The sequence below is a fragment of the Alcaligenes faecalis genome (assembly GCF_005311025.1).
Classification (GTDB): Bacteria; Pseudomonadota; Gammaproteobacteria; order Burkholderiales; family Burkholderiaceae_B; genus Alcaligenes; species Alcaligenes phenolicus.
The window spans coordinates 3,361,822-3,476,695 of record NZ_CP031747.1 but is presented as its reverse complement, the minus strand read 5'-3'; the positions used below and the strand labels follow the sequence as shown (position 1 = coordinate 3,476,695).

General features: G+C 56.9%; 99 protein-coding genes and 3 tRNA genes (2 of these 102 running past the window's edge). 44 read left to right on the top strand and 58 right to left on the bottom strand.

Annotation, left to right across the window (positions count from 1 at the left end):
• From D0C27_RS15960 to mutS, 3 genes are all read right to left on the bottom strand, one after another.
• Nucleotides 1–292, bottom strand: partial view of a benzoate/H(+) symporter BenE family transporter gene (locus D0C27_RS15960; RefSeq protein ID WP_115634127.1) — the start only. It extends 953 nt beyond the left edge of the window; 292 of the gene's 1,245 nt are visible here — the first part of the coding sequence; the start codon lies at nt 290–292; the stop codon falls past the left edge of the window.
• A gap of 455 nt (nt 293–747) precedes the next feature.
• Nucleotides 748–1,938, bottom strand: a complete 1,191-nt coding sequence (locus D0C27_RS15955; RefSeq protein WP_137431301.1) for a JmjC domain-containing protein — start codon at nt 1,936–1,938, stop codon at nt 748–750.
• A 236-nt stretch (nt 1,939–2,174) separates the two neighbouring features.
• Entirely contained in the window at nt 2,175–4,811 is a 2,637-nt protein-coding gene (gene mutS, locus D0C27_RS15950) for a DNA mismatch repair protein MutS (protein ID WP_060185671.1), read from the bottom strand.
• Between the two features lie 217 nt (nt 4,812–5,028).
• Here mutS and D0C27_RS15945 point away from each other — a divergent pair, with 217 nt between their 5' ends.
• From D0C27_RS15945 to D0C27_RS15925, 5 genes are all read left to right on the top strand, one after another.
• On the top strand, nt 5,029–6,141 hold the full coding sequence (locus tag D0C27_RS15945) for a YncE family protein (protein ID WP_137431300.1): 1,113 nt from the start codon (nt 5,029–5,031) through the stop codon (nt 6,139–6,141).
• A 12-nt stretch (nt 6,142–6,153) separates the two neighbouring features.
• On the top strand, nt 6,154–8,349 hold the full coding sequence (locus tag D0C27_RS15940) for a TonB-dependent receptor (RefSeq protein WP_060185673.1): 2,196 nt from the start codon (nt 6,154–6,156) through the stop codon (nt 8,347–8,349).
• A gap of 339 nt (nt 8,350–8,688) precedes the next feature.
• The gene (locus tag D0C27_RS15935; RefSeq protein ID WP_060185674.1) at nt 8,689–9,867 is read left to right on the top strand and encodes an efflux RND transporter periplasmic adaptor subunit; all 1,179 of its coding nucleotides are present in this window, start codon (nt 8,689–8,691) and stop codon (nt 9,865–9,867) included.
• Nucleotides 9,861–11,819, top strand: coding sequence for an ABC transporter permease (locus D0C27_RS15930; protein WP_060185675.1), 1,959 nt, complete (start codon nt 9,861–9,863; stop codon nt 11,817–11,819). The genes D0C27_RS15935 and D0C27_RS15930 overlap by 7 nt, the downstream gene beginning before the upstream one ends.
• A gap of 32 nt (nt 11,820–11,851) precedes the next feature.
• Nucleotides 11,852–13,252, top strand: coding sequence for an efflux transporter outer membrane subunit (locus D0C27_RS15925; protein WP_137431299.1), 1,401 nt, complete (start codon nt 11,852–11,854; stop codon nt 13,250–13,252).
• On the opposite strand, the gene D0C27_RS15920 is transcribed toward D0C27_RS15925, so the two are convergent.
• The 6 genes from D0C27_RS15920 to D0C27_RS15895 all read right to left on the bottom strand — a co-directional run bounded on the left by D0C27_RS15920 (nt 13,205) and on the right by D0C27_RS15895 (nt 20,859).
• On the bottom strand, nt 13,205–13,969 hold the full coding sequence (locus tag D0C27_RS15920; protein WP_137431298.1) for a glucosamine-6-phosphate deaminase: 765 nt from the start codon (nt 13,967–13,969) through the stop codon (nt 13,205–13,207). The two genes, D0C27_RS15925 and D0C27_RS15920, sit on opposite strands and share 48 nt — an antisense overlap.
• 132 nt (nt 13,970–14,101) lie before the next feature.
• Nucleotides 14,102–15,946: an ABC transporter ATP-binding protein gene (locus D0C27_RS15915; protein WP_009457855.1), complete on the bottom strand. Its 1,845-nt coding sequence runs from the start codon at nt 15,944–15,946 to the stop codon at nt 14,102–14,104.
• A 283-nt stretch (nt 15,947–16,229) separates the two neighbouring features.
• Nucleotides 16,230–17,837: a gamma-glutamyltransferase family protein gene (locus D0C27_RS15910; RefSeq protein ID WP_137431297.1), complete on the bottom strand. Its 1,608-nt coding sequence runs from the start codon at nt 17,835–17,837 to the stop codon at nt 16,230–16,232.
• Complete coding sequence (locus D0C27_RS15905) at nt 17,834–18,862, bottom strand: Bug family tripartite tricarboxylate transporter substrate binding protein (RefSeq protein ID WP_137431296.1); 1,029 nt, start codon at nt 18,860–18,862, stop codon at nt 17,834–17,836. Before D0C27_RS15905 ends, D0C27_RS15910 begins: the two co-directional genes overlap by 4 nt.
• A gap of 75 nt (nt 18,863–18,937) precedes the next feature.
• Nucleotides 18,938–19,864 carry a LysR substrate-binding domain-containing protein gene (locus D0C27_RS15900; RefSeq protein WP_026484229.1) on the bottom strand — a complete coding sequence of 309 codons (927 nt, stop codon included), beginning with the start codon at nt 19,862–19,864 and terminating at the stop codon, nt 18,938–18,940.
• On the bottom strand, nt 19,861–20,859 hold the full coding sequence (locus tag D0C27_RS15895) for an LLM class flavin-dependent oxidoreductase (protein WP_026484230.1): 999 nt from the start codon (nt 20,857–20,859) through the stop codon (nt 19,861–19,863). Before D0C27_RS15895 ends, D0C27_RS15900 begins: the two co-directional genes overlap by 4 nt.
• Before the next feature lie 88 nt (nt 20,860–20,947).
• On the opposite strand from D0C27_RS15895, the gene D0C27_RS15890 reads away from it, so the two are divergent.
• The 3 genes from D0C27_RS15890 (at nt 20,948) to D0C27_RS15880 (ending at nt 24,042) form a co-directional block, all read left to right on the top strand.
• Nucleotides 20,948–21,556, top strand: a complete 609-nt coding sequence (locus tag D0C27_RS15890; RefSeq protein WP_083054047.1) for a class I SAM-dependent DNA methyltransferase — start codon at nt 20,948–20,950, stop codon at nt 21,554–21,556.
• A 529-nt stretch (nt 21,557–22,085) separates the two neighbouring features.
• Entirely contained in the window at nt 22,086–22,898 is an 813-nt protein-coding gene (locus tag D0C27_RS15885) for a mechanosensitive ion channel family protein (protein WP_035271438.1), read from the top strand.
• 208 nt (nt 22,899–23,106) lie between these two features.
• Nucleotides 23,107–24,042 (top strand): LysR substrate-binding domain-containing protein, encoded by a 936-nt coding sequence (locus D0C27_RS15880; protein ID WP_026484233.1) that lies wholly within the window; start codon nt 23,107–23,109, stop codon nt 24,040–24,042.
• Between the two features lie 30 nt (nt 24,043–24,072).
• Here D0C27_RS15880 and D0C27_RS15875 read toward each other — a convergent pair whose 3' ends face one another.
• From D0C27_RS15875 to D0C27_RS15825, 11 genes are all read right to left on the bottom strand, one after another.
• On the bottom strand, nt 24,073–25,002 hold the full coding sequence (locus D0C27_RS15875; protein ID WP_115634118.1) for an acyltransferase domain-containing protein: 930 nt from the start codon (nt 25,000–25,002) through the stop codon (nt 24,073–24,075).
• Nucleotides 25,003–25,004: 2 nt separating this feature from the next.
• On the bottom strand, nt 25,005–25,967 hold the full coding sequence (locus D0C27_RS15870) for a triphosphoribosyl-dephospho-CoA synthase (protein WP_115634117.1): 963 nt from the start codon (nt 25,965–25,967) through the stop codon (nt 25,005–25,007).
• Nucleotides 25,957–26,661: a malonate decarboxylase holo-[acyl-carrier-protein] synthase gene (gene mdcG / locus D0C27_RS15865; protein ID WP_115634116.1), complete on the bottom strand. Its 705-nt coding sequence runs from the start codon at nt 26,659–26,661 to the stop codon at nt 25,957–25,959. The genes D0C27_RS15870 and mdcG overlap by 11 nt, the downstream gene beginning before the upstream one ends.
• Nucleotides 26,661–27,374, bottom strand: a complete 714-nt coding sequence (gene mdcE / locus D0C27_RS15860) for a biotin-independent malonate decarboxylase subunit gamma (RefSeq protein WP_022983522.1) — start codon at nt 27,372–27,374, stop codon at nt 26,661–26,663. The genes mdcG and mdcE overlap by 1 nt, the downstream gene beginning before the upstream one ends.
• Complete coding sequence (locus D0C27_RS15855) at nt 27,371–28,273, bottom strand: biotin-independent malonate decarboxylase subunit beta (RefSeq protein ID WP_035270906.1); 903 nt, start codon at nt 28,271–28,273, stop codon at nt 27,371–27,373. The genes mdcE and D0C27_RS15855 overlap by 4 nt, the downstream gene beginning before the upstream one ends.
• On the bottom strand, nt 28,270–28,620 hold the full coding sequence (gene mdcC, locus D0C27_RS15850; RefSeq protein ID WP_009457832.1) for a malonate decarboxylase acyl carrier protein: 351 nt from the start codon (nt 28,618–28,620) through the stop codon (nt 28,270–28,272). The genes D0C27_RS15855 and mdcC overlap by 4 nt, the downstream gene beginning before the upstream one ends.
• A gap of 34 nt (nt 28,621–28,654) precedes the next feature.
• Nucleotides 28,655–30,337: a malonate decarboxylase subunit alpha gene (gene mdcA, locus D0C27_RS15845; RefSeq protein WP_035270904.1), complete on the bottom strand. Its 1,683-nt coding sequence runs from the start codon at nt 30,335–30,337 to the stop codon at nt 28,655–28,657.
• 57 nt (nt 30,338–30,394) lie between these two features.
• Nucleotides 30,395–31,675, bottom strand: a complete 1,281-nt coding sequence (locus D0C27_RS15840; protein WP_115634115.1) for an amidase — start codon at nt 31,673–31,675, stop codon at nt 30,395–30,397.
• A 9-nt stretch (nt 31,676–31,684) separates the two neighbouring features.
• Entirely contained in the window at nt 31,685–33,094 is a 1,410-nt protein-coding gene (locus D0C27_RS15835; RefSeq protein ID WP_035270901.1) for a short-chain fatty acid transporter, read from the bottom strand.
• 633 nt (nt 33,095–33,727) lie between these two features.
• Nucleotides 33,728–34,498 carry an IclR family transcriptional regulator gene (locus tag D0C27_RS15830; RefSeq protein WP_022983524.1) on the bottom strand — a complete coding sequence of 257 codons (771 nt, stop codon included), beginning with the start codon at nt 34,496–34,498 and terminating at the stop codon, nt 33,728–33,730.
• Nucleotides 34,499–34,643: 145 nt separating this feature from the next.
• A complete protein-coding gene (locus D0C27_RS15825) occupies nt 34,644–35,492 on the bottom strand; it encodes an RNA methyltransferase (RefSeq protein WP_009457826.1) in 849 nt (282 codons plus the stop codon).
• A gap of 108 nt (nt 35,493–35,600) precedes the next feature.
• Here D0C27_RS15825 and D0C27_RS15820 point away from each other — a divergent pair, with 108 nt between their 5' ends.
• The 3 genes from D0C27_RS15820 to D0C27_RS15810 are packed head-to-tail and all read left to right on the top strand — an operon-like array spanning nt 35,601 to nt 38,921.
• On the top strand, nt 35,601–36,392 hold the full coding sequence (locus tag D0C27_RS15820; protein WP_035270898.1) for an inositol monophosphatase family protein: 792 nt from the start codon (nt 35,601–35,603) through the stop codon (nt 36,390–36,392).
• A gap of 58 nt (nt 36,393–36,450) precedes the next feature.
• Nucleotides 36,451–38,034 carry a TerC family protein gene (locus D0C27_RS15815; RefSeq protein WP_035270896.1) on the top strand — a complete coding sequence of 528 codons (1,584 nt, stop codon included), beginning with the start codon at nt 36,451–36,453 and terminating at the stop codon, nt 38,032–38,034.
• A gap of 26 nt (nt 38,035–38,060) precedes the next feature.
• Nucleotides 38,061–38,921: an undecaprenyl-diphosphate phosphatase gene (locus D0C27_RS15810; protein WP_022983525.1), complete on the top strand. Its 861-nt coding sequence runs from the start codon at nt 38,061–38,063 to the stop codon at nt 38,919–38,921.
• A gap of 1,092 nt (nt 38,922–40,013) precedes the next feature.
• Here the strand turns inward: D0C27_RS15810 and D0C27_RS15800 are convergent.
• The 3 genes from D0C27_RS15800 to D0C27_RS15790 form a co-directional block, all read right to left on the bottom strand.
• Nucleotides 40,014–40,814, bottom strand: coding sequence for a UDP-2,3-diacylglucosamine diphosphatase (locus tag D0C27_RS15800; RefSeq protein WP_009457818.1), 801 nt, complete (start codon nt 40,812–40,814; stop codon nt 40,014–40,016).
• Nucleotides 40,804–41,313 carry a peptidylprolyl isomerase gene (locus tag D0C27_RS15795; protein ID WP_045931048.1) on the bottom strand — a complete coding sequence of 170 codons (510 nt, stop codon included), beginning with the start codon at nt 41,311–41,313 and terminating at the stop codon, nt 40,804–40,806. Before D0C27_RS15795 ends, D0C27_RS15800 begins: the two co-directional genes overlap by 11 nt.
• A gap of 169 nt (nt 41,314–41,482) precedes the next feature.
• Entirely contained in the window at nt 41,483–42,094 is a 612-nt protein-coding gene (locus D0C27_RS15790; protein ID WP_230940582.1) for a tetratricopeptide repeat protein, read from the bottom strand.
• 264 nt (nt 42,095–42,358) lie between these two features.
• On the opposite strand from D0C27_RS15790, the gene cysS reads away from it, so the two are divergent.
• From cysS to D0C27_RS15745, 10 genes are all read left to right on the top strand, one after another.
• A complete protein-coding gene (gene cysS / locus D0C27_RS15785; protein ID WP_035270889.1) occupies nt 42,359–43,810 on the top strand; it encodes a cysteine--tRNA ligase in 1,452 nt (483 codons plus the stop codon).
• Nucleotides 43,795–44,466 carry a DNA-3-methyladenine glycosylase family protein gene (locus tag D0C27_RS15780; RefSeq protein WP_042483969.1) on the top strand — a complete coding sequence of 224 codons (672 nt, stop codon included), beginning with the start codon at nt 43,795–43,797 and terminating at the stop codon, nt 44,464–44,466. The genes cysS and D0C27_RS15780 overlap by 16 nt, the downstream gene beginning before the upstream one ends.
• A 26-nt stretch (nt 44,467–44,492) precedes the next feature.
• A complete protein-coding gene (locus D0C27_RS15775; protein ID WP_022983527.1) occupies nt 44,493–45,458 on the top strand; it encodes an acetyl-CoA carboxylase carboxyltransferase subunit alpha in 966 nt (321 codons plus the stop codon).
• Between the two features lie 130 nt (nt 45,459–45,588).
• Nucleotides 45,589–46,536 (top strand): tRNA lysidine(34) synthetase TilS, encoded by a 948-nt coding sequence (tilS, locus tag D0C27_RS15770; protein ID WP_431188478.1) that lies wholly within the window; start codon nt 45,589–45,591, stop codon nt 46,534–46,536.
• A 167-nt stretch (nt 46,537–46,703) separates the two neighbouring features.
• Complete coding sequence (locus tag D0C27_RS15765; RefSeq protein WP_088450888.1) at nt 46,704–47,957, top strand: aspartate kinase; 1,254 nt, start codon at nt 46,704–46,706, stop codon at nt 47,955–47,957.
• A gap of 60 nt (nt 47,958–48,017) precedes the next feature.
• Nucleotides 48,018–48,110, top strand: a tRNA-Ser gene (locus D0C27_RS15760).
• A 417-nt stretch (nt 48,111–48,527) separates the two neighbouring features.
• Nucleotides 48,528–49,088: a hypothetical protein gene (locus tag D0C27_RS15755; RefSeq protein WP_230940584.1), complete on the top strand. Its 561-nt coding sequence runs from the start codon at nt 48,528–48,530 to the stop codon at nt 49,086–49,088.
• Between the two features lie 172 nt (nt 49,089–49,260).
• Entirely contained in the window at nt 49,261–49,401 is a 141-nt protein-coding gene (locus tag D0C27_RS19315; protein WP_022983530.1) for a hypothetical protein, read from the top strand.
• Nucleotides 49,391–50,314 (top strand): prohibitin family protein, encoded by a 924-nt coding sequence (locus D0C27_RS15750; protein WP_080655542.1) that lies wholly within the window; start codon nt 49,391–49,393, stop codon nt 50,312–50,314. Before D0C27_RS19315 ends, D0C27_RS15750 begins: the two co-directional genes overlap by 11 nt.
• 89 nt (nt 50,315–50,403) lie before the next feature.
• Entirely contained in the window at nt 50,404–50,763 is a 360-nt protein-coding gene (locus D0C27_RS15745) for a DUF4870 family protein (RefSeq protein WP_009457799.1), read from the top strand.
• A 24-nt stretch (nt 50,764–50,787) separates the two neighbouring features.
• Here D0C27_RS15745 and D0C27_RS15740 read toward each other — a convergent pair whose 3' ends face one another.
• The 3 genes from D0C27_RS15740 to D0C27_RS15730 form a co-directional block, all read right to left on the bottom strand.
• Nucleotides 50,788–51,771 (bottom strand): helix-turn-helix domain-containing protein, encoded by a 984-nt coding sequence (locus tag D0C27_RS15740; protein ID WP_137431294.1) that lies wholly within the window; start codon nt 51,769–51,771, stop codon nt 50,788–50,790.
• A 211-nt stretch (nt 51,772–51,982) separates the two neighbouring features.
• Nucleotides 51,983–53,053, bottom strand: coding sequence for a nitrilase (locus D0C27_RS15735; RefSeq protein WP_060185692.1), 1,071 nt, complete (start codon nt 53,051–53,053; stop codon nt 51,983–51,985).
• Between the two features lie 220 nt (nt 53,054–53,273).
• Nucleotides 53,274–53,531 carry a hypothetical protein gene (locus D0C27_RS15730; protein ID WP_022983531.1) on the bottom strand — a complete coding sequence of 86 codons (258 nt, stop codon included), beginning with the start codon at nt 53,529–53,531 and terminating at the stop codon, nt 53,274–53,276.
• A 113-nt stretch (nt 53,532–53,644) separates the two neighbouring features.
• On the opposite strand from D0C27_RS15730, the gene D0C27_RS15725 reads away from it, so the two are divergent.
• Nucleotides 53,645–54,238, top strand: coding sequence for a phenylacetic acid degradation protein PaaY (locus D0C27_RS15725; RefSeq protein ID WP_137431293.1), 594 nt, complete (start codon nt 53,645–53,647; stop codon nt 54,236–54,238).
• Nucleotides 54,239–54,480: 242 nt separating this feature from the next.
• Here the strand turns inward: D0C27_RS15725 and D0C27_RS15720 are convergent, their stop codons facing one another.
• Genes D0C27_RS15720 through D0C27_RS15710 form a run of 3 tightly spaced genes read right to left on the bottom strand, consistent with a single transcriptional unit; the run spans nt 54,481 to nt 58,224 of the window.
• Complete coding sequence (locus tag D0C27_RS15720) at nt 54,481–55,485, bottom strand: extracellular solute-binding protein (protein WP_137431292.1); 1,005 nt, start codon at nt 55,483–55,485, stop codon at nt 54,481–54,483.
• Nucleotides 55,486–55,501: 16 nt separating this feature from the next.
• A complete protein-coding gene (locus D0C27_RS15715; protein ID WP_080748018.1) occupies nt 55,502–57,169 on the bottom strand; it encodes an ABC transporter permease in 1,668 nt (555 codons plus the stop codon).
• A 5-nt stretch (nt 57,170–57,174) separates the two neighbouring features.
• Nucleotides 57,175–58,224, bottom strand: a complete 1,050-nt coding sequence (locus D0C27_RS15710; protein ID WP_060185694.1) for an ABC transporter ATP-binding protein — start codon at nt 58,222–58,224, stop codon at nt 57,175–57,177.
• 656 nt (nt 58,225–58,880) lie between these two features.
• Here D0C27_RS15710 and D0C27_RS15705 point away from each other — a divergent pair.
• From D0C27_RS15705 to D0C27_RS15695, 3 genes are read left to right on the top strand one after another with little or no spacing between them, the layout of a single operon-like run.
• The gene (locus D0C27_RS15705; protein ID WP_137431291.1) at nt 58,881–59,999 is read left to right on the top strand and encodes an NAD(P) transhydrogenase subunit alpha; all 1,119 of its coding nucleotides are present in this window, start codon (nt 58,881–58,883) and stop codon (nt 59,997–59,999) included.
• 4 nt (nt 60,000–60,003) lie between these two features.
• Nucleotides 60,004–60,324, top strand: a complete 321-nt coding sequence (locus D0C27_RS15700) for an NAD(P) transhydrogenase subunit alpha (RefSeq protein ID WP_009457776.1) — start codon at nt 60,004–60,006, stop codon at nt 60,322–60,324.
• Nucleotides 60,321–61,757, top strand: coding sequence for an NAD(P)(+) transhydrogenase (Re/Si-specific) subunit beta (locus tag D0C27_RS15695; RefSeq protein ID WP_088450874.1), 1,437 nt, complete (start codon nt 60,321–60,323; stop codon nt 61,755–61,757). Before D0C27_RS15700 ends, D0C27_RS15695 begins: the two co-directional genes overlap by 4 nt.
• 82 nt (nt 61,758–61,839) lie before the next feature.
• Here the strand turns inward: D0C27_RS15695 and D0C27_RS15690 are convergent, their stop codons facing one another.
• From D0C27_RS15690 to D0C27_RS15675, 4 genes are all read right to left on the bottom strand, one after another.
• Nucleotides 61,840–62,175, bottom strand: coding sequence for a hypothetical protein (locus D0C27_RS15690; protein ID WP_035270874.1), 336 nt, complete (start codon nt 62,173–62,175; stop codon nt 61,840–61,842).
• Between the two features lie 342 nt (nt 62,176–62,517).
• Nucleotides 62,518–62,594: transfer RNA gene (locus D0C27_RS15685), tRNA-Arg, on the bottom strand.
• A 163-nt stretch (nt 62,595–62,757) separates the two neighbouring features.
• Nucleotides 62,758–64,203 carry a sensor histidine kinase gene (locus tag D0C27_RS15680; protein WP_088450870.1) on the bottom strand — a complete coding sequence of 482 codons (1,446 nt, stop codon included), beginning with the start codon at nt 64,201–64,203 and terminating at the stop codon, nt 62,758–62,760.
• A 3-nt stretch (nt 64,204–64,206) separates the two neighbouring features.
• Nucleotides 64,207–64,962 carry a response regulator transcription factor gene (locus D0C27_RS15675; protein WP_137431290.1) on the bottom strand — a complete coding sequence of 252 codons (756 nt, stop codon included), beginning with the start codon at nt 64,960–64,962 and terminating at the stop codon, nt 64,207–64,209.
• Between the two features lie 116 nt (nt 64,963–65,078).
• On the opposite strand from D0C27_RS15675, the gene D0C27_RS15670 reads away from it, so the two are divergent.
• A complete protein-coding gene (locus D0C27_RS15670) occupies nt 65,079–67,349 on the top strand; it encodes a TonB-dependent siderophore receptor (RefSeq protein WP_137431289.1) in 2,271 nt (756 codons plus the stop codon).
• Nucleotides 67,350–67,669: 320 nt separating this feature from the next.
• Complete coding sequence (locus tag D0C27_RS15665) at nt 67,670–68,143, top strand: hypothetical protein (protein WP_137431288.1); 474 nt, start codon at nt 67,670–67,672, stop codon at nt 68,141–68,143.
• 197 nt (nt 68,144–68,340) lie between these two features.
• On the opposite strand, the gene D0C27_RS15660 is transcribed toward D0C27_RS15665, so the two are convergent.
• Nucleotides 68,341–68,417 (bottom strand) — tRNA-Arg (locus D0C27_RS15660).
• A gap of 291 nt (nt 68,418–68,708) precedes the next feature.
• Here D0C27_RS15660 and D0C27_RS15655 point away from each other — a divergent pair.
• Nucleotides 68,709–69,878, top strand: a complete 1,170-nt coding sequence (locus tag D0C27_RS15655; RefSeq protein ID WP_009457768.1) for an alpha-hydroxy acid oxidase — start codon at nt 68,709–68,711, stop codon at nt 69,876–69,878.
• On the opposite strand, the gene D0C27_RS15650 is transcribed toward D0C27_RS15655, so the two are convergent.
• The 7 genes from D0C27_RS15650 to D0C27_RS15620 all read right to left on the bottom strand — a co-directional run bounded on the left by D0C27_RS15650 (nt 69,872) and on the right by D0C27_RS15620 (nt 74,551).
• Nucleotides 69,872–70,885 carry a glutathione S-transferase family protein gene (locus D0C27_RS15650; protein ID WP_088450866.1) on the bottom strand — a complete coding sequence of 338 codons (1,014 nt, stop codon included), beginning with the start codon at nt 70,883–70,885 and terminating at the stop codon, nt 69,872–69,874. The genes D0C27_RS15655 and D0C27_RS15650 overlap by 7 nt on opposite strands.
• Before the next feature lie 14 nt (nt 70,886–70,899).
• Nucleotides 70,900–71,499: an NAD(P)H:quinone oxidoreductase gene (gene wrbA, locus D0C27_RS15645; RefSeq protein WP_009457766.1), complete on the bottom strand. Its 600-nt coding sequence runs from the start codon at nt 71,497–71,499 to the stop codon at nt 70,900–70,902.
• A gap of 179 nt (nt 71,500–71,678) precedes the next feature.
• Nucleotides 71,679–72,086 (bottom strand): PaaI family thioesterase, encoded by a 408-nt coding sequence (locus D0C27_RS15640; protein WP_035270861.1) that lies wholly within the window; start codon nt 72,084–72,086, stop codon nt 71,679–71,681.
• Nucleotides 72,087–72,092: 6 nt separating this feature from the next.
• A complete protein-coding gene (locus tag D0C27_RS15635; RefSeq protein WP_022983535.1) occupies nt 72,093–72,407 on the bottom strand; it encodes an I78 family peptidase inhibitor in 315 nt (104 codons plus the stop codon).
• A gap of 58 nt (nt 72,408–72,465) precedes the next feature.
• Nucleotides 72,466–73,083, bottom strand: a complete 618-nt coding sequence (locus tag D0C27_RS15630; protein WP_009457754.1) for a DNA-3-methyladenine glycosylase — start codon at nt 73,081–73,083, stop codon at nt 72,466–72,468.
• Nucleotides 73,076–74,113 carry an adenosine deaminase gene (locus tag D0C27_RS15625; RefSeq protein WP_137431287.1) on the bottom strand — a complete coding sequence of 346 codons (1,038 nt, stop codon included), beginning with the start codon at nt 74,111–74,113 and terminating at the stop codon, nt 73,076–73,078. Before D0C27_RS15625 ends, D0C27_RS15630 begins: the two co-directional genes overlap by 8 nt.
• Nucleotides 74,114–74,170: 57 nt before the next feature.
• Nucleotides 74,171–74,551 (bottom strand): DUF423 domain-containing protein, encoded by a 381-nt coding sequence (locus D0C27_RS15620; RefSeq protein WP_009457750.1) that lies wholly within the window; start codon nt 74,549–74,551, stop codon nt 74,171–74,173.
• 92 nt (nt 74,552–74,643) lie between these two features.
• Between D0C27_RS15620 and D0C27_RS15615 the strand changes: the two genes are divergently transcribed.
• The 8 genes from D0C27_RS15615 (at nt 74,644) to D0C27_RS15580 (ending at nt 84,831) form a co-directional block, all read left to right on the top strand.
• Complete coding sequence (locus tag D0C27_RS15615; RefSeq protein WP_137431286.1) at nt 74,644–75,648, top strand: magnesium and cobalt transport protein CorA; 1,005 nt, start codon at nt 74,644–74,646, stop codon at nt 75,646–75,648.
• Between the two features lie 41 nt (nt 75,649–75,689).
• Nucleotides 75,690–77,291, top strand: a complete 1,602-nt coding sequence (locus D0C27_RS15610) for an acyl-CoA dehydrogenase family protein (protein ID WP_137431285.1) — start codon at nt 75,690–75,692, stop codon at nt 77,289–77,291.
• A 39-nt stretch (nt 77,292–77,330) separates the two neighbouring features.
• Nucleotides 77,331–77,966 (top strand): thermonuclease family protein, encoded by a 636-nt coding sequence (locus D0C27_RS15605; protein WP_009457744.1) that lies wholly within the window; start codon nt 77,331–77,333, stop codon nt 77,964–77,966.
• A complete protein-coding gene (locus D0C27_RS15600) occupies nt 77,960–80,146 on the top strand; it encodes an ABC transporter substrate-binding protein (RefSeq protein ID WP_060185705.1) in 2,187 nt (728 codons plus the stop codon). The genes D0C27_RS15605 and D0C27_RS15600 overlap by 7 nt, the downstream gene beginning before the upstream one ends.
• A complete protein-coding gene (locus D0C27_RS15595; protein WP_009457740.1) occupies nt 80,146–81,123 on the top strand; it encodes an ABC transporter permease in 978 nt (325 codons plus the stop codon). Before D0C27_RS15600 ends, D0C27_RS15595 begins: the two co-directional genes overlap by 1 nt.
• Before the next feature lie 7 nt (nt 81,124–81,130).
• Complete coding sequence (locus tag D0C27_RS15590; protein WP_137431284.1) at nt 81,131–82,585, top strand: ABC transporter permease; 1,455 nt, start codon at nt 81,131–81,133, stop codon at nt 82,583–82,585.
• On the top strand, nt 82,582–84,267 hold the full coding sequence (locus tag D0C27_RS15585) for an ABC transporter ATP-binding protein (protein WP_052159334.1): 1,686 nt from the start codon (nt 82,582–82,584) through the stop codon (nt 84,265–84,267). The genes D0C27_RS15590 and D0C27_RS15585 overlap by 4 nt, the downstream gene beginning before the upstream one ends.
• Before the next feature lie 87 nt (nt 84,268–84,354).
• Nucleotides 84,355–84,831 (top strand): DUF1178 family protein, encoded by a 477-nt coding sequence (locus tag D0C27_RS15580; protein ID WP_026484274.1) that lies wholly within the window; start codon nt 84,355–84,357, stop codon nt 84,829–84,831.
• Here the strand turns inward: D0C27_RS15580 and D0C27_RS15575 are convergent.
• Nucleotides 84,782–86,659: a sigma-54-dependent Fis family transcriptional regulator gene (locus D0C27_RS15575; protein ID WP_240688265.1), complete on the bottom strand. Its 1,878-nt coding sequence runs from the start codon at nt 86,657–86,659 to the stop codon at nt 84,782–84,784. The two genes, D0C27_RS15580 and D0C27_RS15575, sit on opposite strands and share 50 nt — an antisense overlap.
• A gap of 242 nt (nt 86,660–86,901) precedes the next feature.
• Here D0C27_RS15575 and exaC point away from each other — a divergent pair, with 242 nt between their 5' ends.
• Nucleotides 86,902–88,428, top strand: coding sequence for an acetaldehyde dehydrogenase ExaC (gene exaC / locus D0C27_RS15570; protein ID WP_137431283.1), 1,527 nt, complete (start codon nt 86,902–86,904; stop codon nt 88,426–88,428).
• 134 nt (nt 88,429–88,562) lie between these two features.
• A complete protein-coding gene (locus tag D0C27_RS15565) occupies nt 88,563–89,711 on the top strand; it encodes an iron-containing alcohol dehydrogenase (RefSeq protein WP_137431282.1) in 1,149 nt (382 codons plus the stop codon).
• A 225-nt stretch (nt 89,712–89,936) separates the two neighbouring features.
• Here D0C27_RS15565 and D0C27_RS15560 read toward each other — a convergent pair whose 3' ends face one another.
• The 5 genes from D0C27_RS15560 to D0C27_RS15540 form a co-directional block, all read right to left on the bottom strand.
• Nucleotides 89,937–90,737 (bottom strand): hypothetical protein, encoded by an 801-nt coding sequence (locus D0C27_RS15560; RefSeq protein WP_137431281.1) that lies wholly within the window; start codon nt 90,735–90,737, stop codon nt 89,937–89,939.
• Between the two features lie 468 nt (nt 90,738–91,205).
• The gene (locus D0C27_RS15555) at nt 91,206–91,883 is read right to left on the bottom strand and encodes a GTPase (RefSeq protein WP_137431280.1); all 678 of its coding nucleotides are present in this window, start codon (nt 91,881–91,883) and stop codon (nt 91,206–91,208) included.
• Between the two features lie 110 nt (nt 91,884–91,993).
• The gene (locus tag D0C27_RS15550) at nt 91,994–92,902 is read right to left on the bottom strand and encodes an SDR family NAD(P)-dependent oxidoreductase (RefSeq protein ID WP_137431279.1); all 909 of its coding nucleotides are present in this window, start codon (nt 92,900–92,902) and stop codon (nt 91,994–91,996) included.
• Between the two features lie 11 nt (nt 92,903–92,913).
• Complete coding sequence (locus D0C27_RS15545; RefSeq protein ID WP_137431278.1) at nt 92,914–94,776, bottom strand: TRAP transporter large permease subunit; 1,863 nt, start codon at nt 94,774–94,776, stop codon at nt 92,914–92,916.
• A gap of 17 nt (nt 94,777–94,793) precedes the next feature.
• Complete coding sequence (locus D0C27_RS15540; protein WP_060185712.1) at nt 94,794–95,804, bottom strand: TRAP transporter substrate-binding protein; 1,011 nt, start codon at nt 95,802–95,804, stop codon at nt 94,794–94,796.
• 229 nt (nt 95,805–96,033) lie between these two features.
• Here D0C27_RS15540 and D0C27_RS15535 point away from each other — a divergent pair, with 229 nt between their 5' ends.
• The 5 genes from D0C27_RS15535 to D0C27_RS15515 all read left to right on the top strand — a co-directional run bounded on the left by D0C27_RS15535 (nt 96,034) and on the right by D0C27_RS15515 (nt 101,309).
• Nucleotides 96,034–96,834, top strand: coding sequence for an IclR family transcriptional regulator (locus D0C27_RS15535; RefSeq protein WP_052159332.1), 801 nt, complete (start codon nt 96,034–96,036; stop codon nt 96,832–96,834).
• Nucleotides 96,835–96,899: 65 nt separating this feature from the next.
• Nucleotides 96,900–98,069, top strand: coding sequence for an acetyl-CoA acetyltransferase (locus tag D0C27_RS15530; protein WP_137431277.1), 1,170 nt, complete (start codon nt 96,900–96,902; stop codon nt 98,067–98,069).
• Entirely contained in the window at nt 98,066–99,688 is a 1,623-nt protein-coding gene (locus D0C27_RS15525; protein WP_346763490.1) for an acyl-CoA synthetase, read from the top strand. The genes D0C27_RS15530 and D0C27_RS15525 overlap by 4 nt, the downstream gene beginning before the upstream one ends.
• A complete protein-coding gene (locus D0C27_RS15520; protein WP_052159331.1) occupies nt 99,682–100,557 on the top strand; it encodes a hypothetical protein in 876 nt (291 codons plus the stop codon). Before D0C27_RS15525 ends, D0C27_RS15520 begins: the two co-directional genes overlap by 7 nt.
• Nucleotides 100,557–101,309 carry an SDR family NAD(P)-dependent oxidoreductase gene (locus D0C27_RS15515; RefSeq protein ID WP_137431275.1) on the top strand — a complete coding sequence of 251 codons (753 nt, stop codon included), beginning with the start codon at nt 100,557–100,559 and terminating at the stop codon, nt 101,307–101,309. Before D0C27_RS15520 ends, D0C27_RS15515 begins: the two co-directional genes overlap by 1 nt.
• Nucleotides 101,310–101,400: 91 nt before the next feature.
• Here the strand turns inward: D0C27_RS15515 and efp are convergent, their stop codons facing one another.
• The 11 genes from efp to prpB all read right to left on the bottom strand — a co-directional run bounded on the left by efp (nt 101,401) and on the right by prpB (nt 114,472).
• Nucleotides 101,401–101,958, bottom strand: a complete 558-nt coding sequence (efp, locus tag D0C27_RS15510) for an elongation factor P (RefSeq protein ID WP_003802564.1) — start codon at nt 101,956–101,958, stop codon at nt 101,401–101,403.
• A gap of 72 nt (nt 101,959–102,030) precedes the next feature.
• Nucleotides 102,031–103,170 carry an elongation factor P maturation arginine rhamnosyltransferase EarP gene (earP, locus tag D0C27_RS15505; RefSeq protein ID WP_170978588.1) on the bottom strand — a complete coding sequence of 380 codons (1,140 nt, stop codon included), beginning with the start codon at nt 103,168–103,170 and terminating at the stop codon, nt 102,031–102,033.
• A gap of 1 nt (nt 103,171) precedes the next feature.
• Complete coding sequence (locus D0C27_RS15500; protein WP_009457724.1) at nt 103,172–104,383, bottom strand: DUF2863 family protein; 1,212 nt, start codon at nt 104,381–104,383, stop codon at nt 103,172–103,174.
• Nucleotides 104,384–104,619: 236 nt separating this feature from the next.
• Nucleotides 104,620–106,542: a TRAP transporter large permease gene (locus D0C27_RS15495; RefSeq protein ID WP_060185716.1), complete on the bottom strand. Its 1,923-nt coding sequence runs from the start codon at nt 106,540–106,542 to the stop codon at nt 104,620–104,622.
• On the bottom strand, nt 106,539–107,171 hold the full coding sequence (locus D0C27_RS15490; protein ID WP_009457722.1) for a TRAP transporter small permease subunit: 633 nt from the start codon (nt 107,169–107,171) through the stop codon (nt 106,539–106,541). The genes D0C27_RS15495 and D0C27_RS15490 overlap by 4 nt, the downstream gene beginning before the upstream one ends.
• A 138-nt stretch (nt 107,172–107,309) precedes the next feature.
• Entirely contained in the window at nt 107,310–108,476 is a 1,167-nt protein-coding gene (locus tag D0C27_RS15485) for a TRAP transporter substrate-binding protein (protein WP_009457721.1), read from the bottom strand.
• A gap of 324 nt (nt 108,477–108,800) precedes the next feature.
• Nucleotides 108,801–111,386 carry a bifunctional aconitate hydratase 2/2-methylisocitrate dehydratase gene (acnB, locus tag D0C27_RS15480; RefSeq protein WP_022983544.1) on the bottom strand — a complete coding sequence of 862 codons (2,586 nt, stop codon included), beginning with the start codon at nt 111,384–111,386 and terminating at the stop codon, nt 108,801–108,803.
• Nucleotides 111,387–111,525: 139 nt separating this feature from the next.
• Nucleotides 111,526–111,801, bottom strand: a complete 276-nt coding sequence (locus D0C27_RS15475) for a GNAT family N-acetyltransferase (RefSeq protein WP_009457716.1) — start codon at nt 111,799–111,801, stop codon at nt 111,526–111,528.
• 11 nt (nt 111,802–111,812) lie between these two features.
• On the bottom strand, nt 111,813–112,214 hold the full coding sequence (locus D0C27_RS15470; RefSeq protein ID WP_137431274.1) for a hypothetical protein: 402 nt from the start codon (nt 112,212–112,214) through the stop codon (nt 111,813–111,815).
• Nucleotides 112,215–112,304: 90 nt separating this feature from the next.
• A complete protein-coding gene (gene prpC / locus D0C27_RS15465) occupies nt 112,305–113,468 on the bottom strand; it encodes a bifunctional 2-methylcitrate synthase/citrate synthase (RefSeq protein ID WP_009457712.1) in 1,164 nt (387 codons plus the stop codon).
• 104 nt (nt 113,469–113,572) lie between these two features.
• Nucleotides 113,573–114,472 (bottom strand): methylisocitrate lyase, encoded by a 900-nt coding sequence (gene prpB, locus D0C27_RS15460; RefSeq protein WP_137431273.1) that lies wholly within the window; start codon nt 114,470–114,472, stop codon nt 113,573–113,575.
• 255 nt (nt 114,473–114,727) lie between these two features.
• Here prpB and prpR point away from each other — a divergent pair, with 255 nt between their 5' ends.
• Nucleotides 114,728–114,874, top strand: partial view of a propionate catabolism operon regulatory protein PrpR gene (gene prpR / locus D0C27_RS15455; RefSeq protein ID WP_137431272.1) — the 5' end (the start) only. It continues 1,770 nt past the right edge of the window; only the first 147 of its 1,917 coding nucleotides appear in the window; its start codon is at nt 114,728–114,730; its stop codon lies off the right edge, out of view.

Below are 114,874 nucleotides of genomic sequence, written 5' to 3'. Positions count from 1 at the left end.
ATGGCGTGGTGGCCAGAGCCGTAACCAGAAATGCAGCGGCGGGCGTGGACCAGGCGGTGATGATGGGTTCGCGCGAAACCCAGCTCAAGAGCAAACCGGTAACACCCACACCAATGGAAATTGACCAGACCCAGGAGGCGGTCAGCTCAGGGCTGAGGCCGGCTACTTTGGCGGCCTGGAAAACCAGAATAAAGGTGCCGCCGTAGTTGACGATGACCGAGATCAGACCGGCCACGATAGGCGGGATCAGGTCGCTGACTAGAGAGGATGAGGTCGATCGGGAGGTAGACATAGTGCTCTGCGCTTTCCAAAAGGAGAGATGACAAACGAGCACTATTTATAGCGATTAAATGGACTGGCCAGATAGGACGCTTTCTAGATGTAGGGCAGACCACTTTTGAGTTGGGTAGGTGCCTGACTAGATTGAGCGGGGTGGCTACGTGATTTTGAATGTGGCCCGAGCTGGATTGAAGCTCGGCTGCAAAGCCACTAATGGTGGCTTTATGACGGATTGCTCGTCTTCTGAATCGCGTTGTTCATGATAGTGCTTTTTCTTGCTGGATGGCGTGAATAAAATACTGTGGCAACTGCAACTGCAACTGCAACTGCAACTGCAACTGCAACTGCAACTGCAACCGGCAAATGTATCGGTTTTTCGATTCCTGAGGTGTTAGCAATAAAAAAGCGAAGCAGCCTGCAAGCTGCCCCGCTTCTTTTCTGAACTCGCCAGAGTTAGTGGCTCAGTGCTCAGTTTTCCTTGAACTGCAGCCAGCCGTCATCCAGCCAGGCATTCAGCATTTCGCGTTCATCTTCATCCAGGGCTTCGAAACTGTCGCCGGGGATCAAGAGTTCACGTTGGTCAGCCAATTGTTTCAGGGCCGGGCTGGCGGGGCAGGGGGCGACCTCACCGTTGATATACAGCTCATCGCCGCGATACATCATGCGCGAGCAGCGATCCAAAGCCAAGCGGCCTGCAGGCAGCTCGGGGTCATGCAGATCAACCGGGTCTTCGGCAATGTCGAACCAGCTATTACTGGGCAATTCGGTCAGCCAGACGCCCAGGAACCGTGAGGCCAATGCTTCGTCAAAACGAATGGCGTTCAAGGCATCCAGCGACTTCTGAACAAGCTTCTCCGGCAAGGCGGCAGGTGTGGTGCTGGCCTGGGCATCCGGGTCGGTGTAGCGCTGCTGCAGGCTCTCGGGCATGGGCATCGGTGGGTCGGCATACAAGCCAAAGCCTTCGCCACTGGCGGCGGCCAACTGATCCGAGGCGGCATCCATCAAACCACGGGCCAGCGTTGCCTGGGTAGGCGAGCGAAAGCCGATGGAAATTGTCATGCAGTCGCCAATTGCAATCCCGTCATGTGCCACGTGCGGGGGCAGATACAGCATGTCGCCGGGTTCCAGCGTGAACTCTTCTTCTACCTGGAAATTGCGCAGAATCTTCAAGGGCAGGTCGGGCACCAGGCTCAGGTCTTTTTGCTGGCTGATACGCCAGTGACGCTTGCCGTGGGCTTGCAGCAGGAACACATCGTAGCTGTCGAAGTGTGGGCCTACGCCACCGCCGTCAGAAGCAATGCTGATCATGGCGTCGTCCAGACGGGCATCGCCAATGAAGCGGAACTGACGCATCAGGGCGGCGGTGTTGTCGTCGTGCAGATCCACGCTTTGTGCCAGGGCGGTCCAGTTGGGCTGCGAGGCGGGCGGCAGCTCGTCAAAAGGCCCGGTTTCCATTTCCCAGTCTTCGCCGTCATGGATGATCAGGCGCGACTCGACTTCTTCACGCGTTACCAGCTCGCGGATATTGTCTATGCTCAGCGAGTGCTTGAAATTAGGAATGGCGCCGCGTATCAATAAAGGTTTGCGTTGCCAGTAGGTTTGCATGAACTCATGCGCGCTGATGCCGCCCAAAAGGGTCAATGGCTGGTCGATAGTCATGGACTGCCCGAACAAGAATTAAATTAGCCCGTAGCTTAACTGATCCGGCCTGTCCCGGTGTATGGCTAGCCTGCGTATCAGGCGTATCTAGCGCAAAGAATCCAGAGAAATACTCGCGATATAGAGTGATTGACTCACGGTAGGAGTCTAAGAATGATTGATTGTCGATCTGCTCGCCAACGGTCCTCGGAAAACCACATAAAAAAAGGAGCCTCTTGGGCTCCCTTCTGGACTGTTTAACCCGTCGCCTTCATCTCTTTTTTCCAGCGGTACAGCAAATCCAGGGCGTCGCGTGCGCTCAGGTCATCCACATCCAGTTGCTTGAACTGATCCAGCAGGTCCAGTGCTTTTTCTGTGGTCGGATCAGGCTCGGCGACCGTGGCTTCCGGAGCGCTGCCTGCATTGAACAAATCCAACTGTGCGCTAGGATCGTTTTGTGCTTCCAGACGGCTTAGCTCGCGACTGGCCTGACGGATGACCGCAGAGGGAATGCCGGCACGTTGTGCAACTTGAATCCCGTAGCTGCGGCTGGCGGGGCCTTCCTGAACTTCGTGCAGGAACACAATGCCGGAGGCCGATTCTGCGGCGGCCAAGTGCACATTGGCAGCGGCAGGCAGCTCGTTGGGCAGACGCGTGATTTCGAAATAGTGCGTGGCAAACAGGGTCAGTGCCTGATTGTGGCTGAGCAGGCGATGCGCGATGGACCAAGCCAGGGCCAGACCATCATAGGTGGAGGTGCCGCGACCAATTTCATCCATCAGCACCAGGCTATAGGGGGTGGCACCGGCCAGAATGGCTGCTGCTTCGGTCATTTCCATCATGAAGGTAGAGCGGCCACCAGCCAGATCATCCGCCGCACCGATACGGGTAAAGATGCGGTCGATCTGACCAATACGGGCTGTGCTTGCCGGTACAAAGCTACCGATGCGGGCCAGCAAGGCAATCAGGGCAACCTGACGCATATAGGTGGATTTACCGCCCATATTCGGGCCGGTAATCAGCAACATGCGACGTTGCGCGTGCATTTCACAATGGTTGGGCGTGAAGCGCTCGATGCTGTGCTCCACCACAGGGTGACGGCCTGCTTCAATCCAGATACCAGCCTGCTCGGTCAGCTCGGGGGCGACCCAATTATTGTCCAGTGCGTGCAAGGCCAGGGAGGACAGGGTATCCAGTTCGGCAAGGGCGCTGGAGCACAAGGCCAAGGGGCCTGCATAGCTTTGCAGCTTGTCCAGCAATTCATCGAACAGGAACTTCTCGCGGCTCAGACTGCGGTCCTTGGCGGACAGGACCTTGTCCTCCCACTCTTTCAATTCAGGCGTGATGAAGCGCTCGGCATTTTTCAGTGTCTGGCGGCGGCGGTAGTCGTCGGGGACCTTGTCGGCCTGACCGCGACTGACTTCAATAAAGAAACCATGCACACGGTTGTATTCGACGCGCAAGGTAGCAATGCCGGTGCGCTCGCGTTCGCGGGCTTCGATCTTCACCAGCACATCGCCGCTATCGCTGGCCAGGCTGCGTAGCTCGTCCAGATCCGCATCGTAGCCATCGGCAATGACACCACCATCGCGTATCAGCAAGGCGGGCTCGGAGGCGATGGCAGACTGCAGCAAGGAAGCCAGCTCCGGGTCCAGAGCCAGACTTAACAAATGCCCATGCAAGTGTTCAGACTGAGCAAAGTTCTGTTCCAGCTCCCGACGTAGTTCAGGCAGTGTCACCAGCGCATCGCGCAAGCTGGCCAGCTCCCGAGGACGCACGCTGCGTAGCGAAATACGCGTGGCAATACGCTCCAGGTCCGGGAAGCGGCGCAGGGCATGGCGCAGCACACCCAAAGGATCGCCTGCATTCAAGCTGGCGCTTTGCTGGGTTTGGAAGAACAGGGACACCACATCCTGACGCTGCTGAACGGCGTGGTTCAAGCGCAAGGGGTGATGCAGCCAGCGGCGCAGCAAACGGCTGCCCATAGGAGTCTGGCAATGATCCAGCGTGGAGAACAGGGTTGGGCTGGTTTCACCGCTAATGGTTTCGGTAATTTCCAGATTCTTGCGCGTGACGGCATCCAGCACCAGAAAGTCCGAGCTATGTTGAACACGGATAGCGGTGATGTGGACCAGGGACTGAGATTGTGTGCTGCCGACGTAACGCAGCAAGGCTCCGGCTGCCGCCGTCGCCGCAGGCAGATCGTCCAGACCAAAGCTGGCCAAAGAGTCCAGGTCAAAATGGTCCAGCAAGGTTTCGCGTGAACCGTCCTGTGCAAAGTGCCAATCCGGCAGGGTGTGGCAACTGGCTTGCGGCAGTTCCGGGGCAGGGCGCAGCGATTCGGGATAGACCAGTTCTACAGGGCCGATACGATTCAGTTCCGTATCCAGCATGTCCGGTTCGCACTGGCTGACCAGAAACTCGCCACTGGCCAGGTTCATCCAGGCCAGCCCCACCATTTCCTGACGTTGCACCTTGATCAGTGTGCAGGCGGCAATCAGGCGGTCTGCCTTGGGAGGCAGCAAGGCGTCATCAGTTAGCGTACCGGGAGTAACTACACGCATGATCTTGCGCTCGACCGGACCTTTGCTGGCAGCCGGGTCACCGACCTGCTCACAGATGGCGACGGATTCGCCCAAGGCCACCAAACGCGCCAGATAACCTTCCATGGCGTGAAAAGGCACACCAGCCATGGGGATAGGCTCGCCGTTGGAGGAACCGCGCTTGGTTAGCGTCAGGTTCAGCAGGCGTGCGCCGCGTTCGGCATCGGCGTAGAACATCTCATAGAAGTCCCCCATCCGATAGAACAGCAGATGCGAGCCAGCCTCCGCTTTGAGCTGAAGGTATTGACGCATCATGGGCGTGTGGGCGGACAGATCGGCAGCAGAAGTCATAGCGCAGTACAGGTCAGGGAATTCAACAACAAGGCCGCCCAGAAGGCGGCTGAGTCGATATTGTAGCGAGGGCAGTCAAGTGGGGGATAGGGAAGCGGCTGATTTAGTCCCGCGTGTTTCTCCTTAAGGTGCAGGGATATCCCGATTTTGAGCATGGAAGTGCTTAATGCAATAATACAAATGATAATCACTTCTATTTCTAACACGGGATATTGAAATGTTCACACGTCGCCTTGCTTTGTCTGTCTTGTCTGCCGCTTTGCTAAGTGCCGGATCTTTTGCCCATGCCCAGCCGTCCGAGTCGGTCTCGTTGCCCTTGACGCCGGAGCTGGCGCAAAAGACGTCAATTACGGCAGAAGGGGCTTTGCGCAAGGATCTGGCTTACGGGGTTTATCAAACGGTTTACAGTCCGTTTGATAAGTCCTTGTATGTGGCCTCGGCAGAGCGTGCGCCTTCGGTTCGGGGTGGTGTGATCTATAAACTGGACCCCATCACCCTGGATGTAAAGGGGACGATTTATACCGATGAAAGTAACTTCGGCCTGACGACGAACGCGTCGGGCGACACCCTGTACGTCACCAATAGTCTGGCTGCTGCCGTCTCCAAAGTTGAGCTGAAAGAGGACGGGAGCCTGGAGCGAGTCCGCTTTAGCAATACCAGTTTTGATGACACCAAAATGGGGCCGCGCACGATTCGTCACGACCCCCAGCAAGGCCGTGTGTATGTGGGGGCCGTAGGTGCGCCGGCCGTGATCTGGGTGCTGGATGATCGTAATCTGGAACTGATCGACACCATTGAAAACGCAGGCAAATGGGTGACCGGTCTGCTGATAGATTCGGGATCGCATCGTCTGTATGCCGCCAATGGCGACGGCGAAGTGATGGTGATCAATACCCAAACCAACAAGATCGAACAGCGCTGGAAACCGGCTGGCGCCAAACCCGCCTTGCTCTTGAATTTTGCGCTGGATTCCAGGCGCAATCGTCTGTACGTGACCGAGACCAAAGACCAGAAAACCGTGTATGTGCTGGATGCCCGCAACGGCAAATTGCTGCAGGAACTGCCGGTGGGGGATGCCATGGATGTCTTGTATAACGCTGATCGCGACGAGCTGTATTTGACTCACCGCGAGCAAGGCAAAGTGTCTGTGCTGGATGGCGGCAGCTATGCGATCAAGGCGCAATACAACTTGCCTGATAACCCCAACAGCCTGGAGCTGGGCCCGGACAGCCAGTTGTACGTCACCGTTAAAGCTCCTTCCACTCCGCAGTACAAAGCCAGCAAGCGCGAAAGTGTGGTGCGTATTGACCTGAAGAACATCAAGGCTTGATAGGTAATCGTGATGACCAGCTTATTCAAGCCTTGCCTGGGACGCTCTCTCGTCCTGTCTCTGTTTGCTCTTCATTGTCAGGCTCAGGCGCAAGACCAGATGGATGTTGCCCAGCCGCAGGAGTTGTCCACCATTACCGTTAATGCCAGTGCGGATGCGTCGCGTCAGGGCTTGTTGCCGGAGTATGCGGGCGGTCAGGTCGCCAGCGGCGGGCGAGTGGGGATATTGGGTTCTCTTGAAAACATGGACTCGCCTTTCAGCGTCAATAGCTACACCAGCCGCTATATCGAGCAATTGCAGGCGTCGACCGTAGCCGATGTGGTGCGCCATGATCCTTCCGTGCGCGTGGCCCGTGGTTTTGGCAATTTTCAGGAAAGTTTTTTCATTCGGGGCTTTTTGACGGCGTCCGATGATATTGCCTACAACGGTTTGTTTGGTTTGCTGCCCCGGCAAGCGACGGCTGCCGAACTGGCCGAGCGTATTGAAGTGCTGCATGGCGCAGGTGGCTTTCTGTACGGTGCCGCGCCTTCCGGCGGTGGTATTGGGGGCACGATCAATGTGCTGCCCAAACGGGCTGGCGAGAGCCCGCTGACCAAGGTCGGTGCAGGTTATGGCAGTGGCGGACAAAGCCAGATCAAGGCGGATATTGGGCGTCGTTTTGCCGATGATGCGGCAGGCATTCGTATCAATGCCATCAAACGCAGTGGTGATACGGCGGTCGACAATGAGCACACCAGTCTGGACCTGTACACAGTAGGGGTGGATTGGCGTGGTGAGCGTGTACGTTTGTCGGCGGACTTGGGCTATCAAGAACATAAGCTGCGTGAAGTCCGGCCTAATGTGGCTTTAAAGGCGGGCTTGTCCGCTTTGCCGGGCTTGCCTGCGCACACGCGCAACTTCGCCCAGCCCTGGACCTACTCTAATGAGAAAACCATTTTTGGGACGGTACGCGGGGAATATGATCTGAATGATTCCATGACCCTGTGGGCTGCTTTCGGTATGAAAGATGGCAAGGAAAAAAATCAGCTTGCGACTCAGACGGTAACGGATGCCGTTTCTGGAAAAACCACCTTCTCGCGTTTCAACAATTCCCGACGTGATGACGTGAAAACAGGCGAGTTGGGTTTGCGAGCCAGTTTTGAGACCGGGCCTGTGTTGCATGAGCTGGTCGCTGCTGCTTCTTTGTATGACCACAAAGAGAAAAATGCCTGGGCTATGGGTAGCGTGCAGGAAAGTAATCTTTATGATCCTGTGAATCACGCCTTGTCACCCTTCGCTTATACCGGGGGAGATTTGGGTTCACCCGCTTTGGTGGGACGCACCAAACTGACCAGTTATACCCTGGGCGACCTGATGTATCTCTGGGACGACAGGCTGGAAGTCATGTTGGGGCTGCGCCATCAAATCATGGAAACGCGCAGCTATGACTATGGCACCCAGGCCTTGCAGCGCAAAGATCGTCAGCAACATACCAGCCCTGCTGCGGGTGTGGTGTTCAAGCTGACTGATGAATGGGCTTTGTACGGCAACTACACGGAAAGCCTGGCGCAAGGCGATCTGGCACCGACTCGCTTTAACAATCAGCCGGTTCAAAACGCCGGGCAGCGCTTGTCGGCCTTTGTGGCCAAGCAAAAAGAGCTGGGAATCAAGTACGACAACGGTTCCATGGGCGGTGGGCTGACCTTCTTCACCACGACCAAACCGCGTGGTGTGGTGAACGACGATCTGCGTTTTGTGGAAGCGGGCAAGGATCGCCATAACGGGTTGGAGCTGAGCTTTTACGGCCAGTTGACGGACTCCCTGCGCATTCTGGGTGGGGTGACCGCCTTGGACACCAAGCAGAAAAACACGGGTGACCCGCTGAGCGAAGGTCAGCGCGTGATTGGCGTGCCGCGTTGGCAAGGCAGTCTGGGCCTAACCTGGGATGTGCCGCAGGTGACAGGCTTGTCGCTGGATACGCAGTTGCTGGCAACCGGTGCCCGTTACGCGGATTCGGCCAATGCGATCCGTGTGCCAGGTTGGGTGCGTTGGGATCTGGGGGCCAGCTATCAGCGCAAGATTTCCGGTGTGCCCATGACGTTCAGGGCCAGTGTCGAGAATGTGGCCGATACGGCGTATTGGGCTTCGGTCGGTGGCTATCCCAATAATGGCTATCTGGTCTTGTCGCAGCCACGCACGTTCATGCTGAGTGTCTCGGCGGAGTTTTAAGGAAAGGACCGGGCAGGGGGCACAGTCCTGCCTGTTCTCCACCACATAGGGCGTCCAGCAAATGTTTGACGCCCTTATCTCAAGCCCATCGCTATAACTTTTACAAAATAAATGTCCGGAAAGTGGGCTCTCAAACGTCTTTATAAGGAAGGCCTGAAAAAGGACCTCTTGCCCTGTCCGCTTGACTGCACCGTTTAGGTGGGAACCTCCTTGTCTGCTAAGTAGCGTGGAGCCGGTTTTGGTCTAAGCAAGTACCTGCCTTCTTGACCACTTTTGTTTTTTGATCACCTGCCGCGCATGATACGGCGGGTGCAGATCTACGGTTTTTTGGGATTAGTTATGAAGTCCAAAGCAGTAAAGCGCCGCTGGGCGTTGGCCCTGGTGGCGGTGCTGGTGCTGGGGGCGCTTGCCGCACAGGCCGGGCGTTCTTCAGAGCAGTTTGAAACGGTGGCCGTGGAGCAAAGTGATATACGCGCTACCGTTGCTGCGGTGGGAACTTTGAAGCCCAGTCGCTATGTGGACGTGGGTGCGCAGGTGTCCGGGCAGATTACGGCTTTGCCGGTTGCGCCGGGCGATCAGGTTGAACAGGGCCAGTTGCTGGTGGAAATCGATCCCAGTGTGCAGCAAGCCACCGTTGATGCGGGCCGAGCTTCGCTGGCGGCGTTCCGGGCCCAGTTGGCCGAGCAGCAGGCTCAGCTTTTATTGGCGCGTCAGCAATTGGCTCGCCAGCGTCAACTGGAGCGCCAGCAGGCCAGCCGTCAGGAAGATATTCAGATTGCCCAAGCCAATCTGGCGACTGCGCAGGCTCGGGTAGCGCATGTACAAGCGCAGATGGAGCAGACTCAGGCCACGCTGAAAGCCGATGAGGCACGCTTGGGCTATACGCGCATTTACGCGCCCATGAGTGGCACGGTCATTGGCGTGCAGGCGCGTGAAGGTCAGACGCTGAATGCCACGTATCAAACTCCCAATATTCTGCGCATTGCAGACCTGAGCACCATGACGGTGTGGACCAGCGTGTCTGAGGCTGACATTCGTCGTATCAAGCCCGGTATGACCGTCACCTTCACGACGCTGGGAGAGCAGGGCGAAACGCGGGCGCGTCAATGGCAGGCCAAGGTTCGCCAAATCATGCCTGCGCCAGAGGGCAGCACTCAGGATGAAAGCACGGCGGCGGCACCGACTGCCACACAGGCCATCATGTATACGGTGCTGTTTGATGTGGCCAATGAAGACGGCGAATTGATGCCGCAGATGACGGCGCAGGTGCTGTTTGAGATTGATCGTGCTGACCAGGCCTTACTGATACCCTTGGTGGCTTTGCGCCCAGACCCTGATCGTGGTCCTGATGCTTTTACGGTGCCGGTGCTGGAGCGGGGCAAGGTGCAGGAAAAGCCGGTCGACCTGGGAGTGCGCAATCGTCACCAGGCACAAGTCGTGAACGGGCTGGCTAAAGGAGAGCACGTTGTTCTGGCGGTGCTCACTCCTGAGCGTGGTTGGCGGTGGCTGCAATGGTAGGGGCTGCACCTCCTTTGATCGAGCTGCGGGACATTAATCGTATCTATGGCGGCCCGCCCAGCACTAAGCCGGCTGTGCAGGTTCTGTTCGATGTCAGCTTGAGTATTGAGCCGGGTGAGTTTGTGGCGATTGTGGGGGCCTCGGGGTCCGGTAAATCGACACTGATGAATCTGCTGGGTTGTCTGGATAAGCCCAGCAGCGGCACCTATCTTTTTCAAGGTCGGGATGTCGCACAGCTCAGTCCTGATGAACTGGCCCAGTTGCGCCGTGAGACCTTTGGTTTTGTCTTTCAGGGCTATCACCTGATTCCGACTGAAAGCGCCAGTGAAAATGTCCAGATGCCTGCCATTTACGCGGGAATGGATGAGGGCGCGCGCGTGGCACGTGCCGCAGAGTTACTCAGTAGCCTAGGTCTGGCGGACAAGCTGGATAACCGGCCCAATCAGTTGTCCGGCGGCCAGCAGCAGCGGGTGTCTATTGCTCGTGCCTTGATGAACGGTGGCCGTGTCATTCTGGCCGACGAACCCACGGGTGCGCTGGACTCGCGTAGTGGTGCAGAAGTGATGGCCTTGCTGCGCAAGCTCTCGAACTCTGGTCACACCATTATCCTGATTACGCACGATCATGAGGTCGCGGCGATGGCAGACCGGATTATTGAAATTCGTGACGGCTGCATCCTCTCGGATAGCCGCCCAGAAACGGCCACCGAGCCCAAGCTTGAGCAGTCTTTACCACCGCCCGAGCACCGCCGCTCGCCCTGGGTTTCGGAGATCAAGGATGCTACCCGCAGCGCCTTGCGCAGCATGTTCATTAACCGTCATCGCACGGCCTTGACCTTGTTAGGCGTGATCATCGGGGTGGCCTCGGTCATCGTGATGCTGGCGGTGGGTGAAGGTGCCCGCCAACGTGTCATGGATCAGATGGGCACGATGGGGACCACGATCATTTACTTGAGCAGTTCATCACCGCCCAATGGGGTCGCCAAGGGACAGCTGACAGAAGAGGATCTGGAGGCGATTGGCGAGCTGCCGTTGATACGACGTGTCATGCCGGTGATTGGAGATCCGATTACCGTGCGGCGTGGCAGCGTGGACCGCCAGGTGTATGTGTTTGCCGCCAATGAAACCATGCCGGATATTCATCGCTGGCAGCTGGCACAAGGTCGCTACTATACCGATGCCGAGGACCGGGATCTGGCTCCCCTGGTTGTGTTGGGACATCGTGCCGCCAAGCAATTCTTCCCCGATATGGACGTGCCGTTGGGGCAGCAGCTCCTGATCGGCAATTCACCTTTTGAGGTGGTCGGGGTAATGCAGGAGCGCGGTGCCGATTCGGGCGCGCAGGCTTACGACGATATGGTGTTTGTGCCTTATCACGCGGCGCGTGCCCGTGTGTATCAGGCCCAGACGCAGCCCGACTATGTAGTGATTGATGCGCAGGACAGTTCCACCGTTCTGGAAGCGGAACAAGACATGCGTCAGTTGCTGACACAGCGTCATGGCGGGCGAGAAGACTTTTCAATCGGGAATGCAGCGGCTCGCTTGCAGGCAGAGGCTTCCACGCGTCAGGCCATGAGCATGATGCTGGGCCTGATTGCCGCCGTGTCTTTGGTGGTGGGCGGCATCGGGGTCATGAACGTAATGTTGATGACGGTGCGTGAACGCACGCGGGAAATTGGCATACGCATGGCAACCGGTGCACGGCAAAGTGACATCATGCGCCAGTTTCTGACTGAGGCGGTTTTGTTGACGATTACAGGCGGTTGCCTGGGCGTGCTGGCTGGTGCTGTGGTGGGTATCGGCCTGATTTTTGGTGGGGTGGATGTGGTGTTTTCCTTGCGGGCGGCCTTGGGCGCCTTTGGCTGCGCCGTGGTGACGGGCATGGTTTTTGGCTATATGCCAGCACGAACGGCGGCCGCGCTGGACCCCGTTCAGGCTTTGGCAGGGGAGTAAGCATGGCTCATTACCGATGGATAGCAGGGGCCATGAGCACGCTTGTGCTGCAAGCGTGCGGCTCCTTGTCCTCTGATCTGGACAAGATCCCGCCGACGCTGCCCCAGGCGTATCAACAGCAAGCCAAGGCGACACCCAGTCCTGTACTGGCCCAGGTAGAGCCGGAGTGGTGGCGTGCTTATAACAGCCCCGCCTTGAATAGCCTGATGCAGGAAGCCTTGAAGGACGTGGCGGTGCTGCGTCAGGCACAGGCCCGGATCTTGCAGGCGCAGGCTCAGGCACGCATTGCCGGAGCCAGTTTGCTGCCGGAATTACAGGGCAATCTGTCTGCGCAAAGAGATGCGCCGTTTTCTTCCTCGCATGGAGACTCTCGCTCGCAATATGTGGCCGGTGTGTTCATGAGCTACGAGCTGGATGTGTGGGGACGCAATCGTGCTCAGGCCGACAGTGCCGTGTTCCTGGCCCAGGCGGCGAATTACGAGCTGGATGTGCTGCGTGTCAGCGTGCAGGCGCAGGTGGTGCATTTAAGCCTGCAAGCCTTGGGCGACAAACAGCGCGTGGCCATTGCCCGTCAAAACCTGGCCGTTGCGCAACGCTTGTTGAGCCTGCTGGAAGCACGCTTGCAGGCGGGGGCGGCTTCGCCTTTGGAGCTGGCACAGCAGCGCCAATTGCTGGCTTCGCAACAGCGCAAATTGTTTGTGATTGAAGAACAGGCCATTCGCACGCGGGTGGAGCTGGCGACCTTGTTGGGCCGTACTGAAATCATGCCCGAGCCCCAGGAAGATATTGCCAGCTTGCACGTGCCGGAGCTGGAAGCAGGTCTGCCTTCACAGCTCTTGTCGCAGCGCCCTGATATTGCGCGCATCGAGGCCCAGTTGTCAGCGGCTCATGCCGATGTGCATGTGGCGCGCGCTGCCCTGTATCCCAGCCTGACCTTGGGGGCGCGGGCAGGGGCATCGGGCAATCATTGGGAAGAAAGCTTGCGCCATCCGGTCTACAGCCTGATCAGCGGGCTGGTGGCGCCTATCTTCAATGCCGGTCGTCTGGAGGCGGGCAAGGATTTGAGCGACGCCCGTTTGCAGGAATGGCTGGCGCAGCATCGGCAGACCATTGTGCAGGCTTATATGGATGTGGAAGGCGTGCTGGCACAACTGCATAGCCTTGATGCCCAGGCGCAGACTATGGAGCTGGAGTGGGAGCAAGCCAGGCTGGCGTTTCAACTGGCCGAAGCACGTTATCGCTCTGGCTCGGAAACCTTGCTGTCTTTACTGGATGCGCAGCGTACCTTGTACGCTGCTCAGGATGTGCGCGTCAGTTTGATGCAGGCACGTCTGCAATCCCGCGCGGCGCTCTTCCGAGCACTGGGCGGGGGCTGGCAAGCTGGCTCAGGCAGCCTGGCTGATCAGGGGACGGTGGCAGAGGCTGGGGTCTAGCAGGCTGGCAGCCGCCTCATCCAGCAGGATGTGGGTGTTGGCGTGCTGCTTCAAGGCTGTGAAAGGCAGCTCGGGCGTGACACCGCCTTCCTGGTAATTGAGCATGGTGCGAGCCTTGTGCTCGCCGGTGACCACCAGGGCAATTTCACGGGCGCTCAGAATATCGGCAATCCCCATGGTGATGGCCGATGCAGGCACTTCGTCCATGGAATCAAAAAAGCGGCTGTTGTCGATACGGGTGCGCTCGGACAGGGCCACCACATGGGTGCGGCTGTCAAAAGGGGTGCCCGGTTCGTTAAAGCCGATGTGGCCGTTGGTGCCTACGCCCAGCAATTGCAAGGCGACACCCCCACTGGCCGCAATCGCGGCGGAGTAGTCCTGGCAGTGCTGCTCCAGCTCTTTGGTCAGGCCATTGGGCAGATGCAAACGAGCGGCATCAAAAGGCAGTTGGCCGAACAGGTGCTGGTGCATGTAGTAGGCGTAACTTTGCTCGTGCGCTGCGGCCAGACCCACATACTCATCCAGATTGAAGCTGTTGATCTTGGAGACATCCAGCCCATTGGCACGTACGTCCTGTACGAAACGGGCGTAGACGGGTTCCATGGTCCCCCCGGTTGCCAGACCCAGAGTCGCTTGTGGATCCTGACGAATAATTTCCTGAAGACGGGCGCTCAGGTGTGCCGCAATGGCGGCGGAATCGGGGAAGACTAAAAACATAATCTTGTTCTATGTATGGGCTGAATAAGTTGAAAAAAAACTTCGCCGCAAGCACGGCGAAGTTTGATCTTTCGAAATTCTAATGGGACAAAGATGTAACGTCAGTTTTTTTTTGCAAGCAAGTGACACGTTTTAACTATCTTGTTTGCCAGTCTCTCCCAGGAAGCCACCACTTTGACGTGCCCACAAACGAGCATACAAACCACCTTTTTCCAGCAATTCCTGGTGGCTGCCTTGCTCGATGATGCGGCCCTGATCCAGCACAATCAAGCGGTCCAGTGCCGCAATGGTGGACAGGCGGTGGGCAATGGCAATTACCGTCTTGCCGTGCATCAGGGTGTTGAGGCTTTCCTGAATCGCGGCTTCCACTTCGGAGTCCAGCGCGCTGGTGGCTTCATCCAGTAACAGGATGGGGGCGTCTTTCAGCATGACGCGGGCAATTGCCACACGCTGACGCTGGCCGCCAGACAGTTTCACACCGCGCTCGCCCACATGTGCCTCCAGGCCCTCACGGCCCTGGCGGTCATGCAGTTGCGGGATGAAGTCGGCAGCAGCGGCACGCTCTACCGCCATATGCAGCAGCTCGTCGTTGGCATCCGGGCGGCCATACAGAATGTTGTCGCGCATGGAACGGTGCAGCAAGGAGGTATCCTGCGTCACCATGCCAATGGCAGCACGCAAACTGTCCTGCGTGACGTGGGCAATGTCCTGGCCATCAATGCGGATGGTGCCGCTATCCACATCATGGAAACGCAGCAGCAGGTTGACCAACGTGGACTTGCCCGCGCCAGAACGGCCAATCAGACCAACGCGCTCGCCCGGTTTGATCACCAGATTGAGCTTGTCGATCACCTGACGGCTTTTATCGCGGTAGGCAAAGCTTACGTCCTGGAATTCGATGCGACCTTGCTCGATTTGCAGGGGCTTGGCATCGGGAGCATCTACCACCGTGGGTTTTTGCGTCAAGGTATTGATGCCGTCCTGAATCGTGCCTACGTTCTCGAACAGATTGGTCAGCTCCCACATCAGCCAATGGGAATGGCCGGACAGACGCAGTGCCATGGCAATGACGGCCGCCACTACACCGGCTGTGGATTGATCAATCGACCACAAGTACAAGGCCAGGCCTGCCGAACTGATCAGCAAGACAGTAGCCAGCACATGGTTGGTCACTTCAAACATGCTGATCAGACGCATCTGGGCATGGCCGGTTTCCTGGAAGCGGCGCATCGCGTTCTTGGCATGGTCTGCTTCACGGCGTGTGTGGGCAAACAGCTTTACCGTGTTGATATTGGTGTAGGCGTCGGTAATACGGCCCGTCATCAGCGCACGGGCGTCGGCCTGTTCAGCCCCGACTTTGCCCAGACGGGGCACAAAGTACACGCAGGCCAAAGCGTAGCCTACCAGCCAGAGCAGGAAGGGCAGGATCAGCAGGCGGTCAAAGCTGCCTGCCAGAATCAGAATACCGATCAGGTAGGCGCTCATGCCCACGACCACTTCCACGGCCATGAACAGAGTTTCACGCACCGCCAGAGCGGTTTGCATGATCTTGGTGGTGATGCGACCGGCAAACTCGTCCGCGTAAAAGGACATGCTCTGATTCAGCATCAGCTTGTGAAACAGCCAACGCAGGCGCATGGGGAAGTTGATGGCCAGTACCTGGTGCATGACCAGCGTATGCAGGCTGATCAGCACGACGCTGCCCAGCAGAACAGCGGCAATGGTCAACAGCGTGCCACCCTGCTGGCTCCAGAACTGGGCAGGTTCAATCGAGGGCAGCCAGTCCACGATATAGCTGAGCAGGGCAAACAGCATGGCCTCGTAGGCCGACAGGCCAATCGAGGTTACGGTCATCAAGCCAATCCAGCCGCGTGAATTTTTCGTACAGGCCCAGATGAAGGGGAAAAATCCTTTGGGAGGAGGGGCGACGTGTTGTTCGGGATAGGGATCTAATCGACGTTCAAAGAATGACAGCACCGAATGGGCTCCAGCGTACGGCCCTCTGGATGACAGGGCCGTTTAGACAAATAGAAAACCGCTTCCGGGGTATGAAGCGGCAATTTTTGATGGTACAGCAGTCATTTTGTCTGGCTGAAGAAAACCTGATAAAAACACAGTCTTTGTGTAGGGAAAGTGTCAGATATTGACCACGGTGTACGTTTAGTGGGCCAAGTCGATGTTGGAGTCTGCTTTGGGGTCTGGATGTTCTTATCCAGACCCCAATCAGAAAGTGGTAGTGATCTCTGGAAGGCAAATAGGCTTAGTAAGCCACCACCTGCCCGTCTTTGCGCGGGTCGGAGCCGCCCACGTAATGATTGCCCTGACGCAGAATCAGTTGTGCACCGCCAAAGGCGAACACACCGCTGCCGGGTTCAACGACGACTTCATGACCGCGCTCGCGCAAGGCCTGAACCAGCGCCGGATCGAAAGTGGGTTCTACCGCCACCCCACGGCCACCCGTCACGCGCCAGCGTGGGGCATCGGCAGCGGCCTGCGGGTTCTGACCGTACAGCAGAACACGCAGTGCCATTTGCATATGGCCTTGCGACTGGAAGGGGCCACCCATCACACCAAAAGACATTTGAGGGGTGCCATCGGCATTCATGGCAAAGGCCGGAATGATGGTGTGCGAAGGGCGCTTGCCACCGGCCACTTCATTCACATGACCGGGGCGCAGGGTAAAGCCATGACCACGGTTCTGCATGCTGATGCCGGTGCCGGGAACGACCACGCCGGAACCAAAACCCATGTAGTTGGACTGGATCAGGGACACCATCATGCCGCTGGAGTCGGCGGCGGTGACATAGACCGTGCCGGAGGGACCAGGCAGGCCGTGCTTGGGGTCGCCTGCCTTGTCCATCTGAATCAGGGCGGCGCGCTCGCGCAGATAGGCCGGGTCCAGCAAATGCTCGGGATGATGAATCATGTGCTCCAGATCTGCGTGGTGCTCGTACAGATCGGCAAAAGCCAGCTTCATGGCTTCAATGCTCAAATGCACCGTGTCGATATGGTCCAGCGGCTGCTGGCCCACACCAGCTTGGCCCATGATGCCCAAGGCCATCAAGGCCGCCAGACCTTGTCCATTGGGCGGGATTTCGTGAATCACGGACTGGGCAAAAGGATGGCTGATGGTGCCGCACCAGTTCGCGCGGTGCTCGGCCAGATCCTGCTCATCCATGGCGCCGCCATGCTGGCGGGAGAAGTCGGCGATGCGTTTGGCCAGCTCGCCGGTGTAGAAGTCCTGACCCTGGGTGGCCGCAATGCGTTCCAGCGTATTGGCCTGGTCCTGGTTCTGATACCACTGGCCAGCGACTGGGGCTTTGCCATCACGTAAAAAGGCTTCGGCAAAACCGGGTTGATCGCCCAGACGCTGACGACCTAGCTCCCACAAGCGCGCGATTACGGGCGAGACCGGGAAGCCTTCTCGGGCGTAATGAATCGCGGGGGCGGCCACTTGCTCCAGACTCAGACGGCCCAGCTTGCTGGATAGCTCGGCCCAGGCAGAGACCGCACCGGGAACGGAGACACTTTCCCAACCCTTGTCGGGGATGGCATCGTGACCTTTGAAACGATCCGGCGACCAGCCACGGGGAGAGCGCCCGGAGGCGTTCAAGCCATGCAGTTCTTTGCCGTCCCAGACGATGGCAAAGGCATCACTGCCTATCCCGCAACCCGTGGGTTCGACCACAGTCAGTGCGATGGCGGCCGCCAGGGCGGCATCGACGGCATTGCCACCAGCCTGCAACATGCGCAGGCCCGCTTGCGCGGCCAAGGGGTGGGAGGTGCTGACCATGTTCTGGCCAAGTACCGCAGAGCGGGCGGACGGGTAGGGGTTGTTCCAGTCCATACAGGTGTCAGTCTTGTTCATTGAATCTGTATTCCAGTCAGTTGGATCAGGCCTTGCCAGCGTGCGCTGTCCTCGCGGACCAAAGAGATAAACTCTTCTCGGCTGGTGCTGCGGGGTTGGTCCACGCCCAATGTTTGCAGGCGCGAGCGTACTTTGGGGTCCTGAACGGCATGTGAAAAAGCCTCATAAGCCTTGTCACGAATTTCGTCGGGCAAGCCTGCAGGGGCGTACAGGCCAAACCAGGTCACCGACTCATAGCCCGGCAGGCCGGACTCCTGAAAGGTGGGCAAATCGGGTGCCAGCGGCGAGCGCTGCTGGCCGGTTACTGCCAGGGCGCGCAACTGGCCGCTGTTCACATAGGGCATCCCGGTGGGGATGGCGTCCAGTAAAACATGAATGGAACCGCCCAGCATATCGTTAATGGCCTGACCGGTTCCGCGGTATGGAACGTGGGACATGACGATATTGGCCTGATTCAAAAAGGCTTCGGTGCCCAGGTGCACGATGGTGCCATTGCCACTGCTGGCGTAGTTCAACTCATCGGGATGGGCGCGCGCGTATTCAATCAGTTCCGGCAGAGTTTGCGCGGGTACGGACGGGTTCACCAGCAAGACGCTGGCGGCATCGCCCAAATGGGCGATAGGGGTGAAGTCTTTGTCTGCATCGTAGGGCAGCGACTTGTACAGGTGCGGAGCAATCGCGTGGGTGCTGCTGGTGGTGAACAGGAGGGTGTAGCCATCGGGCTTGCTGCGAGCGACTTCGCCTGAACCAATCGTGCCGCCCGCGCCCGTGCGGTTGTCCACAATGATGTTGGCGTTCATCGCTTTGGCCGCGCTTTCGGCAATCAGGCGGCTGATGACGTCGGTGGCACCGCCAGTGGGGAAGGGTACGATCAGGCGAATGGGACGATCAGGCCAATCGCTGGCATGGGCCGCCACGCTACTGACGGCCAGAACAGCACCTAATAAGGTTTGGGCAAGACGCCGCCAGGGGCGACGGGTCGATGGGGGCTGCGCGTTGCTTGCGGCGTTGCTGGGTCTTGTCATGGCTATCTCCTCAATCAAGAGATGATAGGAAAGGCGATGATGCCGAACCAGCAACAAATAAGCAGGACAGCGTTGCTATTTTGGCAAGGCTTGCGGGTCGACTTCAAGCTGCGGCAGCAACTCGTCCAGAAAGCGGCGAACAATAGAGGGCAAGCGGCGGCCAGCCAGGGCCTGCACTTCAATTTGACGATTCAGCAAGCCGCGTTCATGAATGAAACTGGCTTGCAGCAAACCTTGCTCAATCAGGTGACGAGCCGAGAGCAGGGCGGACACCGTCACGCCTGCGCCCGACAGGGCAAATTGATGCAGTGACTGCATGTGATTGCTGCTGAATACCGGGTCCAGACTCAGGTTCTGTGCACTGCAGGCCACATCCATCATTTGCCGCACGGTGGTGTCCGGGCCGGGCAAGGCCAGGGGGTGTGCCAGAAGGCTTTTCAGGCTGATGCGTTCGGTACGGGTGACCGGGTGGCCGGGAACCGCCAGAGCCATGACGGGGGCATCGCGGCGGAACAAGGTCTTGATGTCTTTTTCGGCTGTTTGAGTGAATTTGATGCCTATATCAATCTGGCCGCTTAGCAGCAGCATGGTGATGCGGTGTGGTGGCAGTACGTCCAGCTGAAAGCGGATGCCCTGATGCTTTTCACGAAATTGTGCGATGCACTGCGGCAGTAGCTGGGCGGCCAAACCTTCAGAGGAGGCGATGCGTATCAGGCCGGTTTGTAGCCCTTGCAAGGCGGCAATATCGTGCAAGGTGCGCTCGGCATCCATGGCGCTGCGACGGGCATGGGCCAGCAGCAGTTCTCCCGCAGCGGTCAGGTTCATGCCACGGGCATGGCGCTCGAACAAGGCCATACCCAGGTTTTCTTCCAGTCCGCTGATCTGGCGGCTGATGGCCGATGTGGCCACATGCAGATTGCTGGCCGCCTGCGAGATAGAGCCACAACGCGCTACTTCCTGGAAGTAGCGCAGTGCGGTCTCCTGAAGATGGCGTGGGTTCATACCAGACTGCCGCGCAGCTCGGCGGCAATCTCGTAGGAGCGCAAGCGCTTGTTATGGTCAAAGATATTGGCGTTCAGCATCAGCTCGTTGGCGCCGGTCAGTTGAATGAAGCCTTTCATCTGTTCAAGCACTTGTTCCGGATTGCCAATGGCCGTACAGCTGAGCAAGGAGTCCAGCAGATGCTGGGCGGGTGGGCTGCATTGCTCGTAGTAGTCGCGTACGGGCGGTGGCAGTTGGCCGGGACGACCGCTGCGCAGGTTCACAAAAGACTGTTGCCAGGAGGAGGCCAGTAGTTTGGCTTCGTCTTCCGTGTCGGCGGCAAAGACGTTGTAGCCCAGCATGACGTACGGTTTTTCCAGATGCACGGAAGGCTGGAACTGACGGCGGTAAACCTCAATAGCATCCATCAATTGAGCAGGTGCAAAATGCGAAGCAAAGGCGTAGGGCAAGCCCAAGGCGGCGGCCAGTTGAGCACCAAACAGGCTGGAGCCCAGAATCCAGACCGGCACATTCAGTCCGCGACCGGGCACGGCCATGATGCGGTTGCGCGGCTCGTCGGACATATAGTCCATCAGTTCCAGCACGTCGCGCGGAAACTGGTCGGGGTCGCTGTTCAGATTGCGGCGCAAGGCGCGGGCGGTTTCGGGGTCGGAGCCAGGGGCACGACCCAGGCCCAAGTCAATACGGCCGGGGTACAGGGAGGCCAGCGTTCCAAACTGCTCGGCAATCACCAAAGGGGAATGGTTGGGCAACATGATGCCGCCCGCGCCCACACGAATGCGGCTGGTTTGACCGGCAATGTGGCCGATCAGAACTGAAGTGGCAGCACTGGCAATACCGGGCATGCCGTGGTGTTCGGCCAGCCAGTAACGGTGATAGCCCCACTGCTCGGCATGACGGGCAATGTCCGCCGAACAGCGAAAGGACTGGGCCGGTGTGGAGCCCTGAACAATAGGGGACAGATCTAGGACGGAGAGCGGATAGCTTGGCTTCATGGCATCAGATTCAAATTGGACTCAGGATATAGTCGATCCATCGTTAGGCAGCGTCAAGTAAACCCATAGCATAGGCAAGGATGTTCAGATGAAAGAAACCAGTCGTCGCACCGTCAATCATTACCAGGACCATGCGCAGGCTTATCGGGACGGCACGTGGGACCATGATGTCAGCCAGAATCGTGATGCTTTGCTGGCGGCCATCGGCTTGCCGGGGCCTGTGGATATTCTGGATCTGGGCTGTGGACCGGGGCGGGATCTGGTCGCGTTTCAGGCCATGGGTCACCGCCCGGTGGGGCTGGATGGCTGTGCGGCTTTCGTGGAGATGGCTCGTCAGCAAACTGGCTTGCCGGTGCTGCATCAGGACTTTCTGGATTTGAATTTGCCCGCTGCGGCTTTTGATGGTGTGTTTGCCAATGCGGTTCTATTCCATATACCCAGCGCGGAGCTGCCTGCGGTTTTGACTGCTTTGCGACACAGTCTGCGACCGGGCGGCGTGCTGTTCTCCTCCAATCCGCGTGGTCAGGGGCAAGAAGGCTGGAATGGTCAGCGCTATGGTTGCTACTACAGTTGGGAGCAGTGGTCAGAGCGTCTGGAGCAAGCGGGCTTTGAGTATATCGATCACTTTTATCGCCCCACAGACAGGCCGCCGCAGGAGCAGCATTGGCTGGCTTCCCTGTGGCGCGTACCGGCTTGAACAGGTGCAAAATGGTGAATCCCTGACCTGGCTACTTAGGTGATTGTTTTATAAGCCTATTTTTTGCTAATACAGGGGTTTTCCCTATTTTTATGCACATCTTTTGTGGATAAGCCGGTTTTCAACAAGCAGAGGCTTGCCCGAGGAAAAAAATGGTAAAGAATTGTCGATTCTCTGCTCGCCATTTCTAAGTGCTTGATTGCACGGGGATAAGTGCAGTGATTCACGGTTTATCCTGTGACTTGTCCACATTTTATGGGGATAAGCTGGCGTCTGTTTCCGGATTTGGATGTTTTCTGTTCGTGGTTTTCAAGTGGCTGATACTACGGAAGGTTTTTCTGATTTGCCCAGTTTTTCCTATGAGCTATCCACAGTTTTCGGGGATAAGATGGTGGGCTTGCTCAACTTGGGTTCAGACCCGTCCCAAGGCTATGATGCGCACTAGCAATGTTTACCCTTGGCGGCCAGTCCCTTCGGTGCTTTGCCTTTTAATTGAGGAGATTGAAACGTGGAAAAATTGCAAGCCTGGATGACAGAGTTTCCAGCCGTTGTCGCGATTGCGCTCAACGTCGTGATTGCTTTGTTGATTCTGATTATTGGCTGGTGGCTGTCTGCCGTCGCCGGTCGTGCCATCAAGCGCATGGCAGCCCGCTCGCCTCGAGTGGATCCGACGATTGTGCCTATGGCCCAGTCCGTAACGGTCTGGACAATCCGCATCTTTGTGCTGATTGCCGTGTTGGCCCGTTTTGGTGTGCAGACCGCCAGCATTATTGCGGTACTGGGTGCCGCCGGTTTGGCGGTGGGCTTGGCCTTGCAGAACACACTGCAAAATATCGCCGCCGGCATCATGTTGCTGATGCTGCGTCCCTTGCGTGCGGGCGAGTTTGTGTCGGTTGTTGGTAAAGGTGACGGCACCGTACAGGAAGTGGGTTTGTTCCTGACCCGCTTTGAGCAAGTGGATGGCATTCAATTTACGCTGCCCAACAGCCTGATCTGGGGCAACCCTATCATCAACTACAGCCGTAACACCACTCGTCGTTTGGACTTCGGGGTGGGCGTACGTTATGGCGATGATCTGGACCTGGCCATCAAGCTGCTGCAAGACCTGCTCAATGAACATCCTCAGGTGCTGAAAGACCCGGCTCCTTTGGTCATGGTCATGGAGTACAAGGACAGCGTAATCACCGTCAATCTGCGTGCGTGGATCAATGCTGCTGACTTCTGGGATGCCCGTTTTGATCTGTTCCGCCGTGCGGTCCAAGTGCTGAATCAGGCTGGTTTGCAGACGCCCGTTCCAGTACGTGAAATCGTGCAGTCGGTTGGCGAGAAAAAGGCTGCGTGAACATGATGGGTTCAAGGCCAGACTCCAGCTTTGAACCGTGTCCTGCAGGCTTCAAGCCCATGCGGTTCCGATAGAAAGTATGAATGCCCCAAGCCTTGCTTTTAGCGGCTTGGGGCATTTTTTTCGGGTTAGCCTGCATTGGACTTACTGCGGGCTTCTCCCATACTGTACTCTTTGCTCTGGCGCTGTTTTTCCACCTGCCCTCACGATGTTTCTGATCGACGAAAAAATCACGGTACGACGCCTGGAAGTTCTGCTGGCTTTTCTGGAAGCCGGCACGATTGCCCGTGCCGCAGAACAATTGGGCACCAGTGCGGTGAGCGTGCATCGGGCCTTGAAAAGCCTGGAGGAAGGGTTGCGCTGCCCGCTGTTCTTGCAGGAAGGCCGCAATCTGGTGCCACAGGAGTCGGCGCGCGAGCTGGCCGAAGCGGCCAAGGAAACCATACGTACCTTGCAGCACGGCATTGATGCTGCCCGCGAAGCCGGGGGGTATTCGTCGGATCAGTTGCGCATAGGCTCCATGTATTCGCTGACGATACGTTTGGTGCCGCGCCTTTTGGTAGAGCTGAAGGTTCACAAGCCTTTATTGCAGATTGATCTGGTGCTGGACTCCAACGAGAAGCTGCTGCAAAAGTTGCGGGGTGGTCATATTGACGCAGCCCTGATCGAGTTGCCGCAGGAGCAACCGGATGATCTGGAAGTGCTGCCCATTTTTGATGATGAGCTGATGTTTGCTGCTCCCATGGATTGGCAAGGATCGGACTCGTCCGTGGTGGATCTGGAGCGTTGTTCCAAGGAACGTTTTGTGTCGCTGACCGATGATTTTGCAACGGGGCGGGATATGCAGCGCATGTTGGCCAAAGCCGGGTTTGATGCCGATATTGTGATGCGCACCGGAGACATCTTTTCCTTGATGAGCCTGGTCAGTGGTGGTGTGGGATGCTCCCTTTTACCTGCGCGAGCCAAAGCGGTTTTTTCTGACAAGATTCAGTGGCTGAGCCTGGAGCCGAAGTATCGACATTCACAGCGTATCGGCCTGGTGTGCATGAAGTCGCGCGAGCGCAGCCCGAATGTGTTGAGCTTGTTACGGGCCTGCCGGATCGTGCGTACTCAGTTGGAAAAAGAAGGGCCGACGTCGGGCTGATACGGGTCTGCACAAGTCGCTGTCTTGCGTTTATCCAGCCCAGCGAGACAGCCAGCGTTGCAAGCCATCCAGGGTTTGGAACTCGTCCACACTGCGCGCAGGAATCTCCGGATAGCGTTGATTCCACATGGTCGCCAGACTGCGGCCCGGACCAATCTCCAGCACCACATTGGGCTGACGCTCTTCAATCTGCTCCATGCAGGAGTCCCATTGCACGGTTTGCATCAACTGCGCTGATAAGGCCTGGGCAGCGGTAGTGGCGTTATGTACCCATACACCGGCATTGGTGGGCCAAGGCAAGGTCGGGGCAGTCAGTTCGCTTTGATTCAGTTGCTCTTGAAAGGCCTGGGATGCGCTGCTCATCCAATGGGTATGGGAGGCAATATTCACGGCCAGGGGTGTGCAACGTGCCCCTTGTTCTTGAGCGAGTTTTTCCAGGGCAGCAAGCTTGTCACGTGGTCCCGCACAGACAGCACTATCAGGACCATTGCGTATGGCCAGGGCAGCGCCGTGCGCTTGGCACCATTGTTCAATCGTCCGAATTGAAACCCCACTTATCGCCAGCATGCTGCTGTCCTGTCCGACCCCCGCTTGATCCATCAAGGCGGCTCTTTGTCCGGCGAGCTGGATGGTATTGCTGGCAGATGACACACCCGCTACACAAGCGGCTGCCAGTTCACCAATGCTGTAGCCCGCCACTGCCACCAAAGATCGCCTGGAGGTTTGCAGAGCAGGGACGTGCTCCTGCAATTCCTGCCAAGCGGCCAAGGCGCAAGCTGTCAGCACAACTTGGGCATGGGCATTGGTGCTGGCCCAACGGGTATCGCGCATGGCGGCGCGCCAATCGGGAACGTGCAACTGTTCCTGCATTTGCAGCAGCAAGGGGTTTGCCGGGTTCATCCAGGGCAGCATGTCTGCGTATTGCATGCCTTGCCCGGAAAACAGCAGGGCGATTTTCATAGTCAGGCTCCAGTAGGGCGACGCTGGCTGGCACTGCCGGGTGCATAGGCTTGCAAGCGATCCAGCCAGCAGCAGGCCGACAGGGTGTCGGCTGCGCCGCCGGGGGACAGGCGACGCTTCATGAAGGCTTGATGCAAGGCTTGCGCGCGTTGCACCGCATCGGGGCTGAACGCACTGCCTGCTTGCAGGTAGTGCATGGCGCAGCGGCGCGCGTAGTGTAGCCCCTCCAGTCCGCCACGATGGGCCAGATTACTATCGTCAAGGACCGCCATAACAGAAAAGAAGGTATGCAGACCCACGGTTTGCAACTGCTGTTCTGCCACTGGTGTGCTGTGCGGAGACAAAGTTTTGACAGCGACTTGCCAGGCGGGCCAGGCCGTTTCAAACAAGGTGGGAAAGCCCTGGGCTGCTTCCTGGTTCGCGCCTTGCAAGCCATAGCGGCGTACCGCCCGTCCGCCCGGCAGTGCGGACGACGCTTGCAGGCTGCGGGCCTGTAAAGCCGCCCCCCATAATGTTTGAAGTTGGTCCCGAATCGTGGCGGGAGTCAGGGTGCGAAAAGGTAGGCAAGCGCCTGCGGCTGCGCACAGCAGGCCCAGCATGAAGATGGCGCCACGGTGGGTATTGATGCCCCCGGTTGCCGCCTGCATGCGAGCCTCCGCTGCAATCCCGCGAGTTTGCAGCTGGCTGAATGGAACACGCTGTTGGCCCAGAGCCGCCATGTCAGAAAAATAATGGCGCAGGGCAAACAGACTGCGATAAAAAGTGCTGGCATCCATATCGTCATGGCTGCCGCTGTCGAGCAAGGAAACCAGCCCCGGTTTGGGAGCCAGAATCAGCTCGTCATACAGCGCCAGAACCGCCGCACGGCCTATGGCCGCACAACTCCAGGAACGGGATGGATCCATGAAGTCGGCGGCAGTGGGGCGGTGCGCCAATGTTCTGGTTTCAATTGCATCAAGCAGCATGAGAGGACTCCGGAGCAGGAGCGTGCTCGGGCCAGTCCGAGTGCGCCTGAATACGTACACCATGAGTGCGTTTGATCATGACTTTGCTGCTGGCACCGCTGCGCCATTGCTGCCATTCACGCCAGGCAATGGCGGCGTCATCGGGGAACAGCAGCTCGCCATCCAGACGGGGAAAACCGGACAATTCGCTGATTGCACTTAATAGCTCCACCAGACGATCTGCTTGCGTGGCGCTCTGCACGGGTAGCAGCAAATCCAGGTCTGAACCTTCACGCACATAGCCCTGTCCTGTGATCAGCTCCCAGCCATAACTGCCATAGACCTGAGCCGTGCAGCCATGTGCTTGCATACGCTGGCATAAGCTCAGCCAGTCTTGCGCCAAGGAGGCTGGCAATAAGGTTTGGGCTTCGTGGGCGGGGGGGAAACTGCCCCAAGACAGGCTCTGGTTCTGGGAAACGATCAGGGACAGACGTTGCCGCCCCCAATCGCTCGGTAAAGGAATGCCCACTTGCAACTGTCCGCTACGCAGTTCGCCTGGCTGACGGCTGACGACCAGCGGCCAGCCTCGAGCCTGCCATTGACGCAGGCTCTGGCAGGCGTGGCTGGTCGGCTCCAGATCAGCCAACACCTGATCCCAGGCTGTGTTGTCCAGCGTGATCAGGTGGTGACGGCGAGCGGGCAGCTGGGCGTTCATCAGGATGCCTGCAAGACCTGTTCAATGATCTGGGCAGCCAGGCGGCGGCCACCACGTTCGGCACCATCGCTGGCGCGGCGATCCTGATCATTGGATTGAGCCAGTGCTGCCCGCAAGGAAGCACGCAGTTGCTCTGGCGAACTGCTGTCCCAGACAGACTGAATGCCTCCCATGGCCACATAATTGCCTACGCCGGGCGCAAAGACCGGATTGGACTGCGCCAGCTCTTCCAGCATGGCTTCGGGCAGCTTGGTGACGCGGGCCATGGCAGGAATGCGCATGACGCGAATTTCGGCTTCGGGCACGGCATAGCAGGCATCGGCAATCAGACCGGAGGTGATGAAGCCACCGGACAGGGCCTGGTCGTACACCAGCCCAATGACCTTGTGGCCTTTGCGTCTGGCCAGATCCAGGCACATACCCAAGTGAGCCATGGCGCGGTTGATGCCAAGCAGCTCATCGCGGCGGCGCAGTTGCTGGCCCTGGGTATCGACCAAAAGCAGCAGGCTACGGCCAGGATGGTTCTTGATGGTGTCCAGCACGGCCTGTGCCTGGGTCAAGGCCAGGGACACGCCGATGGGGGCGTGTTCCGTCGTGCCGATCACGGCCAAGGTCTCGCCATCAAACTGGGCATCGCCCTGCAAGAACAAATCCTGTTCGCTAATGCTGTGCTGCGTATCGAACAGCGATTGCACCAGTGTTTCCCATTTCATGACAGCGCCTCCTGGCTGCGTAATGCTTTGACGGCTGCAGCATCCATCTGCCCGACTTGATCACTTTGTTCCAGCCCCAGTGCTTGCCACAAGGCTTGGGCCTGATTTTCAGTTTGGTCCCATTGCTCCACAGGCAGCAGGGCTGCGCGGTGTGCCAGCAGCTGATGTTCCTGTTCCAGCTCTTCCAGGGTGACGGGACCACGAGCTGGATTCTTCAAGCCTTGTACGGCAGCGGCGCGGAAAGCGGCCACGGTGTCCGGTACAAGGTCGTCGCAATCGGCAGTCAGCCAGCGGTGTTTTCCGCCACTGGTTTGCCAGACCAAAGCGCGGTCCTTGGAGTCGTATTCTTCGACTCCGTGGGAGGCTTCAATCACTTCCGGGCCGGACATGGCCAGACGGCCGACGTCGCTCATGATCAGGTGATTGGTGCAGCGGGCCACAATGCCCATACCTCCAAAGCAACCGTTTTGCCCGCCGACCAAAGCAATCACAGGCACTCCGGCATTACGCGTGTCCAGCAGGGCGCGCATCACTTCCGAGACGGCTATCAAACCGGCGTTAGCTTCGTGCAAACGCACACCACCGGACTCCAGCAGCAGCACTACGCCTGCAGGACGGTCAGTCATGGCTCGACGCAGCAGGCCCACCAGCTTGGCGCCGTGGACTTCGCCCACGCCACCGCCCATGAATTCGCCTTCCTGCGCCGCCACATACACGGTCTGCCCCTCCAGCAAGGCACGGCCGATAGCCACGCCATCATCAAAGGAAGAAGGCACTCCCAACTGCGCCAGATGGGGGCTGCTCAAGCGTTGTGCGGGGGGCAGCCATTCGTGAAAGCTGTTGGCGTCAAACAGAGCCTGGACGCGCTGGCGGGCAGAACACTCCAGATAACTGCTCATGACTGTGTTCCTTGTGCTTGGCTACGTGCCAGGGCTTCGCTGGCGGCCTGGTCCAGACGCAGACTGACCACGGCAGGGGTGGCCCCCATATCGTTAATGTCAAAGTGAATACCGGCCAGCGGATGGCGCTGGTGAAAGTCCCGGACCACCGCATCCCAGATCGTGGAGAAACCACGTGCCGAGGTATGAATATGGATGGTGCATTCGGCGCTGTCCTTGGGCTCGGCCAACACTTCCAGATTGCCCGAACCTACCACGCCCACCAGCACAGGCTGGAAGGTGCCAATAGGCTCTTGTCCTTTGAAGCTATAGGCCAGGGTTTCCAGGCCGTGAGGAATGTTTGTCATCGTGATCTCCTAATGCAAATAGCGTGGCGGGCCATTACCAGTTACGGAAGCGTGCCGGAGGTTGATACAGCCCGCCGGAGGCTTGAACCAGATCCCGCATGCTGCGTGCGGCCAATAAATTGCGGGTGGCCTGGCGTGGGTCTATGCCCAAATCTTGAGGGCGACGGATGATGCCGCGATCACGCAGGTTCTCCACCATGCGGGCATCTCGGCCCAGGCCCACTTGCGTATAGCCGGCAACACCCCGTATGGCTTGTTCGCGCTCTTCGTCGGTACGGCACAGCAAGAGATTGGCGATGCCTTCTTCTGTCAGGATGTGAGTGACATCGTCGCCGTACACCATGATGGGCGGCAGATCCATGCCGGTCTGCTCCTGCAGGGTCCAGGCATCCAGGGTGTCCACAAAGGCGGGCGTCATGTGTTCGCGGAAGGTTTCCACAATCTGCACCACCAGCTTCTGACCACGTGGCGTACCGGCTGCACCTTGGCGTCCTTGGCGTGCCTCTTGCCCGGCTTTCAACCAGGCGGGGCTGGCGTGGCGACGACCGCGAGCATCCGCGCCCATATTGGGTGCGCCACCAAAACCGGCAATACGGCCCAGCGTGGCGGTGGAGCTATTGCCATGCAGGTCGATCTGCAAGGTGGAGCCGATGAACAGGTCACAGGCGTAGTGGCCAGCCGCCTGACAGAACGCGCGGTTGCTGCGCATGCTGCCATCCGGGCCGGTGAAGAACACGTCGGAGCGGGCTCGCAGATAGTTTTCCATGCCCAGCTCGGAGCCGAAGGAGTGCACCGATTGCACCCAACCGGCTTCGATGGCCGGGATCAGGGCAGGATGCGGATTCAAGGCCCAGTGCTGGCAAATCTTGCCTTTCAGGCCCAGCGATTCGCCGTAAGTGGGCAGCAGCAGTTCAATGGCGGCGGTATCAAAACCGATGCCGTGGTTCAGGCGTTGCACACCGTATTCCGCGTAGATGCCCTTGATCGCCATCATGGCCATCAAGACCTGGATTTCGCTGATCTGGGCTGGGTCGCGGGTAAACAGCGGTTCGATAAAGTGCGGGCGGGGAGCGGGCACGACAAAGTTCACCCAGTCGGCGGGAATGTCCACGCGTGGCAGGCGGGTGGTCTGGCTGTCGACCAGCTCGTTGACCTGGGCGATGACAATGCCGCCGGAAAAGGCAGTGGCTTCCACAATAGCCGGGGTATCTTCGGTATTGGGGCCGGTGTACAGATTGCCGTGCTCATCGGCGGCCTGGGCCGCGATGAGCGCGACATTCGGGGTCAAATCTACAAAGTAACGGGCAAACAACTCCAGATAGGTATGAATGGCACCGATGTTCAGTCGTCCTGCTGAGGCCAGCCTGGCCAGGCGCGCACCTTGCGGGCCGGAAAAGCTGAAGTCCAGGCGGTTGGCAATGCCTTTTTCAAACACATCCAGATGCTGGGGCAAGGCCAGCACGGATTGCACCATGTGCAGGTCATGAATCTGCGCTGGGTCGACGCCCACCAGTGCGTCGGCCAGAAAGTCGGCCTGCTTCTGGTTATTGCCTTCCAGACATACTCGATCTCCTACTTGTAATACGGCTTCCAGCAAGCTGCTGGCTTTATCCGTGCTGCATATCTTGCCTTGCAAAGAGTCTCCCAGTGCGCGGCTGGCACGTTGCAGTCTTTGCTGGCGGGCTTGATTCTTAAGATTCCAGTTGCTGTCCGTCATTGGGTTTCCCTGTCCTACCTCTGTCGATGTGATCCGTTGAGTAAGCTGCCCGACCCTTCAGGATCGGAGTTCAGGCAGCGCGATAGTTAATGTGCCCAGGCGATGGGCAATGCGGGTGGCCGCTTCCAGTAGCAGGTCATCTTGCCCAGGGCGGGCAGCCACTTGCAGTCCTAAAGGAAGCCCGTGGCTGCCAAAGCCGATGGGCAAGTTGATGCATGGAATGCCCAATGCCGTCCAGGCACGGCACAGCACGGGATCGCCCGTGGTGTCGCGTGTGGGAGCCTCGCCCAAGGCGGCGGCGCTCAGGATTAGGTCTGCGTCGCCGAAGATCAGCTCGGGTTGGCGCTTGACCTGATTGATCAGGCCTTGAGCCTGAATCAGTTCGGCAGGTTGAGTCTGTGCGCATTTATCCAGATAAGTCTGCAAAGCAGGCGAGAGCAGTTCCAGGTGTTGCTGGCGTTCATGGCTTAAATGGGCCAGTACTTCAGCTCCCATGATGGCTTGCTGCGCGTGGGTCAGTTCACCAAACAGACTGTCCCTGTCGCTAAGCTGAACTTCAAACTGGCCGTCATCCATTTTCAGGTGAGTCACGGTCGCTTCCAGCCGATCACGCAAATCCTCGGCAATGTCCTCCCACCAGGGCGTGTGCAAAAAGCTCAGGCGCAAAGGGGCTTGCTGCAGGACTTGCGATACTTCCGGCGTGCTGCGCAGCGCGTTGAACACAAGGCGCACATCCTCCAGACGCTGGCCCAAAATTCCCAAGGTGTCCAGAGACGGGCTGATGGTTTTCAAGCCGCTGCTGGGCAGGGCGCCGAAGCTGGGTTTGAAGCCATAAATTCCGCAGAACGTGGCGGGGCGCACCACGGACCCCGCTGTCTGGGTGCCCAAAGCTACCGGCACCACATTGGCGGCCACGGCAGCGGCCGAGCCGGACGACGAACCGCCCGGCGTGTGCTCCAGATTCCAGGGGTTGCGTGTCTTGGGAGGGCTGAACAGCGCAAATTCCGTGGTGACGGTTTTGCCAAAAGGCACGGCACCGGCCGCACGCAGAGCCTGCACAATGGCAGCGTCCTGGGTGGGGCGGTTGTCGCGATAAATGGGCGAACCATAGGTGGCTGGAGCGTCCGCCGTATTGATCAAATCCTTGATGCCGATGACCAGCCCCTTTAAAGGGCCGGTGTTGTTCTCCTGCTCTTGGGCGACACGCCGTACCTGCTCCTTGTCCAGATGGGCAAAGGCCTGAATCAGATCCTCGGTTTGTTCGTAGCGGGCAATTGCTGCCTCTGCTGCCTCCTGGCTAGATGTCCTGTTTCGGGTAGCGAAATCATTCACAGACATGGCGCGTCCTTAGATCGTGAAGGGTGCGATAAGAATAGCAATCGTCAAAATGACGGTGCCAATCAGAAAGGCCACGACAGTAAAGCCCATCACTTGTCGTACATTCAGGCGCGCAATGGCCAGCACAGGCAAAAGCCAGAAGGGCTGGATCATGTTGGCCACCGCCTCGCCAAAGGCGACGGCCATGGACATCAGGCCCAGGTAGGCAGGGCCGTCCTGACCAATGGCCAGGGCCGATTGCACAGCGATGGGGCCTTGCACACCCCAGTGTCCGCCACCGGAAGGAACAAACAGCGAGATGATGATGGAGGCGATAAAGGTCAGGAAGGGCAGAGTGTATTCATTGGCCCCAGTCACCAGCGCGGAGGACAGGATTTCTTCCAGGGCGCGACCGCCTTCCATGGGGATATAGGCTAGCAAGCCCATGATGCCGCCATACAGCGGGTACTGCAGAATCAACGGGCCTGCCGTTTTGGCGGACTCGACAAAGGATTTGATAAAGCGGATAGGCGTCCAGTGCAGCAGGGCACCGGTGACGGTAAACAGCATGATCATGGATGAGATGTTCAGCGCAAAACCGCTGCGCACGAAGTAGTACATACCCGCGGCAAAGAACAGCACATTCAGAATCCACAGGTTTTCCAGCTTTTCAGCCGGGGTGCTGGGCTTGGTTTTGGGCAGGTCTTTTTCAATGTCAGCAAAGACGGCGGGGTCAGGCGGCAAGGCGTAGTCAGGCTCCATGCGCCAGATCGTCAGAAACAGCAGGATGATCAGGGCCACAACTGGAATCCAGCTATAGGGCTGGAAAATGGTCAGGCTGAACGGCACCGTCATGCTGGTCAGTTGATGGATGACGTTGATGGGGCTGTTGGGGTCGGTATTGGCCAGGGCAATCGAGCTGGACAGACCTTGAGTCCAGAGCAGGTAACCCATATAACCCGAGGCAATCAGATAACCAAAGTGCACATTGGGCAGACGGCGGGCAACCTGGCGTGCAACCAGGGCACCAGCCACCAGACCCAGGCCCCAGTTCAGCAGGCAGAAGATCGCGCCCACGGCAAAGCACAACAGGGCGCCTTCAACTTGTGTGCGGGCACGGGAGGCCAACCAGATGATGGCGCGTTTCAAGGGCGGTGCTTCAGCCAGGGTGTAGCCCGTCACCAGAATCAGCACCATTTGCAGGGCAAAGGTGAAAATACTTTTGGGGCCCCATACCCCGCGATACCAGGCATCCACCATTCCTCCGGGGGTGGCGCCATCGACAAACAGGGCAATCAGTCCTACAACCAGCAAGCTCAGGATGACGGCGAACAGATACGGGTCCGGCATCCACTTTTCTACGTAACGCACGCAGATATTGGTAAAGCGGGTCAGCAAGTTTGGCCTGGGTTTGGCCGAGAGGGTAGCAGTGGTGTTCATGATGAACTTATCCTTGTTTTTGTCTCCCCGACCTGGCTAGTGGGTCGGCTGATGGATGTGGATGCTGGATACACAGTCCCGCTAGCGCGTACTCCTCGGTAATGACTGTTGCCTGTATCTCGCCTTCCTTTTTTATGGTGTGCCCCTTAGGGGGCTTATCGTTGTGCCCACAAGATAGCGACAGGCTAGTGCGTGGATCAATAAAGCAAATGTTGTTTTATTTACGCGCGGCGAAACGATGACGCGTTAACCCTAGGGAGAAAAGGGCGTGCGAATGCTGCGACACGCGGCTTTGGGTATAAAGCCGCGTGTTTTACGGGAGATGGGGATATTTAGCTAAAACGAACTGATTAGAGGATCAGTTTGAGTTGCGGACAGGGCGCTGTTTGAAACGGAACTGCTTTTTTTTCATACGCCAACCTGGGGGGAGTGCGGCGTGGGAAGGGACTGGGCTTATAGCCAGCGTAGTTTCTCTTTTTTTGACAGGCTGAGCCTGGAGGAGCCATCTGCGTTGATTGGAAAAGCAGACAGAGGGAATGAACTTCGAGACGTAAAAAAGCACACAGGGCAGGCTGTGTGCGGATGAGGGTGTTAACGATCCGACACCATTCAGGGGGAGAAATCCGCCCAGATTTAAAACTTGTCGGCGACCGAATCCAGCGCGTCGCGCAGCAAACCGGCAATTTCTTTTTGCCGTGGCGCAGGCATGCGCTCGGTAATGGCCGTGACACTCATGGCCAGAATGGGGCGGCCTTTGTGGTCGCATAGCGCGCAGCCCACACCCAAAGCACCGCGTACGGCGTAGTTGCCTACAACCGAGTAGCCCCGGATACGGGTGTTGGTGACCAACTGGCGCATCTCGCGCTGGGTCATGCCACCGTACTGATCCAGCTGATTGGCATTGCGTTCGATAATCTGCTCGATCGCTTCGTCCCCAAGTGTGGCCAGATAGGCCATGCCACCCGAACCCACGCCCAAAGGCTGACGCTTGCCGACATAAGTGGCCAGAATCTGTACCGGGTAGGGGCCAATTTCGCGCCACAGGCTAACGGAGTCGTCGCCATCGCGGCCCACCAGAAAGACCGCGTCGCCAGTCTGTTGAGCCAGCTCTTGCATGATGGGCTGCATGATGGTGACACGCGGGTCCAGTCCAAACAGGCCCTGATCCTGGCGCGTGGCGCTGTAGCGACGGCTATGGCTGCTGTTCTGAACCAGACCGTGATCGATCAGGGCGGCCAGCAGCCGGTAGATGGTGGGGCGCTGTAATTGCGTGGCGCGCGACAGGTCGGTGACGCTCAGTCCTTTGCCTTGATGATTCTGCAAAGTCTTGAGCACCAGCAGGCCGCGTTGCAAGGTGCGCGGCCCGGCCTGATCCTGCGGTTCTACGGTCTCGGGAGTGTTCATGCTTGAAAACAGCTATTGCTTACCGAAAAAGTAACTCAGTAAGAATATACGCCAGCCAAGAAAGTGTCCACTGTGTGATCGCTCATAAAGGACAATGCCCGCTGGGTGCAGCGGGCAAGAGGGGGAGCGCGTTTGAAGGCAGGTTTTAGCGATGTTCCGGGCCTGCCGATTCGTCTTTACGTTGTTCAGGGATGGGGTGGCCCGCTGTTTTAGCGGTCTTGATCATGGCGGTACACAGGCCGCGCAACATATCCACTTCGTCCAAACTAAGCTGGGCGCGACCGAACAGGTGCTGCATGCGGGGCACCAGCTTCTTGGGGTGTTTGGGGTCCAGGAACTTGACGCTTTCAATGGCCTGTTCCCAGTGCTGCAGCAAGGCTTGCACCTTGGCTTGGGGAGCCAGCTCCTTGCCAGGGTCTGCCTTGCCATCCGTATGGGGCAGCAGGCTGGCACCGCTTTCAGCCAGCAAGGCATAGCGCAATTCCCAGGCAGCCAGTTGCAAAGCCTGGGCGACATTCAGGGAACTGTATTCAGGATTGGCCGGAATATGGCAGACGTATTGGCACTGGCTGATGTGATCATTGGTCAGGCCCACGCGTTCGGTCCCCAGCACAATGGCGACGGTTCCGGCGTGCTGGCGCAGATGCTCACGGCTCAGTTCGGCAGTCTGACGTATATCGGCGGCTGGCGGTCCTAAATAGCGGGGGCGGGCCGTCAGGGCAAAAGCCAGAGTGACCGGTTCCAGTGCATGCGCCAGAGTGGGAACAATAGTTGCTTGCTCCAAAACGTCGACGGCACCGCTGGCCAGCGAGATTGCCTGAGGGTTTTGTGCAACGTCCGGGTCTAGCGGGTCGACCAGACATAAGTCGCCAAAGCCCATGGTTTTGATCGCTCGCGCTGCTGCGCCCACGTTTCCAGGGTGGCTGGGTTGCACCATAATGAAGCGAACCCGGTGAAAATTATCATCAAATGCCGATGCTTGCGTCTGAGTCATTTAAAATAGCTACTTTGAAGCTACGCTTCCTGTGTCTGCTCACGCGATTTTGCCCTGCAACAGGGCACGCCAGGCAGGCTCAATTATTGTTAAAAAAACGGAATTTCCATGCACCCGATGCTCAATACCGCCATCAAGGCGGCTCGCCGTGCCGGCACCATTATCTCTCGCGCCAGTCTGGACCTCCAGCACCTGTCGGTTGCGCGTAAAGGCCCTAAAGATTATGTCACGGAAGTGGATCGCGCAGCAGAGGAAGCCATCATTGAAGTGTTGAGCGAAGCCTACCCCGACCACGGTTTTATCGGCGAGGAAACGGGCGAGCGCCCACCGCTGGAACCCGCAGGCGAAGGTACTCCCGAATACCAGTGGGTCATTGATCCTCTGGATGGCACCACCAACTTTATCCACGGCTTTCCGTGCTACGCAATTTCGATTGCCTTGATGCACCGTGGCCAGGCTGCCCATGCCGTCATTTACGACACCAACCGCAATGAAATGTTCACGGCCAGCCGTGGCGGTGGTGCCTTCCTGAACGACCGGCGTATTCGTGTGTCGGGCCAGACTCGTTACCACGATGCCTTGATCGGTGCACACGTGCCGGATTCGGGTGCAGGCGTGAAACCCACCTCCCCATTTGCCGATATGCTGGCCGAATGTGCTGCCGTGCGTCGCGTGGGTGCAACGGTTTTGGATTTGGCTTATGTGGCCGCTGGTCGTCTGGATGGTTTCTGCGCCGTTAACCTGAAACCCTGGGATTTGGCTGCCGGCACCTTGCTGGTAACTGAAGCTGGTGGTCTGGTGGGCGACTTTGAAGGCGAACAAACCTGGAAAGAGACTGGCAATGTGATTGCCGCCAGTCCGAAGATCTTTATTCAGATGCTGTCGCACCTGCAAGATTAAGAACCTAGACCCCGGCATTGCCGGGGTGTTCTTTTAATCACAGCGCCAAGGAGCTGAGATGGAGTGGTTGATGGACCCGACCGCCTGGGTTGGGTTACTCACACTGGTAGTTCTGGAAATTGTGCTGGGCATCGATAACCTGGTGTTCATTGCAATTTTGGTCGACAAGCTGCCTCCGGCGCAGCGCGACCGGGCTCGTGTGCTGGGCCTGTCACTGGCCTTGCTGATGCGCCTTGGCTTACTGACGGTCATGTCCCATCTGGTGCAGCTGACCGATCCTTTGTTCTCCATATTCAGCCTGGATTTCTCAGGCCGCGATCTGATCATGATCGTGGGCGGTTTTTTCCTGCTGTTCAAGGGCACACTGGAGCTGCACGAACGTATTGAGAACCGCAGCGCTCATGCTTCCGGCTCGCGCATGTATGCCAGCTTCTGGGTCATCGTGGCGCAGATCGTGGTGCTGGATGCCGTGTTCTCCATCGACGCGGTTATTACTGCGGTGGGTATGGTCGAGCACCTGCCCATCATGATGGCGGCGGTGGTCATTGCCATTGGCATCATGCTGGTGGCCTCCAAGCCGTTGACTGCCTATATCAACAGCCGGCCTACGGTAGTGATCCTGTGCCTGGGCTTTTTGTTGATGATTGGCTTCTCCTTGCTGGTCGAAGGCTTTGGTGTACATGTACCCAAGGGTTACCTGTATGCGGCCATTTCTTTCTCCATCCTGATCGAGATGTTCAACCAGCTGGCGCGTCGCAAGTTGCGCATGTTGCAGGCGGGCCGGCCCATGCGTGAGCGTACGGCCGAGGCCGTGCTGCGCATGTTGGGCAAGCGTCCCGCTTCCGGTGAAACGGCCATCGGGCCGGATCTGCCCGGTGCGGCGGCGCAAATGGTGTTCGGTCAGGAAGAGCGCAATATGGTCAGTGGTGTATTGACCTTGTCCGAGCGCACGGTGCATTCGGTGATGACGCCGCGCAATGCGATTACCTGGGTGAATGTGCAGGACGATCCTGAGGTCCTGCGCGAAAAGATGACACATGAACCCCATAGCATGGTGCCAGTGTGTCGCGGTTCGCTCGATGAGGTTATTGGCATTGGTCGAAGCAAAGAGTTACTGGCAGACCTGCTGATTCATGGTCATATCCGTCTGGACCAATTGCGTCAGCCGGTTTTTGTGTATGAGTCCATCGGGATTTTGGACCTGATGGAAACCATCAAGCAAAGCCGCGGGCAGCTGGTCATGGTGACGGACGAGTTCGGCACTATTGAAGGTTTGGTGACGCCTTTGGATATTTTCGAGGCGATTGCAGGCGACTTCCCCAGCGAGGACGAAACTCCCGATATTGTCCAGGAGTCCCAGGACCACTGGCTCCTGGACGGCTCTACGGACTTGCATCATCTGGAACAGATGCTGGGTGTGGATGGTCTGGTGGATGAAGAGGAAGAATATGCCACCCTGGCCGGTTATCTGCTGACGCGTTTCGGACAATTGCCCAAGGTGGGCGATGTGTGTGTGCTTGAGCAAAGCGATGCGGTGTATCGCTTCAAGGTGGAAGAGCTGGAAGGGCGTCGCATTTCGCAGGTCAGCCTGGAACGTGTGCCATACGATGATGAACAAATCGATCCATTTCTGGCGTCTTAATTTTTATTGGCTTTGATTCGGACAACATGACTGAGCAAACTCTCTATTTGTTGAAAGCCCTGTTTCTGGGGATTGTTGAGGGCATCACGGAATTCATTCCGGTTTCCAGTACGGCGCACTTGCTGATCCTGGGCTCCTGGATTGATTTTTCCTCGGGTGATGCCAAGGTCTTCGAGGTTGTCATTCAGTTTGGTTCGATTCTGGCCGTGATCTGGATTTTTCGCGCCCGTTTGATTCAGCTGATCACCGGGGTCTTGCGCGGAGATCGTACCGAGCTGATGTTCACTCGCAATCTGCTGATTGCCTTTTTGCCCGCTGCCGTTATTGGTGCTTTGACGATTCAGTACGTCAAAGCCTTGTTCCATCACCAGATTGTGTTTGTGTTCACGCTGGTATTGGGTGGTTTGTTGATGCTGTGGGTCGAGCGCAAACCGCAGTACGCGAAGAACACGTCGGAGCTGGATCAGGGTGAAACCGCCACCTCGCAAAAGGCTACCGCCTTTGCCTTGGAAGAGATCACCTGGAAGCAGGCTTTGGTGGTTGGGTTTGCCCAATGTATTGCCATGGTGCCAGGTACTTCACGTTCGGGCGCCACTATTATCGGCGGCATGCTGGCCGGTATTCAGCGCAAGACCGCCACGGAGTTTTCTTTCTTCCTGGCCATGCCAACCATGCTGGCTGCTACGGTTTATGACCTGTATCGCAACGGTGCGTCCTTGAGTGCAGATCAAAGCACCGCGATTATTGTGGGCTTTGTTGCTGCTTTCTTTAGCGCCTTGTTCCTGGTGAAGGCCGTGCTGCGCTTTGTGTCCAGTCGCACCTATCGTCCTTTTGCCTGGTATCGGATTGCGTTGGGCGGAGTATTGTTTGTGTGGCTGATGACTTAGACCTTTGCCGCCTATGATGTTTTGAAATCCCCGCTTGCTTGATCTGCCAGCGGGGATTTTTCTTTTCAGGGAGGCTTGGTAAATGTCGTCGTTTCACGCGCATACTTTACCTACCTACCTACCTACCTACCTATCTATCTATCTATCTATCTATCTATCTATCTATCTATCTATTTATCTGTCTAGCTGTCTATCCGTCTGTCTGTCCGCGTATCTAGCGATGTACCAATTTGATAGGCACTTTTTTGGTGATTATTGTGTTCAAGGGTTTGTTGGCAAATAGCGGGTTTGTCGCCCGTCATTTGGTCTGGCCTGGTTCGGTTTCGATACGCTGCTGCTTATTGAAAGGAGCTTGGTCTCAGCAAGACGCCTCTCGGTTCGTCTGCCCCGGTATCCGGGCTGACTATTTGCCGGTGCTGCGCACCGGTACCCTGGTCGGTGTTCGGATACGGGCGCGCCCTTAACGCGCGGGGTGTCTTGTCCACCGGACAAGACACAAGCGTCCCGCTCAAACAGAAGGGCGCTTGCACCCCGTATCCGAATACCGCCTGCGGCAAGCAGTCTGAACCGCCCGGATACCGGGGCAGACGAACCGAGAGGCTCACAGTTAGGAAGGGACAAGCAGCCTTGCTGCTCATGGCGCCAAGAGTCGGTGGTCGGGCACGAGACCAGCCTTCGGTGGTCCGCTTTGGTTGCCGCGAGCGAAAGTATCTTGTTGGCAAAAATCACGGTCTTTTTTGCGTTTTTGAGGGGGCAGTTGGGCTCGACGGGCGAGTCAGGGCTCTGGCCGCAGGCTCTTGCAGTATCCAGGATGCAAGCCCTGTGCTGTTTGAGCGGGGCGCTTGTGGTTCATCCGGGGGACGAGCCACCCCGCGAGTTCACAGGGCGCCTGGATACTGCAAGAGACCAGGGAACTCGTGCGCAGCACGGGCCGGAGACCCGCCAAGTCGAGCCCAACTGCCCCCTCAAAAATGCTTATGCACCCACCTTGATTCCTGCCACCAGCACCGTGTGAAGAAAAACAGGTTTTATCGCAAGAAGGTATAAAAAGACGTGGAGCTTAAACCTAGCTGGCTGTAGGTGAAGTCACTCTTACTGAGGTCCCAGTGTCTGACACTGATCCTCTTGCCCCCACTGGTGCAGGCAGAGCTGTACACCTTCAATGCTGATATAGCCGCCCCGTCGTCCTCCTTCCGAGGAGTCAGACTCCCAATCCGGGAGTACCCAGCGGCGTACCGGCTCAAAGCCGGGAATGTCATGTACTGCAGGGCGATGTGTATGGCCATGAACCATGGCCTGCACAGGATGCGCCTCGCAGGCTGCCACAATAGCTGCAGGCTGCACATCCATGATGTCTTTGGACTTGTATTGCTTGCCGCGCTGGCTACCGGCGCGGGCTGAATCAGCAATACGCTGACGCAAGCTTAAAGGGCAGGCCAGATAGAGTTTCTGGAGCCAGGGTTTGCGTACCCAATGGCGAAAGCGTTGATAGGCCAGATCGTCCAGGCAGTACTCGTCGCCGTGCGACATCAGAATCAGGCCGGCAGAAGTGTCCAGAACGACTTGATCGGGCAATAGCGTGGCGTGAACATGGCGGGCGTAGGTTTGGCCCAGCAGGAAATCGCGATTGCCGCGCATCAGATACAGCGGATGCTGCTGCGCGAATGTGCGCAGCGCCTCACTGACTTGAGCAAGCCAGGGAGCAGGGTGGGCGATTTGATCGTCACCAATCCAGGCATTGAAAATATCACCGCCCAGGATCAAGGCATGAGCTTGATGCTGGGCGGAGTGCAGAAACTGCAGGAAATCCTGGACGGTGTCTGGATTGTCCGGACCCAGATGCAGGTCTGCAGCAATCCAGATGTTGCCCGCAAGCGTGAGCTTATTCGACAAGCGTGGCTTTTTCCAGAACGACGTCCTCAACGGGCACGTCTTGGTGGAAGCCCTTGTTGCCGGTGCGCACGGTCTTGATCTTGTCGACCACGTCCATGCCTTCGATCACGCGGCCAAATACGGCGTAGCCCCAGCCATTGGCGGTAGGAGCGGTGAAGTTCAGGAAGTCGTTGTCAGCCACGTTGATGAAGAACTGAGCCGTAGCCGAGTGTGGGTCGGAGGTGCGAGCCATGGCCAGGGTGTACTTGTCGTTCTTCAAACCGTTGTCGGCTTCGTTCTTGACAGGAGCGTTGGTGGCTTTTTGCTTCATGTCGGCCTCAAAGCCGCCGCCCTGGATCATGAAGTTGTTGATCACACGGTGAAACACGGTGCCGTCGTAAAAACCGCTGGACACGTAGTCCACAAAGTTGGCTACGGTGTTGGGGGCTTTTTCTGCGTTCAGTTCGATCAGGATGGTGCCCTGGTTCGTCTGCAGTTGGACGCGTGGAGAGGTGCTCATAGAAGTGCCTTCAGAAGAAGTGGAAGAATCTGCTGCCATAGCCGGACTGCTCATCATAGGCATAGCCATACAGGCAGCAATAAGCAGGGTGCGCAAGCTGCGAGCCTGATCACACCATTGAAATGTGCTTGCAAACATAAGATAGGGACAACCCAGTCAAAGAAAAATCTTATTGTTGCAGAATTTGGCCAGTTTGTTGCGCACGCTGGGCTGCTTTGGGCACACCACTGGCGGCGGCCTGACGGTAGGTATCATTGGCCAGCATCAGTTGGACTTCACCCATATTGGCGCGGGCCAGTGCATAGGAGGGATCGGCGGTCAAAGCCATTTTCAGGGCTTCCAGGGCCAGGTCCAGCTTGTCCTGCGCAATGTACTCGGCCGCCAGATTATTCCAGGGCTCGGGCAACTCCGGGTAATAGGTGGTCATGTTCTGGTAGAGGCTGATGGCGCCATTGTGGTCACCACTGGCCGACAGGGCGCGTGCTTTTAAAAACAGCAGTTGCACATTGGCACCGGGTTCGCCACGGTCCTCGCGCTGCGCCAGCTGTTTTTCAATAGCCTGCAAGGCGTCGGCATGACGGCCCTGGGCAATCAAGGTGCTGATGCGCTGGCTGACTTCAGCGGCGCTAAGCGGCAAAGAGGTATCGACGCTGGGGGCCAGCACGTCCAGAGCACGGGCCAGACCCTTCCAGCCACGTTCAGGTTCGGGAGCGATATCCAGCAAGGGATCGTTCACCCGCGCACTGGGCGGGGGCAAATCGGGCAGGGATTGGGCGCTCACGTTTTGACCCAGGGCCAGAAAAAGGGCCAGGGTGCAAGGAGCGAGAAACCGAGTCCGTCTAGGTGTACTGAACACAGAGGGGGCGCCTATAAAATCTGGCTTGAAGACCAGGAAGGTTGGTAGATTGCTGCCTTTAACGAGGTCTGCTTGCTATACTTATTGACCATCATTCTAACCTTGCCTCTTGCCGGGCGGGAAATACGGAACCTGATCCAAGGGCAATTGTTCTGGCACAAGGTTCCGATTTTATGACGATTACAGGCCATGTTGCGCATTTATAACTCGTTGTCACGCTCTAAAGAGGTGTTTTCTCCGGTTGAACCGGGCCACGTGCGTATGTACGTCTGTGGCATGACGGTGTACGACTTCTGTCACCTGGGACACGCTCGTATGCTGGTCAGCTTTGACATCGTGCAGCGCTGGTTGCGAGCAAGCGGCTATCGCGTCTCCTATGTGCGCAATATTACCGATATTGATGACAAGATCATCCGCCGTGCCGTCGAGCGCAAGCAACTGATGTCTCAGGTAACGGACTTCTATATTGCCGCCATGCATGCCGACGAAAAGGCCCTGGGTGTGCAAAGCCCTGACTCGGAACCACGCGCCACGCAGCACGTGCCCGATATGCTGGGCATTATTGCCAAGCTGGAAGAAAACGGCCTGGCCTATCAGTCCGAAGACGGTGATGTGAACTACGCCGTGCGTCAGTTCCCCGGCTACGGCAAATTGTCGGGTCGCTCTTTGGATGATCTGCGTGCCGGTGAGCGTGTTGCCCTGAACTCGGCCAAGCGTGACCCTCTGGATTTTGTGCTGTGGAAGTCGGCTAAAGAAGACGAACCCGCCGAATCCAAATGGGAGTCCTCCTACGGTCTGGGCCGTCCGGGCTGGCACATCGAATGTTCGGCCATGAGCAAGGCGCTGCTGGGCCTGCCCCTGGATATTCACGGCGGTGGCCCGGACTTGAAGTTCCCTCACCACGAAAACGAAATTGCCCAAACGGAAGGCGCTTTTGGCGGTCAGTTGGCCAATGTCTGGATGCACTGCGGCCCCCTGATGGTGGACTCGGAGAAAATGTCCAAGTCCCTGGGCAACTTCCGTCGCATCCGCGATACCGTGGCGCCCGAAGGTCTGGCCGACGAAGAAAGCAGCTACATCGCCAACCCGCGTGAAGCTGAAATGTTGCGCTTCTTTATTGTGCGCAACCATTACCGCAGCCTGCAAAACTACGCACCAGATAATCTGCGCGATGCTCAGCAGGCTTTGGACCGTCTGTACCAGACCCTTCAACACGTTCCTGCCGCCGACGTCCAAATTGACTGGACTCAAGGCCCCGCTTTGGCTTTTGCCGAAGCCATGAATGACGATTTCAATACGGCCGGTGCTATTGCCGTTCTGTTTGAGCTGGCTGGCCAAGCCAACCGCGACAAGGATGCGCAGGCCGCTGGCTTGATGCGTGCCCTGGGTGGCGTGATTGGTCTTTTGCAGGTGGACCCCGCCGTCTACTGGCGCGCCAGCACACGCTTTGGTCAGGCGGCCAGCGTGGCCGGTGCCGATTCCTTGAGCGACGCCCAGATTGACGAGCTTCTGGCGGAACGCGGCCAGGCTAAACAGAATCGCGACTTTGCGCGCGCCGACGCCATCCGTGAGCAGCTTAAAGAGCAGGGCGTAGAGCTGGAAGATCGGCCAGGTGGAGCAACACAATGGCGCAGGGCCTAAGCGGCGTTCAATCCGGCCCTCAAGTTCGTTTGGTGGGCAAACCTGATTACTGGGACGACGCCTGCGCCCAGCTGATGAAGCGCGATCGTATCTTGCGCAAGCTCATCCCCCAGCATGGCGACTACTGGCTGCAACATCAGGCTCCGGCTTTCACCACTTTGGTGCGTTCCATCGTGGGCCAGCAACTGGCCTCGCGTACGGCGGATCAGCTGTGGCGCAAATTGCTGGACGGCTGTGGCCAGGCACTCTCGCCTGAACTTATTTTGGAACTGGGTTACGAGGCCCTGCATGGTTTGGGTCTGCCCAAACGCAAGGCCGAATATATTGTTGATTTGGCGACTCACTTTGATGCTCGTAAAATCGACCCCCAGGCATGGCAGTCCCTGTCTGACGAAGCCGTTATTGCGGACCTGTGCGCCATTCGTGGTGTAGGCCGCTGGACGGCTGATATGTTTCTGATTTTCAACTTGCACAGACCCGATGTTCTCCCTTTGGATGATGCGGGCCTGCTCAAGGCAATCTCTCAGCACTATTTCAGCGGCGAGCCGGTCTCCCGGTTCGAGGCGCGTGAAGTTGCTCAAGCGTGGGCACCGTGGTGCACGGTGGCTACCTGGCATCTGTGGCGCAGTCTGAACACAGTTGCGGTACGATATTAAATTAGGCCTAAACCTTAAGAACCGACATGCGAAATACATTCCTGGAATTTGAGCAGCCTTTGGCCGAGCTCGAAGGCAAAATCGAAGAGCTCCGCTATGTGCAATCTGATTCCGCTGTGGATATTTCAGAGGAACTCAGCCGTCTGCAGCAAAAAAGCCAGACGCTGGCCAAGAACATTTACGCCAAGCTCACGCCTTGGCAAACGGCCCTGGTTGCTCGCCATCCACAACGTCCATACACCCTGGACTATGTAAACCAGATCTTCTCGGACTTTCACGAACTGCATGGCGATCGCATGTATGCGGACGACCTGGCAATTGTGGGTGGTCTGGCCCGTTTCAACGGTACGCCTTGCATGGTGATTGGTCACCAGAAAGGTCGTGATACCAAAGAGCGCGCCCGTCGCAACTTCGGCATGCCGCGCCCCGAAGGCTACCGTAAAGCCCTGCGCTTGATGAGGTTGGCGGAAAAATTTGGTATCCCTGTCTTTACCTTCATTGATACTCCCGGCGCCTACCCTGGTATTGGCGCTGAAGAGCGTGGTCAGTCCGAGGCAATCGGTCATAACCTGTTTGCCATGGCCAAACTGCGTGTACCTATCATCTCCACCATTATTGGTGAAGGCGGTTCGGGTGGTGCGTTGGCGATTGCCGTGGGTGACGTGGTCTCCATGCTGCAATACTCCACCTACGCCGTGATCTCGCCCGAAGGTTGCGCCTCGATTCTGTGGCGCAGCGCAGACAAGGCTCCTGTGGCGGCTGAAGCCCTGGCCATTACCGCTCCCCGTCTGAAAGAACTGGGCCTGGTTGATCGTGTGATCAACGAGCCCATTGGTGGCGCACATCGCGACCCCACCATGATGGCGCGTCAATTGGGCCGTGCCCTGGCCGACGCCTTGCGTCAGGTCTCGGGCCTGAGCACCGAACAACTGCTGGCGCAGCGTATGGAACGTCTATTGGCCTACGGTCGTTATCAGGAAGTTCGTGCCTGATCCATTGCCTTCCAGTCAGCTGGGGGGCTTTAGCCCCTCACCCCCGCTGCTGGAGGCGCTTAACCATCACCTAAGTTTCAAAAGCGGCGATTGCGTCGCTGTCGCCTTAAGTGGTGGTGCGGACTCGGCAATGCTGGCGGTACATGCCCATCTTTGGGCCAGCCGCCGCAAAGTCACACTTCATTTTTTCCATATTCATCACGGCCTGCAAGCCATTGCCGATCAGTGGCAAGCGCATGTGCATGACTTGGCTGCGCGTTTGCAGCGACCCTGTCACAGTTTGCGGGTCCAGGTACAGTCCCGCCGTCTAAGCGCAGATGGCATGGAATCCGCCGCGCGAGATGCCCGCTATCAAGGCCTGGCTGAACTGGCGCATTTTGTTGGCTTGCAGCATGTACTGCTGGCTCATCATCAAGATGATCAGGCCGAAACGGTTCTGATGCGTTTGCTGCGTGGCACGGGTATAACCGGTCTGGGGGCGATGGCACCCCGTATGCAGCGCGATCAATTGCAGTACTGGCGACCCTGGCTGGAGCAGCCCAGGGCACTTATTCTTCAAGCCAGTGATGCGTTTGCCGCAGCCACAGGCTGGCATGCGGTACAAGATCCCACCAATATCAATCCTGATTACACCCGTGGCGCAGTGCGCGATTTGCTCACGCCTGTGCTCGACGCGCGCTGGCCGGGCTGGCAAAGCCGTTTGCAGCGTCAAGCCCAGCTAAGCCGCGAAACACAGGAAGTATTGGATAGTGTGGCCAGCCAGGACTGGCTGACACTGGAACCTGATGAAACAGGACGCAGTTTCAGTTTGGTGGCCTGGCGTAGTCTGGAGCCAGCGCGGCAAAGCCTGGTGCTCCGTTATTGGTTGCAGGAGCAGGGCGCTGGCTTGCCTACGCAAGCGCGTCTGGCAGAACTGCTCAAGCAACTGCGCGGGCTGCATGCCCGGGGGCACGACAGAAATTTGATGTGGAAGCATGGACAGAACCTGGTGCGCTGTGTGCGAGGCCGGGTGCAGATCGAATCTGCCGGTCCAGGCGACCAGCAAGCAGGCCGGGTGGCCGATCATGCAAGTAAGTAGTTTGGGGTGGCCTGTGGCAGGAGCGTGGGCTATGGTGTTGAGTCGACAAAGTATGTGTTTTTTTGCGTGTGTATATGGTAGAGCCTGCGCTTGGGGCACAGAAAGTCGTTAGAATAGTTGGGTTTTGTGTCTATCCCAGACCTTAGCCCTTTGATGCAGAGTAAAAGATGTCCCTGATCGTACATAAATATGGCGGCACGTCGATGGGCTCGATCGAGCGCATCCAGAATGTGGCGCGTCGGGTTGCCAAATGGCATGCCGCCGGGCACCAAGTTGTGGTGGTTCCTTCGGCCATGTCCGGTGAAACCAACCGTTTGCTAGGCCTGGCCAAAGAACTGAGTATTCAGCCTGATCCGCGCGAGCTGGATATGCTGGCCGCTACGGGCGAACAAGCCAGTAGCGCTTTGTTGGCCATGGCCTTGGCTGCCCAGGGCGTTCCCGCCCGCAGCTACGCCGGTTGGCAAGTTCCCGTCAAGACCGACAATGCCTACACTCGTGCCCGCATTAGTTCTATTGATGACACCCGCATTCGCCAGGATCTGGACGCAGGCCGTGTGGTCGTTGTGACCGGCTTCCAGGGGGTGGATGAAGAAGGCAATATCACGACCTTGGGTCGTGGTGGCTCGGATACTTCCGCGGTGGCTGTTGCCGCTGCCATGAAGGCCAGCGAATGCCTGATCTTTACCGATGTGGATGGTGTCTACACCACCGACCCGCGCGTCGTGCCCGAAGCACGTCGCATGAAAGTGCTGTCCTTTGAAGAAATGCTGGAAATGGCCTCTTTGGGCTCCAAAGTTCTTCAAATCCGGTCTGTGGAATTTGCTGGCAAGTACAAGGTGCCTGTGCGCGTCTTGTCCTCCATGACCGACCCCATGATTTCGCTCGAAGAAGAAATGTCTTCGGGTACGCTGATTACTTTCGAGGAAGACCAAAAAATGGAAGCTGCCGTTGTCTCTGGCATCGCCTTCAGCCGTGATGAAGCCAAGTTCACCCTGCGTGCCGTTCCCGACACCCCCGGCGTGGCCTATTCCATTCTGGGCCCCATCGCAGCGGCCAACATCGAAGTCGACATGATTTTGCAGAACCTGTCGGTTCAGGGCACCACAGACTTTTCCTTTACCGTCAGCCGCAACGACGCGCTGCGTACCAAGGAACTGCTGATGAACCAGGTCGGCCCGGCTGTGGGCGCTGGCGAAATCGTGTTTGATGAAGCCGTGTGCAAAGTGTCCATCGTTGGTATCGGCATGCGTAACCACGCTGGTATTGCCAGCTCCATGTTCCGCGCCTTGTCCGAAGAGGGCATCAACATCCAGATGATCAGCACCAGCGAGATCAAGACCTCGGTGATTATTGCCGACAAGTACATGGAATTGGCGGTGCGTGCTCTGCACAAGACGTTCGAGCTGGATCAGGAAAAATAATCCCTTTAGCTATTTGCATTGGTTTTTTAAAAATGCTATAGTTACTTCTTTCCTAGAGCTGGAGACGTGGCCGAGAGGTTGAAGGTACTCCCCTGCTAAGGGAGCATACGGCTTATACCCGTATCGAGGGTTCGAATCCCTCCGTCTCCGCCAGCTGGAATTAAATTAAGCCCTTGTTTTCAAGGGCTTTTTTTATTGTCTGACGCATAGTGTCGCCACTGTTCGGACCCACGCTCAAGCTCGGCTTTGTGCAAACCCGGTCCTGGTTCAGGCAGCAATGGCGACAACAAGACGGGCATCACGCTTTTCCAAACACAAGAACAAAAAATAATTGTTACTTTTTTATTTTGCCCACCCAGGCGAAGTGAAACGGTAGAGCGTCCTTGGCAGCAGCGTTTCAAACAGCATGGATCGTTAAAGCGCAAGGCTTTTCAGTCCAAGACTGTTGAGGATTGAAAAGGCTGTGTCGTTTTTGGCACAGGCAAAGAAAAGCAGTCATTCCCGTGCTTACAATCGACCAATGTGTTTTACGTCGTTCAAGACGGGTGGTCTTGTTTTTTAGGGCGAGCGATGATTAAACGAGTCCTCTGTATCTGTAGCATGGCCTTGATGGGCCTGCCTTTTTTGGCATCGTCAACTGAGCTGGCATTGGATGACCAGGTCGTGACTCGTTATGTGCAAAGCCTGGGTGAAATCTTGCCGGTGCTGCAAACCGTGGAGCGTAGCGAGCCGGTTTGGGATGGCGGTCTGCCAGACGGTTTCCCACCCATGCTGGAGGTGGATCAGGTCGAGCGCGGTTCGGATATTTACCGTCAATTGAACAGTCTGACGCAAAAGTATGGCTTTGCCGGACTGGAGCAATGGGATAGCGTGGGACGCCATATCTGGCTGACCCGTCTCTATATCCAGGAGCGCGAAGATCTGGACTCGGTTTACGAGCAGCTGGATGCGCTGGAAGCGGCCTTGCGCGATAACGCACGCCAATACTCCACGGCTGAACTGGAGCAGTTGATGCGTACCTTCCAGATCAGTAAAAACCATATTCTGCGCCTGGTTGCAACCCGTAGCGATGTACCGCCGGTACAGGCTCATCTGGCTGAACTGGACGCTGCCCTGGCTTCCCTCGAATAAGCAACTAATCCGCTTTTTCCATTTTCACGGGCGTCGCAATGGCGCCTGTTCAAGATTTGTTACCAGCAATACTGTCCATTTGTCATATTTTGACGCTTCTTTTCTGAGCGTGACAGAAGGAATCGGGGATAATTGCGCTCTGACTGAAATCTAGTGGGAAGACTGAAGCGTCATGCGTATCATCTTGATTTTGTTGGGGGCCGCTGTGCTGGCCTACCTGATTGCCAAAGGCATACGGCAACTGATGGTGGAACGTCGTCAATTAAAAGACCAGACGCGTCAGCCACATAAAGGAAGCCGTGATGAGCACTGATAAAAATCCATTTACTAAATTGGCTGCTAAAACAAAGCCAGAAGGTGGCACTGCCAACTACTCCAAGGGACTGGGTTTCCTGGGAGCGGCGGTTGTTATTTTCCTGATCCTGATCGTGGCCTCCATGGGCTCGTTCTTGCAGGTAGACCAGGGTGAACGTGGCGTGGTGCTGCGTAACGGTAAGCTGGTTCGCGTGGCCGAACCTGGCCTGGACTTCAAGGTTCCGTTCTTTGACACGGTACGTACCATTTCGGTACGTGATCACACGGTTCGCATGCAGCTTGAGGCGTACAGTTTTGACCAGCAGTCCGCCTCCATGGTGGCTTCGGTAACGTATCGCGTACCTGAAACTGATGTGGCTCAGCTGTACTCCGAGTACGGTTCACTCGATGCCCTGGAAGCTCGCTTGCTCGAGCGTAAGGCTTTGGATGTGATCAAGAACGTGTTCGGTAAGTACACTGCTGCTCAGTCGATTCAGAATCGCGAGAAGCTGGGTGCTGACATCAACGAAGCCATGCGCGTGACCCTGGAGTCCGCTCCATTGCAAATGATGGGCGTGCAGGTTGAGGAAGTGTCGTTCTCCAAAGCCTATGAGCAATCGATTGAAAACCGCATGTTGGCTCAGGTTCAAATTGAAACCACCCGCCAGCAAAAAGAAACTGCTTCCATTCAGGCTGAAATCAAAGTGGTTCAGGCTGAAGCAGAAGCCCGCGCTCAGCGCGAACGCTACATGGCTGAAGCTGACGGTATTCGCCTGCGTGGTGACGCCGAAGCCAAGGCCATTTCAGCCAGGGCCCAGGCATTGGCTCAGAATACCAATCTGGTCAATTTGAATGCTGTGGAAAAATGGGACGGTAAGTTGCCAGAAAGTCTGGTTCCCGGTTCCGCCATGCCATTTATTGGACTGCGTTAATCTCCAGGCAGTCACTGACCTGAACAGGTTTTCTTCGGTAGCGTTACGGGATAGGTAACGCTACCGTTTATTTTTCCAAGGAGTTACGGATGAATGAGGAAAGGAACCCGGTCCCACAAGGCGACGGTACAAACCAGTTGGTCAGTCTGCGTAATCTGACTCTGATCAATTACGCGCTGTACATCTTGTCCATGTTTGGCGGCATCACCGCCCTGGTCGCCATCATCATCAACTACATCAAGCGCGATGAAGTGCGCGGCACCTATCTGGAATCGCACTTTGATTGGCAAATCCGTACGTTCTGGTGGGGATTGCTTGGTGTGGCGCTGTCTTTCTTGTTGATGGCGATTCTGGTCGGTTTCGTGACCATCGTGATTGTCAGCGTGTGGATTCTGTACCGTCTGATCAAGGGTCTGCTGGCTCTGAATGACGGCAAGGCGATTGCCTGATCGCCGGATCGCCGGATCGCCGGATCAGATAGGCATCGTGTTTGTTTGGACCTGGGCCCGCATACTTTCGCGGGCCTCTTTAGGCGGCACACCAAAGCGCTGCCGAAATGCCCGGCTGAAATGGGCAGAGCTGCTGAAGCCCCAGTGATACGCAATTTCAGTGATGGTCTTGTGGTGATGGGCTAGACGGCGCAAATCCTGTTCAGCGCCTTGCAGGCGCATGGACCAAATCCAGTTTGTCAGTGAATCGGCCTCGCCTTCCCAGGCGCGATGCACAGTGCTGGCTGTCAGGCCCAGGCGATTGGCAATCTTGCCTATATTCAGCTCGGGGTCGCGCAGATTCTCCAATACATAGGCTTTGATCCGGTCGCGCCGCACGGTTCCCGTATCGTCCTTTAAGGACGGGCTGCCCAGATTCTCGGCCAGCGCTGCCACCAGAATACCGACCAGGCTGTCGGCAAGTGATAGATCCACAATAGGTCCGCCGGTTGGCGGGCAGGCCATCAGTTCGCTCACCATATAGGCGAGCAGGCGTGCCGTGCCGGATTGGGCGCTGGTTATTTTGCAGGCTGTCATATCTTCGGCATTGCGCAAACGCTTGCGCAGGATGGAGCCGGGCAAAGACAGGACATACTGCTCAAAGTCCTGGTCAAACAGGAGTTGATAGGGGCGGGTGGAGTCGTACAGGGCCAGATCGCCGGGTTTCAGCTTAGCGATCTTTTCATCCTGAACTAGTTGTCCCGCTCCTGCCACTTGAATACTGAGCAGAAAAATATCCTCGGACGCTCTGGAAATTTGCAGTGGCGTGCGCAGCACGGTCTGGGTGGTCGAGGAGATACGAGATAGGCTGACCTCTGCCAGTTCATGTCGCGTAATGGCCCCGAAGAAAGGGGTAGCGGAACGGGAGGGGACGGCGCATTCCAGCTGCACATAAGCTTTGTTGACGGCCTCCATCCAATAGGGGGCGCGCCGGGTAGCGGGAATTGCCGTGGTGGACCATTGCTCCATTGATGATCTCTCCGTCGTGGGTCTAAAGGCTGACGGCAGGGACTGCGATCAACTGGACTGACTAAGTATCAGGCAAGATCTTTGGTTTGAGCCAGACCAGAAAGAGTGACGGGGGGCGATAATTTCCGACCAGGACGACGCGGATGCAGGACCGGGGAGCAGAAGGAATCACGGCCCGGGCAAGCTGTCCGGGCCTTGTCATCTCTTGGGATCAGGACGGCTCTTGCACGAGCAGTGTGTCCGAGTCCTGTGGATGGCTGATAGCGACTGAGGTAGCCGTACTTTGCACACCTGGCTCGGAAGCCTCTGCCTTGGTCACGCTTTTGGAGTGCACCCGAGTCATGGGTTCTCGGTGCCCCAAGTCCAGCACCAGACGGGTGGCTTCAGGTTTCGAATAGTGGCCCACGGGGTCATTGATCGCCTTGGCGAAGGCAATCTCCTCCATATCCAGATCGGCAATGATCAAGCCCTCGGCATCGTGAGGCAGGTAGGGAGCCAGAGTACGTCCGTCCGGTGCAAAAATCATGGAGCTGCCACCGCCCACTTTCAGCAAAGAGGCGTTGTGCTCACCCACTTCCAGCATGTCTAGCGTCTCTTGAGTAACCACACTGCTGGCCGCGATGGTAAAGCACTGGCCTTCCACCGAATAGATTTGCGAGGCGGCCATGTTCACCTTGGCACTGAGGGCGTGGGCCTGTTCGCTGTATAGCGAAAACGACGGCCAGGCAGCAATGTGAATGGCTTCATGCTGGGAGTACAGCGCGTACTTGCTCAAGGGCGACAAATGCTCCCAGCAGCATAGAGCGCCGACGCGTCCCAGTTCTGTGTCGGACACAATCAGATCGCGGGCATAACCCTCACCAAATACGGTGCGCTCTACATGCGTGGGTTTGAGTTTGCGACGTGACCATAGCATCTCGCCTTTGTCGTCGATCAGGCATTGGCCCAGATACAGGCTGCCACCGCTGCGTTCGCTATAGCCCAATGCGATGAAAATGCCCAAGGTTCGCGCAGCCTGGGCAATGCGCTGAAACTCTGCACTGTCTAGCGAGAGTGAGTTGGCATAGTAACGAGCACTGTATTTCAGTGACCAGGCCGGCGCACCTAGCCAGACGTGGAAGGGATAGCCTGGCAACCAGGTTTCACCAAATACGATCAGGTCGCAGCCTTCATCACGCGCTTGTCGAGCCAGTTCAATGGTTTTATCAACACCTGCTGCCAGGTCGTAGTTGGGAGAGGCGGCCTGTACGGCGGCTGCCCGGACGATTTTCCTTGTCTGCATACATCCTCCTTGTCGCGGTATCCGCGATCTTGATCGCCAGGCCGTGCTGCTTACAGAGCCCGGCCATCCTGTTTTGTGTCAGTTTAGGAGGGGAGGGCAGTGCTGAATTGACTGACAGGCGCAGAAGGCTTGACTGGGAGTCGCAGACGTGGGGGCAGGAAGCCCCCAATCCTGACCCGGATGTCCGTGCAGTGAACGAGAAAAGTGCGGCCCGTCTGGCTTAAAGCGCGAAACTGTATTGCACCGTCAGCCCCAGGCCCACGACCCACAAAATCAGGGGGATAGGGCGCATCAGCAGGCCGGGAATGGCACGCAGGATAAAGCCGATCAGGCGGGTGAACAGCCAGAGCAGGGGCGGCGATTGATCTTTTTCCTTCATATAGATGATGCCTTGCGACAGCAAAAAGGACTGCGACAAGTAGGCGGCGTAAAACACCATGCCCAGGGAAAAGGCCAGCCAGTAATACAACATGCTCATAGGATGCAAAAAGAAAGAGTACGGCGCATTATATCGGTCTGCAGCAGCTATGATCGTATTTTTGGCCGGACCTTGGGCCGGCTGTGGGTGCAGGCTTTTTGTACGAGGCAGGTATGCAAAATGTTTATTCTATTGATGGGCTGGTGCCAGTGGTTCACCCCACGGCCTATGTTCATCCTACCGCTGTACTGATTGGTGACGTCATTATTGGCGAGGGCGTGTATATCGGTCCTTTGGCCAGTTTGCGCGGGGACTTCGGGCGCATCATCATGAAGGCCGGTTCCAATATTCAGGACACTTGTGTTATTCATGGCACGCCTTATCAGGACACGGTGGTGCATGAAGATGGCCACGTCGGGCACGGTGCCGTGCTGCACGGCTGCGTCATTGGCCGCAACGTGCTGGTGGGCATGAATGCGGTCGTCATGGACGCGGCGGATATTGGTGCAGACAGCATTATTGGCGCCATGGCCTTTGTGAAGAAAGGGATGCAAGTGCCGCCCCGCAGTCTGGTGGCCGGTTCTCCCGCGACGGTGGTCAAAGAACTGGATCAGAAAGCCATTGATGGCAAGTTTTTCGGCACACGTATGTACCAGCGTCTGGCCCAGCGTTCACTGGCAACCATGCATCGTGTGGAGCCTTTGACCGAAGTGGAAGCCGATCGCCCACGCCTGCGTGAAGATCAGATTTATCCAGTGGATAAATAAGGCAGCTCTGTCTTTCTCCAGGCTTGTTGCTTGCCAAGCGCAATGCAGTTTCGGAGCCGGTCTGAAAGTGCTTGGAATATGTCACCCAGCAGCCGTTTTTACTCACGTATTTCAGGCAATAAAAAACCCCTTGAGAGCCGGATGAGAATCCAGCATCAAGGGGTTTGTCCATTCAGTGCGAACCAGCAGGCGGGTGGGGCAGGCCCACCACGCATTGCTGTTGCGCTCTGAATTTCTCCGGCTTATTTGCCAGCTGCAGCCAAAGCCTGTTTCCAGGCTTCGATGACCGTTTCGTACTCGGCAGCAGCCTTCAAAGGATCGATGTTGGCCACTTTGATCTGATCCAGGTTAGGCAACTTGGTCAGCTCGGCCACATTGATGTCGCTGCGAGTAGGACGGCGGAAGTTCTCCACCAGTTCAGCTTCCTGTACTTCTTTGGACAGCAGAACGTCGACCAGTTTGCGAGCCGCTTCCTGGCCGTTCTTGGGGTTCTTGATCACGGCCACGCCTTCAGGAGCAATGAAGGTACCGTCTTCAGGGTAGATCAGCTCAATGCCTTTCTGACCACCGGCCACGTAGGCGTAGGCCGCGTATTCCATGGTCACGCCCAAGGGGTACTCGCCGTTAGCCACGCTTTTGTAGACCTGGCCCGAGCTCTTGGACACGATCACGTTGGCTGCCAGCTTTTGCAGGCCTTCAGCACCGTACAGTTGGTAGATGCCGTAAACCTGGTCGTAGGCACTGCCCGACGATGCTGGGTCACCAATAATGACCTTGCCTTTCCACTGAGGATCGAACAGATCGGACCAGGTTTTGGGAGCGGCCTGGCCTTTCAGTTGACGCTCGTTGGCCATGATGACCATGACGTGGGCGTTGGAGCTGGTCCACAGGCTGTCCTTGCCATGAAAGGCTTCAGGAATGGCCTTGTTCTCGGGCGATTCGTAGGCTTCAAAGTTCTGCTGGAAAGCCGCCATGGTGCCGTAGGCAGCGCCCCATACCACGTCACCCAGCGGGTTCTGTGCTTCGGCTTCGATACGCTTCATCAAGGCACCAGCGCCAGAGGTCACTTGTTGAATGGACAGGTCAGACGCGGTCTTGCGAGCAATTTCCAGCGCCGTATCAATGGTTTGCACATTGTTGGGCGTGTACATCACGGCATTGGCGGCCATGGCGGCACCGGACAGGGACAGGGCGCCGACACTGAGGGAGAGTGCCAGACCAGTTTTCAGAAAACGTGTAGTCAGCATAGTGAGCCTTTTTAGATTAGCGGCTGGAAAACAGATCCAGCTTGAGAAAACGGATAGCCAGATAAATCGGCACCAGAATCACGACCATCAAGATAACCCCATAGGCCGAAGCGCGGGCCAGGAAGCCGGCGTCGATCTGACGGAACATCTGGATGGGCATGGTCTCCATACCACCGTAATACAGCACGATAGTGGCGGAAATTTCAGCCAGTGAAGTGACCCACATCAGGATGGCCGCGCCCAGAATGGCAGGCTTCATCAAGGGCAGAACCACTTTGAAGAAACTCTGGAAGGGGCTGACACCCAGATTGATGGAGGCCTCTTCGATAGAGTCGGGAATGTTGTAGAGCGAGGCCGAGGCCGAGCGAATGGAGAAGGGTACTTTACGCACAAAGTACGCGCCGGCCATGATCACCCAAGTGCCAGTCAGTACCAGCATGCCGCTGTTGTAGGTCTGGATCAGGGCAATACCCAGCACGGTGCCGGAAATGGCCAAAGGCAGCATCACCATATAGTCCAGCGCGGTGACCACGAACAGGCGCTTTTTCACGATCAGGTAACTGCAGATCGTGGCAAAGCAGGTGCCTGCAATAGTGGCGACACTGGCCAGCATCAACGAGTTCAAGATGGGCTCGGGAGCGTAGCGCAGGGCACGCTCCATATTGTCCAGCGTGAAGGTGCCGTATTGCATGACCGGGCCGCTGGCTTTGGTGAAGGCACCAATCAGCACGATAAAGGCCGGAATCAGCGAGAAGGTCACAAACAGCACCGCACCAACGGTCAGCAAGATGCCGGCCAGCCCTTGAGCACGAACCGGACGTGGGGCGCGGCCTTGCTGCATCTGGAAGGTCTTGCGCTCCAGTACTCGTTTCTGAATGAATAGCACCGCACCGACCAGAATCACGGACACCACGGCCAGCACACCTTGCATGGTGGGGTTACCGCTCATCTCGGACAGAAAGGTGGTGTAGGTCAGCGAGGACAGCACATCGACCTGACCGCCCAGAATCATGGGGATGGAGAAGTTGTCCACGGCCAGCGTGAACACAATCATGGCATTGACCAGCAGGGCAGGCATCAGCACCGGGAAGGTGACGCTGAGCGCGCGCTTGAAATTGCTGGCACCCAGGTTCACGGCGGCTTCTTCCAGCGTGCCGTCAATGGCCTTGAGCGCAGCCAGCATGCCGATATACACATAGGTGTAATCGTTCAGGATCAGCACATAGGACATGCCAAACCAGCCGTAGAAACTGGGCAGGTCAATACCAATGCTTTCCAGGGCCAGACGCACCACTCCGTTATTGCCCAGCAGCATCAGCCAGGCCTGCGAGACGATGATGTCCGGCAGCACAATGGTGGTCAGGGGCAGGATGGCCACAATGGCCTTGCCGGGGAAGTCGTAGCGAGCCACCACATAGGCCAGCGGCGCACCCAGCAGCAGCGTCCCTATCGTGGAGATCAGCCCCAGCTTGATGGTGTTGAAGAAGGCCTCAACATAGCGAGGGTCGCTAAAGAAGGTTTCAAAGCCGTGCAGGCTGGGCATGCCCGTTGCCGGGTCGATCACGCTTTGATAGAACAGGGAGGCGAGTGGCCATACAACCCAGAACACCAGCACCACCAGACAGACCAGGGCGGGCAGGAACCAGGGAGAACGAAGGGCCAGGGGTCTTGCAGCAATAGCCATGGGTCTTACGCCTCGACCAGTCGACATTCAGGGCTAAAGCTCAGGTTCACCGAAGCACCTGCAGACAGATGCGGGTCCTGGGCAGCGGCAACGTCGGCAATAATTTGCTTACCATCGCTCAGTTTCAGGCTGTAGGCCGTTTTGGTTCCCAGATATTGGCGAGCCACAACCTGGGCCGGAATGCTGCTAGCCTGGGCTTCGGTATGCAAAGTGATGTTTTCAGGGCGCACTGCCAGCAGTACCTGGCCGGCAGGCGGCGGGTTGTTCACCATGATGTGTCCACCGGCAATGCTGACGGTGGTGTGATCAGCTTCCACATGCACGCCCAGGGTGTCGATCAGGTTGGCCGCACCAATAAAGTCGGCAGCATAGGCAGTGCGTGGTGTGGAGTACATGGCTTCGGGGGTATCGAGCTGGTCGATACGGCCCTGACGCAGCAAGGCAATACGGTCCGACATGGACAGGGCTTCTTCCTGATCATGCGTCACGAAAATAGCCGTGATATTGGATTCCTGCTGCAATTCGCGGATGACCTGGCGCATTTGAATACGCAGCTTGGCATCCAGGTTGGACAAAGGTTCATCCATCAGCAGAACACGGGGTTCGATTACCAGGGCGCGGGCCAGGGCTACACGCTGGCGTTGGCCTCCGGACAGCTCAGCCGGGTAACGCTCGCCCATGCCACCCAGTTCCACACGCTCCAGAATGTAGGCGACTTTTTTCTTGATCTCGCTGCTGCTGACTTTGCGTACCCGCAAGCCGTAAGCCACATTGTCAAACACGGTTTTATCGGGGAACAATGCATAGTCCTGGAACACCATGCCGGTCTCGCGCTTGTGCGCGGGCAGGTAGGTAATGTCTTCCTTGTCCAGAAACAGGCGGCCTTCATCGGGGATGATGAAACCGGCAATCATGCGCAGCAAGGTTGTTTTGCCGCAGCCGCTGGGCCCTAATAAAGTGAAGAACTCGCCATGCCGGATTTGCAGGCTCAGTTCATTGATGATGGTATTGTTGCCGTAGCGTTTCACTACGTGATCGATGTGGATGTCTGCCATGGGGATAGATCAGCCTGGGACTGAGTAGTGCAGGTAAACCGCGCATCAAGGGGGCGGTTGCCTAGGCTTTAAAAAGAAGTGGTTCAGCGGCCAGTAGCGACGCAAACATCACCGGGGCGTGAACACGAACATTAATTACAAGTTAGTGACAAGTTTTATAGGAAGTTGCTATCTTAGCAGCAGGCCAATGCTTGTAGTTTTAATTATCAGGCGTCTAAGTCCGTAGCAAAGGCTGATCTACTCAGTGTTACCCAGTGGGCAAGCAAAAAAAATCCCGTCGGACAGGCATCATATTGCGATAATCAGGTGGTAGTAATGTGTCTTGCTTTTTCGTCTAAAGCGGTCTAGTGCGGGTCGGGGTTTCTTGTGTCAAATAAAGGCCCTTATAGTGAGTTCAAAAAGAATGACAGTTTCCTGCAAGGGGCAGGAGTGGGAGAGGGACACTAAAGGGTAGGTTTCTATCCTGTTCAGGCCGGTCTTCACCAGGCCTGTTTTTTGCACATCCGAATTTATAGATGGTGTTCCGGTGTTGAGGGCAAACACACACCGGGCCGGAGAGGTTGTTGGGTCGTGTCCACGTGGTGACAGACTCACCCATCCGGGTACTGCACGTCGTCAGAGATCGTAGAAGTTAGTTAATTAACTGGAGATTGAAGATGCGACTGGGTGTACTAAGCCCCCGGGGGACCGGGGAAAAGAGGGTAGCGGCCACGCCCGATACCATCAAGGCTTACCGCAAGGCGGGCCATGATGTGATTATCGAGGCGGGTGCCGGACAGGGGATTGCCAGCTCGGATGCCGATTACGAGGCAGCAGGGGCAACGATAGGAGATCCCTATCAAGCCACCGTGCTGCTGGTAGTGGGCCCGGCTGATGTGGATTCGGCGCGTTTGCGTGCCGAGCATGTGGTCGTCGGTATGCTGGACCCTTACGAGAGTCAGGGTCTGGACAAGCTGGCTTCTTCGGGCTGCCAGGCGTTCGCCCTGGAGCTGATCCCGCGTACCACGCGGGCGCAAAGCATGGACGTTCTGTCCTCGCAGGCCAATATCGCGGGTTATGCCGCTGTGCTGAAAGCAGCCACCTTATATCCCCGATTCTTTCCCATGATGATGACCGCGGCGGGTACCGTCAAAGCGGCCCGTGTCGTGGTGCTGGGCGCGGGTGTGGCCGGTTTGCAGGCGATTGCCACGGCACGTCGTCTGGGGGCGGTGGTAGAAGCCTCTGATGTGCGTCCTGCCGCGCGTGAGCAGATCGAGTCCCTGGGCGGCAAGTTTATTGATGTGCCCTACGAGACCGACGAAGAGCGCGAAGCGGCACAAGGGGTAGGCGGTTATGCCCGTCCCATGCCCGCTTCCTGGTTGCAACGGCAGGCGGCGGTGGTGGCGGCGCGTTGCGCCCAGGCCGACGTCATCATTACTACGGCCTTGATTCCGGGGCGGCCCGCCCCGCGTCTGATTGCCGAGGAAGTGGTGCAGTCCATGCGGGCAGGTTCGGTCATTGTTGATCTGGCTGCGGCCCGTGGCGGCAACTGCGCCTTGACCGAAGCCGACCAGATTGTGGAGAAATATGGCGTGACCCTGGTGGGCGAGACCAACTTCCCGGCCCGTGTGGCTGCGGATGCGTCTGCCTTGTATGCACGCAATATTCAACAGTTCCTGGGCTTGATGCTCAAGGATCAGTCTGACGAGCTGCATATCCCTGCGGACGACGACATTGTGAATGCCAGCCGTGTTGTACAGGGTGGCAAACGACTCTTTCCACAGCAGGGAGCCTGACGCCATGGATATTATTTCTCCCCTGGTCATTAACCTGATCATCTTTGTGCTGGCCATTTACGTGGGTTACCACGTGGTCTGGACAGTAACGCCCGCTTTGCACACGCCCTTGATGGCGGTGACCAACGCGATTTCGGCCATCATTATTGTGGGTGGGATGCTGGCAGCGGCCCTGACCGAAAGCCCTTGGGCGCAGGCGATGGGCATTATTGCCACCGCGCTGGCTTCGGTAAACGTGTTTGGTGGTTTCCTGGTAACCCGCCGCATGTTGGAAATGTTCAAAAAGAAGGGCGCTAAAAATACGCCCAAGGAAGGGCAGTCATGATTTCCATGAATACCGTTACCTTGTGCTATTTGCTGGCCTCGGTGTGTTTCATTCAGGCCCTGAAAGGCTTGTCGCATCCAGCCAGTTCGCGTCGTGGCAATCTGTTCGGCATGGTGGGGATGGCCTTGGCCATTGCGACCACAGCCGTGCTGATTTATAGCCTCGCTCCTGAAGGCAAAGAGCTCTCTGGCCTGCTGCGGGTTCTGATTGGTCTGGTGATTGGTGGCGTGCTGGGCACCGTCATGGCACGCCGTGTCGAGATGACCAAGATGCCGGAACTGGTGGCCTTCATGCACAGCATGATTGGTCTGGCTGCGGTAGCCATTGCGATTGCCGTGGTGCTGGAGCCGGTGGCCTTCGGGATTGGTTCGGCCGAGGTGGCTCTGCCCATGGGTAACCGTGTGGAGCTGGCTTTGGGCGCGCTGGTCGGTGCCATTACCTTCTCCGGTTCGGTCATTGCGTTTGGCAAGCTGTCGGGCAAGTACAAGTTCCGACTGTTCCAGGGCGCACCCGTTACCTTCAAAGGTCAGCACATGCTGAACCTGCTGCTGGGGCTGTTGGCCCTGGCTTGCGGCGTGGTTTTTGTGATGACGCAAGCATGGTGGGCCTTTGGCGTGCTGCTGGCCTTGTCCTTCCTGCTGGGCGTGATGCTGATCATCCCGATTGGCGGGGCAGACATGCCCGTGGTGGTGTCCATGCTGAACAGCTATTCGGGTTGGGCGGCAGCAGGGATTGGTTTTTCCCTGAACAACTCCATGCTGATCATTGCCGGTTCGCTGGTGGGTTCCTCCGGTGCGATTCTGTCTTACATCATGTGCAAGGCCATGAACCGCGCCTTCTTCAACGTGATTCTGGGCGGTTTTGGTGCCAATCCGGAAGCGGCTGCGGGTGGTGCAGATCAGGGCAATCGTTCGGTGAAATCCGGCAGTGCTGAAGATGCCGCGTTCATGATGAGCAATGCCGAGTCCGTGGTGATTGTGCCTGGTTATGGTTTGGCCGTGGCCCGTGCTCAACACGCCTTGAAAGAGCTGTCGGACAAGCTGACCAGCCAGGGTGTGAATGTGCGCTACGCCATTCACCCGGTCGCCGGTCGTATGCCTGGCCATATGAACGTCTTGCTGGCCGAGGCCGAAATGCCTTACGAGCAGGTCTTTGAAATGGACGACATCAATAGCGAGTTTGCTCAGACCGATGTGGTGCTGGTGTTGGGGGCCAACGACGTGGTCAACCCGGCCGCCAAGAACGATCCGGCTTCGCCGATTGCGGGCATGCCGATTCTGGAAGCCTACAAAGCCCGAACCGTGATCGTGAACAAGCGCTCCATGGCTGCTGGTTATGCTGGTCTGGATAACGAGCTGTTCTATATGGACAAGACCATGATGGTGTTTGGCGATGCCAAAAAGACCATCGAAGATATGGTCAAAGCGCTGTAAGACGAGTCCGTCTTCGCGCTGGCAGTAAAAAGCGCTCTGGTTCCTTGCGGGCCAGAGCGCTTTCTTGTTGAGTAGAGCGAATTTAGAACTTGGGGCCGGAGCGCAATTGCTCGCACATCTGCTTGCGCTGCTCGGCAGTGGCTTTTTGCAGATCCTGACGGCCACGGTCCAGGCCTTGCTCAAAGGCTTTATCAAAGTCCTCGTCGTTCAGGCCCATGCTTTGAATGGAAGACTTCTGCTGTTTTTTCATCTCATCAAGCTGGGTCTGGCTGTAGTCACCGCAAACTTCGGCGGCAGCGTGCATGGCTCCGCCCATTTGCGCCAGCTGAATGGCAGGGCCGCTATCCTGGGCGTAGCTATTGGCGCTGGCCAGAAGGAGGGCCGCTAAAGGCAAAAGAAGTTTTGTGCGCTCAAACATGGTCAATCCTGTCGATTAAGAAGAGGTCCGCGCAGACGCTGTGGTCTAACAAGAGCAGGCAGGCTCTGTCTGGGCGGAAGTCGCTACTTTACACCGCTTGTCCCTTTACGGTTGAGGCCGCAGGGGCAGGAAAGTGCAACAGACATTGTGCCCGGACTGCAGTCGTGGAGTTTTGATCTGTTTGCAGGTAAGCGGCGGTATGCAGGGTAAAAGCAGCAGGCAAAGAAAAAGCCCTGATGACGATGTCATCAGGGCTGATCTTTTCAGAGTCTCATCCATTGGGTTTGACCCCACGAGTTCTAACTCTGGTCGCTGATTTCCGTGAAGAAACCAACTTGAATATGGCGCGGCTGGCAAGATTCGAACTCACGACCCCTTGGTTCGTAGCCAAGTACTCTATCCAACTGAGCTACAGCCGCTAAAGAAGTGAAACTATAGCAGACTATTTATCTGAATGACAAGCCTAAAAAGCATTTTTCTAGAAATAAATGCAAAATAGTTTGGGAAAGCACTAAAAATCAGGCTTGGAGAGGGGCCGGAGCCCCTTGTGGCACAGATTTAACCCGGCACTTTGTAATGTCTTTATCCTGCTGGCTGCAAGGGCAAATGGATGCGTACACAAAAACGCTGTTCCTGGTGTCCAAACTCCAGCCGTCCACCATGGGCGCGCAGGGCTTCATCGCAAATACTCAAGCCCAAACCATAGCCCCCGGTGGAGCGATTGCGGGAGGTCTCCAGGCGGTAGTAAGGGCGCAGGACCTTGGCTTGCTCGTCCAAAGGAATGCCGGGGCCATCGTCGGCCACGGTAATGATGTATTCCGTCGCTGCTTTATGTGCGGAGATGTATACGTGCTGCCCGTAGCGCAAGCCATTGGAGATCAGGTTTTCAAGGCAACGGCGAAAGCGCTGAATCTGTATGTTCAGAATGGCCGGTTCCAATTCTGCCAGCGCGATGCTTTCTCCCAGGTCCTGACGATTCACGCTGACTGCCGTCAGCAGGGCGGCAAGATCGACTTCGGCAAAGGCTTCGTCAGAGGTCTGAAAGCTCATCAGTTCCAGCGTGGAGTTGACCAGTTCATTGAGCTGTTCCACATCCCGCTTCAGGCTCAGGCGCAAGGCCTCGTCCTGCACTTTCTGTACGCGCAGCTTCAGGCGTGTGATGGGTGTGCGCAAATCATGGGATACGGCCGAGAAGAAATAGGCGCGCTCTTCAATATGTTTTTGTACGCGCTCCACCATATTGTTAAAGGCCACGCCCAGCCGCTTGAACTCTTTGGAGCCGCCCAGCTGTATCTTTTCCTGATTACGGTTCACATCCATTTCCAGCACGCTTTTTTCCAGCTTTTTCAGTGGCCGAAAAATGAAGTTCAGGCACAGGGTCAGGGCGATGACCACCAGAATCAGGCGGAAGAAATAGATGCGCAGGAAATAGTCGTAGGTGAATTTCAGATTGCCGATGGAACTCCAGCCCTGGTTTTCCACCACATGCAGTCGCCAGTGCTGGCCATTGGACAGCTTGAATACGGCGGAGAAAGACACATCCACCAGATTCAGTTCGCGCGAAAAGGTGTCCAGCAAAGGAATGCCCGCCTCCTTGTCTGTAGGTCTGGCCTTGTTCACCGACAGCAGATGAAAATTCTTGCAGGCTCCGGTGCGCTCTTGAATGACTTTTTCAAAGAACAGCCCAAAGTCCTCCCCCATATTGGACTGGTAATCCAGTGGCAGATCTGCGCTGACGGGTGTGGCGGATACGCCTGACAGAAGGCTGGGGTCAATGTCCGCGCCATGGGCTAGCTGGGACTCGGCATATAGATACCAGTCTGAAAAACGCACGGCAGCAATACGGGCCGGGGTTTCTATCAAGACCTGCCGGCGCATTTGCGACCACATGGTGCCGGTCAGAATCTGGGCCACCAGCAGCCCCACGACTACGACCAGAGTGATCTTGCTGCGTAATCGTTCGGGGTAGAAAAAACAGAAGCTGCGGCGCAGTTTCTCCGGCCACCTGCTTGAGGGTGAAACAGCCATGCTTTATTCAGCGTGCAGGGATTGCGGGTCTATGTACAGGATATAGCCCTCGTTGCGGACGGTGCGCACGATCTCCGGCTTGGAACGATCCTTTTCTATGTAATGGCGGATACGGCTGATGCACACATCAATAGCCCTGTCTTCGTAGTTCAGATTGCGGCCAAAGGCGCGGCGCAGCAGCAGGGCGCGTGACAGTACTTTATTGGGGGCTTCCAGCAAGGACAGCAGCACATGGAAGTCTGAATTGGGCAGGGAGATGGTGACGCCTTGGGGCGAATACAACTGGCGTGCATTCAGGTCCAGCTGCCAGCCCAGAAAGTGATAGCGCGAGGGCGGAGCATCCGCGATGGCGGTTTCTGCCTGGGCCTGTGGAGCTGCATGGCGCCGAATCACCGCCTTGCAGCGTGCCAATAGTTCTCGGGATTCAAAGGGTTTGACCACGTAATCATCCGCGCCCAGCTCCAGACCCGCCACCTTGTCGGCCAGTTCATTACGGGCTGTCACCATGATGATGGCTGGAAGATCGTCGATGCCGCGCAATTGTTTGCACAGTTCCAGGCCATCCTCGCCGGGCAGCATCAGGTCCAGCAAGACCAGAGAAATCGGGTGGCGCTTGAGCAGTTCAAACGCTTGAGCACCGCTTTCGGCGATGTACGTGGTGAATCCGCCAAAGCTCAATTCCTGGGCGGTCAGCTCGGCAAGTTCTACATCATCTTCAATGATTAATACACGGCGTTGGGGGCTGGAAAAACCTGTCATTACATACCATTACATTGCGATTGGGCGGGAACATAAGGCGAAACATCGCCTGAAACCATACACGCTAATCTTACGGCGAACAAGAATTGTTCTCATTATTAAACAGGAGTCATGTTTTGCCGTTCCCTTCATCCCGTCCACCACTCAAGCCTCTTGCGGCCTTGATTCTTCTTGCCCTGAGTGGGCAGGCAGCCTGGGCACAAGATGCGCCCGCCATGCTCAAGCCCATTACGGTCAAGGGGCACGAGCAGGCAGAGCCCGAAGACAGCTACCAAAAGATTTACAGCAAAAGCTCGACCGGGCTGCGCATGGAAGAAAAAGATACGCCGCAGGCCATCACCAACATTACACGCCAGCAAATGGAGGATCAAAACATTCAGTCGCTGGACGATGCCTTGACCTCGGTGTCGGGTATCAGTGTCAATGAGGTGGATATTGGTTCGCGTACAACCTACCGGGCGCGTGGCTTCAACATCAATAACTACAAGATTGATGGCCTGGAGTTCAATGGCGAGTCCGGTTTTTCCGGCATAGGCGGGGCGGTGAATATGGACCTGTACGAAGACGTCAGCGTCTTGCGCGGGGCCAACGGCTTGCTGGGCGGTACGGGTGATCCGTCGGCCAGTATTTCCCTGTCCCGTAAAAAGGCATACCGGGAATTTGGCCTGCAGGGCAATGTCGAGCTGGGCAGCTGGCGCAAGCGACGCCTGATGGGGGATATCAATACTCCCCTGAGCAAAGATGGGGATTTGCGGGCGCGTCTGGTGCTTAGCGGGGATGACAGCCATACCTTCCGCGACAATGAGAACCCCAGGAGCTTTGGCCTGCTGGCTACCATGACTTACGACTTCTCGCCCGACACCAGCGTGACGGCGGGTTACGAGTACACCTATAAAAAGCACAAGGGCACATCCTGGGGCACGAACGTGCCTATCTGGTTCTCGGACGGCACTCGTACGGATTTTGATCGCAGCTATCACCCGGTTGCGGACTGGAGCTATACCCAGCGCAAGAATCACACCTGGTTTGCAAACCTGGAGCAGAACCTGGGCGGTGGCTGGCATGCCGACGCCAACTACAGCTATAGCGACCTGGAAAGCATCAACAGCTTTGGGGTGTTGAAAGCCAATAGCGCCGGTTCCAAATGGGGCCTGTTTGATAGAGAAACGGGCCTGGCGTATTTGAACAGCCTGCATTCGGAGAGCGAGGGCACGCAGCATGCCTTTTCCTTGAATGTCACCGGGCCATTCAAACTATTGGGTCGCGAGCATGAGTTGATTCTGGGTTTTAACGGCCAGCGCTCAGAGGAGACTTCCTATCAGTTCAGTGGGGCCTTGGGGAACTGCCATATTGATGGTCATGTGCCTGCTCGTGGATGTCAGTACCGTCTGGATCTGCCGGCCAACTGGCAGACCTGGAATGGTAATGAGTACGGTGCGCCGCAAACCTTCCGTACCGATGCGCGTGGTGTGACACGGACGACCAATTACGGCCCGTACATCGCCACCCGTCTGGAGCTGGCTGACAATCTGAAAGTCATTCTGGGTTCGCGCTACAGCTACTACAAAACCTATGCCTACGATTACGACAAGGACAATGTCAAAAGCGCACGTCGCTCCGAGCTGGACAAGAAGGTATGGACACCCTATGTAGGCCTGACCTTTGATGTCACGCCGAATCACACGCTCTACACCAGCTATACCGACGTGTTCAAACCGCAAAGCCAGCGCGATGTGGCAGGCAATATCATCAAGCCAATTACGGGGGCCAGCTACGAGGCGGGTATCAAGAGCTCCTGGCTGGATGATCGCTTGTCCAGCACCGTGGCGGTGTTCCATGCCAAGCAGACCAACGTCGCCAAGGCCGATGATGATCGCACCGTGCTGGATACCGGCGATCAGGCGTATGTGGCCAATGCTACGGGTATCAAATCCACGGGTGTGGATTTGCAACTGGCGGGGGCGCTGACCAATCGCTGGAATGTGTATGCTGGCTACACCTATATGAATGTGGTGGATTCCAGTCCCAATAGCAGTCCACGTCAGGACCCGCGTCACAGCTTCCGTGTTAGCACCACGTATCGTCCGAACGTGCTGGCCGACAAGCTGACGTTGGGGACCAGTATCAGCTATGACAGCTCCACGACATCCACGCCTATGCCCGGTCGTCCCTTGACGGGCGGCGGCTTTGATAACAGCCCGATTCGTCAGTCCGGCTACATGCTGGCCCACGTGATGGCGCGTTATGACGTGAACAAGAATCTGAGCGTGACGGCACGCGTCAATAATCTGTTCGATAAGGAATACTATCGAGAGTTCGGTTTCTATAACGGCCTGATTTATGGCGAGCCACGTAACTTTATGGTGAATGTGCAAGCCCGCTTCTAAGCGCGTCTGCTTTGGGTTGTAAAAAAGCGGCGCTAACAGGTAGCGCCGCTTTTGCACGTCTGTTATTTGTTTGTAGGGATAGTCCATCTGGCAGGACGTGACCCCAGGTCTCCGATTCGTCGCCAGGTACCTGAGTGATTTGAGCTATAGCCGAGATCAGGAGTGAGCAGTGGCATTCAGAGTCTTGCCAATGCAAGAGTGGCTTGCTGACTGGGGAGAGGAACTATTATTCTTCGTGGCGGCTGCGTCAACATCAAGCGTGATGATGACGCAGCCCCAAGTCAATTAGTTGCAGTTTCAAAGCCCCAGGAGTTACAGGTATGGTCCCATTCGGCTTAAGTCCGGCACAGTTTCAGCAGCGTTACAGGCGGTGTCTGGAACGAGCTTCAAAGCATCTCATTACCGAGTTACGTACCTTGTTCGCCTTGCCTGTGCCAGATAGCGTTGCGGATGCCCAGGTGCAAATTTTTTTTGGTGAAGATGGCCTGGAAACCCCGTCGGCATGGATTTACTACAGCGGTGAAAATAATAAAGTAGATAGCAGCGACCCTTCCATCTTTCCCGGTAGAGCCCTGGAACTGTCTCTGGGTTTGGACAAGATGGACGCCTTCCACGAAGACTATTTCCTGGATGAAGGCTTGGATGGACTGAGTATCGCGGCTAACACCACCAAAGCGTGGTTTGCAGAATGCTGGTGGAAAGCGGGTGGATGGAGCTATGCCGTCCCCGTGGCGGTGTGGGTGCATGATGGCTTTGGGGACGGTGAGGGTATTGAGTTGTCAGAAAGGCGATAAGGTCGTGCAGGAGTTATTCCTGTCTACATAAAAAGCCACTACTGCTCATTCTATTTCTTCGTTCCAGCCTGCTCGTATTGCTATTGTGGGTGGGGTTTGGGTGGTGCCTGGCGGGGTAGTGGGTCTTTTCCCTGCCTGTTGTCCGAGAGCAGAAAGCAAAAAAGCCATTTCCGAAGAAATGGCTTTTTTACTGAATATGGCGCGGCTGGCAGGATTCGAACCCACGACCCCTTGGTTCGTAGCCAAGTACTCTATCCAACTGAGCTACAGCCGCTAAAGAAGTAGAAATATAGCACGGCTATTTTTACTTGTCACCAAAATATCAACAAATTTTACTGAAATCGTCTTTTTTTATGTTTTTCGGGGTCGGCGGGCAGGCTCTAAAGCCAGAGATGGCAAGGCATGCAGCGGGACAACAGTGAATCTCTTTATTTTTGGTCTTGGGGGCTCGTCTTGGTGGTCCTTTAGGCGCGCCAGACAGAAACTTCGAACAGTCTGCCCCGGATGACTTGCCCCACAGGGCACAAAGTCGCATTATTACGCCATTGTTTTGGAGCCCAATGTAATGGATCTGTCGAAAATTACCTGCACTGAAGATTTCCGCCTGGCGGCCAAACGCCGCGTGCCCAAGATGTTTTATGACTACGCCGACTCCGGCTCCTGGACGCAGGGCACGTATCATGCGAACGAGCAGGATTTTCACAAGCTGAAATTCAAACAGCGCGTGGCCGTGGACATTGACCATCGCAGTCTGAAGACCAAGCTTCTGGGCCAGGATGTTGCCATGCCCGTGGCTATTGCCCCTACCGGCCTGACCGGCATGCAGCACGCCGATGGTGAAATGCTGGCGGCTTTGGCCGCACGGGATTTTGGTATTCCTTTCACCCTGTCCACCATGAGCGTGTGCTCGCTGGAAGACGTTGCCCAGGCGACCCGTGCCCCGTTCTGGTTCCAGCTGTATGTGATGCGTGATCGCAGCTTTATTGAAAACCTGATTGCGCGTGCCAAGGCGGCTAATTGTTCGGCGCTGGTCCTGACCCTGGACTTGCAGGTTTTGGGGCAGCGTCACAAAGATATTAAAAATGGCCTGACCACACCTCCGCGCCTCACCATTCCTAATCTGCTGAATCTGGCGACCAAGCCGTACTGGTGCCGAAATATGTTGCGCACGCACCGTCGTAGCTTTGGCAATATCGTCGGCCACGCCAAGGGGGTGTCGGATCTGCGCTCCTTGTCTACCTGGACGGCCGAGCAGTTCGACCCGAGCCTGAACTGGAAAGATATCGAGTGGATCAAGAATGCCTGGGGCGGCAAGCTGATTGTTAAAGGCATTATGGATGCCGACGATGCTCGTTACGCCGTGGATAGCGGGGCTGATGCCTTGATCGTGTCCAATCACGGTGGCCGTCAGCTGGATGGCGCGCCATCCTCAATTTCCTGCCTGCCTGCGATCAGCAAGGCGGTAGGTGACAAGATCGAAGTGCTGGTCGATGGCGGTATTCGCAGCGGTCAGGATGTGTTGCGTGCCCGCGCCTTGGGCGCTCAAGGTGCCATGATTGGCCGTGCTTTCCTGTATGCCTTGGGTGCGGCGGGGCAGGCCGGTGTGGCCCGTTTGCTGAAACTGATGGCGAATGAGCTGGACGTGTCCATGGCGTTTTGCGGTCGTACCGATATCAATCAGGTAGACCGCTCCATCTTGCTCAATCCCGATATTTTCGATCGCCCCGGTTACTGAAGACCGATATGCAAGGGCCCTGGCTGGACGGGTAAATGACCTCGTCCGTGGGGCCCGTTCAGATCCAGTACAGGGCCAGCCGGAACAATGCCCGTCGGGTTCAGATGACGATGGCTGCTGTAGTAATGGGTCTTGATGTGATCCAGGCTGACCGTGCTGGCCACGCCAGGCATTTGGTACAGCTCCAGCATGTAGTTCCACAGATTCGGATAATCAATCAGACGGCGCAGATTGCATTTGAAATGGCCAACATAGACCGGATCAAAGCGAATCAGGGTAGTGAACAAGCGCCAGTCGGCCTCGGTCAGTTGCGTGCCAGTCAGGTAGCGCTGCTGGCTCAGGCGAGCCTCCAGCCCGTCCAGGCTGTCAAACAGGGCATGAACTGCTGTGTCGTAGGCGGCTTGTGAGCGGGCAAAACCTGCTTTGTATACCCCGTTATTGACGGTGTCATATACATGGGCATTGATCTGGTCGATTTCGCCCAGCAGCTCGGCAGGTGCCATATCCAGGCTGCGCGCGCCCAAAGTATCAAAGGCGCTATTGAAAATACGCATGATCTCGGCCGACTCGTTATTGAGGATTGTGCCGCGCTGCTTGTCCCACAGTACGGGCACGGTAATGCGCCCCGTAAATTGCGGGTCCGCCTTGGCATAGAGCTGATGCAGGAACTGCGCATCCATGACCGGGTCCGGCACCACGCCCTCCGCCGGTTCAAAGGTCCAGCCCTGATCGCCCATGATGGGGTTCACCACCGACACTGAAATCAGCTTTTGCAGCCCCTTTAATTCGCGCATGATCAAGGTGCGATGCGCCCAGGGGCAGGCCAGCGAGACATACAGATGATAGCGATTGGCCTGGGCAGGCTGCGCTGCCTGGCCGTCCGGGCCGGGGCCGCCGTCGGCGGTAATCCAGTCCCGGAAGGCAGACTGGGCACGTTGAAATGTATCGGACTGGGTGCTGCTGACAGGCTCTTTGCTATGCCATTGTCCATCTATCATCATGCCCATCTGTGTACTCCGTTTTAGCCTTTCAGCTTGATTGCAATTTCAGCGATATGACGGCCCTGGTAGCGGGCGCCGTCCAGCTCGTTCTGGCTGGGCTGACGTGAACCGTCGCCACCGGCAATGGTGGATGCGCCGTAAGGGCTGCCGCCAGTGACTTCGTTCAGCAGTGTCTGGCCTGCAAAGCTGTAAGGCAGGCCCACCACAATCATGCCAAAGTGCATCAGGTTATGAATAATGGACAGTAGCGTCAGCTCCTGCCCACCGTGTTGGGTGGCGGTAGAGGTAAAGGCACCGCCTACCTTGCCATTGAGTGCGCCGCGCGCCCACAGGCCACCGGCCTGATCCAGAAAACTGGCCATTTGCGAGCTGATGCGCCCGAAACGGGTGCCGGTGCCGACAATGATGGCGTCGTAGTTTTCCAGGTCGCCAATAGTGGCGACCGGGGCGGCTTGATCCAGCTTGAAATTCGCTTTCTGGGCCACGGCTTCCGGGACCAGTTCGGGGACACGCTTGATGTCCACCGTCGCGCCAGCGCTTTGTGCACCTTCGGCAACCGCTTGGGCCATTTTTTCTACGTGGCCATAGGCGGAGTAATAGAGAACCAGGACTTTTGCCATTTGAACTTCTCCAGAAAAGCGATCAACAAGGAATCGGACGGGGCAGCGGCCACAGGGCTAAGCCGGGGCGCAGCTGCTATGACGATGATAGTCGTGCCACGCCCGCTCTGCCAAACCCCTGGACGGATTGTTTTGTGTCAGAGTCTGTCTTGCAAAGCGGGTGGCCGTCCCGAGGAGCATCAGCCTGGCAGCAGGGCGTAGGTGGTGGTGGCGTGGGCGGCCAGTCGACCTTGCTCGTCCAGCAGCTTGATGTCGCCAAAGACCATGCTTTTGCCACGCTTCAGCACTTGGGCGTGTACCAGCACATCCCCCTGGCTAACCGGGCGTACAAAGCTGGTGTTCAGTGAAACTGTAGTCATGGGGCGAAACTCCCCCAGACTTTGACTGACGGCCAGCACCATGGCGGTATCGGCTGCCGCCATATACACCTGACCGCAGACCACACCGGCCACGTGCGTCAATTGATCTGAAAAAGGCAGGCGTAGAACCACGCCGTCTTCATTCATGTTTTCTACACGCAATTTCAGGGCTTGCACCCAAGGGGCAAATAGCGTGTCCAGCAAGTGTTGGCTTTGCTCAAGAGTCATCAGGGATCAGCCGCAGTAAACAGAGGTAATTTTGTTTTGTTCGTCCACGCGGATGTTCAAACGGGTGGGGTCGTAGTCCGTGGTGTACATGCGGTCCGGAGCCAGGACGCGGGCTTTTGCCGCACCGGCCTGTTTGACCAGACGTTCAACTTGGCTTTGGCTGGCGGTTTGACCGGCTGGATTCAAGGCGTCCGCATTGCACAGACCACCAGAAGAGTCGCTGAACGAAGAAGTCGAGCTTGTTTGCGCGCTATTGCCCGTGGCCGTGCAAGCAGCCAGCAAAACGGCGGGAAGGACGCTAAGTAGTACGGAGAGTCGCATGGGAAATCCTTAAAAGCAGCTGGGAAGCATTCAGCTTGAAGGATTAATAATACCTGTTCTAGGCGGGGCGTTTAAGGCCTTTGACACTGCGTTTTGTGGTGGTTTTGCCCGGCTTGACGGACACCTCGGGGTGCTGGGCAATCGAGTAGCGCAAGGGGGCCTTGGCCCAGGCGCCCGCGTACTCTACGCCGATGCGTGGGCTGATCAGAATTTGCTCCGGCGGCAGGGCGGGGGCGTCCAGCCAATGCATGGCAGGGGCGCAGGCATCTGCACCGTTATAAGCTTTGTCTATACCCATCCCTTTGCACAATCGTCCGGGGCCTGACAGGGACGGGCCATCCTCGGGCGACGTCCATTGCGCCGCCCGCAGCAAGACCGCCGTACCATCGCCTTCAACACCGCTGACGATATTCATGCAGTGGTGCAGGCCGTAGATCAAATACACATAGGCGTAGCCTGCCGGGCCGAACATCAGTCGCGTGCGCTCGGTGATACCGCGTCGGCTGTGGGCGGCCTGATCCTGGGGACCCAGATAGGCTTCGGTTTCTACAATGGTGGCGCAGCGCTCCCCGCGCTCGTCATTCAAAACCAGGGTTTTGCCCAGCAATTCCAGGGCAACGTAACGCGGATCACGGGCAAAGAACGCACGTGGCAGGTACAGCGCGGATTCAGTCATTTCCGGGAATCTGCTCCAGCTTGTTCAACCAGGCCTGCTTTTGCTCCTTGGGTAAAAAGGAGGAGCGCAAGCTATTGGCTGCCAGAGTGCGTAAATCGGCCTCCCGCAGATTCAGGGCCTGGGCGGTTTGCAGGTAGTTGTCCAGCAGATAGCCGCCAAAATAGGCCGGGTCGTCCGAGTTCACGCAGACATTCAGGCCGCGATCCAGCAAATGCTTCAGATTGTGCTGGTGCAGGCTATCAAAAACCTTGAGCTTGATGTTGGACAGCGGACAGACTGTCAAGGAAATGGCGTGGTCGGCCAAATACTGCATCAGGGCCGGGTCGTCCTGGCTGCGCACGCCATGGTCGATGCGTTCTACTTTCAGAAGCTGAAGGGCATCGCGTACATAGCTGGCCGGGCCTTCCTCACCCGCGTGGGCGACCAGTCGGAAACCCAGCTCTCGGCAATGGGCATAAACCTTCTCGAATTTGGCGGGCGGGTTGCCCTTTTCCGAGGAGTCCAGGCCAATGGCAATCCACAGGTCGGAATACTGATTGCGCAAGGGCAAGGCGGCTTCCAGGGTGTCAAACGCCTCGGCTTCGCTCAGGTGGCGCAGGAAGCTCAAGATCAGATAGCTGCTGATCCCCAACTCGGATCTGGCCTGGCGGGCGGCGCGGGCAATCCCGGCAAACACGGTTTCCATGGCGATCCCGCGTGCCGTGTGCGTCTGCGGGTCAAACATGATTTCTGTGTGGACAATGCCATCGGCCTGGGCGCGCAGAAAGTAGGCCCAGGTCATGTCAAAGAAATCCTGCTCGGTGATCAGAACCCCCGCCCCGGCGTAGTACAGGTCCAGAAAGGACTGCAAGTCGGTGAACTGATAGGCGGCGTGCAGGCCGGCCTGATCGGGATAGGGCAGCGTAATGTGATTGCGCTGGGCCAGCTTGAAGATCAAGTCCGGTTCCAGCGTGCCTTCGATATGAAGGTGCAGTTCAGCCTTGGGCAGTTGGCGGGTAAATTCGCGTAGGGAAAAGGCGGAATCAGACACGGGGCGCTCCTGGTAGGCAGAATATGCGCCCCATTATACGAAGGCAAAGGCCTGGGGTCAGGCGTCCTTGCCACGCAGGGCGGCAATGGCCAGAAAGAGCCAGGCCAGAATCATGGCTACTCCGCCAATAGGGGTAATCGCGCCCAGCCATTTCACGCCGCTAAGCACCAGAATGTACAGGCTGCCGCTGAAAATCAGTACGCCAGCCAGCATCAGAATTGCGCTGCGCGACTGCCAGGTCGCATTCAATTGCGAGCCCAACGCGGCAATCAGCAGCAAGCCCAGACCATGCAGCAATTGATACAGTACGGCCGTGTGCCAGGTTGCCAATGCCGAAGCGTCAACCATGGCGCGCAGGGCGTGGGCACCAAACGCGCCCAGGCCTACGCCCAAGGCCATAATCAGTGTGCCCAGGCACAGAATGGATCGTGATTTCATGTCGTTCCTTGCAAGTCGCTGCGGTCGCAGCGCGGAGGGAGGCCAGTGCTATTATCGAACAAAAAAATTGGCTTTGTCTGCAAGGAGACAGCATGCAAGAAATAGCTCCGGTCGCCCCTGATGCACAAGACGTTGTGGTGGCCGCGTATCGCTATCAGTCTGGCCAGCCAGCACAGGCTTTGGATATTCATCACCTGCCTATACACGATCCCTTGAAGGACGGCTTTATCTGGATTGGTTTGAAAGACCCCAGCGAGGCGACCTTGCGCGAAGTAGGGGCGCAACTGGGTCTGCCAGACAATGCCGTTGAAGAATTGATTGCCCCTCATCGTCGTCCCAAATTGCTGGAGTTCAGCAATTGCCTGATTGTGGTGGCGGTAACCTTGGGCCTGAAAGATCTGCGCCCACTTTTTGGTACTACGCAGATTCTGATTGCCCACGGCTTGTTGCTGACGGTGCGGCGTGGTTCCAACAGCAGCTATTTAGAGCTGCGTGCCCGTCTGGAAAGCACACCGGCCTTGCTGGAACGGGGTAGTGATTTCGTCGCCTCGGAGTTGCTGGATCTGATTGTGGACCAGTACCAGACTTGCCTGGAACAAACCGAAAAGGCCGTAGAAGCCATTGAGCAGCAATTTCTGATTCGGGGTTTCAAGGAAAACGATGTACGGCGTATTTATCGTTTACGGCGCGATTTGCTGCGCGTGTATAACGCGGTAACGCCATTGGCGGAGCTAAGCCGTCGTTTGTCGCGCATCGAGCTGGCGTATGTGGATGCGGAAAGTCGGGCGTATTTCGGTGAAGTGGCAGACCGCATTGCCCGCACTTCTGAATTTATTAACAGCCTGCGGCAGGCCCTGGCCTTCGCCTTTGAAGGTGGCTTGATGATAGGGCAGATGCAGCAGACTGACACTACCCGCAAGCTGGCGGCCTGGGCGGCCATTTTGGCCGTGCCGACCGCGGTGGCGGGGATTTACGGCATGAACTTCAAATTCATGCCCGAGCTGGAATGGACGCTGGGCTACCCCCTGGCCTTGGGCCTGATGGGCAGCGTGTGCGGATTTTTGTACTGGAAATTCAAAAAGGCCAAATGGCTCTAGATTAAGAGACGGGGCAAGACGGCCGGAATCAAGGAGGCGAGATGGGTCTGGAACAGCAGTTACAGAATCAGGTGCCGGATTTGATGCATGACGATCTGTTTGGCGAAGATCCGGCTTTACAACATTGGCAAAGCAAGCTGGCCTCCCAGGAGGCTCGGCAAGCGCTGGCGGACTACGGCCAGAAACTGGGCTCTGCCCATTGGCGCGAACAAGGTGCCTTGGCCAATCGCCAGCCGCCGCAATGGCGAGGCTGGTCTGCTCAAGGGCAACGAGTTGATCAGGTGGATTTTCATCCCGCCTGGCATCAATTGATGAGCCTGGGCATGGAGCAGGGCCTGCATATCTGGCCCCATCAGTCCGAACCTGGCCGGCACCTGCAACGAGCCATGGGCTTTTACATGCATGGTCAGATTGAGGCGGGCACCTTGTGTCCCTTGACCATGACGCGCGCCGCTGCGCCCTTACTGCAGGCTGATCCGTTTCAGGAATGGGCGGCCAAGCTGGACATCAATCAGTACGACTCTTCTGATCAGTTGATGACAGAAAAAAGCAGCGTGCTGCTGGGCATGGGCATGACGGAAATGCAGGGCGGCTCTGATCTGCGCGGCTGCACCACTGAAGCGCATCCCCAGGCTCAGGCGTTTCGTCTTTACGGGCACAAATGGTTTTTCTCCGTGCCGCAGGCGGACGGGCATCTGGTACTGGCTCGTGAGCACGAGCAGTTTTCTTGTTTCCTGATGCCGCGCTATACCGAATATGGCTTGAATCGCCGGTATATACGCAGGCTGAAAGACAAATTGGGCAACCGCTCCAACGCCAGTGCCGAAATTGATTTTGATGGTGCACTGGCCTGGCGCGTGGGCCAAGCCGGTCGCGGTATTGCTTTGCTGGCCGGAATGGCGGCCCGTACCCGTATTGATTGCGTGCTGGGCAGTGCCGCCCTGATGCGGCAGGCTTTGGTGCAGTCCCTGCATTACTGTCAGCATCGACGCTGCTTTGGCAAACAGTTGATCGATCAGCCCTTGATGCAGGCGGTATTGCTGGATATGAGCCTGGAAAGCGAAGCGGCCACCCATCTGGCCCTGTTCCTGGTGGATTTGCAGGAGCGGGCTGATGATCCCGTGGCGCAGGCGGTGCTACGCGTGCTGGCTCCAGCTGCCAAGTTCTGGGTATGCCGTCGGGCCATCGCCCTGTGTGCCGAAGCCATGGAAACCTGGGGCGGCAACGGCTATATCGAGGATGGCCCCATGCCGCGCTTGCTGCGCGAAGCTCCTGTCAATTCGATTTGGGAAGGCTCCGGCAATGTGATGTGCCTGGATGTGCAGCGCGCCTTGAGTCAGGAAGGTGTCCTGGAGGCCTTGCAGGCAGACTTGCGTGCCCGTACCGGGGATGATGCGGAACTGGGTCAGGTTGCACAGGATTTGTTGAGCACAGTTTCCCAGGCCGGAGGCCGTGTCTGGACGCAGAAACTGGCCCTGCTGTACCAAGCCTGCCTGATGCGCCACGTGGCTCCCGATGCCGTCGCGGATCTGTTCGCGACCCATCGTCTGCAACAAGGTCCGGCTACCGTATTCGGGCTGGAAGGTGTGGAGCAGGCTTCCTGGTATTTGCATCGCATCTGGCCCCGCCTGCAGGCGTCTTGATGCAGGCCTGCCTACTAGGGACATTGCTCTGGACAGGCGGTGCGCAGTATCTATAATTTGTTAGCCTTGTTTCTGCTACCCGCCTGGAGTGTTGTCCGCATCATGACTGTGTTTTCCCTGTCCGGCTTTTCTTCTTTGACGCGGCGCACAGCCGTTTGTGCTGGCTTGACGGCTGTGATGGCTGTCTGGGCCTTGCCTGTTCAGGCTCAAGACTTCGAGCTGACAGGGCGCGTGGTGCGGGTGGCCGACGGCGATACGCTGACGATTTTGCCCAGCAATAACAGGCAGGTGCGCGTGCGTCTGGCCAGTATCGATGCTCCCGAAACCACCAAAGACAGCCGTCGTCCCGGCCAGCCCTTTGCGGTGGCCTCGCGGCGCTTCCTGTCGGATTTGGTTTCCGGTAAACATTTGACCCTGTCTTGCTATGAGCGCGACCGCCACGGTCGCGCTGTATGCGATGTGCCTTTGGCCGATGGCGAAACCGCCAACCAGAAACTGGTACGGGCTGGAATGGCCATGGCCAATCGTGAAAAACGCGGCCGCTTCCTGCGCGACCCTCGTATTGATCAGCTGGAGCGCGAAGCCAAGGAAGCCGGTGTAGGCATCTGGTCAGAGCCCAGTCCTGTCCCGCCATGGAAATGGCGTTATGACTGCTGGCAGCAAGGGCAATGTTAAGCCCTTTGCGGCGGATGGGGCTGGCCTTGTTGTGCGTCGGATTGGCAGCTTGCTCCAAACCCGTTAACAGCCCTTATCAGGAAGGCAGCGCAGCAGAAAACACGCTCTACAGCGCGTTCACGACCCGCTCCCCCAATCACCTGGACCCGGCCTTGTCCTACTCCGGTGACGAGACACCGTTTACGTATTCGATTTATGAGCCGCTGTACGGCTATCACTATCTGGACCGTCCCTACCGCCTGATTCCCAAGGCGGCGGCCGAGCTGGTAGAGCCTGTATACCTTGATGAGCAGGGTAATCGTTTGCCTGCTGATGTGCCGGGCGAACAGGTGGCAGTCAGCCGTTACGATATTCCCATCAAGCAAGGCATTCGCTTTCAGCCGCATCCGGCCTTTGCCTTGGATGAACAGGGCGAGTACCGCTATTACCCCATGCGGGCGCCGGACCTGAACGATGCTTTCAGCATTGCCGACTTCGCCCATACCGGCTCGCGCGAGCTGACGGCTCACGATTACGTTTACGCCTTCAAGCGTTTGGCCAGCCCGCGCTTGGCCTCTCCTGTGCTGGGTGTGATGGCCGAGCACATCCGGGGCTTCAAGGAGTTCAGCGAAGAACTGGCCCGTATCGACAAGCAGGAGCCGCGTCCACAATGGCTGGATTTACGGCCCTACACCTTGCCGGGTGTGCGAGCGCTGGATAAACACACCTTGCGCATCGAGGTGAATGGCAAGTACCCACAGTTCAAGTACTGGCTGGCCATGACCTTTACCGCGCCCATGGCCTGGGAGGCCGAGCGCTTTTATAGCCAGCCGCGCATGGCGCAGCACAATCTGACACTGGATAGCTGGCCCGTGGGCACAGGCCCATTCATGCTGACAGAATCCCTGACCAATCGCCGTCACGTTCTGAGCCGTAACCCCAATTATCGGGGGGAGCCATACCCTTGTGTGGGCGAGCCCGGCGACCAGGCTGCTGGTTTACTCGAAGATTGCGGCAAGCCCATGCCTTTTCTGGACAAAGTGGTGTTCTCTCTGGAAAAAGAGGGCGTCCCCTTGATGGGCAAGTTCCTGCAGGGCTATTACGACATTCCGCAGGTGGAGCGGGGCGAGTACGGTGTCGCCATGACAGTAGCCGCGCAGGACTCGGTCGACAAAGCCAATCTGTATCAGGAGCGCGGCCTGCAATTGCGCACGGCACCTGAAGCGCAATTGTTTTATATGGGCTTTAACTGGCATGACCCGGTGGTCGGCCAGGGCGATACGCCCGAGCAGTTCGAGAAAAACCGCAAGCTGCGCCTGGCCATCAGCATTGTGTTCGACTGGGAGCAGTACGTTTCCATTTTCATGAATGACCAAGGGGAGGCCGCGCATAGTCCTCTGCCGCCTGGCGTGCCGGGCTATCAGCCGCTGCCCCAGGGTGCCAACCCCTACGTCTACACCAAGGACAACGGCGTGGTGAAACGCCGCAGTCTGGACGAAGCGCGCGATTTGCTGCGACAGGCGGGCTATCCGGATGGACGGGACAGCCGTACCGGCAAGCCCCTGATTCTGTATTACGACTCCATGATGGGTATGGGCTCGGATGCCACGGTGGACTGGATGCGCCGTCAGCTGGCCCAGGTAGGCTTGCAGCTGGAAGTGCGCGCTACCGATTACAACCGCTTTCAGGACAAGATGAAGCGTGGCGCGGCACAGCTATTTCTGTGGGGCTGGGTAGCCGACTACCCGGACGCCGAAAACTTCTTCACCTTGCTGTATGGCCCCCAGGCCAAGAAAGATTTTGGTGGTGAAAACGCCGCCAATTACCAAAGCGCGGAGTTTGATCGCCTGTACGAGCAAATGCGCTTTCTGAACGACGGCCCGGACAAGCAGGCGGTGGTGCAGCAGATGATCCATCTGGTCCAGCATGATGCCCCCTGGATGTTTGGCTATGTGCCCAATGCGGGTGGTGCCTACCAAAGCTGGGTGCGCAATGCCAAGCCGTCCATGATGGTGCGCGACAGCATCCAGTATTACCGTATCGACCCCGAACAGCGTGTGGAGCGAATTGATCGCTGGAACCGCCCCGTCTGGTGGCCCGCCATTCCGCTGGGCTTGCTGGCCTTGATCCTGGTGTGGGTGGTGCGCTCGCAGGCTCAGGCGCGTCGTCGCCATGTGGCTCTGCGCAAGGAGAAAGACTGATGTTTTCCTACATGCTGCGGCGCATTCTGTATGGCGTGCTGATTCTGATAGGGGTCAATCTGCTGACCTTTGTGTTGTTCTTTGCCGTGAACACGCCTGACGATATGGCCCGTTTGTCCATTGGTGGGCAGCGCGTCAGCCAGACGGCCATTGAAAACTGGAAGGCAGAGCGCGGTTATAACAAGCCGTTGTTTTATAACGCGCAAGCGGAAGGCTCCAAAACCTTTACCGACACGATTTTCTACGAGCGCTCGGTTCCTTTGTTGCGCCTGGATTTTGGCTTGTCCGACCAGGGGCAGGATATTGCCTATCAGATCAAGCAACGCATGGGGCCCAGTTTGGCGCTGGCCTTGCCCACCTTCTTTTTAGGCTTATGGGTGTGTATCAGTTTTGCCTTGCTGATGGTGTTCTTTCGGGGAACCCGACTGGATTTTTCCGCCGTTGTGCTGTGCGTCGTGTTGATGTCCATTTCGGGCCTGTTCTACATCATTGCCGGGCAATGGCTGTTTGCACGGGTGCTGCGCTGGGTGCCGTTTTCGGGCTGGGTAGAAGGGATGGATAACTGGCGCTTTCTGGTCTTGCCGGTGCTGGTGGGGATTTTGTCGCGTATCGGGGCGGAATCGCGCTTTTATCGCAGCCTGTTTCTGGAAGAGGCCAGCCGTGATTATGTGCGTACGGCGCGCTCCAAGGGGCTGGCGGAATCTACCGTTTTGTTCCGCCATGTCTTGCCCAATGCGCTCTTGCCCATCCTGACGGGTACCGTATCGGCTTTGCCCCTGCTGTTCATGGGCAGCCTGATTTCCGAGTCTTTTTTTGGTATTCCGGGTCTGGGCAGCTTCACCATTGATGCCATCAATGCCCAGGACTTCTCCATTGTGCGTGCCATGGTGTTTCTAGGATCGATGCTTTATATCGCCGGTTTGATTCTGGCCGATATTTCCTACACCCTGGTTGACCCCCGCATTCGTTTTAGTTGAGCCCGCCATGCCACAGTTCGTCTTTCTCTGGACCGATACCTTTGTGCTGGCACTGTTTCTGGCCATGGCGCTCTACACCTGGCGCGTCGTCAAGCGGCCTGCCTTGCGCTCGGCCTGGGCCAGTGTGGCACGTACGCCCTCGGCCATGTGCGCTGCTGTTTTTCTGGTCTTTTTCCTGCTGATCGGTTTACTGGACTCCATTCACTACCGGCCTTTATTGCCGGCTGCCCCTGGGCAGGAAGCCAGCACAGCCAGCTATGCCCCCGTCGCCCGCTCTGCGCTGGATGATATTCTGAAGAAAGCCGGGCTGGCCGAGGTGGAGAAAACCTATTCTGCTCCCTTGGCCCGCTTTCAACTGACCAAAGAAAGCATGCTGATAGATGGCAAGCCCGTGCGGGACTTTCCGCGTCTGGTCAATGCCGGGGTGGGTATGGATACACCTGCCGCGCATAGACACGATATTTTGCAGCTAGGCGCCAAAGGTTTGGCCTGGGGTGTGCTGGGCAGCGTGCTACTGGCTGCTCTGCTGACGCTTTGGGGGCGCAAGCAATCCATGGAGCCGGGTTGGGGCGCGGCCTGGCGTTATTGGTGGCAAGGGCAGGGTTTGGTGAATTGGCGATTGGTCTGGTTCAGTGCCAGCGTGCTGGTGATACTGCTATGCCTGGTGCTGAGCCTGAGCGCGAATTACTACGTGCTGGGCACGGATCGCACGGGTAACGACATCATCTGGCAAGCCTTGAAAAGCGTGCGCACGGCTTTGGTGATTGGCACCTTGACCACCTTCGCCATGCTGCCACCTGCCATCATTCTGGGCTTGGCCGCTGGATACTTCCGGGGCTGGGTGGATGATGTCATTCAATACATTTACACCACGCTGACTTCCATCCCTGGCGTGCTGCTGATCGCCGCTTGCGTGTTGATGATGCAGGTCTATATCGACACCCATCCCGACAGCTTCGACACCGTGGCCGCTCGCGCAGATCTGCGCTTGTTCATGCTGTGCCTGATTCTGGGTTTGACCGGCTGGGCGGGCCTGTGCCGCCTGCTGCGGGCCGAGGTGTTGAAGCTGCGCGAGCTGGACTACGTTCAGGCAGCCCAAGCCTTTGGTGTCGGTCATCTGCGCATCATGTTCCGTCACCTGCTGCCTAACGTCATGCACATTGTGCTGATCACCCTGATTCTGGAGTTCTCCGGCCTGGTGCTGTACGAGGCTGTGCTGTCTTATCTGGGTATTGGTGTGGACCCGAGCATGCCATCCTTTGGGCGCATGATTGACGCCGCCCGTAGCGAGCTGTCCCGCGACCCGATCATCTGGTGGGGCCTGGCCGGGGCTTTTGTGATGATGCTGGGTTTGGTTCTGTCTGCGAACATTTTTGCCGATGCGGTGCAAACGGCGTTTGACCCTCGTACTCGTCGCTTCAAGGCTTTGCGAGTACGTCGTCCAGGAGGAGCCAAGGTATGAGCGAGCTTGAAAATGTCTCCGCCGTGAAGCCCTCTGCAACGCCTGCCGTGCTGAATATCGAGGGTCTGGAGCTGCGTGTGCAGTCCGATGCCGGTGTGCAAAGTGTGGTGCGTAATCTGTCTTTGGCCGTGCAGCGCGGTGAGACCTTTGCTTTGGTGGGGGAGTCCGGCTGCGGCAAAAGCATGACGGCCATGGCGATCCTGCGCCTCTTGCCCGAAGCCGCCTGGATGCAATCTGGTCAAATTGCCTTGGACGGGTTGGAACTGCCGCCTTTGCCTGAACAGCAAATGCAGGATGTGCGCGGTAAACGCATCAGCGTGATTTTTCAGGAGCCGTCCACCAGCCTGAATCCGGTCATGTCCATTGGCCGGCAGATCAGCGAGGTGATTCGTCGTCATGGTGTGGCTCCTGCGGGGCAGGAAAGGGCAAGGGCCATCAAATGGCTGGAACGCGTCGGCATCCCCGGTGCCGCACAGCGTTACGACGACTTTCCATTCCAGTTCTCCGGCGGCCAGAAGCAACGCATCATGATTGCCATTGCCTTGGCGGCCGAACCTGATTTGCTGGTGGCTGACGAACCAACTACCGCGCTGGATGTAACGGTTCAGGCGCAGATTCTGCAGTTGTTGGCCGATATACAGAAAGAGATGGGCCTGGCTATCTTGCTGATTACGCACGATTTGCTGCTGGTCAAACAGTACGCCGACTATGTGGCCTTGATGCGGCACGGACAAATAGTGGAAGCCGGGCTGGCAAGCCAGTTCTTTTTGCGCCCTAGCCATCCTTATGCTCGTGAATTGCTCAATGCCATTCCCACTTTTGAGAAACGTGGGCGTCCCTTGTCCCGTGCCCCTGCGCCCATTGAAGCAGTCCCACCGCGCAATAGCGGCAAAGAGCTGGTGCTGGATATTCAGGGCTTGTCTGTTTCCTATAAGCAGGCTGGCTCCTGGTGGCGACGCCTGCCTGTCATTCCCGTGGTCAAAGACTTGAGCCTGCAACTGCACAAGGGCGAAACCCTGGCTTTGGTCGGCGAGTCGGGCTGCGGTAAAAGCACGGTCGCACGTACTTTGATGCGCTTGCTGGATCATCAGGCTCAGATCAGCGGGCAGGTGCAGATGCAGGGGCAGAACGTCTTGCAAGTGAAAGGCAAGGCCTTGCGGCAACTGCGCTCACGTTTGCAGATCATTTTTCAGGATCCCTATGGGTCGCTGGATCCGCGCATGATGGTGGGGGATATTCTCCTGGAAGGCCTGACCGCGCTGCGTCCTGAGCTGGACACGAAGGCGCGTCGCAAACGAATTGAAACTTTAGTGGACCAAGTCGGTCTACCCAAGAATGCCCTGGATCGTTACGCACATGAGTTTTCCGGCGGGCAACGTCAGCGCATCGCTATTGCCCGTGCCTTGGCGGTAGAGCCCGCCGTTCTGATTTGCGATGAACCCACCTCGGCCCTGGACGTGTCCGTACAAGCGCAAATTCTGGATTTGATGCGTGAGTTACAAATGGAACTGGGTCTGGCTTATTTGTTCATTACCCATAATTTCGGGGTTGTGGAGTATCTGGCCGATCGAATTGCTATCATGGCCAAGGGACGCATCGTGGAGCAGGGCAGCGCACAGCACGTTCTGTTCCATCCGCAGGAAGAGTTGACGCAGCGTCTGCTGGCCGCTGTTCCCCGTTAAGCCGCGCCACATGCCGGACTTGCCATAATTAGTCCGGCACTTCTATGTCACAATACGGCGGTCTGTCCGCCCATTGATAAACACATTATGAGTCTGAAGGTTTTTGATCTTGAATGCGAACACGGCCATGTGTTCGAGGGTTGGTTTAGCTCACGCGAAAGTTACGATGAGCAGATCAGTCGTGGGCTTTTGTGTTGCCCCGTCTGCGACAGCCACGAGGTCAAACGCAAACTTTCGGCTCCACGTATCAATGTAGGTGCGCAGGAAAGCCTTGGCGCTCCTGCCAGTGCTCCAGTTCCGCCTCCCTTGCCTTCAACCATGCCTACCGAAGCGCAAATGCGGGCGATTCAAGGTCAGCTTTTACAAGAGCTGCGTTCGGTGATACGCAAGTCAGACAATGTGGGCACCCAGTTTGCCCAGGAAGCACGCCGCATGCACGAGGGCGACATTGAGCCGCGCGCAATCCGTGGTCAGGCCACGGTGCAGGAGTATCAGGAACTGGCCGACGACGGCATTATTGCCATGCCGATTCCGGACTTTCTGGATGATGACCGCCTGCAGTAAATAACTGCGACATTTCTTTCAGCCTGCGGTGCAAGGTACTGCGATGCAGTCCCAAGGCGCGCGCCGCTTGTGAAATATTTCCCTGATGCTGTTTCAAAGCCTGCTGCACGGCAGCGTATTCCTGTTCCTTCAGGGTCTGTGGCTTGGGGGCGGTAAGGGGGCAGGTTTCCAGAGTGTTCCGAATCTCCGGGATGGCAGGCTCTTGGACCAGCACCGGGTGTTCTGCATTCAAGCACGGCAAGGCAGGCAGGTCCTGGGCCAACCAGAGCCGTCCCGGAGAATCTTGCACAATGATTTGCAGCAGCACTGATCGCAACTGGCGGTAATTGCCCGGCCAGTCGTAGTCTTGCAGTATTTGCAGTGCTTCGGGATGTAGCTGGGGCGCAGCCTGGCCTTGTGCCAGAATAGCCAGTTCTTTGGAAATGTAGTCGCCCAGATCGTTGCGTTCCCTAAGGCTGGGGACTGTGCAGATATAGTCTTGCAGTCGGAAGTACAGGTCGGCACGGAAGCGGCCATCACGCACCAGTTTTTCCAGCGGTTGATGGCTGGCGCTGATCAGCTGGAAGTCCAGCCTGTGTGTGCGTTCCGAGCCCAGTGCCTGCACCTCGCGCTCTTGTAGGACTCGCAGCAGACGGCTTTGCAAGCCTACAGGCATATCGCCAATCTCATCCAGAAACAGCACACCGCCATGGGCCTGACGCAATTTGCCTGCATAGCCCTGACGGCGTGCACCTGTAAACGCACCGGCTTCATAACCAAACAGCTCGGCTTCGATCAGGGTTTCGGGCAGGGCGGCGCAGTTAATCGCCACAAAAGGACCGGATTGCGACTTGTGACGACGATGCAGCTCACGCGCCATGCGCTCCTTGCCCGAGCCGCTAGGACCGCTGAGCAAGATGGACAAGCCCATCTGCATGGCGCGCAAAGCCGGCTCCAAAGCTTTTTCCTGTTGAGGGGACAGTTGTGTAGTTTCTGCCGTCTCAGTCCGAGCCAGCACCGCACGGGCTGGAGCCGGGGTTTTAGCCGCTGTGCTCAGGTGGAGCGTTACAGGTCGACTCGTGCTTTTCGCCTGTTCCAGTACCGAACTTAAGTCCTGGCCGGGTAGCTCCTGCCAGTCCTGGCGCAACATGCGGGCGGCCAACTCATCGGCCGCCACAATGGTGTCGTCCTCCAGAACCAGTCGCCCACTAAAAGCACTGTTGAGCAGGCCGGGGTCTGTATGCAGATGCAGCAGACGGCGGGATGGCGTGCACAGTGACTCCAGCATCTGGCGGCTGATCTGGCGGGCATACAGCTGCGCCAAATCCAGCGCGTAGTGATGTTCCAGTTCTGAAGGCCCGGAGATATCCAGCACTCCAATAATCTGGCCGTAAGGGTCGTAAATGGGGGCGGCGTGGCAGCTAAGAATCCGGTTGTCAGGCAGATAGTGCTGGCTGCCGTGAATCTTGATGGGCTGTGCGCAGACCAGAGCCGTACCGATAGCATTGGTGCCGCGATGGTTCTCCGCCCAACTCACACCCGCACGCAAGGCAACCTGCTCGGCCCGCTGCAGAAAGTGTGGGTCCCCCGCCTGTTGCAACACCGTGCCTTGTGCGTCGCACAATAAAACCAGACTGCGATGCGGGTGCACCAGCGCCGCCAGATCCTGTACCGCTGCCGAGGAGTGATGCAACAAGTGATGCTGTTGTTCCAGCAACTGTCGCAGCGCACCTTGACTCATGTCCCGAGGTTCCGCGCTTAACTCCGACTCCATCGTCTGACAGCGCTCCCAGGACTGACGCCACATGGTTTCGTTGGTCTGCGGGCAAAACGAGTGTAGAGAAGTCATGAGTGTGCTCCGGGAGGGGTGTCGCATTCTGCGACAGTGCTCGCTTTTTGCGACAGTAGCTGTCGCAGCCTGCGACTGGAGGTCGTTCCATTATGGAGGCGGGCGAGCTCAGGATCGAGTCGGGACAATCGCTAGCTAGTTTGGCACGTTATTTGCTTTAGTTAAATCAGGATAAAGGCACCCCTAACCTTTCCCTGCGGTGCACGTCTTGTGACACCGAACTAAATCAATAAGGAGACATCATGAATCTGTCCGATCTCAAATCCATGGGCCTGGATCTGGAATTCCCTTTCAAATCCCGTTACGACAACTACATTGGTGGACGTTGGGTGCCGCCGGTCGAAGGCGAGTATTTTGATAACGTCTCGCCCGTGACCGGGCAGGTGTTTTGCCAGGTAGCCCGCTCGGGTGCAGCGGACATTGACCTGGCGCTGGACGCCGCGCACAAGGTGCGCCATCAGTGGGCCAATACCCCGCCTGCCGAGCGCTCCGCCGTCTTGCTGCGCATTGCGGACCGTATCGAGCAAAACCTGGAACGTCTGGCGGTGGCAGAGACCATCGACAACGGCAAACCCATCCGTGAAACCCGCGCGGCTGACTTGCCTTTGGCCGTCGACCATTTCCGCTACTTTGCCGGTTGCCTGCGCGCCCAAGAGGGCAGCATCTCGGATGTGGACAGCACCACTGTTGCCTACCACTTCCACGAGCCTATCGGTGTGGTCGGCCAGATCATCCCCTGGAACTTCCCGCTGCTGATGGCCGCCTGGAAACTGGCCCCCGCCCTGGCGGCCGGTTGCCCCATCGTCCTGAAACCCGCCGAGCAAACTCCCGCTTCCATCCTGCTGCTGATGGAAATCATCGGTGACTTGCTGCCCGCTGGCGTACTGAACGTCGTCACCGGCTACGGTAAAGAAGCAGGCCATGCCTTGGCCAACTCCAAGCGCATCGCCAAAATCGCCTTTACTGGCTCCACCCCCGTCGGCCGTGAAATCCTGCACGCGGCTGCCGACCGCCTGATCCCCGCTACGGTAGAGCTGGGCGGCAAGAGTCCCAACATCTTCTTTGAAGACGTGATGCAGGCTGATGATGCCTTCCTGGACAAAGCCCTGGAAGGTTTGAGCATGTTTGCTCTGAACCAGGGCGAGATTTGCACATGCCCATCGCGTATCCTGATTCAGGAATCCATCTACGAGCGCTTTATTGAGCGTGCCGTGGAGCGAGTCAAACGGATTCAGACCGGCAACCCGCTCAATGCCGGGACAATGGTGGGCGCGCAGGTGTCCGAGAAACAGATGGAGCGCATCCTGGGCTACATCAATATCGGTCGGGAAGAGGGCGCACAAGCCTTGACCGGTGGCGAACGCAATCGTCTGGGTGAAGGCCTGGATAATGGCTACTACATCAGCCCAACCATGCTGCTGGGTAAAAACAGCATGCGCACCTTCCAGGAAGAAATCTTCGGACCGGTGGCCGCTGTGACCACTTTCAAGGACGAAGAAGAAGCCATCGCCATCGCCAACGACACCGAGTTTGGCCTGGGCGCTGGTGTCTGGAGCCGCGACGGCTCGCGTGCCTACCGCGTAGGCCGTGGCATCGAAGCTGGCCGCGTCTGGACCAACTGCTATCACCTGTACCCCGCCCACGCCGCCTTCGGTGGCTACAAGCAATCCGGCATCGGCCGCGAAACCCACAAGATGGCCCTCAATAACTACCAGCAAACCAAGTGCCTGCTGGTCAGCTACAGCCCGAACGCCCTGGGCTTCTTCTGATCCTTTGATCTATTCGTAGTGTTGTAAGACCTCCCCCCATGCAATATGGGGGGATTCCCTCCTTGCGCGCTCTCAGTTCGTATACCCCCGAGGTCGCAGGGATTCTCTTCGGTCATTAATAAGGAATACGCACCATGACAGTCTCGGAATTCTTTATCCCCTCGCACAATATTCTTGGCCCCGGCGCACTGGACCAGGCCATGCCGATTGTCGGGAAAATGGGCTTCAAAAAAGCCCTGATCATTACTGACGCCGATCTGGCCAGGCTGGGTATGGCGAAGCTGGTGGCTGACAAGCTGATTGCACAGGGCATCAATACCGCGATTTTTGATCAGGTGCAGCCTAATCCTACCGTTGGTAATGTGAATGCTGGCCTGGATGCCTTGAAAGCGCACGGCTCAGACCTGATCGTATCCCTGGGCGGCGGTTCGTCGCATGACTGTGCCAAAGGCGTCGCCCTGGTCGCCAGTAACGGCGGCAAGATTGCAGACTACGAAGGCGTAGATAAATCCGCTAAGCCGCAACTACCACTGCTGGCAATCAACACCACAGCAGGCACAGCGTCCGAGATGACACGCTTCACCATCATCACAGATGAAACCCGTCACGTAAAAATGGCGATCATTGACCGCCACATCACACCGTTCCTGTCAGTGAACGACTCTGACCTGATGGAAGGCATGCCCGCGTCGCTAACTGCTGCTACTGGCATGGATGCACTGACCCACGCCGTCGAGGCCTACGTATCCACAATCGCTACCCCCATCACCGACGCCTGTGCGGTGAAAGTGGTAGAGCTGGTTGCTAAGTACTTGCCGGTCGCTGTGCGCGAGCCGCATAACAAGAAAGCCCGTGAACAAATGGCCTACGCGCAGTTCCTGGCGGGGATGGCATTCAATAATGCGTCTCTGGGCTATGTCCACGCCATGGCGCACCAGCTAGGTGGCTTCTACGATCTGCCGCACGGAGTCTGTAATGCCCTGCTGCTGCCGCATGTGCAGGCTTTCAATATGCAGGTGGCGGGGGAGCGATTGAATGAAATCGGCAAGCTGCTATCGGATAACAATGCAGATCTGAAAGGTCTGGATGTTATCGCGGCGATTAAAAAGCTGGCGGATATTGTGGGGATTCCGAAGTCGTTGGAAGAACTGGGCGTGAAACGGGAGGATTTCCCGGTGCTGGCAGATAACGCGCTTAAGGATGTCTGTGGCGCGACTAATCCGATTCAGACGGATAAGAAGACGATTATGGGGATTTTTGAGGAGGCGTTTGGGGTGAGGTAAGGGATAAGGCAGGAAAGGGGCCAAGTATTACTATGCGGGTTTTTCTATTGATTAGTAAATCATGGGAAATACTTGAAGCCCCGTATGTGGTTTTTTATTCCTGCTATTTTGATGCTATTGTTGCAGTGGTTTTCGAAAATACTTAGATTGCGTTGCAGATTATAGAATTGGTTGATCGTAACCTATTGTATTTTTGGATCTTAATGGGGTTCTGAGTTTATAGGTTTAGAACTCGACCGTGATCGAGAGCTGTGTAGCGAGTTTTCTTTCTTCAACGGATTTGCGTGTGTGTTCGAACTCGGCTTTCCCCTTGTAGAGCTTACTCATTACTTCGAGCTTTACTCCCATGGAATGGTCAAAAATACGGCTCACATCTCGAGAACTGTCTAATGTAACTTCGTGACGTCGTAGCTTGTTTGATCGTGCTTGGCACATAGCTAGCAGGCCGCTGAAAAGAGTGTCTCTACCTAAGTTGCATTGGTTTATTAGGGTGTTTGCGGCCTCGATATCGGGGTCTCCTCCGTCTGCTTCTGTATTGAGTTGCATAATGGATTTTTCGAGATTTTTGCTTAGGCTGGACTGATTTATTTCTGCCGAAGCATCGGCGTTGATGCCTGGGCCTCCGCCACCAATGCCTAGGCTGGACTTCATGTCGTTGCTTGAGCCTAGTTGTATGCCCTCTAAATTCGTTACTGCTACTTTCCGGGCGCCAAGGAAGACACAGAACTGAACAAATAGACTGTATTTACGCAAAACCACATCCTCTGAAACCTCTCCAATAGGTACAAATTCGTTGGAGTAAACGGGCTTCACCACGATATTGCCTGCGTGTATTTCTGATGGGGAAATTAAGTGCACTACTCTTTCGATTTCTTCGGTATTTAAGGGGAGGCGAAGGATTTCGGTGTCAATGCTGGGTTCAGTGAATAGTGCATATTCTGCTTGTGATTGTTCTTTAAGATCATTTATGAAAGTCTCGTCTACAATAAAAATTTTACTAGTGTATGGCTTGATAAAAGGCTGCATTACTTTGTTCCCGCCTTTCGGCAAAATAGTAGACTTAAAAAAACTAGTATTCGAGGCTTCGTTATATAGCAGAAAAGATTGGAGAATTGTTCTCTTCCTGAAGGGCTCAATTCCCGGGACATGTATGTCAACTGGTGGGGTAGACTAGCAAGCGTTCCCCCTCGGTGTTCACTAAAAATATCAAACAGTAAAAGGATAGGTGAAATACGACCATCGACATCTAACGTAGCAGGAGACAGCTTAATCAATGCAGGGCCTGAAAAAGTAGCATAGCAACTTAAGTTGTCTGACTGCGCATAGCAGCGACCGGTCGTTGTAATTAAGTCTAGCGCGTATTGAAGCTGCGGAATTTGAATGTCATTGTTGCGAATAAGGCTCCAGCTGCCGTCTAGGTTATTTACGCTCCAGAACTGCGTATCACCCGAATTATCTAGCGCCTGTGCATATAGGTAAGAATTATTTTTCAGATCAAGCATTGGCGTCACGAACAATGCTGTTAATTAGTTGTTGAAAATTATTCTCGTCCATTAAGTTAACCGCATACATATAGCATTTCACTTCCGAGGTGTATTCGAGAAAGTGCTTAGCTATTTCATCATCATGCAGTTGATTGTTAACTTCTTCTGGTTTTATGTGGCTTAGGTGTGATTTGTCGATGTGGGTGAAAATAATATGAAGTGTTTTGTTTTGTTTTTCGCAATCTAGTAATTTTTCAACTGTTTTTTTTAAATCATGTCGTACGGCTGCTTGATATTCTTTTTCGTGTGTTAGCCCCAAGTTAACTAAGTAAAAAACTTGCTCATGAGTACGTACAAGGTCCAGCCAGTCAGCTAGGCGATCTTTGGTTCCTGGCATATCGACAATTTCATTGATCAGGTATCTATTTCCATCTAATTCAATTGGTGGAATGCTTGTGTACACCTGCTTGGATGTGGATGCTTCTTTTCGTTCCACTATCACAGATCGACGGCAGAGTCGTGCAATGAATGTTGTCTTCCCTACATTCGGGCGACCCCAGATAGCAAAGCGTTTCAATGACACTGTATTTGAAGGAGAGGGAGGGTCATCCTCACTATAGTATTTATATATTGCTGCTCCAACGCTTGAAAGGAGAACTGCAGCACCACCAATGAGATAAGGCAACATGAGGTTTTTATGTGGGTTGGTTATCAGGATGACAAGCGGACACTTGCTTGGGAGCAAGTGAAAGAGAGATATAGAATAGCTATACCCCAATGCCGTAATGATACCGTTAGTTACGTCTGTTGAGGTCTATATATATTAGGCTCTAGGAGGATGGTTGGGTTGTGTTTTACTATCGTTGAGTATGTAGTTCGCCTCATCCCCGGCATAGCACAAGAATGCCCTCCATCCACCGGCAAACAAACCCCTGTAATAAACCCCGCCGCATCCGAAGCTAAAAACACCGCTGCATTCGCAATATCCCACGGTGTCCCCGTCCTCTTCATCGGCACCGCATTAGCCCGCTGCTCCTTGATATGTTCAATCGAATCATATTGAGCCGCAATCTGCTGATAAACCAGTGGCGTATCAATCACCCCCGGCAAAATGGCATTCGCCCGTATTCCTTTATCAGCAAACTCCAATGCCGTAGCAACGGTAGCCTGATTCAGCGCCGCCTTAGACGCGTAATAAGCGAAGTAAGAGTAGCCACTCCAACGGATTGAAGCCAGGGAAGATATATTAGTAATCACTCCCGAGCCTTGTTTTAGAAAGTGCGGTAATACAGCGCGAGTGGTTCGCAGAATGGATCCGACGTTAATATCCATGGTCTTTTGGAATAGAGCATCGTCTATATCTAATGGCCCACCCGCAGGTGCAATGCCTACGTTGTTATGCAGGACATCGATTTTTCCGAAATGCTCTATAGCTAAGGTCACTGTCTTTTCCACCGTCTCGGTATCACAAACATCCGCCTCCAAAGCCAGCGCTTCTCCACCTTCCCCAAGAATATGATCCGCGCTGCGTTTAGCAGCCGCCAAATCCTTATCCACACAAACCACCTGCGCCCCGGCCCTGGCATAGGCCACCGCCGCCGCTTTCCCGTTATTCCAATCCTCCAGGGGCGCGCCCGCCCCAAAAACCACTACTGTTTTGCCTTGCAAGCTTTGCGTAAAAACGGCGGAGTCATGTTGCTGTGTCATAGCCATATCTCTTACAGAAAACCAATCGAAATCCAGGGGAGGGCAACTACGAAGACCAGGCCAATCAGCAAGGCCAGCATGTAGCCCCAGATCGGTCGGATGCCTTCATCCGGGTTGACGCGGGCGATGGCACAGGCGGTGTAGTAACCGACGCCGAAGGGTGGTGCGAACAGGCCCAGGCCCATGGAAAGAATCACGATCATGGCGTAGTGCACGTCATGCACTTCCATGACTCGGGCGATGGGGAACAGCAGCGGGCCAAAGAGCACAATGGCGGGGATGCCTTCGAGCAGGCTGCCCAGGATGATGAAGGCGATCACCGACACAATCAGGAAGCCCATGCGGCCTCCGGGCAGGGTTTGCATGAACTGGGCCAGCTCGCGGGAGAAGCCGGATTGGGTCAAGGCCCAGGCCATGCCGGAGGCTGCACCGATGATGATCAGGATGGCTCCTGACAGAACGGCGGTATCCACCAGCATGGGGTAGAGTTTGCGCCAATCGAACTGGCGGTAGATGACCAGGCCCGCGATCATGGCGTAGACGATGCCAATGGTGGAGACTTCCGTTGCCGTGGCGACGCCTTTTACTACGGCGGCGCGGATGACGAAGGGCAGGGCCAGTGCAGGCAGGGCGATCAGAAAAAGCTTCAGGGCTTCTTTGGCGGGTGTGCGCTGAATGTTGGAGAGGTCCTCGTGGCGGTTGCGCCAGCCTACGACCACACACAGGCCGATGCCCAGCACCAGGGCGGGCAACATGCCGCCGGTAAACAGGGCGGCGATGGAAACACTGGCAACTGAGCCGATGGTGATCAGCACAATAGACGGTGGGATGGTTTCTGTTTGTGCGCCAGTTGCGGATAGCAGGGCGACCAGTTCGCCTTCCTTGGCGCCGCGCTTGGTCATTTCCGGGAACAGCGCGGGTGCGATGGCAGCCATATCAGCCGCTTTGGAGCCGGAGATGCCGGACACCAGATACATGGCACCAATCAGCACATAAGACAGGCCACCTTTTACATGACCCAACAGGCTGGCCAGAAACTGCACCATGGCGCGTGCCATGCCGGTCATCTCCAGCAGCAGGCCCAGGAAAATAAAGGTGGGGATGGCCAGCAGCATCAGGTGCGACATGCCCTCGTCCATGCGACCAACCAGGGTCATGACGGGAACGCGGGTGGTCAGGGCCAGATAGCCCAGTGTGGCCAGGGCAAAGGTAAAGGCAATAGGTACGCTGGTCAGTACGCTGACGCCCACAATCAGTACAAAGAAGATCACCAGGTTCAGGTAGCCCAGCCCTTGCAGGTAGGGCTTGATCAGCCAGACCACTAAAGCCAGAGCCAATACGCTCAAGACAGCCCAAATGGCTTTAGGCTGGCGTATCACCTCCGCCATCTTGCCCAGACCAAAGATCAGCGCCAGCCCGAAACCGACCGGCAAGGCCGAGGCACGCCAGGCGTTGGAGATTTCCAGGGCAGAGGTGGTGATGAAGGCCTCTTCCATCGCAAAATCAATCGCTGGATACAGGATCAGGGCGAAGAACAATGTGGTGGCCGTGATGGCAAAAGCGGTAAAGAAGGGCTCCCATTCACTGCCCAGGCGCGAAACCACGGCGGTCATGCGCATATGGGAAAAGCGATAGGTGGCCAGGGCGGCCCCAAAGGTGGTCAGCCACAGGAAGAGAATGCCGCCCAGCTCGTCGGACCAGGTCAGTGGTGCATGCAATACATAGCGCGACACCACGCCCGAGAGCAAGAGAACAATGACTAAGGCCAGCAGAATCGCACTGATAAAGGCCGTCGCTTTAAACAAGCAAGTTTCAAATTTCTGCCACAGCGGTGGCTGTTCCTGTATCTGCAGGTTCTGACTGTCATTTGTCATTGTGCTGTGCCCCTGGCTTATAAACTACCGACGACGGATTCCAATTGCTCCCAGCCTGTTGCCGGGAACTTCTTCTTCCATTCGGCATAGAAACCGGCATCAATCAGACGCTGCTTGAAGGCGGCGGTATCGGCCTGGACGAATTGCATGCCTTTGCCTTCCAGATCGCTTTGCAATTGCTCGGATAGGGCCAGCAAGTCGGCACGTTCCTGTACGGCGCTCTGGTTCAGGTTCTTGCGCACAATTTCCTGAATATCCTCGGGCAGGCCGTCGAAGTTGCGGCGGTTGGCCAGCAGCCAGAAACCGTCCCACATATGGTTGGTCATGGCGCAGTACTGCTGCACTTCGTACAGCTTCAGGGTGGAAATCACGGCCAGCGGGTTTTCCTGGGCATCGACAATCTTGGTCTGCAAGGAGGAGTACAGCTCGTTGGCGTTGATGGTGGCCGGAGCAGCACCCAAGGAGCTGAACAGCGAGGTCCACATGGAGGAGGGCGGAACGCGAATCTTCATGCCGCTGATGTCAGCCGGAGTAGCGGCGGCGCGGCCCGAACTGGTGATCTGGCGATAGCCGTTGTCCCAGATTTGTTCAAAGGCAAACAGGGAGCGGGTTTTGGCGATCTCGGCACGAATGAACTCGCCCAGACCGCCATCCATGGCTTTCCAGACCTGGTCGTAATCTTTGAACGCAAAGCCCAGGCCGCTGATGGCGCTGGAGGGAACCAGGGTAGAGAGCACCACACCGGACAAGCACAGGAAATCAATAGCGCCCGAGCGGATCTGGCTCATCACATCGGTCTGCGAACCCAATTGGTCCGAGGGGAAGATGCGCAGGTCAAAGCGCCCATTCGTTTGTTCCCGAATGCGGTCTGCGGCTTCAACCATGCGGACATGTAAGGGGTGATGGGTGGGCACGCTGTGCGCAATGCGATACTCGAATTCGGCAGCTTGAGCAGATTTGGAAAAGCTCAATGCCCAGGGCAGGGTGCTGCTGGCAGCAACTGTTTTCAGAAATGTGCGACGCTTCATTTTTTAATCTCCTGTGGGGTCCATTTAATGGACCTATAGATTTATGTAAGCTGACCTGCTGCATTACAAGACAGGCCTGAAATTAGGACAACCTAGTATTTTTACCTACAGGATTTACGTAAATATTTAATATACTGCCCAAAATACTTCGCTAAAGGGCGGTTCACGTATTCCAATCTGAATCACTAAGTGGTCCAATATACGGACCTATATTATCAAGAGTGTGAAAATGGATTCCAAAGAGAGCCCAGAGTCGATTTCTTCCAGCCAAACCCTGGATAGGGCCGTGCAAGTCATGCAGGTGGTCGTAGGCCTGCGTAACCAGGGCATAGGCTTGAGTGATGTCGTGAAAAAGGTCGAGTTGACCAAGCCCACCACCCGTCGCCTGTTATTGGCTTTGATGGGCAATGGCTTGATTGAGCAGGACCCGGTATCGCGCAAATATTTTCCCGGCCCCGAGCTGTATTCCTTGGGGCTGATGGCAGCGCATCGTTTTGGCATTCAGCGCATTGCCGAACGCAGCTTGGCGCGTATTGCCAAGGTGTCGGGCGACAGCGCGCTGCTCAGCGTGCAGCGCGGCTATGAAACCGTCTGTCTGGCTCGCGAGGAAGGGCATCATCCCTTGCGCTCGCATGTGTTGCAGCCGGGGGATCGTCACCCCTTGGGTTGTGGCGCCAGTGGGATTGCATTTCTGGCGGCCATGACGGATGAGCAGATTGGCGAAGCACTGGAGGCCAATGCCGAGCGCCTGCGCCAGTACCCCCAGTTGAGCACCGACATTCTGTGGGATCTGGTGGCCGAGACGCGTGAGCAAGGCTATGCCTTTAACCGTGGTTTTATTTTTGAAGGTTCCTGGGGGGTGGCGGTTTGCGTTTCTCATCCCACCAGTGGCATGCCGGCTTCCCTGGCCATCGCCAGTGTAGAGAGCCGCTTGCGCAACAAGCGACATGAGGAGCTGGTGGCGCTTTTGTTGGAAGAGAAGGCGTACATCGAGTCTTTGAAGATTGGGGAACAAGTTACGGGCCCTTGAGCAGCTATTTCAGCTTTTCAGGGGCGAGCGATTCATTGATCAAATTTCTACGTTCAAGGAAAACTATGTCTGGACACGCATGTATTGTGGGATGGGCACATACCCCGTTTGGAAAGCTGGATAACATCGACATTGAAGAATTGATTCAAGCCGTGGTCAGGGATTCGATTGCGCATGCCGGCATACAGGCCAGCGACATCGATTTTGCGGCTGTGGGTGTCTATAACAATGGCTTGAATCCCCAAGGGTTTGAGGCCGGATTGTTGTCCCTGCATCAGCCTGATCTGCGTTTCACACCTGCCGTGCACGTAGAAAATGCGTGCGCCACGGGTAGTGCCGCTATTCATAGCGTGATGGATGCGATTGAAAGCGGCCGTGCCCGCATTGGTATTGCTGTCGGTGCGGAAAAAATGACGGGCGTGCCTCCTGGCCGTATTCCTGAAATTCTCAGCTCCGGCTGCTATCGCAAGGAAGAGGACAATCCGCTGGGCTTTGCGGGGATTTTTGGTCAGATCACCCAGGCTTACTTTGATCGTTATGGCGACCAGAGCCACTCTTTGGCGCAGATTGCCGCCAAGAATCATGTGAATGCCCTGGCCAACCCTTACGCCCATGTGCGCCGTGATCTGGGTCTGGAGTTCTGCGATCAGGTTTCGGAAAAGAACCCTCTGGTGGCCGGCCCGCTGCGCCGCACCGACTGCTCCATGGTGTCCGACGGGGCTGCCGCGCTGATTCTGGCAGATGAAGAAACCGCCCGTGCCTTGCGCCGCGCGATTCGCTTCCGCTCCCGAGTGCAGGTCAATGATTTCATGCCTCTGTCGCGCCGCGACCCGATTGCGTTTGAAGGGGCGCATCGTGCCTGGCAGCAGGCTCTGTCCAAAGCCGGTGTAGGCATTCTGGATCTGGATCTGGTGGAAACCCACGACTGTTTTACTACCGCCGAAATGCTGGAGTACGAAGCCATGGGTCTGGCTCCGCGTGGCGAGGGCTGGAAAGTGATTCTGGAAGGTCGCACCCGTAAGGATGGTCAGTTGCCGGTGAACGTCTCCGGTGGCCTGAAAGCTCGCGGTCACCCTCTGGGCGCAACCGGTGTTTCCATGCACGTGATGGCCGCCATGCAGCTGGCTCAGGAAGCCGGTGACATGCAGTTGCCGCAGGCGGAACTGGCTGGCATCTTCAATATGGGTGGTGCGGCTGTGGCTAACTATGTGTCGATTCTGGAACGCTTGAAATGATGACAAATGCCGTGGTACAGCCCATGTCGAATCGGGCCATGAACTTGTCGCACCTGCTGACCCAGAATGCGCGTCGTCTGCCGGATCAACCCGCGCTGATCTGGGGCGAGGAAAGCTGGAGCTGGAAGGAGCTGGACGCCCAGGTGTCAGCCTTGGCGGCGGGCCTGAAGGCCCGTGGTGTGCAGGCTGGCAGCGCGATTCTGGTGCACTCCAAAAACAGCAATGAGATGTTCCTCTCCATGTTCGCCGCTTTCCGTCTGGGGGCGATCTGGGTGCCGACCAACTTCCGCGTCAAGCCCGAAGAGTTGCTGCATATGGTGGAGGTGTCTGGCAGCACGGTATTCCTGTGCCAGACGGACTTCCCTGAACATGCGGAAACCGTCACCCAGCATTTCCCGCAGATGGACTTGCTGTGGTTGCGCGGTACACCAGCACCAGCCGATTCGCGCCCCTTGGTGGCAGATCTGTTAAGGGATCATGCGGGTGCCGTTACGCCGAATGCCGATGTGTTTTCCAACACACCTTGCTGGCTGCTGTTTACCTCCGGTACGACGGGCAAGCCCAAGGCCGCTGTGTTGACGCACGGGCAAATGGCCTTTGTCCTGACCAATCATCTGGCTGATCTCTTGCCCGGTACACGCAGCGAAGATGGTGGTCTGGTGCTGGCTCCCTTGTCGCATGGTGCAGGTGTGCATCAGTTGAATCTGGTGTTGCGTGGCGCAAAAACCGTGCTCTTGCCGGGCGACAGCTTCAGTACCGAACAAGCCTTTGCCTTGATCGAAAAGTACAAGCTCAGCACCTTGTTCACAGTACCGACGATTTTGAAGTTGCTGGCCGAGTGCCCGCATATCGATCAGTACGATCACTCCAGCCTGCGTCATGTGATCTATGCCGGTGCACCCATGTACGAGGCGGATTTGCGTCTGGCGCTGGAGAAGTTCGGTCCGGTGCTGGTGCAGTACTACGGCCTGGGCGAGGTGACGGGCAATATCACCGTGCTGCCGTCTTTTGATCATCAAGATGCTGATGGTCGTATCAGCCATCCCGCCAGTTGTGGCTACGAGCGTGCGGGCATGCAGGTGTCCATTCAGGACGAACAAGGTCGGGAAGTGGCGTATGGCGAAACTGGCGAGGTCTGCGTAATTGGCCCAGCCGTGTTTGCGGGCTACTACAACAATCCCAAGGCCAATGCCGAGTCCTTCCGCAATGGCTGGTTTCGCACGGGCGATATCGGCCATATGGACGAGCGTGGCTATGTGTACCTGACCGGGCGTGCTTCTGATATGTACATCTCGGGCGGCTCCAACATTTACCCGCGCGAGATCGAGGAATACATCCTGCTGCACGGTGCAATTACTGAAGTGGCGGTGGTGGGTGTGCCGGATCGTCAGTGGGGTGAAGTCGGAGTGGCAGTGTGTGTCTTGAAAGAAGGGGCCGCCTTGACGGAGGCCGAGCTGCGCAGCTGGCTGAGCGAGCGCATCGCCCGCTACAAGATGCCCAAGTACATCCAGTTCTGGGATTCCCTGCCCAAGTCCGGCTACGGCAAGGTGCCCAAGCGCATGGTGAAAGATGAGCTGATGAAATGCTTGCCGCAGCTGGCACAGGAGGCACCATGCTAAGAGAGGTCAAGCATCCTGGCGTTCAGCGGGCTCAGCCTTATATGCTGGCCCCTTGCCAGACGGAAAGTCATACCCAGACCTTGCGGGCCGGGCATTCCTTGCTGGATGCCTTTCGCCTTGCGGGGGAGGCGCATGATCTGTACAGCGCGGTCGGGCGTTTCAAAGGCGGGCAGTTTGCGGACCTGCATTATGTGATGCCGGCGCTGTCTTCCTCGCCCGATCATTCGGTGTACTACAGCCAGCTTTATACACACCCCGGTCCGGTTCAGATTGAGCAGGCCAGTGTGACTCTGGGGCGCAAACCAGATGGCCAGTTATGGCTGCACTGTCATGCCGCCTGGCGTGACTCTGAAGGACAGTTGCAGGCCGGGCATATTCTCCCGGACCAAACGATTTTGGGTGGTTCGCCGGAGCTGGATATTAGCTATGTCCGCGGCGCAGCCTTTGAGACTCTGCCTTGCCCGGAAACGAATTTCAGCTTGTTCACGCCTGTCGCCAGACCCGAGCACTTGTCAGTCCAGGCTCAGCCTGAAAGCCCGAAAAGCTGGATTGTGACCTTGGCCCCGAACCAGAATATCTCGGCTGTCTTGCGGGCTATCTGTCAGGAGCTGGGCCTGACGCGTGCCGTCATCCGCGGTGGTGTCGGGAGTTTGGTCGGGGCGATCCTGGAGCCTGAGATCGTTGTCGAACCTTTTGTCACTGAGGTGCTGATTGAGGAAGGGCGGATTGACCTGAGCCTGCCCGCCGAGCAACAAGTGCAACTGGACGTGATCATTATTGATTATCAGCATGGCGTGCATCGTGGTCGTTTGAAACCGGAGGTGAACTCTGTGCTGGTGACTTTTGAAATGGTTCTGGAGGCAGCCTGATGCAAGATTCCTGGATGGTAGTGACGGGGGCGGCGTCGGGCATAGGGCTGGCAACGGTCGAGTTGTTGCTGGAGCAGGGCGCGTATGTGCTGGCTCTGGATAATAATGCCGAGAAACTGGACTCTTTGACAGAGCAGTTCAATCGTTACGGCGATCATCTGGCCGCCGAGCTGCTGGATATTACCGACGAAGCGCGTATTGCTCCTTTGCTGAAGCGCTATCACGCCCAACGTCCTGTGGGCGGCCTGGTGAACTCGGCTGGCTTTGGACGTGATGTGACGTTTCTGGAAACGGACTCGGCCTTGCTACGGGCAACCTTCGAGGTCAATGTGCTGGCGGCTTTCAGCATCAGCCGGGAAGCGGCCTTGTTGATGCGCGAGTACAAGCAGGGCGCGATTGTACATATTTCCTCGGTGTCGGGTCTGCTTGGTAATCGTGGGCGTGCCGCCTATGGCATTACCAAGGCGGGTTTGATCAACCTGACGCAGGTCATGGCCAATGAGCTGGCCCAGGAAGGCATACGGGTGAATTGTGTGTGTCCTGGTCCGATCATGACGCCATTGGCCATGCAGGTGCACACGGAGCAGGTGCAGGAAACCTGGAAATCTGCCGTGCCCATGCATCGCTATGGCACGCCGCGTGAGGTAGCGCAGGCGATCTGCTTTTTGCTGGATACCGAAAAAGCAGCCTATATGACCGGGCAGGTCATCAGTGTGGACGGTGGTTTTGTGAATACCGGCCTGCTGGCCTGAGGATGATGTGGTGATTCGAGCAGGCAGGAAAAAGGGGCTGTAAAACAGCCCCTTTTTTGCGCGTACCGCACTGGGCGGCACGACGTCTTTCTTACATCACGCGGCTGCGGTATTCGCCAGTGCGGGTGTCGATTTCGATCTTGTCGCCGATGTTGCAGAACAGAGGCACGCTGATTTCGGTGCCCGTGTTGATCTTGGCAGGCTTCAGCACTTTACCGGAGGTATCGCCTTTCACGGCAGGTTCGGTGTAGGTGATTTCGCGCACGATGATGGTGGGCAGTTCAACCGAAATAGCACGGCCTTCGTAGAAAACGGCCTCAACGGACATGTTTTCTTCCAGGTAATCCAGGGCGTCGCCCATGCTTTCAGCTTCGATTTCGTACTGGTTGTACTCTTCGTCCATGAAGACGTACATGGGGTCAGCAAAGTAGGAGTAAGTGCATTCGCGCTTTTCCAGCTGGACCACTTCAAATTTTTCGTCAGCTTTGTGCACGGCTTCGCTGTTCGAGCCGGTCAGCAGGTTCTTGAACTTCAATTTGACAACGGCGGAGTTGCGACCGGATTTGTTGTATTCCGTTTTCTGAACGACCAGAGGGTCGCCATTAACCATCGCGACGTTACCAACGCGCAGTTCTTGTGCGGTTTTCATTAAAAAAACTCCGAATGGGACAGGCTCCGCCAAACGCAGTGTCAGGGAGCTTTTAAGAGGTAATCCGTTATTTTAGCGTTTTCGGGCGACTTGGGTGTAAAAACTCAGCAAACTGCTGGCCAAATCGGCTTGTTCAGCCAGTTTTTCACTATAAGCACGGGCTTCTTGTTGCCATAGACGCAACACCTTGGGGTCCAGGCAGCGGCTCAAGGCAGTGGCGGCACCGGCCTGATCGGCACTGCTCCAGGCCAGATGCAGGGCTTGAACCGGCTTGGGCAAATTGCCGGTATCCAGCCAGGCTTGCAGCTTGTCCAGATGGGCCTGTTCTTCCTGTACGTAAGGCTGCCACAGCATGGGCTGAGCGGCCCAGATGGCGCGTACCAGGGAGTCCTCGCCACGCACAATATTCAGCGTGCTACGCCAGAGCAGGGCATCAAAATCGGCCTGATTCACAGCGGGGATGCGCTGAACTTGCAAGTGGCCTTGCTCCAGATCCGGGATACCTTGGGCAACAGACTCGGGCACCAGCAGGAGGGTTTTCTGCTTTAGTGTAGATAGCACTTCGGGCAGGGCCAGGACGGGCGCATCGGGATAGCAGAACAGGAACATTTGCTGCATCTCGCCCTGGAGCAGAGCTTGAATGTGCTCCTGCGCCACGCCCAGACGACTCAGTATGGCCTGGTAGGCAGCATCGTCCCTTTGAAAGGCATCGCGACGGGCCAGCAGATCGCTTTCACGCAGCAGCCCCCCTGTTTGCGGGACAAAGCCGGGAAAGAAAAAATATTTGTTCGCACCACCGGCTTGTGGGGAGGGCAGGCCGTGGCAGCCCTGTACCCAGGGTTCGGCGCTCAGGTAATCCAGATTGATCCACACATGGCTATCTGCCGTCAGTTGCCGTGTCATGGCTTCGGGCGGTTCGCAGGCAAAGGCCTCGATCACGAAGGGATGTGCTGCGGGGTATTCTTGGCGCGCGTCGTGCCAATGCTCAATATCTACGCCTTGCAGCTGCTGGCTTTGCCGTTCGCTTTGAATTTCGGACTGGATACGGCTGAAGCTGTGCAGATCATCTACCCACAGGCGTAGCTGGGCGACCTCGGGTTTGGCAGCTAACTGACGGGCCAGCCGCCAGCACACGCCTATATCCCCCAGATTGTCGATAACACGGCAAAACAGGTCTATGGATACAGGTTGGGAAACAGTAACGGTGTTCAATTTAGTGTAGCTGTACGGGGTCCAGATCGATTTCGTCTGGCAGTTCCGGGTGCTGCATCTCGCCGTTGATGTCCGGGAAGAAGGGCGCGTTGCAATCGTCGCAGGTCTCGGTGGAGTGCAGGCCGGGCAGGCGCTGAATCTGGACCAGACCCAGGGTGCTGAGCAGGGCGGCAATCACGTCCGGGATGTCGATATGGTCATCGCTGTGGAAAGAGGACTCGGCCTCTTCCTGGCTCAATACAGGCCAGATACAGCCATAAATCACGGTGGGCGAGGAAATGGTGCTAAAGCCCACGCGATATTCTTCGACTTGTTCTTCACCGCAAGCAACGATGACCGCACGCAAGTGGTCGGGCGAGAGCTTCACGGCTGTTTGCAGCCAGGTGATACCGGCCTTCAGGGCCAGTGGGCGAATCTCGCGGTCCGACTCGCGGTTATTGACGTAATAAGCGTTGGGAGCCAGAAACTGCAGCTGGCAGCCGGTAAACAACGGCGTGACGATGGCGGAGTAACGCTCCACCCATTGCTCTACCCAGCGCAGGTGGTCGGCTTGCAGATTGTCGCTGGATTGCTGCCAGCGAAACAGGGGCTGACCGACCGGAGCCATGACGACACCAATCAGAAAGCGGGCGTCGGCCAACAGGCTGCTGGCTTCTTCGGGTTTGTTCAGTGGAGCAGGCTCCTGGCTGCGGCCCAGAGCTTGCGCAGTCAGGCTGCGCGTCCAGGCGTAAGCCTGCTGGTAGGTCTGCGGCATCTCGTCGTAATTGACCAGATTGGGCAGCAGGGCGCACATTGTGCCTTCGGCCAGAACCGTGGCGCGCAAGGCCTCTTCCAGTTCCTTGTGTTGCTGGGGTTTCAATACTCCCTGGGGCAGTTGATAGCGTGTCCAGGCGGTCAGCGGGGCCGAAAACAGCAGGGCGTCGTACAGCACACCGTCATGCTCGATTTGCTGACACTCGGCGTGGGACTCGGCCAGTTCCATCAGGATTTCGTAATGCTGGTTTTGTTGCTGGCTGCCCAGCAGTTCCAGTGTCTGTTCAACCGCTGTATTGCGGCGCCCGCTATAGAGCTTGTCCAGCAATTGAGCGGTCAGCCCTTGCCAATAGCGATCTTCGATCTGCGAGCCGGAACGTACCAGTGCGTCGGTGTAATTGATCAGACGCTGGATTTCTTTGGGTTGTTGGGCGAGCAGTTTGGAATTGAGTTGCGACATGGACATACAAAACCGAGAGAGGGACAAGCTAGTTTACCCTTTGCCACGACCGGGGTGTGTGAATGAGGGTAGCCCCTAGGGGATGGCTGGTAGAGTTCTGGTGCTTGCAAAATAGAGGCTGGCGATAATTTGTGCCTTATCAGGCATGTACGCGAGGGGCCGCCTCCATGCACCCGGCGCCTCCCCTGTGAAAAATGGGGAAGCGTCGGGTCCGGTCCGATGTTGGCAGGTTGCGATCAGTACAACACGCTAGGTAGCCACAGGCCGATGCCAGGGAACAGGTACAGGATGATGATCGCCAGGATCTGGATACCCATGAAGGGCATCATGCCCAGGAAAATCTGGTTCAGGGTGACATGGGGTGGCGAGACGCCCTTCAGGTAGAAAGCCGACATGGCAACCGGTGGTGACAGGAATGCGGTTTGCAGGTTCAGGGCGACGAGCAGGCCGAAGAACAGAGGGTCGATCTGATAGTGCGCCAGCAGTGGCAGGAAGATGGGCATGAAGATGATGATGATCTCTGTCCATTCCAGCGGCCAACCCAGCAGGAAAATAACGATCTGCGCCAGGATCATGAACTGAATGGGTGTCAGATCCATGGACAGCACCCAGCCATTGATCAGTTCCTGACCACCCAGCAGGGCAAAGGCGGCCGAGAAAATACTGGAACCGACGAACAGCCAGCAGACCATGGCACTGGTCTTGGCGCTGAGGTACACCGATTCGCGCACCATGGAGAAATTCAAGCGGCGATAGGCGAAGGCCAGCAGGATGCCGCCCAAGGCACCCAAGGCCGCCGCCTCGGTGGGAGTGCACAGGCCAACGATAATACTGCCCAGTACGGCAAGGATCAGCATGGTCAGCGGAAAGAAGGAACTGAGCAGCATCTTGAAGATTTCCAGCCGTGCGAAGTTCAGCATGGCGTAGTAGCACAACAAGGCCAGACTGCCCACGATCAGAAAGATCCAGAATGTCATTGGCGCGGCTTGGCGCTCTGCCGTAGTGGTTTCTTCGGCTGCCTCTGCTGCAGCTGCGGGAGCTTCTGCGCCCGGTTCGCTGGCACCCAGCGCCACGAGTGGCTCGCTGCCTTCAGGTTCGGATAAACCGCCAGCACCCGGAGGTTCTGCCAGCCCACCGCCACTGTAGTCACTGTCGAAGTTATTGAAACCGCCGCCCATTTCCTGCAGCTCGTAGTGCTCGGCTACTTTGGGTGCAGTGACCGACTGGTAGCTAAAGCCCATGACAGCGATGAAGATCACAGCGGGCAGCAAGGCCACGGCCAGATTCTTGACCAGCAGCTTCATGGGCACGTCGACGTTGCGAGGCCCCTTCATGGCGTTGATCAGGCCGGGTACAGCACGGTCTGTAATGGTCTCCTTGATGGTTTGTGCGAAGGCTGGCAGAGGCACGATCCGGTCTTCCGCGGAAAGCGGAGGCGCGACACTGGGCTTGAGCTTGGCCAGAATGATGACGTACACCACGTACAGGACAGCCAGCATCAGGCCGGGGAAAAAGGCCCCGGCATACAGTTTCACGACCGAGACACCCGCGACGGCGCCGTACAGGATCAGGAGTACGGAGGGGGGCAGCAAAATGCCCAGGCAGCCCCCAGCGGTAATGGAGCCAGCCGTTAGCTGCACGCTGTAACCCGCTCGCAGCATGGCGGGCATGGCCAGTAGCCCCATCAGAGTCACCACGGCCCCCACAATGCCCGTGGCCGTGGCAAAGATGGCGCAGGTGGCAATGGTGGCTACTGCCAGCGAACCTGGAATTCGTGCCATGGCCAGGTGCATGCCCTGGAACAGGCTCTGGATCAGGTTGGCGCGTTCAACCAGGTAACCCATGAAGATGAACAGAGGCACCGCAATCAGCACGTCGTTGGTCATGACGGCGTAGGTGCGCAGAACCATCAGGTCCAGGGTCTGCTGGATTGCTTGCTGCGTGCCCATGTCGCGATAGGCCAGCCAGGTAAAGATCACCCCCATCCCCATCAGGGTGAAGGCAGTGGGAAAGCCCAGCATGATAGTGACGACAATCAGCGCCAGCATGAGCAAGCCCAAATGGCCGTTGCTCATGTCTGCTGGCGCTGGCATGAAGATGGCAATGCTCAGGACAATCCCGATCAATATGGTGAGCCCGAACCAGATTTCTTTTCTCATGTTGGACTCCCTTTCTTGCCGTCGCCTGTGACAAAGGCATCCAGTTTCTCAATGTCATCGCTTTTGACGTCCACCATATCCATGAGCTTGTCGACATCGACTTCCTCAACGTCCTTGTCGCGCGAAGGCCATTTCCCGTCTCGCAGGCAGCGTACGCAGTACACCATTTCCACGAAGCTTTGCAGCAGAAGGCAGAAACCGGCCAGCGGGATGATGGCCTTGAACGGGTAGATGGGCGGTCCGTTGGCCGTGATATTGGAGTGCTCCGTGATGGCCCAGGACTCGGCTGCGAAGTAGTAACCGGCCCAGAACATGGCGACCACACCAGGGATGAAGAACAGGATGTACAGGATCAGATCCAGGGCTGCCTGCAGACGGGGTGGAAAAAAGCCGTACAGCACATCCCCGCGCACATGGCCGTTCTTGGAGAGCGTGTAGGCACCGGCCATCATGAACAGGCCACCGTACAGCATGTTCATCATGTCAAAGGCCCAGGCGTGTGGGTTGGAGAGTACGTATCGAGAGAAGACCTCGAAGGAAACGAACAGGGTCAATGCCAGGACTAGCCAGCCGAACAACTGGCCTATCCACGTATTGAACCGGTCGATAAAGACCAGAATTTTCTGCATGGTAGGTTCACCTTGCTAGCGCGGAAAGGGTCTGATGCGTGTCGGCTGCGGCTTGGGGCGCGGCCGGCCTGGAGTGGGGAAGGAGACGTCATCCACATCCGGCTGGATGGGATGACGCAGTGCAATTGCCGTTAGGGGTCAGCTCTTGGCTTGGGGGGCCTTGCGACCGAAGTAGTGGTTGTAGGCCATACGGCGGTTATTGTTGGTGTCCATGTCCCACGCCATGGCGCGTGCCGCGAACGCTCGTTGCGATGCGTCGATTTCCTTGAAAAGGGGGTTGGTCTCGGCCTTCTTGGCAACGATCTGGTCCCACACGACCAGTTGTTGCTGCAGGATGGTGTCGGGCGTTTTGTAGAATTTGACGCCGTCTTCCTTTTGCAGGCGTTGGTAGTCCTGCGAGTAACGGTCCACCGCCTTCCAGGACATGTCGGCCGATGCGGCCTCCACGGCGTTGTCGACGATGGCTTTCAGCTGTGTCGGCAAGGCGTTGTACTTGTCCTTGTTGAACATGATCTCGAAGGTTTCCGAGGCCTGGTGAAAGCTTTGCAACATGCAGACCTTGGACACGTCCGGAAAGCCCAGAGCGCGGTCCGAGGCGGCGTTGTTGAACTCCGCACCATCGAGCAGGCCGCGGTCCAGTGCCGGAACAATTTCACCGCCCGGCAAAGCATTGACGGCCGCGCCCATTTCAGTGAACAGGTCGATAGCCAGGCCATTGGTGCGGAACTTCAGACCCTTGAGATCTTCAGTCTTGGTGATAGGTTTTTTGAACCAGCCGAACGGTTGCGTGGGCATCGGGCCGGTCAGGAAGGAGACGACATTGCCACCGATGGCATCGTACAGCTTGGCCAGCAACTCCTTGCCGCCGCCGTATTTGTGCCATGCCAGCACCATATTGGCGTCCATGCCGAAGGCCGGTCCTGACGAAAACAAGGCCAGGGCGTTCTGCTTGCCGTAGTTGTAACCCAGCACGCCGTGGCCCCCGTCCAGCGTTCCCTTGGAGACGGCATCCAGCAGGCCAAAGGCCGGTACAACAGCCCCTGCGGGCAAAACTTCGATTTTCAGATCTCCACCGGTCATGTCGTTGATCTTCTTGGCGAAATCAAGAGCGAATTCGTGGAAGATGTCGACGGTGGGCCAAGTGCTTTGGAAGCGGAAGTTGATGGGACCCTGCGCGCGAGCGATGGCAGGAAAGCCCATCGTTGCTGCAGCCGCGGTGCCGGCTGCAGCACCGCTCAGGAACTTGCGCCGGGATGCGCCAGTTTGTGCTTGAGGCGCGGTGCTTTTTTTGATCCTGTTTCTCATGAGGTGTGTCTCCGAAGTGGCTGTAAGCGTTCGAGAGCAAACTGCAGCAATCTGATGTGTTTTCAGCTTTATTTCAGTCTTCTTTCAGTTTGCTTTCAGCTTTATATGCGATTCGAACACTGGCCGTACATAAGGAGTAACCACAATGATGATAGGGGTATACCCGTGGGCAGATAAGCGTGAGTGTGTGCACCTTTAGCGACGGGTGGGCTGTGCTGAACAGGCTTTTTACAGGCCTCTTGAGAGGGAAGTCATTTCAAACAGGCAAAGAAAAACGCCTTCGCCGCATGAAGCGGCGAAGGCGTTTTTTGCAAGCGCTAGGGCTTACAGACCTACGGAGTCAGCAATTTCCTTGAACTCTTCGATCTGGTCGAAGTTCATGTAGCGATAGATGTCTTCGCTATTGGCTTGCAGAACGCCCATGTCGGCCAGGTACTCTTCGCGGGTCGGGATGCGGCCCAGACGCGAGCAGATGGCAGCCAGTTCAGCCGAACCCAGGAACACGTTGGTGTTCTTGCCCAGACGGTTGGGGAAGTTACGGGTGCTGGTGGACATGACGGTGGCGCCTTCGCGAACCTGTGCCTGGTTACCCATGCACAGCGAGCAACCGGGCATTTCCATACGAGCACCAGCTACGCCCAGAACGCCGTAGTGGCCTTCTTCGCTCAGCTGTTGCTGGTCCATCTTGGTCGGAGGAGCGACCCACAGACGGGTTGGAATGTCGCGCTTGCCTTCCAGCAGCTTGGAAGCGGCACGGAAGTGACCGATGTTGGTCATGCAGCTACCGATAAACACTTCGTCGATCACGGTGCCGGACACGTCGGACAGCGTCTTCACGTCGTCTGGGTCGTTCGGGCAAGCCACGATAGGTTCGTGGATTTCAGCCAGATCGATGTCGATCACAGCGGCGTATTCAGCGTCTGCATCGGGCTCCAGCAGTTCCGGGTTGGCCAGCCAGGCTTCCATGCCCTTGATACGACGGGAGATAGTGCGCTCGTCTTCGTAGCCATTGGCAATCATCCACTTGAGCAGCGTGATGTTGCTGTTCAGGTATTCGATGATGGGCTCTTTGCTCAGGCGCACGGTACATGCAGCAGCGGAGCGCTCGGCCGAAGCGTCGGACAGCTCGAAAGCCTGTTCGATCTTCAGGTTGGGCAGACCTTCGATTTCCAGAATGCGACCGGAGAAGATGTTCTTCTTGCCGGCTTTTTCCACGGTCAGCAAGCCTTGCTTGATGGCGTACAGAGGAATGGCGTTAACCAGGTCACGCAGGGTGACGCCGGGCTGCATTTCGCCCTTGAAGCGCACCAGCACGGATTCTGGCATGTCCAGAGGCATCACACCGGTAGCAGCGGCAAAGGCCACCAGACCGGAACCAGCGGGGAAGCTGATGCCGATAGGGAAACGGGTGTGCGAGTCGCCGCCAGTGCCCACGGTATCGGGCAACAACATGCGGTTCAGCCAGGAGTGGATGATACCGTCGCCTGGACGCAGGGAAACACCACCGCGTGTGCTGATGAAAGCAGGCAGTTCGTGGTGAGTTTTAACGTCAACAGGTTTGGGGTAAGCAGCGGTGTGGCAGAAGGACTGCATCACCAGATCGGACGAGAAGCCCAGGCAAGCCAGGTCTTTCAGTTCGTCGCGAGTCATTGGGCCAGTCGTGTCCTGGCTGCCAACGGTGGTCATGCGTGGTTCGCAGTAGGTACCGGGACGCACGCCTTGGCCTTCAGGCAGACCGCAAGCACGGCCAACCATCTTCTGAGCCAGGGAGAAGCCTTTACCAGAGTCGGCAGGGCTTTGTGGCAGGCGGAACAGCGTGGTTGGAGGCAGACCCAGTGCTTCGCGAGCACGGGTAGTCAAGCCACGGCCAATAATCAGGGGAATACGGCCACCGGCGCGCACTTCGTCAAACAGTACGTCGGACTTGACCTGGAATTCGGAGATCAGTTCGCCATTCTTGAAGGCCTTGCCTTCGTAGGGACGCAGTTCAACCACGTCGCCCATTTCCATTTTGGAAACGTCCAGTTCGATAGGCAAAGCGCCAGCATCTTCCATGGTGTTGTAGAAGATAGGGGCAATCTTGCTGCCCAGACACACGCCACCAAAGCGCTTGTTGGGAACGAAAGGAATGTCTTCGCCGGTGAACCACAACACGGAGTTGGTGGCCGATTTACGCGAAGAACCGGTACCGACCACGTCGCCCACGTAGGCAACCAGGTGGCCCTTTTCTTTCAGGGATTCGATAAAGCTGACAGGACCTTTCTTGCCGGGCTCTTCAGGTTCGATACCTGGGCGCGGGTTCTTCAGCATGGCCAGAGCGTGCAGCGGAATGTCCGGGCGGCTCCAGGCGTCAGGGGCGGGGGACAGATCGTCCGTGTTGGTCTCGCCGGTGACTTTGAAAACGGTCACGGTCAGGCTTTCTGGAACTTCAGGACGGCTGGTGAACCACTCGCCGTCGGCCCAGCTTTGCAGCACTTCTTTTGCAAAGGCATTGCCTTTTTCGGCTTTTTCCTGAACGTCGTGGAAAGAGTCAAACATCAACAGGGTGTTTTTCAGGCCGTTGGCGGCGATCTGACCCAGTTCAGGCGAATCCAGCAGATCGATCAGCGGGCTGATGTTGTAGCCACCCAGCATGGTTCCCAGCAGCTCAGTGGCACGCTCGCGGCTGATCAAAGCACAGGTTTCTGTGCCCAGCGCGATGGCGGCCAGGTAGGAGGCTTTCACTTTGGCAGCATCGTCCACACCGGCGGGGACGCGGTGCGTCAGCAGGTCGACCAGAAATGCTTCCTCACCGGCAGGTGGGTTCTTGATGAGCTCGATCAGCTCGGCGGTCTGCTGAGCCGACAAAGGCAGCGGGGGAATGCCCAGAGCAGCGCGCTCGGCAACATGTTCGCGGTAAGAGTCCAGCATAGTGCGGGTGCCTATCGGTAAATGGTTGATATGAAAATGCAATAAATCGCGTGTTGCCCCAATTGTAATTTGAAGCGCGCAGCGAAGCAATGGTCTTATATCTTATATAAGACTTACGGGAACCTGAATATTGCCGGGCTCAGGCCAGCAAGTCGGCGTATTCAGGGTGGCGGCGGAAATAGACCACGGCATAGCTGCAAACGGGGCGCACTTTCCACTGTTGGTTTTTTGCCGTTTCCAGCGCAAAGCGGGTCAGTTGCCCCGCAATGCCGCGGCCTTCCAGCTCGGGCGGCACACGGGTGTGGGTGATGCTCATGACAGCATCGTCCAGTTCGTATTCGATCACGCTGCGGCGGTTTTCAATGTCGCAGTAAAACAGACGCGCTTGCGGGTCGTGGTGGATCTCGGTAGTCATGGCAGGCTCCTTCAAGTGGGGTTGGAGTGCAGGGCGATCAGAATCCAAACAGCCATCATGGCGATCATGCCCAGAAAGCAGCCGCCCCACAGCCCCATCAGGGGCCATTTGATGCCCATGGGGACATCATCGGGTTGCACGTGCTTGAGTAGCCGGTTGGCATTGCCAAACAGCGAGTTTTGGCGTTTGGGGAAATTCAGACGTAAAAAATAATCCAGCAGTACGCCTGCCTTCAGCGAAAAACTGAGTTTTTCCCAGGGGTACTGATCCAGATAGGGATGACGCAACACCTGGTTGCTGCGGCGCAGATTGAAAAGCAGTAAATAAGCGCCGGAGACCAGACTGGTCAAGGCACAGGCAATCATCAAGGTGCCGGCCAGCGGCAGGGCGTAGCGTACAAATTCAGAGAGCATGGAAGTCATCAGCAAGACGGCCCCGCGTGCGCAATGCAGCGGGGCCGTGTGGGTTAGATCACAGGCAAATAATAGCCCAGGATCTGTGACTTATGGGCGCTGATCCAGAGGCACAAAGCTCTGGTTTTCAGGGCCAATGTAGTTGGCGGTAGGACGAATAATCTTGTTGTCCACGCGCTGCTCAATGATGTGAGCCGCCCAGCCAGCCGTACGCGCGATCACGAACAAAGGCGTGAACATGGCAGTAGGGACACCCATGGTGTGGTAGGACACGGCCGAGAACCAGTCCAGGTTGGGGAACATTTTCTTCACTTCCCACATCACGCTTTCCAGACGTTCGGCAATGTCGAACATGCGGGTGTTGCCATCGGCCACGGCCAGCTCTTTGGCCACCGATTTGATTACTTCGTTGCGTGGGTCGGAGATAGTGTAGACGGGGTGACCGAAGCCAATAATGACTTCCTTGTTTTCCACGCGCTTGCGGATGTCTTCTTCAGCCTGATCGGGGTTCTCGTAGCGCTTCTGGATTTCAAAAGCCACTTCGTTGGCACCGCCGTGCTTGGGACCGCGCAGGGCGCCGATGGCACCGGCAATCGCGGAGTAGAAGTCCGAACCTGTACCGGCGATAACGCGGCTGGTAAAGGTGGAGGCGTTGAACTCGTGCTCGGCGTACAGGTTCAGCGAGACATGCATGGCTTTTTCCCACTCGGCCGATGGCTTCTCACCATGCAGCAGGTGCAGGAAGTGCGCGCCGATACTGTCGTCGTCGGTCTGTACGTCGATCATCTCGCCGTTGTGGCTGTAGTGGTACCAGTACAGCAGGGCCGAACCCAGGCAAGCCATCAGACGGTCGGCGATGTCGCGTGCGTCGGGCAGGTTGTGGTCGTCTTTTTCAGGCAGCACGCAGCCCAGAACCGACACGGCAGTACGCATCACGTCCATGGGGTGGCTGTGGGCAGGCAGGGTTTCCAGCGCGGTTTGCAGGGCCAGAGGCAGGCCGCGCAGACGCTTGAGCTTTTGCTTGTACGCGCGCAGTTCGTCGCGGTTGGGCAATTTGCCGTGGATCAGCAAATGAGCCACTTCTTCAAATTCACAAGCCTGGGCCAGGTCCAAGATATCGTAGCCGCGGTAGTGCAGATCATTGCCACTGCGACCGACCGTGCACAAGGCGGTATTGCCTGCAACAACGCCAGACAGGGCAACAGATTTCTTGGGCTTGAAGCCAGTGCTAGGGGTGTTCTCAGTACTGCTCATAAAGGTCTCCTGGTTGCTGGGCAGCCAGCACGAGGCTGGCTGCTGAATGGGGTTTTACCCGCGCGACGGCCCTGATCACGGGCCGGGCGGGAGCCTGTGGTGGCTCAGGACTTCTTGTTTTTCTGGAACAGCTTGTCGAGGCTTTGCTCGTAAGCATGGTAGCCGATACGATCGTACAGTTCTTCACGAGTCTGCATCAAATCGATGACATTTTTTTGATGTCCGTCACGACGGATCGCCCGGTAGACAGTTTCGGCGGCCTTGTTCATGGCGCGGAAAGCGGACAGGGGGTAGAGCACCATGGCCACATTGGCCGAAGCCAGTTCTTCCACCGTGAACAATGGGGTTTGACCGAACTCGGTAATGTTGGCCAGCACGGGGACATCCAGCGTTTCGGTAAAGCGACGGTAGGTGTCCAGGTCGTAGCAAGCTTCAGCAAAAATGCCGTCTGCACCTGCTTCCACGCAAGCCTGGGCACGTTCCAGAGCAGCGTCCACGCCTTCGACGGCAATCGCGTCTGTACGAGCCATGATGAAGAACTCGGGATCGGTACGGGCGTCAACAGCGGCTTTCACGCGGTCGGCCATTTCACCAGTGCTGACGATTTCTTTGCCGGGGCGGTGACCGCAACGCTTGGCGCCAACCTGATCTTCAATGTGGCAAGCGGCAGCGCCGAACTTGATCAGGCTTTTGATCGTGCGGGCGATATTGAAGGCCGAAGCGCCAAAGCCGGTATCAATGTCCACCATCAAAGGCAGATCGCACACATCGGTAATGCGGCGAATGTCGGTCAGCACGTCGTCCAGCGTGTTGATGCCCAGATCAGGCAAGCCCAAAGAGCCAGCCGCGACACCGCCACCCGACAAGTAGATGGCGCGGTAGCCGGCGCGTTGGGCCAGCAAAGCGTGGTTGGCGTTGATGGCGCCGATGATTTGCAAAGGCTGTTCTTCACGCAGGGCCTGGCGGAAACGGGCGCCTGCCGATGTCAGTTGGTTTTGGCTCATTTGGGGCTCCAGATCACAAGATATAAAAATGTCGTCAGCGTAGTGCTGCGATGGGTTGGTTCTACTAAAGCAAATGCTGTGCCAAGTTCAAATATGGGGGGCGATGAAGAGCCTGAACCCAGAGGAGGCGGGAATTTCTCGCGTGGTGTGATGTCGTCGCTCCCTTCCAGGAATATTGTCTTTTCCTGTTTTGTGTTTCAATATTGAAACGTAATTTGAAACAGTGTCGCATTATTGAAGCCCGGGTGAAACCATATGCCTTATCCTTCCTCCCCGCCTGCGCGTCTGCGTCTGGTAGCTTTTGGCCTGCATGGACTGCGCTCTCTATTGGAAGAGCTGGTGCCGCAGTTTCGCGCTCAGGCCGAAATACTGATTGTGGACAAGGCCTATGGAGAGGCCGTG

What these genes read in the sequence shown, in the direction of transcription:
- D0C27_RS15680 (WP_088450870.1), bottom strand. Translation starts at nt 64,203, where the DNA reads ATGGCTGTTTCACCCTCAAGCAGGTGGCCGGAGAAACTGCGCCGCAGC.
- D0C27_RS15905 (WP_137431296.1), bottom strand. Translation starts at nt 18,862, where the DNA reads ATGACAAGACCCAGCAACGCCGCAAGCAACGCGCAGCCCCCATCGACC.
- D0C27_RS15870 (WP_115634117.1), bottom strand. Translation starts at nt 25,967, where the DNA reads ATGCTGCTTGATGCAATTGAAACCAGAACATTGGCGCACCGCCCCACT.
- D0C27_RS15550 (WP_137431279.1), bottom strand. Translation starts at nt 92,902, where the DNA reads ATGACACAGCAACATGACTCCGCCGTTTTTACGCAAAGCTTGCAAGGC.
- D0C27_RS15540 (WP_060185712.1), bottom strand. Translation starts at nt 95,804, where the DNA reads ATGAAGCGTCGCACATTTCTGAAAACAGTTGCTGCCAGCAGCACCCTG.
- D0C27_RS15855 (WP_035270906.1), bottom strand. Translation starts at nt 28,273, where the DNA reads ATGAGCAGTTATCTGGAGTGTTCTGCCCGCCAGCGCGTCCAGGCTCTG.
- D0C27_RS15545 (WP_137431278.1), bottom strand. Translation starts at nt 94,776, where the DNA reads ATGACAAATGACAGTCAGAACCTGCAGATACAGGAACAGCCACCGCTG.
- D0C27_RS15535 (WP_052159332.1), top strand. Translation starts at nt 96,034, where the DNA reads ATGGATTCCAAAGAGAGCCCAGAGTCGATTTCTTCCAGCCAAACCCTG.
- mdcC (WP_009457832.1), bottom strand. Translation starts at nt 28,620, where the DNA reads ATGACAAACATTCCTCACGGCCTGGAAACCCTGGCCTATAGCTTCAAA.
- D0C27_RS15925 (WP_137431299.1), top strand. Translation starts at nt 11,852, where the DNA reads ATGAGCACGCTTGTGCTGCAAGCGTGCGGCTCCTTGTCCTCTGATCTG.
- efp (WP_003802564.1), bottom strand. Translation starts at nt 101,958, where the DNA reads ATGAAAACCGCACAAGAACTGCGCGTTGGTAACGTCGCGATGGTTAAT.
- D0C27_RS15610 (WP_137431285.1), top strand. Translation starts at nt 75,690, where the DNA reads ATGGGTCTGGAACAGCAGTTACAGAATCAGGTGCCGGATTTGATGCAT.
- D0C27_RS15900 (WP_026484229.1), bottom strand. Translation starts at nt 19,864, where the DNA reads ATGAACCCACGCCATCTTCAGGAGACCGCACTGCGCTACTTCCAGGAA.
- D0C27_RS15840 (WP_115634115.1), bottom strand. Translation starts at nt 31,675, where the DNA reads ATGTCTGTGAATGATTTCGCTACCCGAAACAGGACATCTAGCCAGGAG.
- D0C27_RS15780 (WP_042483969.1), top strand. Translation starts at nt 43,795, where the DNA reads ATGGCGCAGGGCCTAAGCGGCGTTCAATCCGGCCCTCAAGTTCGTTTG.
- mutS (WP_060185671.1), bottom strand. Translation starts at nt 4,811, where the DNA reads ATGACTTCTGCTGCCGATCTGTCCGCCCACACGCCCATGATGCGTCAA.
- D0C27_RS15765 (WP_088450888.1), top strand. Translation starts at nt 46,704, where the DNA reads ATGTCCCTGATCGTACATAAATATGGCGGCACGTCGATGGGCTCGATC.
- D0C27_RS15530 (WP_137431277.1), top strand. Translation starts at nt 96,900, where the DNA reads ATGTCTGGACACGCATGTATTGTGGGATGGGCACATACCCCGTTTGGA.
- D0C27_RS15490 (WP_009457722.1), bottom strand. Translation starts at nt 107,171, where the DNA reads ATGCAGAAAATTCTGGTCTTTATCGACCGGTTCAATACGTGGATAGGC.
- D0C27_RS15560 (WP_137431281.1), bottom strand. Translation starts at nt 90,737, where the DNA reads ATGCAGCCTTTTATCAAGCCATACACTAGTAAAATTTTTATTGTAGAC.
- D0C27_RS15475 (WP_009457716.1), bottom strand. Translation starts at nt 111,801, where the DNA reads ATGACTACCGAGATCCACCACGACCCGCAAGCGCGTCTGTTTTACTGC.
- D0C27_RS15600 (WP_060185705.1), top strand. Translation starts at nt 77,960, where the DNA reads ATGTTAAGCCCTTTGCGGCGGATGGGGCTGGCCTTGTTGTGCGTCGGA.
- D0C27_RS15835 (WP_035270901.1), bottom strand. Translation starts at nt 33,094, where the DNA reads ATGAACACCACTGCTACCCTCTCGGCCAAACCCAGGCCAAACTTGCTG.
- wrbA (WP_009457766.1), bottom strand. Translation starts at nt 71,499, where the DNA reads ATGGCAAAAGTCCTGGTTCTCTATTACTCCGCCTATGGCCACGTAGAA.
- exaC (WP_137431283.1), top strand. Translation starts at nt 86,902, where the DNA reads ATGAATCTGTCCGATCTCAAATCCATGGGCCTGGATCTGGAATTCCCT.
- D0C27_RS15525 (WP_346763490.1), top strand. Translation starts at nt 98,066, where the DNA reads ATGATGACAAATGCCGTGGTACAGCCCATGTCGAATCGGGCCATGAAC.
- D0C27_RS15520 (WP_052159331.1), top strand. Translation starts at nt 99,682, where the DNA reads ATGCTAAGAGAGGTCAAGCATCCTGGCGTTCAGCGGGCTCAGCCTTAT.
- D0C27_RS15470 (WP_137431274.1), bottom strand. Translation starts at nt 112,214, where the DNA reads ATGCTCTCTGAATTTGTACGCTACGCCCTGCCGCTGGCCGGCACCTTG.
- D0C27_RS15675 (WP_137431290.1), bottom strand. Translation starts at nt 64,962, where the DNA reads ATGACAGGTTTTTCCAGCCCCCAACGCCGTGTATTAATCATTGAAGAT.
- D0C27_RS15935 (WP_060185674.1), top strand. Translation starts at nt 8,689, where the DNA reads ATGAAGTCCAAAGCAGTAAAGCGCCGCTGGGCGTTGGCCCTGGTGGCG.
- D0C27_RS15795 (WP_045931048.1), bottom strand. Translation starts at nt 41,313, where the DNA reads ATGAGCACCTCTCCACGCGTCCAACTGCAGACGAACCAGGGCACCATC.
- mdcA (WP_035270904.1), bottom strand. Translation starts at nt 30,337, where the DNA reads ATGACGGACAGCAACTGGAATCTTAAGAATCAAGCCCGCCAGCAAAGA.
- D0C27_RS15775 (WP_022983527.1), top strand. Translation starts at nt 44,493, where the DNA reads ATGCGAAATACATTCCTGGAATTTGAGCAGCCTTTGGCCGAGCTCGAA.
- D0C27_RS15485 (WP_009457721.1), bottom strand. Translation starts at nt 108,476, where the DNA reads ATGAGAAACAGGATCAAAAAAAGCACCGCGCCTCAAGCACAAACTGGC.
- D0C27_RS15495 (WP_060185716.1), bottom strand. Translation starts at nt 106,542, where the DNA reads ATGAGAAAAGAAATCTGGTTCGGGCTCACCATATTGATCGGGATTGTC.
- tilS (WP_431188478.1), top strand. Translation starts at nt 45,589, where the DNA reads ATGCTGGCGGTACATGCCCATCTTTGGGCCAGCCGCCGCAAAGTCACA.
- D0C27_RS15665 (WP_137431288.1), top strand. Translation starts at nt 67,670, where the DNA reads ATGGTCCCATTCGGCTTAAGTCCGGCACAGTTTCAGCAGCGTTACAGG.
- D0C27_RS15595 (WP_009457740.1), top strand. Translation starts at nt 80,146, where the DNA reads ATGTTTTCCTACATGCTGCGGCGCATTCTGTATGGCGTGCTGATTCTG.
- D0C27_RS15650 (WP_088450866.1), bottom strand. Translation starts at nt 70,885, where the DNA reads ATGGGCATGATGATAGATGGACAATGGCATAGCAAAGAGCCTGTCAGC.
- D0C27_RS15630 (WP_009457754.1), bottom strand. Translation starts at nt 73,083, where the DNA reads ATGACTGAATCCGCGCTGTACCTGCCACGTGCGTTCTTTGCCCGTGAT.
- D0C27_RS19315 (WP_022983530.1), top strand. Translation starts at nt 49,261, where the DNA reads ATGCGTATCATCTTGATTTTGTTGGGGGCCGCTGTGCTGGCCTACCTG.
- D0C27_RS15640 (WP_035270861.1), bottom strand. Translation starts at nt 72,086, where the DNA reads ATGACTCTTGAGCAAAGCCAACACTTGCTGGACACGCTATTTGCCCCT.
- D0C27_RS15720 (WP_137431292.1), bottom strand. Translation starts at nt 55,485, where the DNA reads ATGCTGACTACACGTTTTCTGAAAACTGGTCTGGCACTCTCCCTCAGT.
- D0C27_RS15890 (WP_083054047.1), top strand. Translation starts at nt 20,948, where the DNA reads ATGAAAGAAACCAGTCGTCGCACCGTCAATCATTACCAGGACCATGCG.
- D0C27_RS15750 (WP_080655542.1), top strand. Translation starts at nt 49,391, where the DNA reads ATGAGCACTGATAAAAATCCATTTACTAAATTGGCTGCTAAAACAAAG.
- D0C27_RS15705 (WP_137431291.1), top strand. Translation starts at nt 58,881, where the DNA reads ATGCGACTGGGTGTACTAAGCCCCCGGGGGACCGGGGAAAAGAGGGTA.
- D0C27_RS15945 (WP_137431300.1), top strand. Translation starts at nt 5,029, where the DNA reads ATGTTCACACGTCGCCTTGCTTTGTCTGTCTTGTCTGCCGCTTTGCTA.
- D0C27_RS15825 (WP_009457826.1), bottom strand. Translation starts at nt 35,492, where the DNA reads ATGACTCAGACGCAAGCATCGGCATTTGATGATAATTTTCACCGGGTT.
- D0C27_RS15515 (WP_137431275.1), top strand. Translation starts at nt 100,557, where the DNA reads ATGCAAGATTCCTGGATGGTAGTGACGGGGGCGGCGTCGGGCATAGGG.
- D0C27_RS15755 (WP_230940584.1), top strand. Translation starts at nt 48,528, where the DNA reads ATGATTAAACGAGTCCTCTGTATCTGTAGCATGGCCTTGATGGGCCTG.
- D0C27_RS15930 (WP_060185675.1), top strand. Translation starts at nt 9,861, where the DNA reads ATGGTAGGGGCTGCACCTCCTTTGATCGAGCTGCGGGACATTAATCGT.
- mdcG (WP_115634116.1), bottom strand. Translation starts at nt 26,661, where the DNA reads ATGAACGCCCAGCTGCCCGCTCGCCGTCACCACCTGATCACGCTGGAC.
- prpC (WP_009457712.1), bottom strand. Translation starts at nt 113,468, where the DNA reads ATGAGCAGTACTGAGAACACCCCTAGCACTGGCTTCAAGCCCAAGAAA.
- D0C27_RS15955 (WP_137431301.1), bottom strand. Translation starts at nt 1,938, where the DNA reads ATGACTATCGACCAGCCATTGACCCTTTTGGGCGGCATCAGCGCGCAT.
- D0C27_RS15810 (WP_022983525.1), top strand. Translation starts at nt 38,061, where the DNA reads ATGACTGAGCAAACTCTCTATTTGTTGAAAGCCCTGTTTCTGGGGATT.
- D0C27_RS15725 (WP_137431293.1), top strand. Translation starts at nt 53,645, where the DNA reads ATGCAAAATGTTTATTCTATTGATGGGCTGGTGCCAGTGGTTCACCCC.
- D0C27_RS15565 (WP_137431282.1), top strand. Translation starts at nt 88,563, where the DNA reads ATGACAGTCTCGGAATTCTTTATCCCCTCGCACAATATTCTTGGCCCC.
- D0C27_RS15885 (WP_035271438.1), top strand. Translation starts at nt 22,086, where the DNA reads ATGACAGAGTTTCCAGCCGTTGTCGCGATTGCGCTCAACGTCGTGATT.
- D0C27_RS15920 (WP_137431298.1), bottom strand. Translation starts at nt 13,969, where the DNA reads ATGTTTTTAGTCTTCCCCGATTCCGCCGCCATTGCGGCACACCTGAGC.
- D0C27_RS15735 (WP_060185692.1), bottom strand. Translation starts at nt 53,053, where the DNA reads ATGCAGACAAGGAAAATCGTCCGGGCAGCCGCCGTACAGGCCGCCTCT.
- D0C27_RS15690 (WP_035270874.1), bottom strand. Translation starts at nt 62,175, where the DNA reads ATGTTTGAGCGCACAAAACTTCTTTTGCCTTTAGCGGCCCTCCTTCTG.
- D0C27_RS15590 (WP_137431284.1), top strand. Translation starts at nt 81,131, where the DNA reads ATGCCACAGTTCGTCTTTCTCTGGACCGATACCTTTGTGCTGGCACTG.
- D0C27_RS15730 (WP_022983531.1), bottom strand. Translation starts at nt 53,531, where the DNA reads ATGAGCATGTTGTATTACTGGCTGGCCTTTTCCCTGGGCATGGTGTTT.
- D0C27_RS15575 (WP_240688265.1), bottom strand. Translation starts at nt 86,659, where the DNA reads ATGACTTCTCTACACTCGTTTTGCCCGCAGACCAACGAAACCATGTGG.
- D0C27_RS15635 (WP_022983535.1), bottom strand. Translation starts at nt 72,407, where the DNA reads ATGCGACTCTCCGTACTACTTAGCGTCCTTCCCGCCGTTTTGCTGGCT.
- D0C27_RS15880 (WP_026484233.1), top strand. Translation starts at nt 23,107, where the DNA reads ATGTTTCTGATCGACGAAAAAATCACGGTACGACGCCTGGAAGTTCTG.
- D0C27_RS15745 (WP_009457799.1), top strand. Translation starts at nt 50,404, where the DNA reads ATGAATGAGGAAAGGAACCCGGTCCCACAAGGCGACGGTACAAACCAG.
- D0C27_RS15815 (WP_035270896.1), top strand. Translation starts at nt 36,451, where the DNA reads ATGGAGTGGTTGATGGACCCGACCGCCTGGGTTGGGTTACTCACACTG.
- D0C27_RS15580 (WP_026484274.1), top strand. Translation starts at nt 84,355, where the DNA reads ATGAGTCTGAAGGTTTTTGATCTTGAATGCGAACACGGCCATGTGTTC.
- acnB (WP_022983544.1), bottom strand. Translation starts at nt 111,386, where the DNA reads ATGCTGGACTCTTACCGCGAACATGTTGCCGAGCGCGCTGCTCTGGGC.
- D0C27_RS15700 (WP_009457776.1), top strand. Translation starts at nt 60,004, where the DNA reads ATGGATATTATTTCTCCCCTGGTCATTAACCTGATCATCTTTGTGCTG.
- D0C27_RS15740 (WP_137431294.1), bottom strand. Translation starts at nt 51,771, where the DNA reads ATGGAGCAATGGTCCACCACGGCAATTCCCGCTACCCGGCGCGCCCCC.
- D0C27_RS15895 (WP_026484230.1), bottom strand. Translation starts at nt 20,859, where the DNA reads ATGAAGCCAAGCTATCCGCTCTCCGTCCTAGATCTGTCCCCTATTGTT.
- D0C27_RS15620 (WP_009457750.1), bottom strand. Translation starts at nt 74,551, where the DNA reads ATGAAATCACGATCCATTCTGTGCCTGGGCACACTGATTATGGCCTTG.
- D0C27_RS15910 (WP_137431297.1), bottom strand. Translation starts at nt 17,837, where the DNA reads ATGAACAAGACTGACACCTGTATGGACTGGAACAACCCCTACCCGTCC.
- D0C27_RS15500 (WP_009457724.1), bottom strand. Translation starts at nt 104,383, where the DNA reads ATGTCGCAACTCAATTCCAAACTGCTCGCCCAACAACCCAAAGAAATC.
- D0C27_RS15555 (WP_137431280.1), bottom strand. Translation starts at nt 91,883, where the DNA reads ATGTTGCCTTATCTCATTGGTGGTGCTGCAGTTCTCCTTTCAAGCGTT.
- D0C27_RS15695 (WP_088450874.1), top strand. Translation starts at nt 60,321, where the DNA reads ATGATTTCCATGAATACCGTTACCTTGTGCTATTTGCTGGCCTCGGTG.
- mdcE (WP_022983522.1), bottom strand. Translation starts at nt 27,374, where the DNA reads ATGAAATGGGAAACACTGGTGCAATCGCTGTTCGATACGCAGCACAGC.
- D0C27_RS15830 (WP_022983524.1), bottom strand. Translation starts at nt 34,498, where the DNA reads ATGAACACTCCCGAGACCGTAGAACCGCAGGATCAGGCCGGGCCGCGC.
- prpB (WP_137431273.1), bottom strand. Translation starts at nt 114,472, where the DNA reads ATGAGCCAAAACCAACTGACATCGGCAGGCGCCCGTTTCCGCCAGGCC.
- D0C27_RS15585 (WP_052159334.1), top strand. Translation starts at nt 82,582, where the DNA reads ATGAGCGAGCTTGAAAATGTCTCCGCCGTGAAGCCCTCTGCAACGCCT.
- D0C27_RS15875 (WP_115634118.1), bottom strand. Translation starts at nt 25,002, where the DNA reads ATGAAAATCGCCCTGCTGTTTTCCGGGCAAGGCATGCAATACGCAGAC.
- D0C27_RS15710 (WP_060185694.1), bottom strand. Translation starts at nt 58,224, where the DNA reads ATGGCAGACATCCACATCGATCACGTAGTGAAACGCTACGGCAACAAT.
- D0C27_RS15940 (WP_060185673.1), top strand. Translation starts at nt 6,154, where the DNA reads ATGACCAGCTTATTCAAGCCTTGCCTGGGACGCTCTCTCGTCCTGTCT.
- D0C27_RS15715 (WP_080748018.1), bottom strand. Translation starts at nt 57,169, where the DNA reads ATGGCTATTGCTGCAAGACCCCTGGCCCTTCGTTCTCCCTGGTTCCTG.
- D0C27_RS15820 (WP_035270898.1), top strand. Translation starts at nt 35,601, where the DNA reads ATGCACCCGATGCTCAATACCGCCATCAAGGCGGCTCGCCGTGCCGGC.
- D0C27_RS15615 (WP_137431286.1), top strand. Translation starts at nt 74,644, where the DNA reads ATGCAAGAAATAGCTCCGGTCGCCCCTGATGCACAAGACGTTGTGGTG.
- cysS (WP_035270889.1), top strand. Translation starts at nt 42,359, where the DNA reads ATGTTGCGCATTTATAACTCGTTGTCACGCTCTAAAGAGGTGTTTTCT.
- D0C27_RS15655 (WP_009457768.1), top strand. Translation starts at nt 68,709, where the DNA reads ATGGATCTGTCGAAAATTACCTGCACTGAAGATTTCCGCCTGGCGGCC.